98 protein-coding genes, 1 tRNA gene and 3 pseudogenes are annotated in these 115,343 nt (G+C 71.7%); 85 read left to right on the forward strand and 17 right to left on the reverse strand.

Annotated features, from left to right (window positions below; all coding sequences use genetic code 11):
- Positions 1–270 precede the first annotated feature (270 nt).
- A complete protein-coding gene (locus tag B4N89_RS22190) occupies positions 271–1,137 on the reverse strand; it encodes a 1-aminocyclopropane-1-carboxylate deaminase/D-cysteine desulfhydrase (RefSeq protein WP_078977578.1) in 867 nt (288 codons plus the stop codon).
- Positions 1,138–1,478: 341 nt separating this feature from the next.
- On the opposite strand from B4N89_RS22190, the gene B4N89_RS22195 reads away from it, so the two are divergent.
- From B4N89_RS22195 to B4N89_RS22220, 6 genes are all read left to right on the forward strand, one after another.
- Complete coding sequence (locus tag B4N89_RS22195; protein WP_078977579.1) at positions 1,479–1,766, forward strand: DUF6504 family protein; 288 nt, start codon at positions 1,479–1,481, stop codon at positions 1,764–1,766.
- A gap of 12 nt (positions 1,767–1,778) precedes the next feature.
- A complete protein-coding gene (locus B4N89_RS22200) occupies positions 1,779–2,294 on the forward strand; it encodes an SAV_6107 family HEPN domain-containing protein (protein WP_414646384.1) in 516 nt (171 codons plus the stop codon).
- Positions 2,295–2,371: 77 nt separating this feature from the next.
- Positions 2,372–5,851, forward strand: a complete 3,480-nt coding sequence (locus B4N89_RS22205; protein ID WP_078977581.1) for a DNA polymerase III subunit alpha — start codon at positions 2,372–2,374, stop codon at positions 5,849–5,851.
- Between the two features lie 52 nt (positions 5,852–5,903).
- On the forward strand, positions 5,904–6,662 hold the full coding sequence (locus B4N89_RS22210) for a methyltransferase domain-containing protein (protein WP_078979535.1): 759 nt from the start codon (positions 5,904–5,906) through the stop codon (positions 6,660–6,662).
- Positions 6,663–6,728: 66 nt separating this feature from the next.
- Positions 6,729–7,940: a DNA polymerase IV gene (gene dinB / locus B4N89_RS22215; protein WP_078977582.1), complete on the forward strand. Its 1,212-nt coding sequence runs from the start codon at positions 6,729–6,731 to the stop codon at positions 7,938–7,940.
- A 290-nt stretch (positions 7,941–8,230) separates the two neighbouring features.
- Positions 8,231–8,623 (forward strand): DUF3040 domain-containing protein, encoded by a 393-nt coding sequence (locus B4N89_RS22220; RefSeq protein ID WP_078977583.1) that lies wholly within the window; start codon positions 8,231–8,233, stop codon positions 8,621–8,623.
- 225 nt (positions 8,624–8,848) lie between these two features.
- Here the strand turns inward: B4N89_RS22220 and B4N89_RS22225 are convergent, their stop codons facing one another.
- The 4 genes from B4N89_RS22225 to B4N89_RS22240 are packed head-to-tail and all read right to left on the reverse strand — an operon-like array spanning position 8,849 to position 13,896.
- Positions 8,849–10,690: a transglutaminaseTgpA domain-containing protein gene (locus B4N89_RS22225; RefSeq protein ID WP_078977584.1), complete on the reverse strand. Its 1,842-nt coding sequence runs from the start codon at positions 10,688–10,690 to the stop codon at positions 8,849–8,851.
- Positions 10,606–11,301 (reverse strand): DUF3488 domain-containing protein, encoded by a 696-nt coding sequence (locus B4N89_RS22230; protein ID WP_078977585.1) that lies wholly within the window; start codon positions 11,299–11,301, stop codon positions 10,606–10,608. The genes B4N89_RS22225 and B4N89_RS22230 overlap by 85 nt, the downstream gene beginning before the upstream one ends.
- The gene (locus B4N89_RS22235; protein WP_078977586.1) at positions 11,298–12,707 is read right to left on the reverse strand and encodes a DUF58 domain-containing protein; all 1,410 of its coding nucleotides are present in this window, start codon (positions 12,705–12,707) and stop codon (positions 11,298–11,300) included. Before B4N89_RS22235 ends, B4N89_RS22230 begins: the two co-directional genes overlap by 4 nt.
- Before the next feature lies 1 nt (position 12,708).
- Positions 12,709–13,896, reverse strand: coding sequence for an AAA family ATPase (locus B4N89_RS22240; RefSeq protein WP_078977587.1), 1,188 nt, complete (start codon positions 13,894–13,896; stop codon positions 12,709–12,711).
- Between the two features lie 824 nt (positions 13,897–14,720).
- On the opposite strand from B4N89_RS22240, the gene mraZ reads away from it, so the two are divergent.
- The 17 genes and pseudogenes from mraZ (at position 14,721) to B4N89_RS22330 (ending at position 34,652) form a co-directional block, all read left to right on the forward strand.
- The gene (gene mraZ, locus B4N89_RS22250) at positions 14,721–15,161 is read left to right on the forward strand and encodes a division/cell wall cluster transcriptional repressor MraZ (RefSeq protein WP_078977589.1); all 441 of its coding nucleotides are present in this window, start codon (positions 14,721–14,723) and stop codon (positions 15,159–15,161) included.
- Between the two features lie 282 nt (positions 15,162–15,443).
- The gene (gene rsmH, locus B4N89_RS22255) at positions 15,444–16,397 is read left to right on the forward strand and encodes a 16S rRNA (cytosine(1402)-N(4))-methyltransferase RsmH (RefSeq protein WP_078977590.1); all 954 of its coding nucleotides are present in this window, start codon (positions 15,444–15,446) and stop codon (positions 16,395–16,397) included.
- Positions 16,398–16,422: 25 nt separating this feature from the next.
- Positions 16,423–17,007, forward strand: coding sequence for a hypothetical protein (locus B4N89_RS22260; protein ID WP_078977591.1), 585 nt, complete (start codon positions 16,423–16,425; stop codon positions 17,005–17,007).
- A 1,467-nt stretch (positions 17,008–18,474) separates the two neighbouring features.
- A complete protein-coding gene (locus B4N89_RS22265; RefSeq protein WP_078977592.1) occupies positions 18,475–20,238 on the forward strand; it encodes a peptidoglycan D,D-transpeptidase FtsI family protein in 1,764 nt (587 codons plus the stop codon).
- A 48-nt stretch (positions 20,239–20,286) separates the two neighbouring features.
- Positions 20,287–21,960, forward strand: a complete 1,674-nt coding sequence (locus tag B4N89_RS22270) for a UDP-N-acetylmuramoyl-L-alanyl-D-glutamate--2,6-diaminopimelate ligase (protein WP_078977593.1) — start codon at positions 20,287–20,289, stop codon at positions 21,958–21,960.
- Complete coding sequence (locus B4N89_RS22275) at positions 21,957–23,378, forward strand: UDP-N-acetylmuramoyl-tripeptide--D-alanyl-D-alanine ligase (protein WP_078977594.1); 1,422 nt, start codon at positions 21,957–21,959, stop codon at positions 23,376–23,378. Before B4N89_RS22270 ends, B4N89_RS22275 begins: the two co-directional genes overlap by 4 nt.
- Positions 23,375–24,433: a phospho-N-acetylmuramoyl-pentapeptide-transferase gene (gene mraY / locus B4N89_RS22280; RefSeq protein ID WP_078977595.1), complete on the forward strand. Its 1,059-nt coding sequence runs from the start codon at positions 23,375–23,377 to the stop codon at positions 24,431–24,433. Before B4N89_RS22275 ends, mraY begins: the two co-directional genes overlap by 4 nt.
- Positions 24,434–24,453: 20 nt before the next feature.
- Entirely contained in the window at positions 24,454–25,938 is a 1,485-nt protein-coding gene (gene murD, locus B4N89_RS22285; protein ID WP_078979536.1) for a UDP-N-acetylmuramoyl-L-alanine--D-glutamate ligase, read from the forward strand.
- Positions 25,939–25,947: 9 nt separating this feature from the next.
- Complete coding sequence (gene ftsW, locus B4N89_RS22290; protein ID WP_078977596.1) at positions 25,948–27,267, forward strand: putative lipid II flippase FtsW; 1,320 nt, start codon at positions 25,948–25,950, stop codon at positions 27,265–27,267.
- Between the two features lie 5 nt (positions 27,268–27,272).
- Positions 27,273–28,367, forward strand: a complete 1,095-nt coding sequence (gene murG / locus B4N89_RS22295) for an undecaprenyldiphospho-muramoylpentapeptide beta-N-acetylglucosaminyltransferase (protein WP_078979537.1) — start codon at positions 27,273–27,275, stop codon at positions 28,365–28,367.
- A 21-nt stretch (positions 28,368–28,388) separates the two neighbouring features.
- Positions 28,389–29,213, forward strand: coding sequence for a cell division protein FtsQ/DivIB (locus B4N89_RS22300; RefSeq protein WP_078977597.1), 825 nt, complete (start codon positions 28,389–28,391; stop codon positions 29,211–29,213).
- A gap of 290 nt (positions 29,214–29,503) precedes the next feature.
- Positions 29,504–30,676 (forward strand): cell division protein FtsZ, encoded by a 1,173-nt coding sequence (gene ftsZ, locus B4N89_RS22305; protein ID WP_078979538.1) that lies wholly within the window; start codon positions 29,504–29,506, stop codon positions 30,674–30,676.
- Positions 30,677–30,749: 73 nt separating this feature from the next.
- Positions 30,750–31,481 (forward strand): peptidoglycan editing factor PgeF, encoded by a 732-nt coding sequence (gene pgeF / locus B4N89_RS22310; RefSeq protein WP_078977598.1) that lies wholly within the window; start codon positions 30,750–30,752, stop codon positions 31,479–31,481.
- A 43-nt stretch (positions 31,482–31,524) separates the two neighbouring features.
- Complete coding sequence (locus B4N89_RS22315; RefSeq protein ID WP_078977599.1) at positions 31,525–32,250, forward strand: YggS family pyridoxal phosphate-dependent enzyme; 726 nt, start codon at positions 31,525–31,527, stop codon at positions 32,248–32,250.
- A gap of 73 nt (positions 32,251–32,323) precedes the next feature.
- Positions 32,324–32,968: a cell division protein SepF gene (locus tag B4N89_RS22320; protein ID WP_078977600.1), complete on the forward strand. Its 645-nt coding sequence runs from the start codon at positions 32,324–32,326 to the stop codon at positions 32,966–32,968.
- Positions 32,969–33,033: 65 nt separating this feature from the next.
- Positions 33,034–33,317: pseudogene (locus B4N89_RS22325) on the forward strand (YggT family protein).
- Between the two features lie 45 nt (positions 33,318–33,362).
- Complete coding sequence (locus tag B4N89_RS22330) at positions 33,363–34,652, forward strand: DivIVA domain-containing protein (protein ID WP_078977601.1); 1,290 nt, start codon at positions 33,363–33,365, stop codon at positions 34,650–34,652.
- 153 nt (positions 34,653–34,805) lie between these two features.
- On the opposite strand, the gene ileS is transcribed toward B4N89_RS22330, so the two are convergent.
- Complete coding sequence (ileS, locus tag B4N89_RS22335) at positions 34,806–37,955, reverse strand: isoleucine--tRNA ligase (RefSeq protein WP_078977602.1); 3,150 nt, start codon at positions 37,953–37,955, stop codon at positions 34,806–34,808.
- A 646-nt stretch (positions 37,956–38,601) separates the two neighbouring features.
- On the opposite strand from ileS, the gene B4N89_RS22340 reads away from it, so the two are divergent.
- The 5 genes and pseudogenes from B4N89_RS22340 (at position 38,602) to B4N89_RS22360 (ending at position 43,381) form a co-directional block, all read left to right on the forward strand.
- Entirely contained in the window at positions 38,602–39,048 is a 447-nt protein-coding gene (locus tag B4N89_RS22340; RefSeq protein ID WP_235618729.1) for a TraR/DksA family transcriptional regulator, read from the forward strand.
- Positions 39,049–39,079: 31 nt separating this feature from the next.
- Positions 39,080–39,697, forward strand: a pseudogene (gene lspA / locus B4N89_RS22345) (signal peptidase II); the annotation flags it as partial.
- A 221-nt stretch (positions 39,698–39,918) separates the two neighbouring features.
- The gene (locus B4N89_RS22350) at positions 39,919–40,863 is read left to right on the forward strand and encodes an RluA family pseudouridine synthase (protein WP_078977604.1); all 945 of its coding nucleotides are present in this window, start codon (positions 39,919–39,921) and stop codon (positions 40,861–40,863) included.
- Between the two features lie 125 nt (positions 40,864–40,988).
- Complete coding sequence (locus B4N89_RS22355) at positions 40,989–42,578, forward strand: Na+/H+ antiporter (protein ID WP_078977605.1); 1,590 nt, start codon at positions 40,989–40,991, stop codon at positions 42,576–42,578.
- 203 nt (positions 42,579–42,781) lie between these two features.
- Positions 42,782–43,381 (forward strand): dienelactone hydrolase family protein, encoded by a 600-nt coding sequence (locus B4N89_RS22360; RefSeq protein ID WP_078977606.1) that lies wholly within the window; start codon positions 42,782–42,784, stop codon positions 43,379–43,381.
- Here B4N89_RS22360 and B4N89_RS22365 read toward each other — a convergent pair.
- A complete protein-coding gene (locus B4N89_RS22365) occupies positions 43,285–44,529 on the reverse strand; it encodes a mechanosensitive ion channel family protein (RefSeq protein WP_414646426.1) in 1,245 nt (414 codons plus the stop codon). The two genes, B4N89_RS22360 and B4N89_RS22365, sit on opposite strands and share 97 nt — an antisense overlap.
- Positions 44,530–44,689: 160 nt before the next feature.
- Here B4N89_RS22365 and B4N89_RS22370 point away from each other — a divergent pair, with 160 nt between their 5' ends.
- From B4N89_RS22370 to B4N89_RS22385, 4 genes are all read left to right on the forward strand, one after another.
- Positions 44,690–45,328, forward strand: coding sequence for a hypothetical protein (locus tag B4N89_RS22370; protein ID WP_143658049.1), 639 nt, complete (start codon positions 44,690–44,692; stop codon positions 45,326–45,328).
- A gap of 171 nt (positions 45,329–45,499) precedes the next feature.
- On the forward strand, positions 45,500–46,450 hold the full coding sequence (locus B4N89_RS22375; RefSeq protein ID WP_078979541.1) for an ABC transporter ATP-binding protein: 951 nt from the start codon (positions 45,500–45,502) through the stop codon (positions 46,448–46,450).
- Positions 46,447–47,268, forward strand: coding sequence for an ABC transporter permease (locus B4N89_RS22380; protein WP_078979542.1), 822 nt, complete (start codon positions 46,447–46,449; stop codon positions 47,266–47,268). The genes B4N89_RS22375 and B4N89_RS22380 overlap by 4 nt, the downstream gene beginning before the upstream one ends.
- Before the next feature lie 79 nt (positions 47,269–47,347).
- Positions 47,348–48,058 carry an ABC transporter permease gene (locus tag B4N89_RS22385; RefSeq protein WP_143658050.1) on the forward strand — a complete coding sequence of 237 codons (711 nt, stop codon included), beginning with the start codon at positions 47,348–47,350 and terminating at the stop codon, positions 48,056–48,058.
- A gap of 73 nt (positions 48,059–48,131) precedes the next feature.
- Here B4N89_RS22385 and ybaK read toward each other — a convergent pair whose 3' ends face one another.
- Together ybaK and B4N89_RS22395 are read right to left on the reverse strand one after the other, a co-directional pair.
- A complete protein-coding gene (ybaK, locus tag B4N89_RS22390; protein WP_078977609.1) occupies positions 48,132–48,629 on the reverse strand; it encodes a Cys-tRNA(Pro) deacylase in 498 nt (165 codons plus the stop codon).
- Between the two features lie 65 nt (positions 48,630–48,694).
- Complete coding sequence (locus B4N89_RS22395; RefSeq protein ID WP_078977610.1) at positions 48,695–49,381, reverse strand: LON peptidase substrate-binding domain-containing protein; 687 nt, start codon at positions 49,379–49,381, stop codon at positions 48,695–48,697.
- A gap of 323 nt (positions 49,382–49,704) precedes the next feature.
- Here B4N89_RS22395 and hisD point away from each other — a divergent pair, with 323 nt between their 5' ends.
- The 12 genes from hisD (at position 49,705) to B4N89_RS22450 (ending at position 59,473) form a co-directional block, all read left to right on the forward strand.
- On the forward strand, positions 49,705–51,060 hold the full coding sequence (gene hisD, locus B4N89_RS22400) for a histidinol dehydrogenase (protein ID WP_078977611.1): 1,356 nt from the start codon (positions 49,705–49,707) through the stop codon (positions 51,058–51,060).
- Positions 51,057–52,169, forward strand: coding sequence for a histidinol-phosphate transaminase (locus B4N89_RS22405; RefSeq protein ID WP_078977612.1), 1,113 nt, complete (start codon positions 51,057–51,059; stop codon positions 52,167–52,169). The genes hisD and B4N89_RS22405 overlap by 4 nt, the downstream gene beginning before the upstream one ends.
- Before the next feature lie 21 nt (positions 52,170–52,190).
- Positions 52,191–52,787 (forward strand): imidazoleglycerol-phosphate dehydratase HisB, encoded by a 597-nt coding sequence (hisB, locus tag B4N89_RS22410; protein WP_078977613.1) that lies wholly within the window; start codon positions 52,191–52,193, stop codon positions 52,785–52,787.
- On the forward strand, positions 52,784–52,939 hold the full coding sequence (locus B4N89_RS50770; RefSeq protein ID WP_201261030.1) for a hypothetical protein: 156 nt from the start codon (positions 52,784–52,786) through the stop codon (positions 52,937–52,939). Before hisB ends, B4N89_RS50770 begins: the two co-directional genes overlap by 4 nt.
- A gap of 4 nt (positions 52,940–52,943) precedes the next feature.
- Positions 52,944–53,582, forward strand: coding sequence for an imidazole glycerol phosphate synthase subunit HisH (gene hisH, locus B4N89_RS22415; protein WP_078977614.1), 639 nt, complete (start codon positions 52,944–52,946; stop codon positions 53,580–53,582).
- 91 nt (positions 53,583–53,673) lie between these two features.
- Positions 53,674–54,408 (forward strand): bifunctional 1-(5-phosphoribosyl)-5-((5-phosphoribosylamino)methylideneamino)imidazole-4-carboxamide isomerase/phosphoribosylanthranilate isomerase PriA, encoded by a 735-nt coding sequence (priA, locus tag B4N89_RS22420; protein ID WP_078977615.1) that lies wholly within the window; start codon positions 53,674–53,676, stop codon positions 54,406–54,408.
- On the forward strand, positions 54,405–54,836 hold the full coding sequence (locus tag B4N89_RS22425) for a RidA family protein (protein ID WP_078977616.1): 432 nt from the start codon (positions 54,405–54,407) through the stop codon (positions 54,834–54,836). The genes priA and B4N89_RS22425 overlap by 4 nt, the downstream gene beginning before the upstream one ends.
- Positions 54,833–55,594 carry an imidazole glycerol phosphate synthase subunit HisF gene (gene hisF, locus B4N89_RS22430; protein ID WP_078977617.1) on the forward strand — a complete coding sequence of 254 codons (762 nt, stop codon included), beginning with the start codon at positions 54,833–54,835 and terminating at the stop codon, positions 55,592–55,594. The genes B4N89_RS22425 and hisF overlap by 4 nt, the downstream gene beginning before the upstream one ends.
- Positions 55,595–55,713: 119 nt before the next feature.
- Positions 55,714–56,280 (forward strand): winged helix-turn-helix domain-containing protein, encoded by a 567-nt coding sequence (locus B4N89_RS22435; RefSeq protein ID WP_078977618.1) that lies wholly within the window; start codon positions 55,714–55,716, stop codon positions 56,278–56,280.
- Positions 56,281–56,365: 85 nt separating this feature from the next.
- Complete coding sequence (locus tag B4N89_RS22440) at positions 56,366–57,604, forward strand: MFS transporter (RefSeq protein WP_078977619.1); 1,239 nt, start codon at positions 56,366–56,368, stop codon at positions 57,602–57,604.
- A 106-nt stretch (positions 57,605–57,710) separates the two neighbouring features.
- The gene (locus tag B4N89_RS22445) at positions 57,711–58,541 is read left to right on the forward strand and encodes a septum formation family protein (RefSeq protein WP_078977620.1); all 831 of its coding nucleotides are present in this window, start codon (positions 57,711–57,713) and stop codon (positions 58,539–58,541) included.
- 35 nt (positions 58,542–58,576) lie between these two features.
- Positions 58,577–59,473, forward strand: a complete 897-nt coding sequence (locus B4N89_RS22450; RefSeq protein ID WP_078977621.1) for a septum formation family protein — start codon at positions 58,577–58,579, stop codon at positions 59,471–59,473.
- A gap of 338 nt (positions 59,474–59,811) precedes the next feature.
- Here the strand turns inward: B4N89_RS22450 and B4N89_RS22455 are convergent, their stop codons facing one another.
- On the reverse strand, positions 59,812–61,680 hold the full coding sequence (locus B4N89_RS22455) for an ABC transporter ATP-binding protein (RefSeq protein WP_078977622.1): 1,869 nt from the start codon (positions 61,678–61,680) through the stop codon (positions 59,812–59,814).
- Entirely contained in the window at positions 61,677–63,500 is a 1,824-nt protein-coding gene (locus B4N89_RS22460; protein WP_078977623.1) for an ABC transporter ATP-binding protein, read from the reverse strand. Before B4N89_RS22460 ends, B4N89_RS22455 begins: the two co-directional genes overlap by 4 nt.
- Before the next feature lie 322 nt (positions 63,501–63,822).
- Here B4N89_RS22460 and B4N89_RS22465 point away from each other — a divergent pair, with 322 nt between their 5' ends.
- The 20 genes from B4N89_RS22465 to pyk all read left to right on the forward strand — a co-directional run bounded on the left by B4N89_RS22465 (position 63,823) and on the right by pyk (position 85,912).
- A complete protein-coding gene (locus tag B4N89_RS22465) occupies positions 63,823–64,980 on the forward strand; it encodes an alpha/beta hydrolase (protein WP_235618731.1) in 1,158 nt (385 codons plus the stop codon).
- Between the two features lie 60 nt (positions 64,981–65,040).
- Positions 65,041–65,691, forward strand: coding sequence for a TIGR03085 family metal-binding protein (locus tag B4N89_RS22470; protein WP_078977624.1), 651 nt, complete (start codon positions 65,041–65,043; stop codon positions 65,689–65,691).
- Between the two features lie 43 nt (positions 65,692–65,734).
- Positions 65,735–66,112: a phosphoribosyl-AMP cyclohydrolase gene (gene hisI / locus B4N89_RS22475; RefSeq protein ID WP_078977625.1), complete on the forward strand. Its 378-nt coding sequence runs from the start codon at positions 65,735–65,737 to the stop codon at positions 66,110–66,112.
- Positions 66,113–66,200: 88 nt separating this feature from the next.
- Positions 66,201–67,754, forward strand: coding sequence for an anthranilate synthase component I (locus B4N89_RS22480; RefSeq protein WP_078977626.1), 1,554 nt, complete (start codon positions 66,201–66,203; stop codon positions 67,752–67,754).
- 88 nt (positions 67,755–67,842) lie between these two features.
- Positions 67,843–68,562 (forward strand): TIGR02234 family membrane protein, encoded by a 720-nt coding sequence (locus tag B4N89_RS22485; protein ID WP_078977627.1) that lies wholly within the window; start codon positions 67,843–67,845, stop codon positions 68,560–68,562.
- A gap of 94 nt (positions 68,563–68,656) precedes the next feature.
- Complete coding sequence (locus tag B4N89_RS22490; RefSeq protein WP_078977628.1) at positions 68,657–68,866, forward strand: HGxxPAAW family protein; 210 nt, start codon at positions 68,657–68,659, stop codon at positions 68,864–68,866.
- Positions 68,867–69,391: 525 nt separating this feature from the next.
- Positions 69,392–69,700, forward strand: coding sequence for a CD225/dispanin family protein (locus B4N89_RS22495; RefSeq protein WP_078977629.1), 309 nt, complete (start codon positions 69,392–69,394; stop codon positions 69,698–69,700).
- 34 nt (positions 69,701–69,734) lie between these two features.
- Positions 69,735–70,160, forward strand: coding sequence for a DUF2752 domain-containing protein (locus B4N89_RS22500; protein ID WP_235618966.1), 426 nt, complete (start codon positions 69,735–69,737; stop codon positions 70,158–70,160).
- 176 nt (positions 70,161–70,336) lie between these two features.
- Positions 70,337–71,146 (forward strand): indole-3-glycerol phosphate synthase TrpC, encoded by an 810-nt coding sequence (trpC, locus tag B4N89_RS22505; protein WP_078977631.1) that lies wholly within the window; start codon positions 70,337–70,339, stop codon positions 71,144–71,146.
- Positions 71,147–71,159: 13 nt separating this feature from the next.
- On the forward strand, positions 71,160–71,309 hold the full coding sequence (gene trpM, locus B4N89_RS53390) for a tryptophan biosynthesis modulator TrpM (RefSeq protein ID WP_355539697.1): 150 nt from the start codon (positions 71,160–71,162) through the stop codon (positions 71,307–71,309).
- A 55-nt stretch (positions 71,310–71,364) separates the two neighbouring features.
- Entirely contained in the window at positions 71,365–72,585 is a 1,221-nt protein-coding gene (gene trpB, locus B4N89_RS22510; RefSeq protein ID WP_078977632.1) for a tryptophan synthase subunit beta, read from the forward strand.
- Positions 72,582–73,397 (forward strand): tryptophan synthase subunit alpha, encoded by an 816-nt coding sequence (gene trpA, locus B4N89_RS22515; RefSeq protein WP_078977633.1) that lies wholly within the window; start codon positions 72,582–72,584, stop codon positions 73,395–73,397. The genes trpB and trpA overlap by 4 nt, the downstream gene beginning before the upstream one ends.
- A gap of 138 nt (positions 73,398–73,535) precedes the next feature.
- Positions 73,536–74,348 carry a DsbA family protein gene (locus B4N89_RS22520; RefSeq protein WP_161500786.1) on the forward strand — a complete coding sequence of 271 codons (813 nt, stop codon included), beginning with the start codon at positions 73,536–73,538 and terminating at the stop codon, positions 74,346–74,348.
- 117 nt (positions 74,349–74,465) lie between these two features.
- Positions 74,466–75,131, forward strand: a complete 666-nt coding sequence (locus B4N89_RS22525; RefSeq protein WP_078977635.1) for a MauE/DoxX family redox-associated membrane protein — start codon at positions 74,466–74,468, stop codon at positions 75,129–75,131.
- Positions 75,128–75,940 (forward strand): DsbA family protein, encoded by an 813-nt coding sequence (locus B4N89_RS22530; RefSeq protein WP_143658051.1) that lies wholly within the window; start codon positions 75,128–75,130, stop codon positions 75,938–75,940. The genes B4N89_RS22525 and B4N89_RS22530 overlap by 4 nt, the downstream gene beginning before the upstream one ends.
- A gap of 114 nt (positions 75,941–76,054) precedes the next feature.
- Entirely contained in the window at positions 76,055–77,107 is a 1,053-nt protein-coding gene (lgt, locus tag B4N89_RS22535; RefSeq protein ID WP_078977637.1) for a prolipoprotein diacylglyceryl transferase, read from the forward strand.
- 158 nt (positions 77,108–77,265) lie between these two features.
- On the forward strand, positions 77,266–77,988 hold the full coding sequence (locus B4N89_RS22540; RefSeq protein ID WP_235618967.1) for a VIT1/CCC1 transporter family protein: 723 nt from the start codon (positions 77,266–77,268) through the stop codon (positions 77,986–77,988).
- 337 nt (positions 77,989–78,325) lie between these two features.
- Positions 78,326–82,876: a glutamate synthase large subunit gene (gene gltB, locus B4N89_RS22545; protein ID WP_078977638.1), complete on the forward strand. Its 4,551-nt coding sequence runs from the start codon at positions 78,326–78,328 to the stop codon at positions 82,874–82,876.
- Positions 82,869–84,329, forward strand: a complete 1,461-nt coding sequence (locus tag B4N89_RS22550) for a glutamate synthase subunit beta (RefSeq protein ID WP_078977639.1) — start codon at positions 82,869–82,871, stop codon at positions 84,327–84,329. Before gltB ends, B4N89_RS22550 begins: the two co-directional genes overlap by 8 nt.
- Positions 84,330–84,487: 158 nt before the next feature.
- Complete coding sequence (pyk, locus tag B4N89_RS22555; protein WP_078977640.1) at positions 84,488–85,912, forward strand: pyruvate kinase; 1,425 nt, start codon at positions 84,488–84,490, stop codon at positions 85,910–85,912.
- Between the two features lie 64 nt (positions 85,913–85,976).
- Here pyk and B4N89_RS22560 read toward each other — a convergent pair whose 3' ends face one another.
- From B4N89_RS22560 to B4N89_RS22570, 4 genes and pseudogenes are all read right to left on the reverse strand, one after another.
- Complete coding sequence (locus B4N89_RS22560; RefSeq protein ID WP_078977641.1) at positions 85,977–86,732, reverse strand: transcriptional regulator; 756 nt, start codon at positions 86,730–86,732, stop codon at positions 85,977–85,979.
- Between the two features lie 11 nt (positions 86,733–86,743).
- Positions 86,744–87,121 carry a hypothetical protein gene (locus B4N89_RS53045; protein WP_321170730.1) on the reverse strand — a complete coding sequence of 126 codons (378 nt, stop codon included), beginning with the start codon at positions 87,119–87,121 and terminating at the stop codon, positions 86,744–86,746.
- A gap of 282 nt (positions 87,122–87,403) precedes the next feature.
- A pseudogene (locus tag B4N89_RS53050) lies at positions 87,404–87,505 on the reverse strand (helix-turn-helix domain-containing protein); the annotation flags it as partial.
- 73 nt (positions 87,506–87,578) lie between these two features.
- Positions 87,579–87,652: transfer RNA gene (locus tag B4N89_RS22570), tRNA-Leu, on the reverse strand.
- A gap of 113 nt (positions 87,653–87,765) precedes the next feature.
- Between B4N89_RS22570 and B4N89_RS22575 the strand changes: the two genes are divergently transcribed.
- From B4N89_RS22575 to B4N89_RS22600, 6 genes are all read left to right on the forward strand, one after another.
- Positions 87,766–88,386, forward strand: a complete 621-nt coding sequence (locus tag B4N89_RS22575) for an ANTAR domain-containing response regulator (protein ID WP_078977643.1) — start codon at positions 87,766–87,768, stop codon at positions 88,384–88,386.
- A gap of 213 nt (positions 88,387–88,599) precedes the next feature.
- Positions 88,600–89,889, forward strand: a complete 1,290-nt coding sequence (locus B4N89_RS22580) for a branched-chain amino acid ABC transporter substrate-binding protein (protein WP_321170703.1) — start codon at positions 88,600–88,602, stop codon at positions 89,887–89,889.
- Between the two features lie 101 nt (positions 89,890–89,990).
- Positions 89,991–90,914 (forward strand): branched-chain amino acid ABC transporter permease, encoded by a 924-nt coding sequence (locus B4N89_RS22585; RefSeq protein WP_235618732.1) that lies wholly within the window; start codon positions 89,991–89,993, stop codon positions 90,912–90,914.
- Positions 90,911–92,332, forward strand: coding sequence for a branched-chain amino acid ABC transporter permease (locus B4N89_RS22590; protein ID WP_078977646.1), 1,422 nt, complete (start codon positions 90,911–90,913; stop codon positions 92,330–92,332). The genes B4N89_RS22585 and B4N89_RS22590 overlap by 4 nt, the downstream gene beginning before the upstream one ends.
- Complete coding sequence (locus B4N89_RS22595; protein ID WP_078977647.1) at positions 92,329–93,252, forward strand: ABC transporter ATP-binding protein; 924 nt, start codon at positions 92,329–92,331, stop codon at positions 93,250–93,252. The genes B4N89_RS22590 and B4N89_RS22595 overlap by 4 nt, the downstream gene beginning before the upstream one ends.
- Before the next feature lie 80 nt (positions 93,253–93,332).
- A complete protein-coding gene (locus B4N89_RS22600; protein ID WP_201260998.1) occupies positions 93,333–94,037 on the forward strand; it encodes an ABC transporter ATP-binding protein in 705 nt (234 codons plus the stop codon).
- A 69-nt stretch (positions 94,038–94,106) separates the two neighbouring features.
- Here the strand turns inward: B4N89_RS22600 and B4N89_RS22605 are convergent, their stop codons facing one another.
- The gene (locus B4N89_RS22605; RefSeq protein WP_078977649.1) at positions 94,107–94,535 is read right to left on the reverse strand and encodes a hotdog fold thioesterase; all 429 of its coding nucleotides are present in this window, start codon (positions 94,533–94,535) and stop codon (positions 94,107–94,109) included.
- 47 nt (positions 94,536–94,582) lie between these two features.
- Between B4N89_RS22605 and polA the strand changes: the two genes are divergently transcribed.
- The 4 genes from polA to B4N89_RS22620 all read left to right on the forward strand — a co-directional run bounded on the left by polA (position 94,583) and on the right by B4N89_RS22620 (position 99,987).
- Positions 94,583–97,330, forward strand: a complete 2,748-nt coding sequence (gene polA, locus B4N89_RS22610) for a DNA polymerase I (protein ID WP_078977650.1) — start codon at positions 94,583–94,585, stop codon at positions 97,328–97,330.
- A gap of 120 nt (positions 97,331–97,450) precedes the next feature.
- Positions 97,451–98,677: a lytic transglycosylase domain-containing protein gene (locus tag B4N89_RS22615; protein WP_101897145.1), complete on the forward strand. Its 1,227-nt coding sequence runs from the start codon at positions 97,451–97,453 to the stop codon at positions 98,675–98,677.
- Positions 98,678–98,802: 125 nt separating this feature from the next.
- Complete coding sequence (locus tag B4N89_RS49910) at positions 98,803–98,940, forward strand: hypothetical protein (RefSeq protein ID WP_161500787.1); 138 nt, start codon at positions 98,803–98,805, stop codon at positions 98,938–98,940.
- A gap of 51 nt (positions 98,941–98,991) precedes the next feature.
- Positions 98,992–99,987 (forward strand): DUF3068 domain-containing protein, encoded by a 996-nt coding sequence (locus tag B4N89_RS22620; RefSeq protein WP_078977651.1) that lies wholly within the window; start codon positions 98,992–98,994, stop codon positions 99,985–99,987.
- Positions 99,988–100,143: 156 nt separating this feature from the next.
- On the opposite strand, the gene B4N89_RS22625 is transcribed toward B4N89_RS22620, so the two are convergent.
- Positions 100,144–101,013 (reverse strand): class I SAM-dependent methyltransferase, encoded by an 870-nt coding sequence (locus B4N89_RS22625; RefSeq protein ID WP_078977652.1) that lies wholly within the window; start codon positions 101,011–101,013, stop codon positions 100,144–100,146.
- Positions 101,014–101,314: 301 nt separating this feature from the next.
- Here B4N89_RS22625 and rpsA point away from each other — a divergent pair, with 301 nt between their 5' ends.
- The 11 genes from rpsA (at position 101,315) to B4N89_RS22680 (ending at position 115,036) form a co-directional block, all read left to right on the forward strand.
- On the forward strand, positions 101,315–102,802 hold the full coding sequence (rpsA, locus tag B4N89_RS22630; protein ID WP_078977653.1) for a 30S ribosomal protein S1: 1,488 nt from the start codon (positions 101,315–101,317) through the stop codon (positions 102,800–102,802).
- A gap of 179 nt (positions 102,803–102,981) precedes the next feature.
- Positions 102,982–104,247 carry an MFS transporter gene (locus B4N89_RS22635; protein WP_078977654.1) on the forward strand — a complete coding sequence of 422 codons (1,266 nt, stop codon included), beginning with the start codon at positions 102,982–102,984 and terminating at the stop codon, positions 104,245–104,247.
- Positions 104,237–105,298, forward strand: a complete 1,062-nt coding sequence (locus B4N89_RS22640; protein ID WP_078977655.1) for a hypothetical protein — start codon at positions 104,237–104,239, stop codon at positions 105,296–105,298. Before B4N89_RS22635 ends, B4N89_RS22640 begins: the two co-directional genes overlap by 11 nt.
- A 354-nt stretch (positions 105,299–105,652) precedes the next feature.
- Positions 105,653–106,216 carry a phosphatase PAP2 family protein gene (locus B4N89_RS22645; RefSeq protein WP_078977656.1) on the forward strand — a complete coding sequence of 188 codons (564 nt, stop codon included), beginning with the start codon at positions 105,653–105,655 and terminating at the stop codon, positions 106,214–106,216.
- 4 nt (positions 106,217–106,220) lie between these two features.
- Entirely contained in the window at positions 106,221–107,219 is a 999-nt protein-coding gene (locus B4N89_RS22650) for a decaprenyl-phosphate phosphoribosyltransferase (RefSeq protein WP_201260883.1), read from the forward strand.
- Positions 107,212–108,597, forward strand: a complete 1,386-nt coding sequence (locus tag B4N89_RS22655; protein ID WP_078977657.1) for an FAD-binding oxidoreductase — start codon at positions 107,212–107,214, stop codon at positions 108,595–108,597. Before B4N89_RS22650 ends, B4N89_RS22655 begins: the two co-directional genes overlap by 8 nt.
- Positions 108,598–108,657: 60 nt before the next feature.
- Entirely contained in the window at positions 108,658–109,413 is a 756-nt protein-coding gene (locus tag B4N89_RS22660; protein ID WP_078977658.1) for a decaprenylphospho-beta-D-erythro-pentofuranosid-2-ulose 2-reductase, read from the forward strand.
- A gap of 142 nt (positions 109,414–109,555) precedes the next feature.
- Complete coding sequence (gene coaE, locus B4N89_RS22665) at positions 109,556–110,155, forward strand: dephospho-CoA kinase (RefSeq protein ID WP_078977659.1); 600 nt, start codon at positions 109,556–109,558, stop codon at positions 110,153–110,155.
- A 155-nt stretch (positions 110,156–110,310) separates the two neighbouring features.
- Positions 110,311–112,392, forward strand: coding sequence for an excinuclease ABC subunit UvrB (uvrB, locus tag B4N89_RS22670; protein WP_078979547.1), 2,082 nt, complete (start codon positions 110,311–110,313; stop codon positions 112,390–112,392).
- A 218-nt stretch (positions 112,393–112,610) separates the two neighbouring features.
- Positions 112,611–113,183: a TerD family protein gene (locus B4N89_RS22675; protein WP_078977660.1), complete on the forward strand. Its 573-nt coding sequence runs from the start codon at positions 112,611–112,613 to the stop codon at positions 113,181–113,183.
- Between the two features lie 104 nt (positions 113,184–113,287).
- Positions 113,288–115,036: a TerD family protein gene (locus B4N89_RS22680; protein ID WP_078977661.1), complete on the forward strand. Its 1,749-nt coding sequence runs from the start codon at positions 113,288–113,290 to the stop codon at positions 115,034–115,036.
- Positions 115,037–115,343 lie beyond the last annotated feature (307 nt).

Below are 115,343 nucleotides of genomic sequence, written 5' to 3' on the forward strand. Positions count from 1 at the left end.
GGGAGAGCCCAGGGGGAGCCTCGGGGGAGCGCCGTTCGAGGGGGACGGCGGAGGCGAGCGACGACATCGGGACCGGCGACACGGGGCGACGGAACGGATGGACGGGGACGACGGCCGCGGGGGGCGGCGGGTCGTTCGGAGCGGTGGTCCGGTCGTGGGGACGGCGGACCACCGCTTTTCGCGGTGCGCGGCCCGGGTCGCACGCGCCGACCGGCCCCGGTTCGCGCGCGGTGCGCGGCCGGTCGGCTTCGAGCGCGGCGGGCGACCGGGTCAGCCGGTGACCACCGCGACCAGCCGGGTGCCCGGGGCGAACGCGCCGCGCTCGGCGAGGGCGAACAGCCCGAACAACATCTTGCCCACGTAGACCGGCTCGGGCGCGAAGCCGTGTCGGGTCGCGAAGTCGGCGAGGAAGGCGTCCAGTTCCGGGCCGCGCCGGGCGTAGCCGCCGTGGTGGAAGTCGTTCTCCACGTGCCAGTTGTCGGTCGGGGCGCCGTAGGTGCGGCGCTGGAGGTCGGCCACCTCGTCGGCGAGGAAGCCGCCCCTGAGCACCGCGAAGCCGATCGCGCGCCGCCCGGCGGGCAGTCCCGCCGCGATCCCGGCCAGCGTGCCGCCGGTGCCCACCGCGACGCAGACCGTGTCGACGTCGTCGCCGAGTTCGGCGGGCAACTCCGCGCACCCGCGCACGGCGGCCTCGTTGCTGCCGCCCTCGGGCAGTACGTACGCCGGCCCGTGTGCGGCGAGCAGTCGCTCCAGCACCTGTGGCGTGTGCTTGGCCCGGTAGGTGGCGCGGTCCACGAACACCAGCCGCATGCCGCGTTCGGCCGCGAAGGCGAGCGACGGGTTGAGCGGGCGGTCGGCGAGCTCCTCGCCGCGCACCACGCCGACGGTGGCCAGGCCGAGCGCGCGGCCGGCGGCGGCGGTGGCCCGCAGGTGGTTCGAGTAGGCGCCGCCGAAGGTCAGCAGGGTGTGCTCGCCCCGCTCGCGGGCCGCCGCCAGGTTGTACTTCAGCTTGCGCCACTTGTTGCCCGGCACCTCGGGATGGATCAGGTCGTCGCGCTTGAGGCGCAGGCGCAGGCCGAGAGCGGTCAGGCGGGGATCGGACAGCTCGCACAGCGGCGAGGGCAGACGTGGTCGCACCCGGGCAGGGTCGCACGTCGGCCGGTTCGGCGCCGTCGGTGGTGGAGCCGGTCGGCGGCGTCGGTGGTGGGCCGGCTGTCGGAGTGGCCTGTCACGGTGGACGGGACGGGAGCGGTTCGACGCGAACGTGCTCGAACATCGATCGAACACGCCGGTTCGCCCGGTACTGCGGCAATGACGTTGACGTGGGTGGGGGAGAGAGCTTTACTGGCAAACGGGATCGAACTTTTGTTCGAGAAAGAAGTTCGATTCGAACGGCACGGGGCAAACGGATGGGCAGCCGGGGTCGCGGTGCGTGGGGAAGCGCATCGCGGCCCGGGCTTCGGCAGAGGAGGAGCCGTATGACGCGTCTGCACACCGATCCGGTGGAGGTGCTGCGCAATGGTGGGGACCCCGCGCGGTTCCTGTGGCACGACCGGCTCTACGTGGTCCGGGAAGTGCTCGGCCACTGGGTCGAGACCGGCGAGTGGTGGCAGCACGCGCGTTCGCGGGCCGCCGTCGTGACGACGGGGGAGCGCGAGGTGTGGCGTGTGGAGGCCGGAGCCGGTCGCAGCGCGCCACTGGGCGTCTACGACCTCAGCCTGGACGCCGGCGCCGGTACCTGGACGCTGGCTCGGACCGCCGATTGAGGAGGTGACTCCGTGAGCGCAAGCGCGAGCGCGAGTGTGCGCACGAGTGTGAACCAGTCCGCCCACATCCCCGAGCCGCCGCCGATCCGACGAGCGCCGGTGCGCTGGTCGTCCGCCCCGCGCGGCGCGCTCGACCTGCTGGCCCAGGCCCGGCGCGGGCTCACGGAGGCCGCCGTCAACCCCGACGCGGCGGAGCGCTACGCCACCGCCCACCTGGCCGCGCTGCGGGTGGCCGCGGCCGTGCTCGCCGCCCGCGCACAGGCCGACGAGCAGCGCCCGGGCCGGCGCCGGCGGGCCCCGCGCAGCGCGTGGGAACTGCTGCCGAAGGTGGCGCCAGAGCTGGTCGAGTGGGCCGCCTTCTTCGCGTCCGGCGCCCGCAAGCGCGCCGCCGCCGAGGCGGGCCTGCCCGGCGCGGTCACCGGCCGCGAGGCCGACGACCTGATCCGCGACGTCGAGACCTTCTTCCGCCTGGTGGTGCGCCTGCTCGCACTGCCCCCGATCCCGGCCTCGCCCCCTCCCGTCGACTGAACTGCACGCCTTTCTCGAACGCCCCTTTCTCCAACGCCCCGCCCTCGAACGCCCCCACCCAAGAACCGGCACCACCCATGAACCGACCGAATCGATCGAACCGCCCCTTCGCCCACCTGCACGTCGCGTCGGGGCATTCGATGCGCTACGGCGTCTCGCACCCGCGCATCCTGATCGAGCGAGCGGTCGAACACGGCCTGGACACCCTCGCGCTGACCGACCGGGACGGGGTGTACGGCGCGGTCGCCTTCGCGCGCGGCTGCCTCGCGGCGGGCATCCGGCCGATCCTGGGCGCCGACCTCGCGGTGCTGCCCGCCGAGCCGGATCCCGTCGCGCCGGGCCGGATCCGGCGCACCCCCGCGCGCGGCGGCGCGTTCACCGACGCCGGGCACCCCCGGGTCACCGTGCTCGCCCGGGGCAAGGCCGGTTGGGCCGCGCTGTGCCGGCTGATCAGCGACGCGCACCGGCGCGACCGGGCCAACCCGGTGACCACCTGGGAGGCGCTGGCCGCGACCGACGGCGCCGTGGTGGTACTGGCCGGACCCGACTCCGAGGTCGGCCGGGCGCTCGCCGCCGACCGGCCCGCGCTCGCCGAACGACTGCTCGCCCGGGCCCGCGCCGTCATGCCCGACGATGCCCTGTACCTCGAACTGGTGTGCCACCTCGCGCCACCGGGCCGAGCCGGATCCGCCGTCCACGCGGCCCGGATGCTCACCCTCGCCGACACCCACCGCGTGCCCGCCGTACTCACCAACGCGGTGCGCTACGCCGACCGCGAGGACGCGGTGGTCGCCGACGTGCTCGACTCGGCCCGCCGACTGGTCCCGCTCGGCCCGCACCACCTGGCCCGCACCGGCTCCGAGGCATACCTCAAGCCCACCCTCGACATGGTCGCCGTCGCCGCCGAGATCACCTGCCTGGCCGGCCGGGGCACCGCCGCCGCGCTGCTCGGCGCCGGCCGCGCGCTGGCCGACGAACTGGTCCTGGACCCGGTCCGGGACCTGGGCCTGGGCAGCGTGTTCTACCCCGAGCCGGAGGTGCTGGGCGTGCCCGCGAGCCGGGCCGGCGCCGAACTGCGCGCGCGGTGCGAGGCGGGCCTGGGGCTGCGCGGCATCGCCCCCACCACCGAGGCGCTGGGTCGCCTCGACGACGAACTGGCGCTGATCGGCCGACTCGGCCTGCCGTCCTACTTCCTGACCGTGGCCGGCGTGGTCGACCTGATCCGGGACATGGGCGTGCGCTGCGCTGCCCGCGGCTCCGGCGCGGGCAGCCTGGTCAACCACCTGCTCGGCATCTCCGGCGTCGATCCGCTCCGATACGGCCTGCTGATGGAGCGTTTCGTCTCGGACCGGCGCACCGCGCTGCCCGACATCGACGTCGACGTCGAATCCGCCCGCCGTACCGACGTCTACCGGCGGATCATGGAGGTCTTCGGCCCGGAGCGCTGCGCCTGCGTGTCGATGGCCGAGACCTACCGCGCCCGGCACGCCATCCGCGACGTCGGCGCGGCCCTGGGCCTGGCCGCCGGCGAGATCGACGAACTGGCCAAGGCGTTCCCGCACATCCGCGCCCGCGACCTCGGTCCGGCCCTGCGCGACCTGCCCGAACTGCGCAACCACCGGCTCGCCCGGGACGGCGGCTTCGACGGCCTGTTCGCGCTCGCCGCCCGACTCGACGGCCTGCCCCGACACCTCGCCCTGCACCCGTGCGGCGTACTGCTGTCCAATCCCACGCTCCTCGACCGCACCCCCGTGGAGACCTCCGCGCAGGGCTTCCCGATGAGCCAGTTCGACAAGGAGGACGTCGAACACCTGGGACTGCTCAAGCTCGACGTGCTCGGGGTGCGGATGCAGTCCGCGATGGCGCACGCGGTGGCCGAGATCGAACGGGTCGACGGCGCCGCCCCCGACCTGGACACGATCGCGCACGACGACCGGGCCACGTTCGACCTGATCCGCTCCACGCGCACCCTCGGCTGCTTCCAGATCGAATCGCCCGGACAGCGCGAGTTGATCGGCAAGTTCGCCCCGGAGACGTTCGAGGACATCATCGTGGACATCTCGCTGTTCCGGCCCGGCCCGGTCAAGAGCGACATGGTCACCCCGTTCCTGGCCGCCCGCCAGGGCTGGACCGAGCCCTACTACATCCACGAAAGCCTCCGCGAGGCGCTGGCCGAGACCTGCGGTGTGGTGGTCTTCCACGAACAGGTGATCCGGATCATCCACATCGCCACCGGATGCGACCTCGCCCGCGCCGACGTGGCCCGCCGCGCGCTGGGCAGCCACGAGCGAAAACCCGCCGTCCGGGACTGGCTGTACGAACTCGCCGCGCACCGCGGCTACAGCCGGCCGGTGATCGACAAGATCTGGGACGTCCTGGAGGCCTTCGCCTCGTTCGGCTTCTGCAAGGCGCACGCCGCCGCCTTCGCGCTGCCCACCTACCAGTCCGCCTGGCTCAAGGCGCACCACACCGCCGCGTTCCTGGCCGGCGTGCTCACCCACGACCCCGGGATGTACCCCAAACGGTTGATCCTGGACGACGCGCGCCAGTTCGGCGTGCCGATCCTGGGCGTCGACGTCAACCGCTCCGACGACGTCTACCGGGTCGAACCCCTCGCCGAGGGACCACCCGGCATCCGGATCCCGCTGGCCGAGATCAAGGGCATCGGCGCCGACGAGGTCGCCCACGTGCTGGCCCACCGCCCGTACACCTCCCTCGTCGACTTCCGGGCCCGCAGCGGCGCGTCCCGCCCGACCACCGAACGGCTGATCACCATCGGCGCGTTCGACGCCGTGCACCCGGCCCCGACCACCCGCCGCGACCTGCTCCTGCAACTCGCCGACCTGAACCGCCTCGGCCGAGCCGGCCGGGCCCGGGGCGGCCGACACCAGGAGGGCGCCGAACTCGACCTGGGCCTGGCCCCCGACATCCCGCCGGCCACCGGCCTGCCCGAGTTCACCGACGTGGAACGGGTGCGAGCCGAACTCGACGTGCTCGGCCTGGACGCCGGCCGCCACGTGCTCGACTTCCACGCGCCGTTCCTGGCCGACCTGGGCGTCACCCGCGCCCGCGACCTGCTGAACCGGCGCAATCGCGCCGAACTGCTGGTCGCCGGGGTCAAGGTGGCCACCCAGACCCCGCCGATCCGATCCGGCCGCCGGGTGATCTTCCTGACCCTGGACGACGCCACCGGACCGGTCGACACCACCTTCTTCGAGGACGCCCAGGACCCGTACGCGGCCACGCTGTTCCACTCCTGGCTGCTGGTGGTGCGCGGGGTGCTGCGCCGCACCGGACCGCGCGGCGTGTCGCTGCGGGCCACCGGCTGCTGGGAGTTGGGCGCGCTGCACGACGCCTGGAGCATCGGCGGCGTCCCGGCGGTGCACGAGCTGATGGCCCAGGCGCGGCCGGCGCCCGCCGCGCCCGCCGAGCGCCGGGTCCTGGTGCACGCCAGCGGCTTCAAGGTCTCCCCGTACGCCGACCTGCGTCCCGCCGGCACCGCGGCCAAGCAGGCCCCGCGCAAGCTGTGGCACGCCAGCCCCGGGAGCGCGGGATGACCTCCGTACACGCTCTAAGGTGGAACCCGACCGGTTCCGGAGGAGGGTGTTCGTGTCCGACCAGACGCGCAGGCGCAGCTCGATGCGCACCGCCGTCGTGTGGCAGGTGCTGCGCGAGGCGTTGGACCGACGGGCCGAGGCGGCCGGGCGGGACGTCCTCGACGTGCTCGACACCGGCGGCGGCACCGGCAACCTCGCGGTGCCCATCGCCCGACTCGGACACCGGGTCACCGTTGTCGACCCCAGCCCCGACGCGCTCGCCGCGCTGGAGCGCCGGGCCGCCGAGGCCGGGGTCACCGACCTGGTCCGCGCCCTCCAGGGCGACACCCACGACCTGTTCGACGTGGTCGAGCCGGACGCCGCCGACGTGGTGTTGTGCCACGGCGTCCTCGAGGTCGTGGACGACCCCGCGGCCGACCTCGGCCGGATCGTCCGCGCGCTGCGCGCCGGCGGCACGCTCAGCCTGCTCGCGGCCAACCGCACCGGCGCGGTCCTGGCCCGCGCCCTCGCCGGGCACTTCGACCAGGCCCGCGACCTGCTCGTCGACCCCGAGGGCCGCTACGGCCCGGCCGACCCGCTGCCGCGCCGGTTCACCGTCGCCGACCTCACCGCGCTGGTCGCCAAGGCCGGTTTGGCGGCGGGCCCGGTGCACGCGATCCGGGTCTTCGCCGACCTGGTCCCGGGCGTCCTGGTCGACGACCCGGGCTCGTTCGACGCCCTCCTCGACCTCGAACGCGCCGCGGCCGAACAGCCCGAGTACCGCGCCCTGGCCACCCAACTGCACCTGCTCGCGGGCAAGCCGGCGGCTTAGCTCCGCCTTCGGCCCGGGGCCCGCTTCCTCCCACCTCGGCCGCGACGCCCGGACGGGCGGTGCCGGATGAGCACCGCCCGGTCCGCACCGCCGCAGGCGATCATGCACGTCGACATGGACGCCTTCTACGCGTCCGTCGAGATCCGCCGCGACCCGACGCTGCGCGACACCCCCCTGGTGGTGGCCGGCCAGGGCCCGCGCGGGGTGGTGCTCTCCGCCACCTACGACGTGCGCGCGCTGGGCGTGCACGCCGGCCAGGCCACCTCCCGGGCCCGCCGGCTCGCCCCGCACGCGCTCTTCCTCTCACCGGAGTACGACGACTACGCCCGCGTCTCCGGCGGCGTCATGGAGGTGCTGCGCTCGATCACCCCGCGCGTGGAGCCGCTGTCCCTGGACGAGGCGTTCCTCGACCTCGCGGGCGTCACCCGCCGTCTGGGCCCGCCGGAGACGGTGGGCGAGTCGATCCGCGCCCGGATCTTCGACGAGCAGGGCATCACCTGCTCGGTCGGCATCGCGGACACCAAGTTCACCGCCAAACTGGCCGGCGCCCTGGCCAAACCCGACGGGCTCAGCGTGATCCGCCCCGAGCAGGTGGTGGACTTCCTGCACCCGCTTCCGGTGGACCGCCTGTGGGGCGTCGGCGAGCGCACCGGCGCGTTGTTGACCGATCTGGGCCTGACCACCATCGGTGATGTCGCCCACACCTCGGTCGAGACGCTGAGCCGCGCGCTCGGCGCCGCCGCCGGGCGCGGGCTGTACGAACTCGCCTGGGGACGGGACCGCCGGCCGGTGATCCCCTGGGAACCCGAACGCAGTATCGGCGCCGAGGAGACCTTCCCCACCGACGTGGACGACCCGGTGGCGATCCGCCGCACCCTGCTCGCCCTCGCGCACCGCACCGCGACCCGGCTGCGCCGGGCGAAGACGGCCGGGCGGACCGTCACGATCAAGATCCGGTTCGCCGACTTCAGCACCATCACCCGCAGCAAAACCCTGCGCGAGGCCACCGACGTGGGCCACGAGATCTACCACGTGGCCTGCCTGCTGCACGGCGCGCTGGGCCTGGAACGGGCCCGGCTGCGCCTGGTCGGGATCCGGGTGGAGGGCCTGGTCGGCGGCGCCTGCCCGCGCCAACTGGTGCTCGGCGAACGGGATACGGGCCGGCGCGAGGTGGAGCGCGCGGCCGACGCGGTGCGCGGCCGATTCGGCGATTCGGCGCTCACCGCCGCCACCCTGCTCGGTCGCGGGCCCCGTGCCCGAGGCCCGCGAGGGCGCTGAACCGCCGCCCGCCGCCGGCCCCGGGCCCCCGCGCGCCGCCGCCGCGGACCCGCCCGGCCCCGTCCCTCAGCGCGAACCCGCCCGGGCCGCATATCATCGAAGCCCTGACCGGGGGACATGAGCGTGCGTCGGGCAGGGCACAACTGTGGGAAGGGGCGGGAATCGATGTGGTGAACCCTCACGCGGTGCCGGGTGTCGAGCCCGTGCCGAGGGTGGCTTTCACGACAGCGATTACCTGCCTATCCTGAAAGGGCCGCAAGGTCGCGTCGCGGCCGACGAAGGAGGACGCCGTGCCGCTCTCAGAGCACGAGCAGCGCATGCTTGAGCAGATGGAGCGAGCGCTCTACGCCGAAGATCCCAAATTCGCGACAGCGCTCGAAGCAGCCGGCATGCGCCGGCATACCCGGCGACGCACCGTTCAGGCGATCCTCGGATTCCTGCTCGGCATCGTCCTGTTGATGACCGGCATGATGGTCCAACAGATCTGGGTCAGTGTCATCGGCTTTCTGGCGATGCTCGGTGGGGCGCTCCTCGCGGTCACCGGATGGCGCCGGGGGCCGGCGACGCCCGACGCGGGCGAAGGCGGCGGCGCGGGCCGCGGTCGCGCGCCGCGCCGGCGCAAGGCCAAAGTGATGAACCGCATCGAGGACCGCTGGCGTCGTCGACGCGAGGAGAACGGCTGACGTTCGGCGCGTACCGCACCGCGTCGACGACGCGACCGGGCAGGCCCGGTCGCCACGGGTGAGTCCCGGGCGCGACGTCGAGACGGGGCGGCATACGAGACGACAACGCCGGTGGCGGTGACCTCCGAGGGAATCGGAGGCCACCGCCACCGGCGTTTTGTCGTCGTGCCCGGTGCCCGGTGTCCGCTGCCCCGGGTCGGGCGGGCGGCCGGGGCCGCCCGCCGCTCAGCCGAGGTCGGCCGGCTTCGGCGTGCCGCCCGGGCCCTCGCCCCGGCGACGCCGCGGCAGCCGGGGCCGGAACCGCTCGGCGAGCGCGTACCGGCGCTCGGCCCGGCTCGGCCCGCCCCGACGGCGCAACGACGGCGGGAGCAGGCTCGCCCGCAACCGTCGACCGCGTCCGGCCCGGGCCAGCAGACCCCGGCGCACCGCCCGCACGTCCTCGCCGAGGCCCGGCTCGCGGACCGGCGGGGTGGCCGCGTACAACAGCCGCTCGGTGGCGAGCGCGATCCGGGGCAGCGCCTCGCGGGCGGCGAGCACGGCCGATCCCGCCGCGAGTCGCCCGGTGTCGTCGGCTTCCCCCGCACCGTCGGCGGCGGGGGCGTCGACCGCCAGCACGGCGAGCAGCCGTTCGGCGGCCTGGCGCGGAGTCTCCGCCTCCGGTGCCGGGTGGCCCAGGTCGCGGGCGGTGTCCAGCACCTCGGCCCAGCCGCCGAGCACCGGCCCGGCGCGGTCGTCGGCATCGACGTCGGCCGCCACGTCCCGGGTGAGCGCCGCGAACCGGCGTCGCCGGACCCGGGCGCGGACCAGCATCGGCGCCACCACGAGCAGCACCACCAGCAACACGGCCCCGCCGATCAGCAGCACCCGGCCGGACAGCCGCGGCCCGTCCGAGGAGGCGCCGACGGCGGCCGGCGCGCTGGTCGTGGCGGTCGACGGCCCGGCGCTCGGCACCGTCTGCGGCTGCTTGGAGGGCAGGTCGCCCGCACTGCCCGGAGTGGCCGACGGTGCGACCGGTGCCACGTCCTGCTGGGCGTAGGACGGCGAGTTGCCCCGGGAGGGGGTCGGCTCGAACCGGATCCAGCCCGCGCCGGAGAAGTACAGCTCCGGCCACGCGTGCGCGTCGTGGCTGCTGACCTTGTAGCTCATGTCGGCCTGCTGCGTGCCGGGGATGAAGCCGACCGCGATCCGTGCCGGGATGCCCAGGGTGCGGGCCATCACCGCCATCGCGGAGGAGAACTGTTCGCAGTAGCCGACCTTCTGCTCCAGGAAGTTCTCCAGCGCCGAGGCGCCGTTGCCCGGCGGGACCTTGGTGTCGTAGCGGAACTGGTTGGAGCGGGCGAACCACTCCTCCAGGTTGCGGGCCCGGTCGTAGGAGGTGCCGTTGCCGCCGATCCGCAACGCCTGCTGGCGGATCCGGTTCACCATGTCGGAGGGCAGGTTCAGCGCCACGTAGGGCGCGAGCGCGGGCGGCGGCGGGCCGGCGGCCTTGAGCTGGGCGGGGGTCGGTTCGACGTCGAGGCTGGTCACCGTCCAGCCGAGGCCGCGCAGACCCTGCTTGTTGTCGGCCAGCAGCAGGCGGCCCTCGGGCTCGTAGCGCCAACTGCCCTTCACCTGGACCTGCGTCGCCGGGTAGGGCATCGGCAGCGAACCCTGGTCGTAGTCCCGGTCGGACTCGACCCGGGTGACCACCTCGGAGGTGCGCACCCCCTGGTCCAGGCCCGGCGGCTTGGGGAAGTCCTTGGGCACGTCGATCAGTTGCCGCTCCGACGGCTGCCAGGAGCGGCCGTCGAACCGGTCGAGGGAGGAGATCCGCAGATAGATCGAGCCGGGCGTGGCGGAGTTGGTGCGGTAGCGCATCAACTCCCGGTTCTCCGCCCGGTTCAGCTCGTCGGAGAGCTTGACCACGGGGTTGATCGTGGTCAGCCGATGCGACTGGGGCCCGTTGTCGTTCTTGTCCAGGAGCCGGTTCGCGCTCAGCGGGATCAGCGCGGGCACCGCCACGGCCACCGCCAGGGCGGCCACGCCGATCCGGCCGCCGCCGCGGGCGGGCGGGCGGTACTGGCGCATCGGCGGATGGCCGGGGGGATCGGCGGGGCCAGGGGCCGGCCCCAGCGCAGCAGCCGCTCGCGGCCCTCCGCGAGCAGCAGCAGGACGTAGGCCAGCGCCGCGATCAGGAAGACCGCCCAGCCGAGGCCGGACTGGGACAGCGCGGCGGGCACGCTGTAGAGCGCGAGCAGAGGCAGGCCCGCCGGCGCGGCCTGGGCGTAGGTCACCGCGATCATGTCCACGATCACGGCCACGCCGCCCATCACCGTGAGCAGGATCGCGACGATCCCGGGCGTGGCGGGCGCGGGCGTGCTGAACTCGCGGATGTCCTGCCCGCCGGCACGCATCAACTCCACGAACGCGTCGACGCTGCTCGGGGTCGGGATCGGGCCGCTGGCGTCGGGGACGCAGACCAGAAGCAGGTAGGGCACCAGGGCGGCGACCTGGGTCAATCCCACGATCGGGCGCGGCACCCGGATCCGCCGGGCTCCCTCGCCGACCAGGGCGACCAGCAGGATCGCGCCCAGTCCCTGGGCGATCCAGCCGCCCGCGTCGACCAGCGGGAGCAGTGCGGACGAGGTCAGCGCGGTCGCGAGGGCCGCGACCAGGGCCAGACGCAGTCGGCCGGTCATGGCCGTTCCCCTCCGTCGACGGTGGAGCCCCCGATCGTGGGCGCCGCGCGCGGGCGCGGCGGCGGGCCCGGGGCGGCGGGCGTGGGTACGGGCGCGGGGGACGCGGGGGCGGCGGCGCGCGCGGTGCCGGCATAGGACATCGAGCCGGCGGCGGCCGGGTCGCCCACCCGGCCGGCCGAGCGCCACAGTTCGGACAGCCGGGAGCCGGCCCGGGCGGAGAGCACCCGCCAGCCGGCCTGGCGGAGCAGGCCCACCGCGCTGTCGTGCGGCAGCGCGCCGGGTACCCGGCCCCACGTGTTCACGTCCAGGACGATCGCGACTCCGCGCCCGGACCGGTGTCGGGCCCGGCCGAGCCGCTTGACGTCGTCCTCGGTCAGCGCGCCGAGCACGGCGACGGTCAGGCCGCCGCCCGCCGGGTCGCGCAGGGCGGGCTCGGCCTGGTCCAGGGCGCTCACCGGCACCGTCTCCACCACCGCGAGCGCGTCCAGCAGGAAACCCTCCAGGTCGCCGGGCGCGGCCCGGATGCCCTCCAGGTCCCCGGCGAGCGCGTCGCCCTCGGCGTCGAGCAGGCGGGTGGTGTAGCCGCGCCGGCACAGGTGTACGCCCACGGAAGCGGCGGCCGAGACCACCCATTCGAAGGACGAGGCCGGTCCGTCGCCCACGTGCGCGCCGGCACGGGTGTCGATCAGTACGGTGGCCCGGTTCTGCCAGGCCTGTTCCTCGCGGCGCACCATCAGTTCGCCGCGGCGGGCGGTGGAGCGCCAGTGCACCCGGCGCACGTCGTCGCCGTGCCGGTACTCGCGCGGGACCACGTCCTCCTCGCCGGACGCGGACACGTTGCGGGCGTGGCTGTCGCCGTAGCCGGTCCACTCGCCGCCCAGGTCCACCGCAGGCAGCGGCTGCACGGCCGGGGTGACCACGAGGGTGTCCCGGGCGGCGAAGGAACGGGTCAACTCGCACATCCCGAACGGATCGGCCATCCGCAACCGCAGCGGGCCCACCAAAAAACGCCCGCGCAGATCCGAGCGCACCCGATAGGACACGTGCCGGTTGCCGTGCGGCTCGATCCGGTCCAGCACGAAGCGGGGCCGCGAGCCGAGGACGTAGGGCACGTGGTCCTCGAGCATCAGCAGACCGGTGGGGATGCGCGAGACGTTGTCCACGCGCAGCCGCACCTGGGACTCGTGGCCGACCGCCACCCGGGGCGGCTCCAGCCCCCGGGCGCTGGTGACCAGGTGCCGGGTGCGGGCGACGATCAGGACCGCCACCAGCGGCAGCGCGGTGAGCAGGAAGCCGACCCGCAGCAGGTCGCGTTGACCCAGGACCACCGCGCAGATGCTCGCGGCGATCCCCGCCGCGAGGAAGGAGCGCCCCCGGGTGGTCAGGCCGGACAGTGCGGTACGCACGTCAGCGCGCCGCCCCGGAACCCGTGCCGCCGAGGCGGCCGTCGGACGGTACCGGCGCGTAGCCCTCGTGCGCGGTCGGCGCCTGCGTCGGGTACGGCCGGCCGCCGTTGTGGTGCGGGACGCCGCCCGGGTAGGGCTGGTGGGCGGGCGGCACCGGCGGGGCGGGCACGATCTGCGGCGCGCCGACCGCCCGGCCCTGGCCCGCGTGCGGGGCCTGGCCGGCGGGGGCGCCGGGGACCGGGACCTGGCGCACGATGTCGGCGACGATCTGCTCCGGGGTGCGCCGGGCCATCTGCGCGTCGGCGGTGGGCAGCAGGCGGTGGGCCAGCACCGAGACGGCCAGGGTCTGCAGATCGTCCGGCAGGACGTAGTCGCGGTTGTCCAGGGCGGCCGCCGCCCGGGACGCGCGGACCAGGTGCAGGGTGGCGCGCGGCGAGGCGCCCAGGCGCAGTTCGGGCGAGCGGCGGGTGGCGTTGACCAGGTCGACCGCGTAGCGCGCGACGGCCGGGGACACGTGCACCCGGCGTACGGCGTCGGCGAGGCGGACCAGGTCCCGTGCGTCGGCGACCGGGGTCAGGTCGGTCAGCGGGGAGCCCGCGCTGTGGCCGCCGATCATCCGCAACTCGGCGTCGATCGCCGGGTATCCCATCGAGACGCGGGCCATGAACCGGTCCCGCTGCGCCTCGGGCAGAGGATACGTTCCCTCCATCTCCACCGGGTTCTGCGTCGCGATCACCATGAACGGCGCGCTCAACTCGTAGGTGGTGCCGTCGACGGTGACCTGGCGCTCGGCCATGCACTCCAGGAGCGCGGACTGGGTCTTCGGCGAGGCCCGGTTGATCTCGTCGCCGACCACGATGTTGGCGAAGATGGCGCCCGGCTTGAACTCGAACTCGCGCTTCTCCTGGTCGAAGACGCTGACGCCGGTGATGTCCGAGGGCAGCAGGTCCGGGGTGAACTGGACCCGACGCATGTCGCAATCGACGGATCGCGCGAGGGCCTTCGCCAGCATCGTCTTGCCGACTCCCGGAACGTCCTCGACGAGGAGGTGGCCCTCGGCCAGCAGCACCGTCAAGGCGAGGCGGACGACCTCGGGCTTGCCCTCGATCACGGTCTCCATGGCCCCGCGGATCCGATCGGTGGTGACCGTCAGATCCCCCAGACCGGCCTGATCGTTGAACGTCGACACCCGTGCCCCTCCCTGGAACCGCGTTGTGCACGCCCTGGGTCAGGGCCACAGGCCGATTCTCCCGGTAGCGTGCGCTGCCGTCACCCCGTTGGACGGCCCGGACAACGCGCATTGCGACTCCGGACGGTAGCCGACGCGGCGTGGAGGGCGATCCGGTCGGCACGAAAGGCTTCGGCCGAGACGGGTCGATTCCCTCGATGGTGCCGCGCCGATCCGGAATTCGGGTCGGCGGGAGAGGCGACGGAGCCTATGACTGCTCGGGACGTCTTCCGGTTGCACGTCGGAGAGCGGGAAAACCTCGCGCGGCAGGCCGGTGGTGACGTCGTGGACGAAACCGCGCACTTCTCGCGGTGCGGCGGGAACGGGGAGCGGCGCACCCGGTTCATCGACCGGTGCACGTCGCCGTCGAGATCGACGAACGCCTCGACCGCACTGCTCCGCGTAGAGGCGGCTGGCTGCGACAAGACGATCGGCCATGGTCGGGACGTTGTCGATCGCGAGCCCGACGTGCCTCGTGGGGGAGCCGCACCGCCCGATATGCGGACGACCCGTGACATTCTCGCGCTATGAGCGCTAATCCCGGAATGGGAGATTCATACCGGGAGCCCAGAGGTGAAAAGGCTGAAACCCGCGCCCGGTGCGGGGGAGTGGCGTGCGGGGGGCGCGCAATCGGGTGGTTCTTCCGATGCACCCCCTCTGACCTGGGCTTTTATTCCCCTTGGGACCAGAGTGACGCGCCCGAAAAGGGTTGACCGTGGGGTTTGGTGGAGTAGAGTGGCGGGAAATGGAGCCCACAAGCTCCTGACGGCGGCCGGAGGTGCTCGATGTTCCTGGGCACATACGAGCCCCGATTGGACGACAAGGGCCGGCTGATCCTGCCGGCGCGGTTCCGGGACGAGCTGGCGGAGGGCCTTGTGATCACAAAGGGGCAGGAACGCTGCCTCTATGTGTGGCCCATCGCGGAGTTCACCCGGATCGCCGAGCAGTTGGGCCGAGCCCCGGTGACCTCGAAGGCGGCGCGCGACTACATGCGCGTGCTCTACGCCGGGGCCTCCGACGCGGTGCCGGACAAGCAGGGGCGGGTGCTGGTGCCGCAACCCCTGCGCGACTACGCGGGTCTGGACCGGGACAGTCGGGACTGCGTCGTCATCGGGACCAACACCCGGGTCGAGCTGTGGGCCGCCCAGACCTGGCACGACTACCTCGCGGAGCAGGAGCGGTCCTTCGCCGTGTTGTCCGAGGAGGTGCTGCCCGGCCTGATCTGAGCCGATCCGAGCGCGGCGATGCCCGCCGCGTCTTCTCGAGCTCCCCGAGTCGCATCCTCACAACGTGGTCTTGCCCGGCGCACCTGCGGCGAGGTCTCCACCCGCTCCGAGCTTTCTGGCACTCCTTCCCCGGTGCCAGAGGTCACTTCCCCAGACGAGCGGGCGGGGACCTGGCGGCACGGTTCGCGGCAGGTTCCGCGAGAAGGTTGTACCTCGGCCTCTAGACTGCGGGTTTCCGCACGACGAAGGGCCCGGAGTGAACGCGACGATGGTGGAGGGGCCGTGACGGCACCCGCCCACATTCCGGTCCTGCTGGAGCGGTGTGTCGACCTGTTGGCCCCCGCGTTGCGCGCACCCGGAGCGATCGTGGTGGACGCGACGCTCGGCATGGGCGGGCACAGCGAGGCCCTGCTCACCGCCTTCCCCGAGGTACGGCTGATCGGCCTCGACCGCGACCCCGAGGCGCTGGAGCGCTCCGCGGCCCGGCTCGCGGGTTTCGGCGAGCGGGCGACGCTGGTGCACGCGGTGTACGACGAACTGCCCGAGGTGCTGGACCGGCTCGGGATCGAGCGGATCGACGGCATCCTGTTCGACCTCGGCGTGTCCTCGCTGCAACTGGACCGGGCCGATCGCGGCTTCGCCTACGCGCAGGACGCGCCGCTCGACATGCGGATGGACCCGACCGTGGGCATCACCGCGGCCGACATCCTGAACGGCTACACCGCCGCTGAGTTGGCCCGGATCCTGCGCGACTTCGGCGAGGAGCGGTTCGCCCGCAGGGTGGCCGACGCGATCGTGCGCGAGCGGGAGAAGGAGCCGTTCACCACGAGCGCGCGGCTGGTCGACGTGGTGCGCACCGCGATCCCGGCCGCGACGCGGCGTACCGGCGGCAATCCCGCCAAGCGCACCTTCCAGGCCCTGCGGATCGAGGTCAATGGGGAACTCGCGGTGCTGGAGCGGGCGTTGCCGGCCGCCGTGCGGGCGCTCGCGCTGCACGGGCGGATCGTGGTGATGTCCTACCACTCGCTGGAGGACCGGATGACCAAGCGGGTGTTCGCGGCCGGCGCGCAGAGCAAGGCGCCGCCGGACCTGCCGGTGGTGCCGGAGGAGTTGCAACCGCGGTTCAAGCTGCTCACACGCGGTTCGGAGAAGGCGAGCGAGCGGGAGAACGAGGAGAACCCGCGCGCGGCATCGGTGCGGTTGCGGGCCGCGGAGCGGGTGCGGGAAGACCGGTGAATCGACGCGGCGGACGGGGGAGCCGATGAGCGGCGCGGCGAAGACGATGACTCGGATCCGCCTGGTCGCGCGCCGGGCGAAGGGGACGACGCGCACGCCGTTCGTGGTGCTCGTGGTCGGTCTGCTCGGCGGCGGTCTGTTGTCCCTGCTGCTGTTGAACACCGCGCTCAACCAGGGCTCCTTCGAGGTGGGCCGGTTGCAAAAGCGCCAGGACCAGCTCACCGACGACCGCGAGGCGTTGCAGCGGGAGCTGGACGCCAAGGCCGCGCCCGGCGAACTCGCCCGGCGGGCCCAGGAGCTGGGGCTGGTTCCGGGGGGCAGTCCGGTCTTCATCGACCCCGCGACCGGACGGGTGCTCGGGGTGCCCAAGGCCGCCACGTCCAAGCCGCCGTTGGTTCCGGAGGCCCCGGCGACGCCGGCCGGTGCCACGGCTTTGCCGCCCGCCGGTGGGGGACCGGGCGCGCCGGCGGCCCAGCCCGGGGGCGACCCGGCCGGGGTCGCGGCTCCGGCGACTCCGGCGACTCCGGCGGCGCCGGCGACCTTGGCCGCGCCCGGCGCCGAGACTCCGGCGGCACCCGCAGCGCCCGCCGCGCCGGAAGCGGCCCGTTGACGCCAGGCTCCGCCGATCGTGTCGCCCGCCCGGGCGCGCGGTCCACGGGCGGATCGGGGCCGCCGGGTGCCGCATGCCGCGAGAGGGCGGCGTGGTTCGACGTGTCGGGTTCGGGTGGCGGACGGGTCGATGTGGTCGGGTGGGGGTCGAGTGGAGGCTCGCCCGGCGCCGCGCGATCGTCCGCTCGTTGTACGGGTGTGCCGCCGGACGCGGTGCGCTGTCGCATTCGGCCTGGCGTCGCGTGCGACGTGTTGTCACATTCGGCCTGCCGCCACGTTCGGCTTGCCGCCACATTCGGCTTGAAGGGACCCCGCGTTGACCGACGGACGCCGTGACCCCCGTGATCCGCGCGATCCCGACGAGCCGCGTTCCGCCGGAAGGGGCCGCCGCGACGCCGGCGCCGACCCGGCCGGGTCCTCGGCGCGCCGACCCCGGCCGGCGGCCGACCGTACGGGTGCGCCGGACGCGCGGCGCCCTCGCGGTCAGGGCGACCCGGCCGCGCCGCGTGGTACGGGTGCGCGTGACGGGGAGCGGGCGGAACCGGGCGGCCGGGCCGGCCGACCCGGGCGACCGCGCCGGCCGCGCGACGAGTCCGATCCGCCCGCGCGGCGCGCCGGGCGACCCGCGAGCCCCGACGCGCCCCGCTCGGGCCGCCCGCGCGCCGGTGACGCCGGCTCCGGCGAGCGCCCGCCGCGCCCGGCCGCCGGCGGATCCGACGCGGGCGCGCGCCGTTCGCGCGCCGACGGCGCCGTGCTCGGTGAGCGCGCGCGGCGGTCGCGGGCCGAGGACGCGGCTGCCCGGGACGGCTCGGGGCGGTCGCGGGGCGATGGCGCATCGCCTCGGGCGGGCACCGGGCGGGCGCGGAGCGCGGACGGGGGCGCGCGTCGGCCGGCGGAGCGTGCTCGGGGCGAGGGCGGCGCTTTCCGGGGCGATTCGGGCCGGGGCGATGGCGCGTCTTCCCGGGCGGACTCCGGGCGTTCGCGGCGTGAGGACGGGTCCGCGCGTCGGGGTTCGGGGCGCGGCGACAACGCGGCCCCGCGGGCACGGACCGAGGGCGCCCCGTCGGGCCGGCCGCGCCTGGACGGTGCGTCTTCCCGGACCGACGGGCGGCCGCGGGGCGCCTCCCCCCGCGCCGGGTCCGGGGAGGACCGTGGGCGGCTTCGGGCGTCGCGGGCGCGGGAGCGTGGTGGGGCGGAGAGCGGGCCCGGTCCCGTACGGCGGGCCGGGGATGCCGCCACGCGAGACGAGCGTTCGGCCGCCCGACGACCCCGGCCGGTGGACGGCTCGGGTGAGCGGGCCCGGTCGGAGCGGTCGCGGCCGGTGCGCGCGACCTCCGGTGCGGGCGCCGGGCGACGGTTTCGGGAGGCTGCTCGGGCCGAGCGGGCCGGGGCTTCGGGGCGGGCGCGGCCGAGCGCCGCCCGGGCCGCCCGTCCGCCCGCCCCGCGCCGGCCCGTACGCCCCGCGCGGATGGGCGACCCGCGCAAGCGGCTGCGGATCGGGCTGATCGCGCTCGGCGTGGTGCTGACCCTGTTCGCCGGCCGGCTGCTCCAACTCCAGGCACTGGACGCGCCCGCGTACGCCGCGCAGGCCGCCGCCAAGCGCACCCAGACCGTCACCGTGCCCGCCGAGCGCGGCTCGCTCACCGACGCCTCCGGAGTGAGCCTGGCCAAGTCGGTGGACGCCTACGACGTCACCGCCGACCCCACCCAGGTGCAGAAGTACGACCCGCACGCCACCGCGCTGGCACTCGCCCCGCTCGTGGGCGGTGACCCGGTGGCCATCGAGGCCAAACTGCGCGTCCCCAAGTCCCGCTACGTCGTGCTCGCCCCGCAGGTGGATCCCGCCGTGTGGAACACCATCCGCCAGGCGCAGAAGGACCTCGGCAAGATGCACCGCGACGACCTGGTCGGCATCTACTCGACCAAGCACAGCAAGCGGATCTACCCGGCCGGCCCGGTCGGCGCGAACCTGGTCGGCTTCGTCAACGCCACCGGCCACGGCGGCGGCGGCCTGGAGATGACCCTCGACGGGCGACTCGCGGGCAAGGACGGCCGCACCACGCAGGAGATGGTCTACGGCCGCCGAGTGCCCACCTCCGACCTCACCGGCACCCGGGCCGTGGCCGGCTCCGACGTGCAACTGACCGTCTCGCGCGACCTCCAGTGGTACGCCGAGCAGTTGATCGGCGCGAAGGTCGCCGAGACCAAGTCGGAATCCGGCACCGTGGTGGTCCAGGACGTGCGCAGCGGCCAGATCCTGGCGATGGCCACCGCACCCGGCTACGACCCCAACCACATCGGCCCGAACGACGTGCACAACCTGGGCAACCGGGCGGTGGAGGAGGCGTACGAGCCGGGCAGCACCGGCAAGGTGATGACCATGGCCGCGGTGATCCAGGAGGGCCGGGCCACCCCGGGCACCCACGTGACCGTGCCCAACCGGCTCGCCCGCGCCGACCAACTGTTCAAGGACGAGCACGACCACCCGACCCAGCAGCTCACCCTGGCCGGCGTCCTGGCCAAGTCCAGCAACATCGGCACCATCCTGGCCTCCGAACAACTGGGGCCGGGCCGCCCCGAGGCCAACGCCAAGCTGCACGAGTACCTGACCCGGTTCGGCGTCGGACAACCGTCGGGGCTGAAGTTCCCGGGCGAGACGCCGGGCATCCTGGCCCCGCCGCAGAAGTGGAGCGGGTCACAGCAGTACACCATCCCGTTCGGCCAGGGACTGTCGGTCAACTCGGTCCAGGCCACCTCGGTGTTCCAGACCATCGCCAACGGCGGTGTGCGGATCGAGCCGAGCCTGGTCAAGGGCAGCACCGACGCGGACGGGAAGTTCAAGCCCGCCGCCGCGCCCAAGTCGACCGTCGTGGTCAGCCCCGAGACCGCCCGCCAGGTGAGCGACATGCTGGAGACCGTGGTCGCCGACGACGGCGGCACCGGCAAGAACGGTCGCATCCCCGGCTACCGCGTCGCGGGCAAGACCGGCACCGCCAACCGGTTCGACCCCAAGACCGGCCACTACAACGGCTACACCACGTCCTTCATCGGCTTCGCCCCGGCGGACAATCCGCAGGTCGTGGTGTCGGTGACGCTCCAGGCGCCGGGCATCGACGGCGGTGGCGGCAGCCTGTGCGCACCGGTGTTCCAGCAGGTGATGACGTTCGCCCTGCAGAGCCGTCGGATCCCCCCGAGCGGCACCGCGCCGCTCGATCTCCCGATCGAGTGGTGACCGGTGCCGGCACCAGGCGAGGGTCCAAAGCGCGGTAGCCTGCCCGCCGTGCCCAACCGTGATCTGCGCCGCCCCGCCGAGGCGCGCCCTCAACCGCTGACCGGCCTGGCCGGGTTTCTCGACGTCCCGCTCACCGGGGGCCCGAGCGATCCGGAGGCGACGCTGACCGGCGTCACCCACGACTCGCGGGCCGTGCGCCCGGGCGATCTGTACGCGGGGTTGCAGGGCGAGCACGTACACGGCGCCGCGTTCGCCACGCAGGCCGCCGAGGCCGGCGCGGCCGCGCTGCTCACCGACCCGGCGGGCGCGGCACTTGCGGCCGGCAGCGGTCTGCCCGCCCTCGTGGTGGCCGATCCGCGCGGCCGACTGGGTGAGATCGCGGCCTGGGTGTACGGGCGGCCCGCCGAGCACCTGACCATGTACGGCGTCACCGGCACCAACGGCAAGACCACCACCGCCTACCTGCTCGACGGCGGGCTGCGCGCGGGCGGCGGCGTCACCGGGATGATCGGCACCGTCGAGACCCGGATCGGCGAGGAGGTGGTTCCCAGCGTGCGCACCACACCGGAGGCCACCGACGTGCAGGCGCTGCTCGCGTCGATGCTGGAGCGCGGCGTCACCGACGCCGTGATGGAGGTCTCCAGCCACGCGCTCGCGCTCGGCCGGGTCGACGGCACCGTCTACGACGTGGCGCTGTTCACCAACCTGTCCCAGGACCACCTGGACTTCCACCCGTCGATGGAGGACTACTTCCTGACCAAGGCCGACCTGTTCACGCCGCGCCGCTCACGCCTGGGCGTGATCGACGTGGACGACGCGTACGGCCGCCGGCTCGCGAAGCTGGCGAGCGTACCGGTGCTGACCGTGTCCGCGACGGGCGACCAGGACGCCGACTGGCGGGCCGAGAACGTCGAACTCGGCCCCGACGGCAGCCGCTTCACCGTGGTCGGGCCCGACTGCCACAAGGCCGAGGCGCGGGTGCGCCTGGCCGGCCCGTTCAACGTGTCCAACGCGCTGCTCGCGATCGTCGCGCTGACCGCCGGCGGCGTCTCGCTCGACGACGCCGTCGAGGGCGTGGGACGCACGCCGGGGGTGCCCGGGCGGATGGAGCGGGTCGACGTCGGCCAACCGTTCGAGGCCGTGGTCGACTTCGCACACACTCCGGACGCGGTCGAGACGCTGCTGCGCGCGCTGCGCCCGGTGACCTCCGGCGCGCTGACCATCGTGCTCGGCGCGGGCGGGGACCGGGACCGGGCCAAGCGCCCGTTGATGGCCTCGGCCGCCGCCCGGTTCGCCGACGCGGTCGTGCTCACCAGCGACAACCCGCGCTCGGAGGACCCGAACACGATCCTGGACGAGATGCTGGCCGGCATCCGTGCGGCCGACGCCGCGCCGGGTGCCGTGCTGGTCGAGCCGGATCGGGTCGCGGCGATCGCGCTCGCGGTGGACCGGGCCGCGCCGGGCGACACCGTGGTGATCGCCGGCAAGGGACACGAGCAGGGCCAGGAGTTCGCGAACGGGGTCAAACACCCCTTCGACGACCGCGTCGAGCTGCGCGCGGCGTTGGCCAGAACCATGCACGCCGGCCCCGCGTCCCCCAAGCAGTCCACCGATGCGAGGATCGTGGCTCCCGCACCATCAACGCACACCCCGACGTCCGAGACCCCGAACCCAGGCGTCCCGGCGACCGGCACCTCGCGTGCCGAGGAGACGAACCAGTGATTTCCAGCACTCTTGCCGAGATCGCCACCGCTCTCGGAGGGCGGCCGGCGGGCGGCGCGGATCCGCACGCGCACATCACCGGCGGGATGGTCGTCGACTCCCGCAAGGCCGGGCCCGGCACGCTGTTCGTGGCCGTGCGCGGCGAGCACGTGGACGGGCACGACTACGCCCGCGCCGCGATCGAGGCCGGCGCGGTCGCGGTCCTCGCCGAGCGCGACACCGGCACCCCGGCCATCCTCGTCGACGACGTGGTCCGAGCGCTCGGGCGACTCTCCCGGACGATCCTCGACCGCCGTCCCGAGACCACGGTGATCGCGCTGACCGGCTCCTCCGGCAAGACGAGCACCAAGGACCTGCTCGGCCAGGTGCTCGCCCGCCGGGGCCCGACGATCGCCCCGAGCGGCAACTTCAACACCGACATCGGCCTGCCGATGACCGTCCTGGGGGTGACCGAGGAAACCCGCTACCTGGTCGCCGAGATGGGCGCGCGCCACGTCGGCGACATCGCCTACCTGTGCACGATCGCCCCGCCCCGGATCGGCCTGGTCCTCAACGTCGGCTCCGCGCACATGGGCGAGTTCGGCGGGCGCGAGGGCATCGCCAAGGCGAAGGGCGAACTGGTCGAGGCGCTGCCCGCCGACGGCGTGGCCGTGCTCAACCGGGACGACCCGTACGTGCGCGCGATGGCCGCGCGCACCAGGGCCCGCGTGGTCACCTTCGGCGAGAGCGCCGAGGCGGACGTACGGGCCGAGAACGTGACACTGGACGAGCGGGGACGGGCCTCGTTCACGCTGTGCGTGCCCGAGGGCAGTGCGCCGGTGATCTTGCGCCTGTACGGTGAGCACCACGTGGCGAACGCACTCGCGTGTGCCGCCGTGGCACGCGAAGTGGGCATGACCGTCGAGGACATCGCGGCCGCCCTCGGCGCGGCCGGTACGATCTCCCGCTGGCGGATGGAAGTGACCCGCAGGGACGACGGGGTGACCGTCGTGAACGACGCGTACAACGCCAACCCCGAGTCGATGCGGGCCGCACTCAAGGCCCTGGTCGCGATGGCGGGCGGCAATCGTACGTTCGCCGTGCTGGGCGCCATGCGGGAGTTGGGCGAGGAGTCGCTGACCGAGCACGACGCGATCGGGCGACTCGCGGTACGCCTGAACATCCACCGACTGGTGGCCGTGGGCGGCAGGGAGGCCGCCTGGATCGACATGGGCGCGAAGAACGAGGGTTCGTGGGGTGAGGAGTCGGTGCTGGTGCCCGACGTAGAGGCGGCCGTCGAACTACTCCGGGGCGAACTGGCCCCGGGCGACGTCGTACTGGTGAAGGCGTCCCGAGGGGTCGCCCTGGAACGGCTCGCGGACGCGCTGTTGGCGGACGCCGCCGGGGACGACGTGAGCAACGCGGAGGTGCACGGGTGAGGGCCATCCTCATCGCCGGCGGCATCGCCCTGGTGTTGTCGCTGATCGGTACGCCGCTCGCGATCCGGATCCTGGTCAAGCGCGGCTACGGCCAGCTGATCCGGGACGACGGTCCGGCCGGACACCACAGCAAGCGCGGTACGCCCACCATGGGCGGCGCGGTGATCATCCTGGCCGCGCTCATCGGCTACGGCGCCGCCAAGGCGATCACCCTGGAGACGCCGAGCGCGTCCGCGCTCCTGGTGCTGTACCTGATGGCGGGCCTGGGCCTGGTCGGCTTCGTCGACGACTTCATCAAGATCGTCAAGCAGCGCAGCCTGGGTCTGCGCGCCAAGGCCAAACTGGCCGGACAGTCGTTCGTGGGCATCTCCTTCGCGCTGCTCGCGATCCAGTTCAAGGACGCGCGCGGGTTCACCCCCGCGTCCACACACCTGTCCTTCGTGCAGGACACCGCGCTCGACCTGACGCCGGTGTTCTTCGTGATCTGGGCCTACATCCTGATCGCCGGCCACTCCAACGGCGTCAACCTCACCGACGGTCTGGACGGCCTGGCCACCGGCGCCTCGGTGATCGTCTTCGGCGCGTACACCTTCATCGGGGTCTGGCAGTACGGCCAGTCGTGCCTGAACGCGCCGGGCGTGGGCTGCTACGACGTGCGCGATCCGCTCGACCTGGCGATCGTGTCGGCGGCGATGATGGGCTCGTGTTTCGGCTTCCTGTGGTGGAACACCTCGCCGGCCAAGATCTTCATGGGCGACACCGGGTCGCTCGCCCTGGGCGGCGCGCTCGCCGGGTTGGCCATCCTGACCCGCACCGAGTTGTTGTCCGCGCTCATCGGCGGCCTGTTCCTGATCATCTCGCTGTCGGTGATCATCCAGGTGGGCTACTTCAAGATGACCGGCAAACGGGTGTTCAAAATGGCGCCGCTCCAGCACCATTTCGAACTCAAGGGGTGGACCGAAGTACTCATCGTGGTTCGGTTCTGGATCATCGCCGGCCTGTGCGCCATTCTCGGGATCGGCATCTTCTACGCGGGCTGGGTTACGGGAACGTAAGAGACGTGAGTACGAAAGACCTGAGCACCTTCACCCATCACGGTGCGCCGTGGGCCGAGTTGTCGTTCTGCGTCGCGGGCACCGGGGTCACCGGCGCGTCCGCGGTGCGGGCGCTGCACGGCCTCGGCGCCCGGGTCGTGGCGATCGACGGCAGCGCCGACGACAACGCGCGGCGCCGCGCCGAGGAGTTGGGCGCGCTCGGCGTCGACGTGCGGCTGGGCGACGACGAGACGCTGCCCGAGGACGTCGACGTACTGATCGCCTCGCCCGGACTGCGGCCCACCAAGCCGCTGTTCGCCGCCGCGCGCGCGGCCGGCGTACCGGTGTGGGGCGACGTGGAGTTGGCGTGGCGGCTGCGGCCGCGGGTGAACCCCGCGCCGTGGCTGGCGATCACCGGCACCAACGGCAAGACCACGACCGTGCGGATGCTCGCCTCGATCCTGGAGGCGTCCGGCAAGCGGGTCGCCGCCGCGGGCAACGTCGGCACGCCCGTGGTGGACGCGGTGCTGGCCCGCGACCAGGACGGCGAACCGGCGTACGACGTGCTCGCGCTGGAGTTGTCCAGCTTCCAGCTGCACTGGCTGCCGACCTGGGAGGAAAGCCCCAAGGACGACGCCGGCGCGCCGCGGATGCTGGCTGCGGCGGTGCTCAACATCGCGCCGGACCACCTGGACTGGCACGGCTCGCCGGAGGCGTACGCGGCGGACAAGGGCCGGATCTACGGCGGGTGCCAGATCGCCTGCGTGTACAACCTGGCCGACCCGCAGACCGAGCAGCTCGTGCACGAGGCCGAGGTCGAGGAGGGCTGCCGCGCGGTGGGCTTCGGGCTCGGGCCGCCGGGTCTGTCCGACTTCGGGGTGGTCGACGACCTGCTGGCCGATCGCGCGTTCGTGGCCGACCGGCACAGCACCGCGGCGGAATTGGCCACCGTGGGCGACGTGAACCCGCCCGCGCCGCACAACGTGGCCAACGCGCTGGCCGCCGCCGCGCTGGCCCGCGCCTACGGCGTGCCGCCGGTGGCGGTGCGCGACGGGCTGCGCGCGTTCCGGCCCGACGCGCACCGCATCGCGCACGTGGCCACCGTGGCCGGCGTCGACTACGTGGACGACTCCAAGGCCACCAACGGTCACGCCGCGGCGGCCTCGCTGGCCGCCTACCGGGACATCGTGTGGATCGCCGGCGGCCTGGCCAAGGGCGCGTCCTTCGACGACCTGGTCTCCGGCGCGAAGAACCGGCTGCGCGCGGTGGTGCTGATGGGCGCCGACCGCGCGGTGATCCGGGACGCGCTCGCGCGACACGCCCCCGATGTCCCCGTGGTGGAGGTGGCCGCGACCGACACTGGGGCCATGGAACTGGTCGTGGGCGAGGCGGCGGCGCTGGCGCGTCCGGGTGACACCGTGCTGCTCGCGCCCGCGTGCGCCTCGATGGACATGTACGCCCACTACGGCAAGCGCGGCGACGCGTTCGCCGACGCGGTCCGCGGGCTCGGGCCGGCGGCGGGCTGACCGGGCGCGATGGCCGCCGGTCCGCAGACCCGCGAGGCACACCCCGCGCCCGCCGACGAGCGGCGGCCGCGGGGCGGCTCGCGGCTGCCCGCGCCGCGTCCGGCCGCCGGGGCGCGCCGGATCGGGCCGCTCCGGCGGGAGCTGCGCCGGGCCATGGACAGCCCGTTGACCGCCTACTACCTGCTGCTCGGCTCCGGCCTGCTGCTCACCGTGCTGGGCCTGGTGATGGTGCTGTCCGCGTCGCAGATCACCTCTCGCACGATCTACGGCTCCTTCGACGAGATCTTCACCAAGCAGTTGATCGCGGTCGCGATGGGCTTCCCGCTGATGTGGATCGCGTCACGTCTGCCGCTGCGCTGGTACCGCCGGTTGGCCTATCCGTTCCTGCTCGGCTGCGTCGGCGCGCTGTGTCTGGTCCTGGTGCCCGGACTGGGCATAGAGGTCAACGGCAACCGCAACTGGATCGGCTTCGGCTCGTTCCAGATCCAGCCCTCGGAGTTCGCCAAGCTGGGCCTGGTGTTGTGGGGGGCCGACGTGCTCACCCGCAAGCGCCGACTGCTGGGCCAGTGGCGGCACATGTTCGTCCCGCTGCTGCCCGGCGCGCTGATCATCCTGTTCCTGGTGCTGCTCGGCGGCGACATGGGCACCGCGATGATCATCACCGTGCTGGTCTTGGCGCTGCTGTGGATCGCGGGCGCGCCGGGTCGGCTGTTCGCCATGGCGATCGCGGTGGTGAGCGTGCTGACCACCGTGCTGATCGTGCTCAAGCCGCACCGGGCCGCCCGGTTCGCGGGTTTCCTCGACCCGTTCTCCGACCCGGACGGCAGCACGTTGCAGGCCGCCCAGGGCATCTATTCGCTGGCCACCGGCGGCTGGTTCGGCAGTGGAATCGGGACCAGCTATGGCAAATGGGGCACTTTGCCCGAGGCGCACACAGACTTCATCTTCGCCGTCATCGGCGAGGAATTGGGTCTCGTGGGGACGCTGTCCGTACTCACCCTCTTCGCGGCCCTAGGCTATGCAGGTATCCGCGTCGCGAGTCGGACGAAAGACCAGTTCGTACGGCTCGCCGCGGGTGGCGCGACCGCGTGGATCATGGCCCAGGTCATGATCAACGTCGGGGCGGTGCTCGGCCTGCTGCCGATCGCCGGAGTGCCGTTGCCATTGGTGTCCTACGGAGGTTCCGCCCTGCTTCCGACCATGTTCGCCGTGGGCATGCTGTTGTCCTTCGCCCGAGGTGAGCCAAAGGCCGAGGCGGCGCTCGCCGCACGCGGGCCCGGGGCGGTTCGTCGAGCGTTCGCGCGGATCCTGCCGCGCAGGGATGGGTGAATCAGGTGCATGTCGTCCTTGCCGGCGGAGGAACCGCCGGGCACATCGAGCCCGCTCTGGCCTTGGCGGACGCGCTGCGCCGCCAGAACCCGAACGTGGGTATCACGGCGCTCGGCACGGCCAAGGGCCTGGAGACCAAGCTCGTTCCCGCTCGCGGCTACGAACTGGCGTTGATCCCGGCCGTGCCGTTGCCGCGCAAGCCCACGCCCGAACTGATGACCGTGCCCGGCCGGCTGCGCGGCACGATCCGCGAGGCCGCGGCCGTGCTCGAGCGCACCCAGGCGTCCTGCCTGGTCGGCTTCGGCGGCTACGTCGCGTTGCCGGGCTACCTGGCGGCCAAACGCCAGGGCGTGCCGACCGTGGTGCACGAGGCCAACGCCCGTCCGGGGCTGGCCAACAAGATCGGTGCCCGCTACACCCGATTCGTCGCGGTGAGCACGCCGGACAGCAAGCTGCGCGGGGCCCGCTACATCGGCATCCCGCTGCGCCGTGCGATCGCCACCCTGGACCGCAACGCGCTGCGCGACGAGGCCCGGGCGATGTTCGGCCTGGACCCGATGCGGCCCACGCTGCTCGTGTTCGGCGGCTCGCAGGGCGCCCGGCGGCTGAACGAGACGCTGGCCGCCACCGCCCGGCAACTGCTCGCCGAGGGGGTCCAGGTGCTGCACGCGGCCGGCCCCAACAACGAGTTGAAGATCGACTCGCCGCCCGGTGGACCGGCCTACGTCGTGGTGCCCTACCTCGACCGGATGGACCTGGCCTACGCGGCGGCCGACATGGTGCTGTGCCGGGCCGGCGCGATGACCTGCGCCGAGTTGGCCGCGGTCGGGCTGCCCGCGGCCTACGTACCGCTGCCCATCGGCAACGGCGAGCAGCGGTTGAACGCCCAGCCGGTGGTCAAGGCGGGCGGCGGTCTGCTGGTGGACGACGCCGACCTGACCCCCGACTGGATCCGCTCCTCGGTGCTGCCGGTGCTGACCGACGCGCGTCGCCTGCACGACATGGGCAAGGCCGCGGCCGAGTTCGGTCGGCGCGACGCCGACGAGGAACTGGTCCGGATGGTCCACGAGGCGATCGCCGCCGCGCGGTTGCCCCAGTAGCCGCCGGCCCGAGGAGCGTCCTTGCCCGACACGAAGGAGCGCGCGCCGGCGCGCCCGGCCAGGCCCGGCCGCGCGCCGCGGCGGCGCTGGACCAATCTGCGCCCGCTCCTCGTCGTGGTGGTGCTCGTGGTGCTCGCGGGCGCCGGGTGGGCGATCGTCTACCACTCGCCGCTGCTGGACGCCCGGACGGTGTCCGTCGGCGGGCCGGTCGTGCTGCCCAAGGACCAGGTCGCCAAGGTCGCGGCGGTGCCGGTCGGCGAACCACTGGCCGGGATCGACCTCGGCGCGATCCGGGCCCGGGTGGCCGCGATCCCGCGCGTGGCCTCGGTGCACGTGGAACGCGACTGGCCGCACACGGTGCGGATCACGGTCCGCGAACGCGCCACCGCCCTGGTGGTGCCGGACGCGGACCGCTACGCGGAGATCGACAAGGACGGCGTACGGTTCGGTACGGTGGACGCCGCGCCCGCCGGAGTGCCGATCGTCAAGGTCGACGCCAACACGGTGAGCCGGGAAACGCTACGGGGGGTGGTCCAAGTGGTCTCGGCACTGCCGCCGCCGGTCGCGCAGCGGGTACGGGACATCACCGCCCGGACGCGCGACGACATCGTGCTGGTGCTGGACAAGGGCGAGACCGTGTCGTGGGGCGGGGCGGAGGCGTCGGATCGCAAGGCGCTCGTGCTCGCGGTGCTGCTGACGCGGCCGGCGAAGTTCTACGACGTCAGCGCGCCCGACGCGCCGGTGACCCGAACCCAACCGTTTCCCTCGCTCGCGCCGCCGGCGCCCGCGCAGTCGTTGGCTCCGGGGGCGCCCGGCACGGCGGTTTCGACCCCGAGCACGCCGTGACCGGGGGCGGAAGCACTCGGCCACTGCGATAAAACAATAGGGACAGGTTCGGCGTGTTCGTTGAACCGCGTCCGATGGGGACCTAGTGTCGGCCTAGCCCCAGGTTGACAAAGCAGTTATCCGCACTGTTCGGATCGGCGGCGTTCGATGCGAACAGGGCTGACTCTATACCTGAGGGTGAGGGTTTTGGTGGCTCGCGGAAATCGCGTCCCGACCTCCCCAAGTCGGCAAATGTCGGCATGCCGGAACCACGGCACGCCGACCGGAACTCGAGGCGAGAGGCCTTCGACGTGGCAGCACCCCAGAACTACCTCGCAGTCATCAAGGTGGTCGGTATCGGCGGTGGCGGGGTCAACGCCATCAACCGGATGATCGAGGTCGGTCTCAAGGGCGTCGAGTTCATCGCGATCAACACCGACGCCCAAGCCCTCCTCATGAGCGACGCCGACGTCAAGCTCGACGTCGGCCGCGAACTCACCCGCGGCCTGGGGGCCGGGGCGAATCCCGATGTCGGGCGCAAGGCCGCCGAGGACCACCGCGAGGAGATCGAGGAGGTCCTCAAGGGGGCCGACATGGTCTTCGTCACGGCGGGCGAGGGCGGCGGCACCGGCACCGGTGGCGCCCCCGTGGTGGCCAACATCGCCCGTTCGCTCGGCGCGCTCACCATCGGCGTGGTCACGCGCCCGTTCACCTTCGAGGGACGGCGCCGCGCGAACCAGGCCGAGGACGGCATCGCGCAGCTTCGCGACGAGGTCGACACGCTGATCGTGATCCCCAACGACCGACTGCTGTCCATCTCCGACCGGCAGGTCAGCGTCCTGGACGCGTTCCGCTCGGCCGACCAGGTGCTGCTGTCCGGTGTCCAGGGCATCACCGACCTGATCACCACGCCCGGCCTGATCAACCTCGACTTCGCCGACGTCAAGTCGGTGATGTCGGAGGCGGGTTCGGCGCTGATGGGGATCGGCTCGGCGCGCGGCGACGACCGCGCGGTGGCGGCGGCCGAGATGGCCATTTCCAGCCCGCTCCTGGAGGCGTCGATCGACGGCGCCCGGGGTGTGCTGCTCTCCATCTCCGGCGGCTCGGACCTCGGTCTGTTCGAGATCAACGAGGCCGCGCAGCTGGTCAGCGAGGCCGCGCACCCCGAGGCCAACATCATCTTCGGCGCGGTGATCGACGACGCGCTCGGCGACGAGGTCCGGGTCACCGTGATCGCGGCCGGCTTCGACGGTGGACAACCGCCGTCCAAGAGCGAGTTGGGCAAGCCCGCGGCGGCGCCGCAGCCGCCCGCGCGCCCCGAGCCGACCGGTCGCCCGGGCGGCTCGACCATCGGGCAGGGCGTACTCAACGACCCGCCGCAGACGACCTACCAGACCCCGACCACGCCGGGCCCGCGCACCCCGCTGGTGCCGGAACCGATCAAGGACGATCTGGATCTCGACATCCCGCCGTTCATGAAGTAGAAGAAAAACGTCGTCGGCAGTCGGCGACGCAAGAGTTCGAAACAAATCGACACGACCACGAGGTGGCCCGAACGTGTTCACGCGAAGGGCCGCTTCCGGCGGCGCCCGTATCGCCTTCACCGACCGGTGGGGCGGCACGGGCGCCGCGCCGTATGACGAGTTGAACCTCGGCGACCATGTGGGCGACGACCCGCGGGCGGTGGCTGCCAACCGCGCGCGCACCGCCGAGGCGTTGGGCCTTTCGGCCGACCGGGTGGTGTGGATGAACCAGGTGCACGGCAACACGGTGGCCGTGTCGACCGGTCCGACCGCCGAACCGGTGCCCGGCACCGACGCCGTGGTCACCGCCACCCGGGGCCTCGCGCTCGCGGTGCTGGTCGCCGACTGCACTCCGGTACTGCTCGCCGATCCGCACGCCGGCGTGATCGGCGCCGCGCACGCGGGCCGGCCGGGGCTGGCCGCCGGCGTGGTGCCCGCCACGATCGAGGCGATGCGCGGCCTCGGCGCCGACCCCGCCCGGATCCGGGCGTGGACCGGACCGGCCGTCTGCGGCGCCTGCTACGAGGTTCCCGAGGCGATGTGCGACGAAGTGTCCGCACTCGTCCCCGCCGCGCGCGCCCGCACCCGCCAGGACACGCCGGGACTCGATATACCGGCCGGAGTGTGGGCGCAACTCGCCGCGCAGGGGGTCGTGTCGGGTGAGAAATCGCACATCTGCACGCGCGAGTCGGCCGACCATTTCTCCTATCGGCGCGACCGCGTCACGGGTCGGATCGCCGGCTACGTGTGGCTCGCCGAGGACTGACCCCGCGCGGGCGCGGCGGGCCGGCGTCGGCGACGATGGGCCCATGGACACGCCCGATTCAGCGACCGCCACGACCGCCCGCCGGCGGGCCGAGCTCGCCGCCAACCTGGCCGACGTCCGGGCCCGGATCACCGCCGCGTGCACCGCGGCCGGCCGCTCGCCCGAGGACGTCACCCTCGTCGTGGTGACCAAGACCCACCCCGCGAGCGACGTGCGCCTGCTCGCCGAACTCGGCGTCCGCGACGTCGGCGAGAACCGCGACCAGGAGGCCGCGCCGAAGGCGGCGGCCACCGAGGACCTCGACCTTCGTTGGCACTACGTCGGCCAATTGCAGACCAACAAGGCCAAATCGGTGGCCGGTTACGCCGATGTGGTGCACTCGCTCGACCGAATCCGCCTCGCGCACGCGCTGTCCGTCGCGGCCGAGCGGCAACAACGCTCGATCACCGCGCTGTTGCAGGTCAGCCTGGACGAAGACCCCGCCCGAGGCGGGGTGTCCGCGACCGACCTGGCCGAACTCGCCGACGCCGTGGCCGAGGCGCCGCGACTGACCCTCGGCGGAGTGATGGCGGTGGCCCCGCTCGGCGTCGAACCCGCCCGCGCGTTCGCCCGGTTGCGAGAAATCGCAACCCGCCTACGCGAAGCCCATCCGGCTGCGAACATGGTTTCCGCGGGGATGAGCAACGACCTCGAAGCGGCCATCGAGGCCGGGGCGACACATGTACGCATCGGTACTGCGGTGCTCGGAGTCCGGCCCTCCCTCCGGTAGCGTCGCCGTGAAGTGGATCGCACGACCCACGGTGACCTCAGCCGATCCACCGTGAGACCGGAGGAAGCGGAACATGGCCGGCGCAATGCGCAAGATGGCGGTCTACCTCGGCCTCGTGGAGGACGATGTCTACGAGTATGACGATTACGATGAGGACGACATCGGCCAGGACGGCCGCGACCGGGTCGAGCGCACCGATCGTCGCGAGGAGCGACGGGACGAGCGTCGTGAGGAGCCACGTGAAGTACGCGAACCGCGTGGGGAATCGCGGGAACGTCGCGACGATCCCGTTCGTGGAGCTACTGCCCTCCGCGAAGCGGGGGCCCTTCGTGACGAAGGCCGCCTCGAAGAACACCGCGCAACAGTGTCCGCCATGCCCGAACGCCGTCCCGAGAGCAGCACACCGGTGACCGTACACAAAGTCGTCAGCGAACGTGAGCCCTACCGCATCACGACGCTGCACCCGCGTACCTACAACGAAGCCCGCACGATCGGCGAGCACTTTCGCGAGAGCACGCCCGTGATCATGAACCTGACCGAAATGGAGGACACCGACGCCAAGCGCCTGGTGGACTTCGCCGCGGGGCTCGTGTTCGGCCTGCACGGCAGCATCGAGCGGGTCACCCAAAAAGTCTTCCTCCTATCGCCTGCTAACGTCGATGTGACAGCCGAGGACAAGGCCCGCATCGCCGAGGGCGGGTTCTTCAATCAGAGCTGAGGTGTGCGAAAACTGAGGCTAGGTGCGGTCCTGACCAGAGGGACGGCACACGAGGGGGCAGGTAAATGAGCATCGCGCTGGAGATCATCCGCATCGTGCTCTACTGCTTTTTGATCGTGTTGTTCTTCCGCTTGGTGATGGACTACGTGTTCCAGTTCGCGCGGTCGTACGAGCCGCGCGGGCCATGGTGGTACTGCTGGAGGCGACGTACTCCATCACCGATCCACCGTTGAAGTTGCTGCGCAGGTTCATTCCTCCGCTGCGCCTCGGGGGTGTAGCACTCGACCTGTCCTTCTTCGTACTGATGATCATCGTCTACATCCTGATCTCCGTCGTGGGCAGGCTGTAAGCGGTACCGTCTGTCCGATGCCGACGATCACGCTGAGGTGAAGAGATGCCGTTGACCCCCGAAGACGTGCGTAACAAGCAGTTCACGACCGTCCGTCTCCGCGAGGGCTATGACGAGGACGAGGTCGATGCGTTCCTCGATGAGGTCGAGGGCGAACTGACCCGACTTCTCCGGGAAAACGAGGATCTGCGAGCGAAACTCGCGGCGGCCACCAGGGCCGCCGCGCAGAGTCAGCAGCAGGCCCAGCAGCGCAAGGAGCGCGAACGCCCCGACGCACCCGTCCCGGCAGCCATATCCGGGCCGACCCCGGTTCCCCCGCCGCCCCAGATGGGTGGGCCCCAGGGAATGCAGGGCGGCCAGCACCCGATGCAGGGCGGCCCGCAGCAGCTCGGTCCCGGTGGACCGCAGCAGCACCCCATGGGGGGACCGCAGCAGCTCGGTCCCGGCATGAGCGGCCAGCACCAGCTTCAGGGTCCGCCGCAGCACCAGCTGCAGGGCGGCCCCGGCATGCAGAGCGGCCAGCACCAGCTGCCCGGTCAGCAGCAGCACCAACTGCAGCCGGGTCAGCACCAATTGCAGGGCGGCCCCGGCCTGGGCGGTCCCGGCATGAGCGGTCAGCACCAGCTTCAGGGTCCGCCGCAGCACCAGCAGCAGCTGCAGCAGCACCAGTTGCAGGGCGGCCCGCCGCAGCTCGGTCCGGGCGGACCGCAGCAGCAGATGGGCAACCCCGGTGGCGACAGCGCCGCCCGAGTGCTCGCGCTGGCGCAGCAGACGGCCGACCAGGCGATCGCCGAGGCCCGCTCCGAGGCGAACAAGATAGTGGGCGAGGCGCGCACCCGGGCCGAGGGCATGGAGCGCGACGCGCGGTCCAAGGCCGACGCCCTGGAGCGTGACGCGCAGGAGAAGCACCGCGTCGCGATGGGCTCGCTGGAGAGCGCCCGCGCCACGCTCGAGCGCAAGGTCGACGACCTGCGCGCGTTCGAGCGCGAGTACCGCACGCGGCTGAAGTCGTACCTGGAGAGCCAGCTTCGTCAGCTGGAGTCGCAGGCCGACGACTCGCTCGCGCCGCCGCGGACCCCGGCCACGGCCTCGCTGCCGCCGGCCATGTCGTCCGCGCCGGTACCGATGTCGCAGTCGATGGCTCCGTCCATGGGCCAGTCGATGTCCCAGCCGTCGTCGATGTCGCCGGCCATGACGCCGTCGATCGGGCAGCAGATGAGCCCGGCGATGACGCAGCAGATGTCGCCGGTGCGTCCGCAGGCTCCGCAGCCGCAGCAGATGCAGCAGCCCTCGCCGATGCGCGGGTTCCTGATCGACGAGGACCCCGACAACTGACCGGCCACTGAGCGTCGGTCGGTCATCCGAGAAGCGCCCGCCCCCTTCGGGGGGACGGGCGCTTCTCGGGTTTCCGGGCCTCGGGTTTCCGGGCCTCGGTTACGGCGGGGCCGGGGCACGGGCGGGACGACCGCGGTCGCCCCGCCCGGCCGGTCAGACCTTGCGCAGCCAGAACCGCAGACCGAGCGCGGGGTCGCCGTGCTCGAACAACTCCTCGTCCTCCGGGGAGCCCTGGGCGAACTGCGTCGCCAGCACCTCGTCGGCGACCTGGCCGCCGTGCGCGAGCAGCGCCGACGTGGTCTCCTCCGACTCGTCCGCGGCCCACCACACCAGGATCCGGTCGGAGACCTCCAGGCCGCTGTTCTTGCGCGCCTCCTGGATCAGCCGGACCACGTCACGGGCGAGGCCCGCGAGCCGCAGCTCCGGGGTGATGGTCAGGTCCAGCGCCACGGTCGCACCGTCCTGGCCGGCCACCGTCCAGCCCTCGCGCGGGGTTTCGGTGACGATGACCTCCTCGGCCACCACCTCCACCGGCTCGCCCTCGACCTCGACCACCGCGGTGCCCGAGGTGCGCAGCGCCGCCGCCAGGGCCGCCGCGTCGGCCGCCGCGATGGCACCGGCCACCACGGGGGTGCGCTTGGCGAACCGCTTGCCCAGGGCCCGGAAGTTGCCCTTCGCGCTGTACTCGACCAGGTCGCCGCCCGCCTCGGACAGCGCCGCCACCGAGACCACGTTCAGCTCCTCGGCGATCTGCGCGCGCAGTTCGTCGGACAACTCGTCCCAGCCGCTCGCGCCGATCAGCGCCCGGCCCAGCGGCTGCCGGGTCTTGACGCCGGAGTCCGCCCGGGTGGCCCGGCCCAGCTCGACCAGGCGCCGCACCAGCGCCATCCGCCGCCCCAGTTCGGGCTGTACGAGGGCCGGGTCCGCGGTCGGCCAGGTCGCCATGTGCACCGACTCGGGGGCGTCGGCGGTCACCGGACGCACCAGGTCCTGCCAGACCCGCTCGGTGATGAACGGCACCAGCGGCGCCATCAGCTTCGTCACCGTGACCAACGCCTCGTGCAGCGTGGCCAGCGCGGCCGGGTCCGCGTTCCAGAACCGCCGCCGGGACCGGCGCACGTACCAGTTCGACAGGTCGTCCACGAACGCGGTGAGCGCCTTGCCCGCGCGCTGCGTGTCGTAGGCCTCCAGGGCCGCGTCCACGTCGCCCACGAGGGTGTTCAGCTCGGACAGCAGCCACCGGTCGAGCAACGGGCGGTCGGCCGGGGCCGGGTCGCTCGCGCTCGGCGTCCAGCCGCCGGTGCGCGCGTACAGGGCCTGGAAGCTGACCGTGTTCCAGTAGGTCAGCAGCGTCTTGCGGACCACCTCCTGGATGGTGCCGTGCCCGACCCGACGGGCCGACCACGGCGAGCCGCCCGCGGCCATGAACCAGCGCACCGCGTCGGCGCCGTGCCGGTCCATCAGCGGGATCGGCTCCAGGATGTTGCCCAGGTGCTTGGACATCTTCCGGCCGTCCTCGGCCAGGATGTGCCCCAGGCAGACCACGTTCTCGTAGGAGGACCGGTCGAACACCAGCGTGCCGACCGCCATCAGCGTGTAGAACCAGCCGCGGGTCTGGTCGATCGCCTCGGAGATGAACTGGGCCGGGTAGGACTGCTCGAACAACTCGCGGTTGCGGTACGGGTAGCCGAACTGGGCGAACGGCATCGACCCCGAGTCGTACCAGGCGTCGATCACCTCGGGCACCCGGGTCGCCTGCTCGCCGCACGCGGTGCCGTCGGCGGCCTTGGCCGGGCAGCCGAAGACGACCTCGTCGATGTACGGCCGGTGCGGGTCCAGGTCCGACAGGTCGCGCCCGGTCAGCTCGGAGAGTTCGGCCAGCGAGCCGGCGCAGGTCAGGTGGCCCTCCTCGCACCGCCAGATGGGCAGGGGGGTGCCCCAGAAGCGGTTGCGCGAGAGCGCCCAGTCGATGTTGTTGTTCAGCCAGTCGCCGTAGCGGCCCCACTTGACCGTGTCCGGGTGCCAGTTGGTCCGCTCGTTCTCGCGAAGGAGCGCGTCCTTGACCGCGGTGGTGCGCACGTACCAGGACGGCTGCGCGTAGTAGAGCAGCGCGGTGTGGCAGCGCCAGCAGTGCGGGTAGCTGTGCTCGTACTCCAGGTGCCGGAACAGCAGCCCCCGGGCCCGCAGATCGGCCACCAGGGCCTCGTCGGCCTTCTTGAAGAACTGTCCGCCGACCAGCGGCAGCTCGGCCTCGAAGGTGCCGTCGGGGCGCACCGGGTTGACCACCGGCAGGCCGTACGCGCGGCAGGTCTCCAGGTCGTCCGCGCCGAACGCGGGCGCCTGGTGCACGACGCCGGAGCCGTCCTCGGTGGTGACGTACTCCGCGAGCACCACGAAGTTCGCGTCCTCCAGCGGCAGCAGCTCGAACGGGCGCCGGTAGGCCCAGCGTTCCATCTCCCGGCCGGTGAACCGCTCGCCGGTGGCCACCCAGCCCTCGCCGAGCGCCTTCGCGAGGAGGGGCTCGGCGACCACGAGGCGTTCGTCGCCGTCGGTGGCCACCACGTAGGTCACGTCGGGGTGCACCGCGGCGGCGGTGTTGGAGACCAGCGTCCACGGCGTGGTCGTCCACACGAGCAGCGCCGCCTGCCCGGCCAGCGGTCCGGAGGTGAGCGGGAAGCGCACGTACACCGAGGGGTCGACGACCGTCTCGTAGCCCTGCGCGAGTTCGTGGTCGGACAACCCGGTGCCGCAGCGCGGACACCACGGCGCGACCCGGTAGTCCTGGGTCAGCAGGCCCTTGTCGAAGATCTGCTTGAGCGACCACCAGACCGACTCGACGTACTCCGGGTCCATCGTCCGGTACGCCTTGGACATGTCGACCCAGTAGCCCATCCGGGTGGTCAGGTCCTCGAACGCGCCCACGTGCGTCATCACCGACTCGCGGCACTTCGCGTTGAACTCGGCGATCCCGTAGCGCTCGATGTCCGGCTTGCCGGAGAAGCCCAACTGCTTCTCCACGGCCAGTTCGACCGGCAGGCCGTGGCAGTCCCACCCGGCCTTGCGCGGCACGTTGTAGCCGCGCATCGTGCGGTAGCGCGGGAACACGTCCTTGAACACGCGCGCCTCGATGTGGTGCGCCCCCGGCATGCCGTTGGCCGTCGGCGGGCCCTCGTAGAAGACCCAGCGGGGACCGTCGGCGTTCTGCGCGAGGGAGCGCTCGAAGATGTCGTTGTCCCGCCAGAACGCGAGGACCTCGTGCTCCATGGCGGGCAGGTCGACCTGCGCCGGTACCGGGCGGTACATGTGGCTTCCTTCCGCGGGCTGTGATGCGTGCCTACCGAAGGGACGAGACGGCCGTCGGCCGATCCCGCGGTACCACCCTTCTTGGCCGCGCGCCGCCCGATCCGCCAACCGTGCCCGGGCGGGCACAACCCTCTCGTCTGCGCGAGGGCCGGTTCTACGGGTCGCTCCGCAGCCGGACCGACCTTTCCTCCGACAGCTCCGGGGTGATCTTCACCTCGCGCACACCCCCGGGCTCACACCGTCCCCGGGTCGCTGGCGGCTGCGTGCGACGCTACTCGTCCCCATCGACACCGTCTCGCTCTGCGGATTGTACGACCCGCGCGGACCCTCGCGCCTCCGAGTTCACCCGACCCCAGGTGCATAACGATCCGCTCGGGAACCGGTAACGAACGGGACACGTAGAAGAGGGATAAGCGTGGTTGCGTCTGGGCACAACCGATTTACGTCGCCGCCCCGGCGCAATCAGTGACGGGACGGCGCGTCCGGTTGTCCGGAGCGACCCATCCCTAAGCGAAACAAGGGGGCCGTGAACATGACGGATACAGAGAAGGCGAGTGGCGGGCGGACGCGTCGTGCGACCACGACGGCCGCGCCGCGAGCCTCGGTACGGGGAGGAACGGGACGCACCGTGAAGGCGACTGCACACGTGACGACCTCGACCGCGATGCTCCCGACACCGCCGAGCGGGTTCCATGAGCCGACGATGTACATCGTCCGGCCGGGGGAGGACCCCTGGGACGACGCGGAGCTGCGCGAGGTGCGCGAGGGCCTGATCGAGACCGCGCACGAACTGCGCGCGGAGATCGCCGTGTCGGAGAACGGCATCGCCGATCTGCTGCGCGACTCGGGGGAGGGCGCGGGCGACGATCAGGCGGACACCGGGACCAAGAACTTCGAGCGCGAGCACGAGATGTCCCTGACCAACAACGCGCGTGGCATGCTGCTCCAGTCGGAGAAGGCGCTGCGGCGCCTCGCCGACGGGACATACGGGGCCTGCGAGTCGTGTGGTTCGGCCATCGGCAAGGCACGCCTGCAGGCGTTCCCGCGTGCGACCCTGTGTGTGACCTGCAAGCAGCGCGAAGAGCGCCGGTAGCCGCCGCGGCCGCCGGCGGCGCGTCCGAGGACTGGAGCACGCCATCGGCACCGGAGCGGAACGACGGGAAGACGCGGAGTCGCAGGCCCCCGCGGGGGAGCCGGACACCGGGGCGACCGGGGGCGGGGCGGGCGGCGACGAGCCGACCGCGCCCGCCGGTTCGCGTACCCGTCGCTACATCCTGGTCCTGCTCGGGGTCGCGGCCGTCGCCTACGCCCTGGACCTGATCAGCAAGCTGATCGTGGTGAAGAAGCTCGAATACCACGCCCCGATCGACATCCTCGGCGACTGGCTCCAGTTCCGGGCCACCCGCAACGCGGGCGCGGCGTTCGGCATGGGCCAGGGTCTGACCATCGTGCTCACGGTGATCGCCAGCGCGGTGATCGTGGTGATCCTGCGGCTGGCCCGCAAGCTGAACAGCCTGCCCTGGGCGATCGCCCTCGGCTTGCTGCTCGGCGGTGCGCTCGGCAACCTCACCGACCGGATCTTCCGCTCGCCCAGCGTGTTCGAGGGCCACGTGGTGGACTTCATCGCGCCCAAGCACTTCGCGATCTTCAACCTGGCGGACTCGGCGATCGTGGTGGGCGGCTGCCTGATCGTGCTGCTGTCGTTCCTGGGTCTGCAGCCGGACGGTACGCGGGAGGGCGACGACGAGGGCGGGGACGACGAAGGCGGGGAAGAGGGCGCGGACGAGGCGTCGGCGAAGGCCGAGGCCGGCCGTGCTGCCGGGAACGGGGTCGTGGACGCGCCCGCCGGGGCCACGCGGGCGTCCGCGGCGGCGTCCTCCGGGACCGCCGAGCGGGCGGCCGAGGACCGGGACGGTGACCACGCCGTCGAGTCCGGTCCGGATGCCGGGCATACTCGTATCTCGTGACTGTCAATCCCGGCTCCCCCGAAATCCGCACGCTTCCCGTTCCCGACGGCCTCGAAGGCGAGCGGGTCGATGCCGCGCTCTCGCGGATGTTCGGCTTCTCGCGCACCAAGGCGGCCGAGCTGGCCGCCGCCGGGAAGGTGCAGCTCGACGGCCGGGCGGCGGGCAAGTCCGACCGGGTGGTCGGCGGAGCCTGGATCGAGGTCGAGATGCCGGGCGTGCCCCGGCCGGTGCAGCTCGTCGCCGAACCCGTGCCCGGCATGCGGATCGTGCACGACGACGACCACATCGTGGTGATCGACAAGCCGATCGGCGTCGCCGCGCACCCCAGCCCCGGCTGGACCGGCACCACCGTGGTGGGCGGCCTCGCGGCGGCCGGCTACCGGATCTCCACCTCCGGCGCGGCCGAGCGCCAGGGCGTGGTGCACCGCCTGGACGTGGGCACCTCGGGGCTGATGGTGGTGGCCAAGTCCGAGCGCGCCTACACGCTGCTCAAGCAGCAGTTCCGCGACCGCACGGTGGACAAGCGCTACCACGCGCTGGTTCAGGGCCACCCGGACCCGCACACGGGCACCATCGACGCGCCGATCGACCGGCACCCCACGCACGACTACAAGTGGGCCGTGGTGATGGGCGGCAAGCCCAGCGTCACGCACTACGACACGATCGAGGCGTTCCGCGCCGCGAGTCTGCTGTCGATCAAGCTGGAGACCGGGCGCACCCACCAGATCCGGGTGCACATGGCGGCGCTGCGGCACCCGTGCGTGGGCGACCTGACCTACGGCGCGGATCCGACGCTGTCCAAGCGGCTGGGCCTGGAGCGGCAGTGGCTGCACGCGGTGAGCCTGGCCTTCGAGCACCCCGGCGACGGTACGTGGGTGCGGTACGAGAGCGGCTACCCGGCAGACCTGACCGCGACCCTCGAGCGGGTCACCGACAAGTGAGGCGGGTCACCGGCAGGTGAGGCCGGGTTTCCGACCGGTGAGGCAATTGCCCGCCGGCCGGTGATTCGGCGGAGATTCGGGGAAGCCTCCAAGATCGAATCGCAGTCGATCGGTCCGGGGGTGGAGTGGCCCAGCTCACGCTGCTGTTTCTGTTGATGTTCGGCACGGTCGTGGTGGTGCCGCTCGCGGGCCGATTGCGGCTGCCCTTTCCGGTGCTGCTGACGCTGTACGGCGTGCTGCTCGGGTGGCTGCCGTTCGTGCCCAACCTGCGGATCGACCCCGACCTGCTGCTGCCACTGCTGTTGCCGCCGCTGTTGTACGCGGCGGCGCAGCGGTCGAGTTGGCGCGAGTTCGCGGCCAACGCCCGACCGATCACGCTGCTCGCGGTCGCGCTCGTGCTGGTGACCACGGCGGCGGTGGCGGCCGTGGCGGATGCGATGATCCCCGGGCTGCCGCTGGCGGGCGCGGTCGCGCTGGGCGCGCTGGTGGCGCCGCCGGATCCGGTGGCGGCTACGGCGGTGGCCGGGAGTCTGCGGTTGCCGCGGCGGCTGGTGGCGATCCTGGAGGGCGAGGGGCTGTTCAACGACGTCACCTCGCTCGTGCTCTACCAGGTCGCGGTCGCGGCGGTGGTGGGCGGTACGTTCTCGCCCGTCGAGGCGGCGGGCATGTTGGCGCTGTCCGCGGTGGTCGGCGTCGGGATCGGCTTCGCGGTCGGGCTGGCCGGGCGGTTGTTGCTCGGCCGGCTGGACGAGCCCACGCTGCAGACGCTGCTCACCCTCCTGGTGCCGTTCCTGGCCTACGTGGTCGCCGACGAACTGCACGGCTCGGGCGTGCTCGCGGTGTTGACCACGGCGTTCTATCTGGGCTCGGTCGCCGAGGACGCGGACAACGTGGTCGGCAGGCTCACCGGGCGCTCGTTCTGGGAGGTCGTGGACCTGGTCGTGACCGGTGTCGCGTTCGGGGTGATCGGTCTGGAGATGTGGGAGATCTTCCACGATCTGCGGGGCGATCGGGGCCGGCTGTTCCTGGAGGCGGGCGCGGTGGTGCTGACCCTGATCGTGGTGCGGGGCCTGTGGTTGTTCCCGGTCGCGGCGCTGGCGCGGCGCCTGCACGCACGGCTGCCGACCACCGGCGAGACCCAGACCCCGGATCCGCGCGAGACCGTGGTGGTGTGGTGGGCCGGGATGCGCGGCGTGGTGACGATCGCGCTCGCGCTGGCGCTGCCGCTGACCACCGACGCCGGTGACGCCTTCCCGGAGCGGCAACGACTGGTCGCGATCGCGTTCTGCGTGATCGTGGTGACGCTGCTGCTCCAAGGGGTCAGCCTGCCGTGGTTGGTGCGCCGGCTCGGGGTCTCGGAGACGGACGATGCGGAGAGCCACGAGGAGCGTCGGATCGCGGCGGCGGCGACGAAGGCCGCACTGCGTCGGCTGCGCGAACTGGACGAGCAGCGCGATCTCCCGGACGAGATGGTGCAGCGGTTGCGGGCCCGGCAGAAGGCGCTCCTGGCCGAGTTGAAGCCGGAGGGCATGGGCGAGGAACTGGCGGACGCGGTGGTCGAGCGCTCGCGGCGGATCAAGCTCCTGCACGAGATCGAGGCCGAGATGACGGCGGCGGCGCGGCGCGAGGTGATTGCGGCTCGGGGGCGCCGAGGGGTCGACCCGGCCGCGGCCGACCGGGTCCTGCGGCGGCTGGATCTGCGCAGCGTGCGGTGAGGCGATGCCGCTTCCGGGGGCCCTTGCCGAGCTCGGCCCCTCGGAGGTGGGCCGTCCTCAAACGCCGGACGGGCTGTGTTTGGGGTTGCGTTCGGTGTTTGACGTCGTCGTTCGCAGGCGCCTGCGGCGGGCTGGGGGCGGTTGGGGTCGGTATTGTTGGGGGTTTGTTGTTTGGGGATTGGTCTTCGGAAGGAATCGTTCTCGTGGCCCGCATCGTGTTGTTTCACTCGGCCTATGGGCTGCGGCCCGCTGTTCAGGATGCGGCCGGGTGGTTGCGGGGGCTCGGGCACGAGGTGGTTGTGCCGGATCTGTATGACGGGCGTTGCACCGAGTCCATCGAGGAGGGGATGGAGATCAAGGATGAGATCGGTGCGGACGAGTTGATCCGGCGCGCGGTGAAGGTGGCTGCCGGGCTCGGTGAGGGGCTTGTGTATGCCGGGTTCTCGCTGGGGGCCTCGATCGCGCAGAACGCCGTGTTCGCGGATCGTACGGCGGCCGGCCTGTTGATGTTTCACGGCACCTCCGACCTGCGTGAGGACGCCGTGACGGAGGTGCCGGTGCAGTTGCATGTGGCCGAGCCGGATCCGTTCGAGACCGAGGACTGGCTGGGGACCTGGTACCTGGGCATGCGCCGCGCCGGGGCCGATGTGGAGATCCACCGCTACCGGGGCGCCGGTCACCTGTTCACCGATCCCGGGCTGCCGGACTACGACCGCGAGGCCGCCTCGCGGGCCTGGGCGATCGCCTCGGACTTCCTCAGCGAGATCGACTCGGCCGCGGCGGCCGCGGCGGCCAACGACTGAGGCTTCTTGGCCAGGCTCACGTACTTGCGCGGACCGGTCTGCGCCGGCACCTGCGGGATCGGGCGCGCCTTCGCGAAGCGCCCGTTTCCGCTGTACGGGCCCACCGCCTCGTTGCCCAGCGGCGCGGGCGCGGTGGCGATTCGGGGCAGCGCGTACGGGTGTTCGCGGCGCAGGTAGTCGAGCAGCTTCTCGCGGACCTCGCAGCGCAGCGTCCACAGGTCGTCGGAGTCGCGGGCGGTGACCACCGCGCGGATCAGGATCGTGGTCGGCGTGGTGTCGGTGACGTACAGGCTCCAGCCTTGGCCGTCCCACAGGCCGGTGTCCTTGAGGATCCGGTGCAGTTCGTCGCGCAGTTCGCCCACCGGCGCCGAGTGGTCCAGGTGCAGGAACACCGTCCCGGTCATCCGGGTGTCGGTGCGCGACCAGTTCTCGAACGGCCGCGAGGTGAAGTAGGACACAGGCATCACGATCCGGCGCTGGTCCCACGTGTTGACCACCAGGTAGGTCAGGGTGATCTCCTCGATGGTGCCCATCTCCTGGTTGACCACCACCGAGTCGCCGATCCGGACCATGTCGCTGAACGCGATCTGCAACCCGGCGAACAGGTTGGCCAGCGCGCTCTGCGCGGCCAGACCGGCCACCACGCCGAGCAGGCCGGCGGAGGCGAGCAGGCTGGTTCCGATCGTCTTCATGCCCGGGAAGGTCATGATCATCGCGGCGAAGGTGATGATCCCGACGATCGCCACCGCGGTGCGTCGGATCAGCGCGATCTGGGTCTGTATCCGGCGCACCCGGCCGGTGTCCGTCGCGTTCGCCGCGTAGCGCTCGAACGAGGTGTTCACCAGCAGGGTCACCGCGTGCACGATCAGCCACGCGCAGGCCGCGATCACCGCGAGCACCAGGATGTGCCGGATCATGCCCCGACTGCGCTCGGGCAGCGCGGCGGCGGGCTCGGCGAGCAACAACATCGAGGTGCCGAGGGTCGCCACGATCGAGGCGCGGCCGCGCCGCGCCATCGACCACAGTGGTCCGGTCAGTGGTTTGCGGGTCTGTACTTCGCGGGCCAGGCGAGCCATTCCCCAGGTCACCAGGCCCGTGAAGGCGATCACCGAGACGAGCACGATCAGCGGGCGAAGTATGTGCCACACGTCCACGTCGAAGGCCTCCCAGGGGCTTGTGGTCAAACCCGTACCGTACCCGAGCCCGCCGAGGTCACCCCTCGCCTCGCGGGGCGCGTGGGAGGCGTGCCGGGGGTTCACGGGGGCGGTAACGTGCGAGTTCGGGTGGTGCACGGCACGGAGGACCGCGATGTCCAAATGGACCAGGATCGGCAGGGCCGGCTTCGGCGCGGTGCGGCGCGGACAGCGGTTCCGCAGCGCCTCGCGGGCCGCGGAGCAGCGCTCCGCCGAGGCCGGCGCGACCGCCTTCGACTCGGATGTGGACACCCGGCTCACCGCGCGGCAGACCGCCCTGCTGATCCGCTATCTGGTGGGCAAGGTGGTGCTGGGCCGGCTGGAATTCGTCTTTCTGGTCAAGTATCTGCTTGTGGTGCTCGGCCTTCCGACGCTGTTTCTGTTTCCGCCGCTGGGGATCGCGCTGCTCGTCCTGTTCTGCCTCGCCGCGCTGGTGCAGTGGATGATCTCGCGGGCGATCGGGCGGCTCGCCGCCTTTCGTCGGCTGGATGCCGCCGAGGGGGAGTTGACCGACGCGGCGACCGTGTGGTGGCCCAACCTCAAGCGCGAGACCGCCCGGGTGGGCCTGCCGACCCGTCCGCTCCCGCTGCTGCGCCTCGCCGCCGCCCGGGCGACGCGGCGGCTGGACCCCGAGCGTGAGGCGGCGTTCGCGGCGATCGACTGGCGGGCGGTGCTGCCGCGCGACCAGTGGCGGCGGGCCCGGGTGCTGCTCGCCGAGGAGGCGGGCGGCGGACCGGCCGGGCGGACCGCGTAGAGTCGTCTGGTCGTGTGTCACCCCGCGCGCACCTGACGCGCGTCGCGGGCCGCACGCCGTCACCACCACCTTCAGGACGACGCGCGGGGTCGGATGTACAAGCTGCCCGGAACGGACGAGCGGAGCGTGACCATTCCCGGCGAGCGCGCGAACGCCGGCCCGTGCTTCACGGTGCGCGGCCTGACCAGGACCTATCGCACCGGGCGCCGGCGCGATCGGCACGTGGTCACCGCCAACGACACGATCGACCTGGACGTGCGCCGGGGCGAGATCTTCGGCCTGCTCGGACCCAACGGCGCGGGCAAGTCCACCCTGGTCCGCCAGCTCACCGGCCTGCTCCGGCCCGACTCCGGCAGCATCGACCTGCTCGGCCACGACCTGGTGCGCCGCCCCGACGTGGCCGCCCGACTGGTCGCCTACCTCGGCCAGGAGTCCGGCGCGCTGGACGAGTTGACCGTCGCCCTCGCGATCGAGACCACCGCCCGGCTGCGCGCGCTCGACGCCCACCGGGCCCGGGCCGAGCGCGACGCGGTGCTCGACGAACTCGAACTCGGCCCGATCGCGGACCGGCCGCTGAAGAAGCTCTCCGGCGGCCAGCGCCGGCTGGCCTGCGTGGCCACCGCGCTGGTGGGCGATCGGCCCGTGCTGGTCCTGGACGAGCCGACCACCGGCATGGACCCGGTCGCGCGCCGCGCGGTGTGGGCCGCGGTGGATCGCCGCCGGGCCGACAGCGGCGCCACCGTGCTCCTGGTCACCCACAACGTGATCGAGGCGGAGACCGTGCTGGACCGGGTCGCGGTGCTCGACGAGGGCCGGGTGATCGCGTGCGACACCCCCGGGGGCCTGAAGGCCATGGTCGGCGACGAGGTCCGGCTCGACCTGGTCTGGCGGGCCGACCCGCCGATGGACGACCCGGCGGTCGGTATGCTCGCGCGCAGCGCGGTGCGCACCGGCCGACGCTGGAGCACCCGGATGGAACCGGGCATGGCCCGCGAACTGCTCGCCAGCGTCACCTCCGGGCCGGCGTTCGAGGCGCTCGACGACTTCACGCTGTCCACGCCGAGCCTGGAGGACGTCTACCTCGCGCTCGGCGGCCGCCACCAGGGACTGGTCAAGGGATGAAGGTGTCGACCCCAGGAAGTGCAGCGAGCATCGAGACCGCGCCGGCGCGCCCGGTCGAACCGGTCGCCCCGGCGCCGGGCACGCCGCTCGGTGCCGGGCTGCTGACCGTCTACCGCGCGCAGTTGTCCCGGGTGCGGGTCTCCCGGGTGCCGCTGCTGTTCGTCGCGGTGTTCCAGTCGGTGGGCATCATGATCCTGATGCGCGGCGTGGTGGACACCGGCAGCGACAGTGCCCGCGAGGCGGTGGTGGCCGGATCCAGTGTGCTCGTGGTCGCCTTCGTCGCGCTCAACCTGCTCGCCCAGCACTTCGGCAACCTGCGCGCGGCCAACGCGCTCGACTACTACCTGACGCTGCCGGTGCGCCCGGCCGCCGTGGTGCTCGGCATCGCCGCCGCGTACGCGTCCTTCACGCTGCCCGGCACGGTGGCCACCGCGGTGATCGGCGCGCTGATGTTCCAGCTGCCGCTGGCCAACCTGTGGGTGCTGCTGCTGGTCGTACCGCTGTCCGGCGCCGCCCTGGCCGGCATCGGCGCGGTCTTCGGGCTGCTCGCCCCGCGTCCGGAACTGGCCACACTGCTCGGCCAGTTGGGTATGTCGGCGGCGCTGCTGCTCGGCGTGCTGCCGGAGGATCGCATGCCGGAGGTGATCGTCCTCGGCCGGGACCTGCTGCCGTCGTCCTACGGGGTGGACGCGTTCATCGCGAGCTACGGCGACCCGAACTGGGCGGCGGTGGCCGGCAATCTGGCGGTCTGCGCGGGAGTCGGCGTGGTGATGCTCTCGCTGGCCACCTGGGCCTTCAGGCGCAGTACCCGGGCGTAGCCGACGCCCTTCGACCACCGGACACATCGCCGCGCGGGGCCGACCCGCGGGCACGAGCCGTACATGGGACGCTGACCAGATGACGTCTGCCGGGGATATCGACCCCTACCCGTCGCCCGAGGGCGCGCACGTGGGCTTCGCGCCCGGGTACGACGCGCCCCCCTCGCTGTGGCGGCGCTACCGCACCGACGTGCTCGCGTTCGCCGCGGTGGTCGCGGCCTGCCTGGTGGTGGGCGCGATCGTGGGCGTGGTCTGGGAGCAGATCACCCCGAGAGTGCCGCTGATGGCCACCAAGGAGGGCGTCTTCCAGGTCTCGCCCGAGACGGAGACCTCGATCGCCCTGGACGGCTGGTTCGCGGTGTGCGGCGTGGTGGCCGGCATCGTGCTCGCGCCGCTCGCGTTCTGGCGGTTCCGTCGGCAGGGCGTGGCGACCGCGCTCGCGCTGACCGTCGGCGGGATCGCCGGCGCGTATCTGGCGTTCAAGGTCGGCGTGGCGCTCGGCCCGGACGGGATCGCCGACGAGGTGCGTCGCGTCGGCCTGGGCAAGCGCTTCGACCAGGAGTTGGACCTGAAGGCCAAGGGCGTGTTGCTGCTGTGGCCGATCGCGTCGATGGTGATCTTCCTCGGCCTGTCCGCCGGGTTCGCTCCCGCCGAGCGGCGGGAGACGTTCCAGGGGCCGTGGCCGTGGGCACCCCAGGGCCCGGACCGAGAGCACGCCCCGGGCCCGTTCCCGGGTGCGACCGTGCCCGCCCCGGTCGACCTCACCAAGCACGGCTCCGACGAGGGCTGATCCCCGCGGGGCGGTACACGGGGCCGGCTCGTGCGGGGCGATCCACGCGGCCGACCCCCACGGGCCGAAGAGCCTAGACCCGCCCCACCGGAGCCGTCACCGCGTCCGTGAGCCGGATCAGGTCGGCCGGGGCCAGTTCGATCTCCAGGCCCCGGCGGCCGGCCGACACGTACACGGTCTCCAGCGCGAGCACCGAGGCGTCCACCACCGTGGGGTGCCGGCGCTTTTGGCCGAGGGGGCTGATGCCGCCGAGCACGTAGCCCGTGGCCCGCTCGGCCGCCGCCGGGTCGGCCATCGCCGCGCGCTTTCCGCCGACCGCCGCGGCCAGCGCCTTGAGGTCGAGCCGGCCCGCCACCGGGACCACCGCGACGGTGAGCGCGCCGTCCACGTCGGCGAGCAGCGTCTTGAACACCCGCTCGGCCGGCACGCCGAGCACCGTCGCGGCCTCCTCGCCGTACGAGGCCGCGTCCGGGTCGTGGGTGTACGCGTGCGTCGTGAACGCCACGCCCTCGCGGGTCAGCGCCACCGTCGCCGGGGTGCCCTGTCCGCCCTTGGTCCTGCCCTTCGCCATGCCGGCGCGCCCTTCGGTCGAGTCGGTCGGGCCCGAGGCGAGCGGCGCCGCCTCGGCCGGTCCGGTCAGTTGGGTTCGATGTTCTGCCGCAACAACTCGATCGCCGGCAACGACGGCAGGTGGTCGAGCAGCGCCGCCTCGCGGCGCAGCAGTTCCACCTCGGCGGTCAGCCGGGCGGTCGCGTCCTCCGCCTCCAGCAGCCGCTGCTTGTCGTGCGGGTCGAGCACCACCGCGGCGGCCACCAGGTAGGACAGCACGACCGGGTCGTCGGGCAGCTCCGGCAGGCTCATCGGGGTGCGCTGCTGGGCGGTGAGCAGCCGGCGCTGATACTCGGCGAAGGCCCGGGTCGCGGCCAGTCCGAGTACGTCGGCCCGCTCCCCGGGCGGATCGGCCAGGTATTCGACCTCGGCATACAGATACGGCCCCGAGTCGTCCACCGAGACCAGCTCGAACCGGGTCGCACCCGTGGCCACCAGGTCGTAGCGGCCGTCCTCGTGCGTCTTGATCGTGGCGATCTCCGCCGTGCAGCCCACCGGGTGCAGCACCGCGAGCGGATCGCCCTCGATGTCGCCGACCTCACGCCCGGTGCGCAGCGCCACCACGCCGAAGCGCTGCTCCGCCTGGGGCAGCGCCTCCAGGTCCCGGACCAGCGCGCGGTATCGCTCCTCGAAGATGTGCAGGGGCAGCACCAGACCCGGATAGAGCACCGAGTTGAGCGGGAAAAGCGGAAGCCGGTCGGTCACGGTGACCAAGAGTAGGCCCTGACCGCCGGAGCGCGTCGATCATTGATCCCACCCACGATGGAGCACCCGGGTCGCGCCCGCCGCCGCGGCCCCGGCGAGGATCCGACCGAGCAGAATCGACGAGTGGGCGGGCCACTGGCCGGGCCCGGTCGGCCTCCACGCGGCGTCCTGACCGAGCGTCACCACCGGCGGGTCGCGCTCGGATGCCCCGGCGGTGGGCTCAGCCGTGGTCCCCCGACATCGGAAGGCTGCCGCGTCCCGCCCACGATCGCGCGTCTCACTGTCCGACACGCGAGCACGTATGGTTCGGCGCCGTCTCTACACTGGGGCGGGTGATCTCCCGTATCGACCTGCGCGGTCCCGCCTCGCGGGCTGTCCTGGACAGCCCCGCCGCACTGCGCGACGTGTTGCCCCGAGCCGAACTCGACGTCGAGGCGGCCCTGGAGAAGGTCCGCCCCCTCTGCGAGGACGTCAGGCATCGCGGCGTCGAGGCGCTGATCGAGATCACCGAGCGCTTCGACGGTGTACGACTGACCGACATCCGGGTGCCCGCCGAGGCGATCGCCGCTGCCCTGGACACGCTCGCGCCCAAGGTGCGCGCGGCCCTGGAGGAGTCGATCCGCCGGGCCCGCGCGGTGCACCGCGAGCAGCGCCGGCAGGACGTCACCGTGCAGGTCGTGCCGGGCGGCACGGTCACCGAGCGGTGGGTGCCGGTCGAGCGGGTCGGGCTGTACGTACCGGGCGGCAACGCCGTCTACCCGTCGTCCGTGGTGATGAACGTGGTCCCCGCCCAGGAGGCCGGCGTCGCCTCGATGGCGGTCGCCTCGCCGCCGCAGGCCGGCTTCGGCGGGCTGCCGCACCCGACCATCCTGGCCGCGTGCGCGCTGCTGGGGGTGGACGAGGTCTACGCCGTGGGCGGGGCACAGGCGATCGCGATGTTCGCGTACGGCGCGGGCTCGTGCGCGCCGGCGCACCTGGTCACCGGCCCCGGCAACATCTGGGTCGCCGCCGCCAAGCGGCTGCTCAAGGGCCGGATCGGGATCGACGCCGAGGCCGGGCCGACCGAGATCGCGGTGCTCGCCGACGACACGGCCGACGCGGGCCACGTCGCGGCCGACCTGATCAGCCAGGCCGAGCACGACACGCTGGCCGCGTCGATCCTGGTCACCGACTCCGAGGCGCTGGCCGACGCGGTCGTGGAGGAGTTGAAGGTCCGGGTGGACGCCACCCGGCACCGCGAGCGGGTCACCGAGGCGCTGGCCGGCCGGCAGTCCGGGATCGTGCTGGTGGACTCGGTCGACGACGGCCTCGCCGTGGTGGACGCCTACGCCGCCGAGCACCTGGAGATCCAGACCGCCGACGCGGGCGCGGTCGCCGCCCGGGTGCGCAACGCCGGCGCGGTCTTCGTCGGCGCGTTCGCCCCCGTCTCCCTCGGCGACTACTGCGCCGGGTCCAACCACGTGCTGCCCACCGGCGGCTGCGCCTGCCACTCGTCGGGCCTGTCCGTGCAGTCCTTCCTGCGTGGGATCCACGTCGTGGACTACTCGCGCGCGGCGCTCGCCGACGTCGCCGAGCACGTCAGCGTGCTGGCCGACGCGGAGGACCTGCCCGCGCACGGCGCCGCCGTGCGGGCCCGCTTCGCGACCGGCGAACTGTCCGGCCTCGCGGCGTGGGAGGAGGGCTCGTGAGCGATCTGGACCGGCTGCCGATCCGCGCCGAACTGCGCGGGCAATCGCCGTACGGCGCGCCGCAGTTGGATGTCCCGGTGCGGCTCAACACGAACGAGAACCCGTACCCGCTGCCGGCCGCCCTTGTGGCCCGGATCGCCGAGCGGGTCGCCGCCGCGGCCCGCGACCTGAACCGCTATCCGGACCGGGACGCGGTCGAACTGCGCACCGCGCTGGCCGACTATCTGTCCCGGACCGGCGACTACCCGCTGGGCCCGGAGCGGGTGTGGGCGGCCAACGGCTCCAACGAGGTGCTGCAACAACTGCTCCAGGCGTTCGGCGGCCCCGGGCGCACGGCGCTGGGCTTCGACCCGTCCTACTCGATGCACGCGCTGATCGCGCGCGGCACCGGCACCGGGTGGATCTCGGGCGCGCGCGGCGCCGACTACACGATCGACCTCGACGAAGCGCTGGCGCGGATCGCCGAACACCGTCCGAACGTGGTGTTCCTGTGCTCGCCGAACAACCCCACCGGCACCGCGCTCGCCGGCGAGGTGGTCGAGCGGGTGTACGACGCCGCGCAGGCCGCCCGGCCGTCGCTGGTGATCGTGGACGAGGCCTACGTCGAGTTCGCGCACACCGCGTCGCTGCTGCCGCTGCTCGAGGGCCGGCCGCACCTGGTGGTGAGCCGGACCATGTCCAAGGCGTTCGGCGCGGCGGGCCTGCGGCTGGGCTATCTCGCGGCGGACGCCGCGGTGGTGGACGCGGTGCAACTGGTGCGCCTGCCGTACCACCTCTCCGCGGTCAACCAGGCCACCGCGCTGGCCTGCCTGGAGTTCGAGGACACCCTGCTCGGCTACGTGCGCGAGCTCAAGGAACAGCGCGACCGGCTGGTGGGGGAACTGCGCGCGCTCGGCTGCGAGGTGACCGACTCCGACGCCAACTTCGTGCAGTTCGGCCGCTTCGAGGACCCGCACGCGATCTGGGCGGAGATCCTCGAACACGGCGTCCTGGTCCGCGACAACGGGGTCCCGGGCATGTTGCGGGTGACCGCCGGCACGGACGCCGAGAACACGGCCTTCCTGGACGCGATGCGGCACGTTCTCAAAAGCGCGCGTCCGAAGGACTGAGAGAAAGTCGAAATCACCGTCATGGCAAGAACCGGTCGCGTCGAACGCGCCACGAAGGAAACCTCCGTCGAGGTCGAGATCGACCTGGACGGCACGGGGAAGGTCGATGTCGCCACCGGCGTCGGCTTCTTCGACCACATGCTCGACCAGCTCGGCAAGCACGGCCTGTTCGACCTGACCGTCAAGACTCGCGGCGACCTGCACATCGACGCGCACCACACGATCGAGGACACCGCCCTCGCGCTCGGCGCCGCGTTCCGCCAGGCCCTCGGCGACAAGAAGGGCATCCGCCGCTTCGCGGACGCCTCCGTGCCGCTGGACGAGGCGCTGGCCCAGGTCACCGTGGACCTGTCCGGCCGGCCCTACCTGGTGCACTCCGAGCCGGACCGCATGGCGCCGATGATCGGCCCCGACTACGACACCACGCTGACCCGGCACATCCTGGAGTCGTTCGTCGCCCAGGCGCAGATCTGCCTGCACGTACACGTGCCGTACGGGCGCAACGCGCACCACATCGTCGAGGCGCAGTTCAAGGCGCTCGCCCGGGCACTGTCCGACGCGTGCGTGCTCGACCCGCGCCGGGCCGGCGTGATCCCCTCGACGAAGGGCGCGCTGTGAGCACCGGTGCGATGATCCTGATCGTGTTCGGGCTCTTCCTGGTCGGCGGGGTCATCTCGTTCGCCAAGCAGGGCCTGCCCAAGAGTGTGATCGCCCTGCTCGCCATCGGCGCGTTCTTCTCGATCGCGGCCGGCGTCCTGAAGATCGGATAGGCGCGTGCCCAAGAAGGTCATCGTCCTCGACTACGGATTCGGGAACGTGCGCTCGGCCGAGCGGGCGCTCGCGCACGCCGGCGCCGACGTCGAGATCAGCGCGGACCAGCACGCCGCGCTGAACGCCGACGGGCTGCTCGTGCCCGGCGTCGGCGCGTTCGCGGCGTGCATGGAGGGCCTGCGCGCGGTCCGCGGCGACACCATCGTGGACAAGCGGCTCGCCGGCGGCCGGCCGGTGCTCGGCATCTGCGTCGGCATGCAGATCCTGTTCACGCGCGGCGTCGAGCACGGGGTGGCCACCGAGGGCTGCGCCCAGTGGCCGGGCACGGTCGAGCGACTGGCCGCCCCCGTGGTGCCGCACATGGGCTGGAACACCGTCGAGGCGCCCGCGGACAGCGTGCTCTTTCGCGACGCCGCGCCCGACACGCGCTACTACTTCGTGCACTCCTACGCGGTGCGCACGTGGGAGATGCCGGTGGTTCAGGACGGCCCGCACATCCCGCCCGGCGTCACCTGGAGCACGCACGGCACACCGTTCGTGGCCGCCGTGGAGAACGGCGCGCTCAGCGCCACCCAGTTCCACCCGGAGAAGTCCGGCGAGGCCGGCGCGCAACTGCTGCGCAACTGGCTCGAGACGCTGTAGCCCGCGCGGTGCGCGTGCCGCGCCGCACCGCGATCGCCCCGACCGCACCCCGTCCGCACTTCCGACCGAACTGCTGAGGATCCCAAGCGTCATGACCCAGACCCACCGCCTCGAACTGCTGCCCGCCGTCGATGTCGCCGACGGCCAGGCCGTCCGCCTGGTCAAGGGCGAGGCCGGGTCGGAGACCTCCTACGGCGACCCGCTGGCCGCCGCCCTGGCCTGGCAGAGCGCCGGCGCCGAGTGGATCCACCTGGTCGACCTGGACGCCGCGTTCGGCAAGGGCAGCAACCGCGAACTGCTCGCCGAGGTGGTCGGCAAGCTCGACGTCAAGGTCGAGTTGTCCGGCGGCATCCGCGACGACGCCTCCCTGGAGGCCGCGCTCGGCACCGGCTGCCGCCGGGTCAACCTGGGTACCGCCGCGCTGGAGACGCCGGACTGGGTGCGCTCCGCGATCGCCCGGCACGGCGACCGGATCGCGGTCGGCCTGGACGTGCGCGGCACCACGCTGGCCGGGCGCGGCTGGACCCGCGAGGGGGGCGAGCTGTTCGAGACGCTGGCCCGGTTGGACGCCGACGGCTGCGCCCGCTACGTGGTCACCGACGTGAACAAGGACGGCACCCTCGCGGGCCCTAACCTGCAGTTGCTGCGCGACGTGTGCGCGGCCACCGACCGCCCGGTGGTGGCCTCGGGCGGGGTGTCCTCGCTGGCGGATCTGCGCGCCATCGCCGAACTGGTGCCGCTGGGTGTGGAAGGCTCGATCGTCGGCAAGGCGCTGTACGCCCAGGCGTTCACCCTCGAAGAGGCGTTGGAGGCGGTGTCCCGGTGACGGGAAGCGACAATTCGGCAGGCTCCGGTAGCTCGGACGGCATCGAGCGGTACGCGTCCGGCGGCCGGTGGGAGGACGCGTTCGGCTACTCGCGCGCGGTCGCCGTCGGCGACTACGTGCACGTGTCGGGCTGTACCGCGATCGTCGAGGGCAATCTGGCCCACGAGGGCGACCCGCACCACCAGGCGCTCGCCGCCTTCCGGATCGCGCTGGACGCGCTCGAGCACTTCGGGCTCGGCGCGGCGGACGTGGTGCGCACCCGGATGTACATCACCCACTCGCGCGACTCGGACGACGTCGGGCGCGCGCACGGCGAGCTGTTCGGCGAGGTGCGACCGGCCGCCACGATGGTCGTGGTGGCCGGGCTGATCGACTCCCGGATGCTCGTCGAGGTCGAGGTGGACGCGTACCGGGGGAGGGCGTCGTGACGTTGGCCGTACGGGTGATCCCGTGCCTGGACGTGGACGCCGGCCGGGTGGTCAAGGGCGTCAACTTCGAGAATCTGCGGGACGCGGGCGATCCCGTCGAGATGGCCCGGGTGTACGACGCCGAGGGCGCGGACGAGTTGGTCTTCCTCGACATCACCGCCTCCTCGGGCAATCGCGAGACCACCTACGACGTGGTCCGGCGCACCGCCGAGCAGGTGTTCATCCCGCTCACCGTCGGCGGCGGGGTGCGCGCGGTCGAGGACGTGGACCGGCTGCTGCGGGCCGGCGCGGACAAGGTGGGCGTGAACACCGCGGCGATCGCCCGGCCGGAGTTGATCGCCGAGATCGCCGACCGCTTCGGCTCCCAGGTGCTGGTGCTCTCGGTGGACGCGCGGCGGCGCCGCGACGGCGCGCCGGGCTTCGAGGTGACCACGCACGGCGGGCGCACCGGCACCGGCATCGACGCGGTCGCCTGGGCGGCGCGGGCGGCCGGGTTGGGCGCGGGCGAGATCCTGCTCAACTCGATGGACGCCGACGGCACCAAGGACGGCTACGACCTGGAGTTGATCCGCCTGGTCCGGGCCGAGGTGGGCATCCCGGTGATCGCCTCCGGTGGCGCGGGCGCCCTGGGGGACTTCGTCCCGGCCGTGGAGGCGGGCGCCGACGCGGTGCTCGCGGCCAGCGTGTTCCACTTCGGCATGTTGCGGATTCCGCAGGTCAAGGACGTATTGCGGGAGGCGGGACAGCCGGTGCGCTGAGCCTCGAACCGGGCGAGGGAGCCGACCGCGGTGCGGTCGGCTTTTTCGCGTCGGGATGCGCAATCTTTATTGCGAAAGACTTATTGCGAAAGAACTCTTTCACATCTATCGTGGGAGGCATGAGCGAGCAGCCCGCGCCCCGGCGGATGATCAAGGACGTACAGACCCTCAAGGTGTTCACCCACCCGCTGCGGATCTCGCTGCTGCGGATGCTGCACGCCGGCGGACCGGCCACCGCGTCGATGCTCGCCAAACGGGTCGACGCGACCCCGGCCCTGGTCAGCTACCACGTGCGCACGCTGGCCGCGCACGGCTTCGTGGTGGAGGACCCCGAGCACGCCGAGGACGGGCGCGAGCGCTGGTGGAAGGTGGTCGAGGACCTGACCTTCTCGCTCGGCGACTTCGCCGAGGACCGGGTCGGGCGGGACCTGTCCACGAGCATCGTGCGCGTGCTCGGCTCGCAGTCCGAGGACCGCTACCGCCGGTTCCTGGACGAGGTCGAGTCGTGGGGGCCGGAGTGGGCCGGCGCCGCCTTCAGCGGTGCGCCGACGCTCCGGCTGACCGCCGACGAACTGCGCGAACTGGGCGAGGCGCTCCAGGAGTTGGTGGATCGATACCGGGACCGGTCGACCCCCGGCGCGGAGCATGTCGAGGTCTACGTCCGAGGTTTCCCGTACCGCATGTGAGCGCACGGGCGCCGCGCCCGTGCGCCCGGTGTTCATCGGCATCCGAGCCGCCCGCCGCCCATCGAGTACCGGAACGGGGAGCACCATGGCCGTACCCGACACCGCGACGGGCGTCGCGACCGCGACGCCCCGGCCCGCGCACCGCGATCCGCGGGTGCTGGCCTGGCTCGGCGCGTTCACCGCGTCGCTGATCGGCGACCAGATCTGGTTCCTGGCGCTGTCCTGGACGGCGGTGCGCGGCGGTGACGGCACGCAGACCGGCCTGGTGCTGGCCGCCGGTTCGCTGCCCCGGGCATTGCTGATGTTGCCCGGCGGGGCGATCGCCGACCGGTACGGGCCGCGCCGGGTGCTGATCGGCAGCGACCTGGTGCGCTGCCTCGTGATGGTGATCGCGGCGTTCGCGGTGGCGGCGAGCAGCCCGGCGATCTGGCTGCTGATCACGATCGCGCTGGTGTTCGGCGCGGTGGACGCGCTGTTCATGCCCGCCGTCGGGGCGTTGCCGGTGCGGCTGACCGCCCGCTCGCAACTGGTCCGGGTGCAGGGCATGCGCTCGTTGTCCCAGCGGGTGGCCACCGTGGTGTCCGCGCCGATCGGCGGCGCGGTGCTCGCCTGGGGCGACGCCGAACTCGCCTTCACGCTGAACGCGGCCCTGTTCGGGCTCTCCCTCGCGCTGCTGTGGCGGCTGCGCCCGGGGCCCGCGCCCGAACCGGAACCGGGCTCCGAGGAGCCGGAGTTGGGCCTGCGTGCCGGGCTGCGCCACGTGTTCGGACATCCCTTCCTGCGGCCGCTTCTGATCATGATCGCGCTGATGGAGTCGGGCTTCACCATCCCGATGAACATCGGCATCGTGCTGCTCGCCGACGACGCGGGCTGGGGGCCGGGCGGGATGGGAACGGTGCTGGGCGGGTGGGGGATTGGTGCCGCGATCGGCGCGCTGGGGCTGACCGTTGTCGGTCGGGTGCCGCGTCCGGTGATCGTGCTGCCGGCGGGGATGCTGGGAATGGCCGGCGGTCTGGTCGGCCTCGGCTACGCGCCCGGGGTCGGCGTCGCGGTGGCCTGTGCGGCGGTCCTGGGCGTGGGCACCGGCGTGGTGGGCGGGGCCGGGAGCGCGCTGGTGCAGACCACGTGCGCGCCGAGCGCGCTGGGCCGGGTGACCGCGTTGCAGATGATGTTCGCGGTCGGCCTGATCCCGCTGCTGTACCCCGTCGGCGGTCTGATCGCCACGGAGTTCGGTCCCTCGGCCTTGTTCGCCGGCGGCGGGGCGGCGATGCTCGCCGGCATCCTGGTCGCGTTGACGAGCGGATCCTTTCGGCGTCGGCCCTGACGTCGGGTTACGGAAGGATTCCGGTCGCACAACGATCATCTGACTCGAAGTCAAGTAGTTGGGGCCGGCCGAGCGCGAGGTTCACCCGATCGGGCAGGCTAGGCACATGACGATGCCGCCATCACCCGGACAGGGTGGCTACCCCGGATACGGGCAGCAGCCAGGCCAGGGTTATCCGAGCAACCAGCCGTACCCCGGGCAGCAGTACCCCCAGGGCGGGCAGCAGTACCCACCTCCACCGCAGAACCCGTACGGTGGCGGCGGACCGCAGTATCCCGGCAACTACGGCGGTGGCGGGGGCTATGGCGGCGGCATGCCGCCGGGCCCCAACCAGGGCGGCTCCGGCAAGGGCCCGCTGATCGCCGTGGTGATCGCCGCGATCGTCGTGGTCGGCGGGATCATCGCCACCCTCGTGGTGGTCCTGGGCGGGGACGACAAGAAGAAGTCGGCGTCGCCCACGCCCGCTCCGACCACCTCGGCCGTGTCCTCGCCGAGCGCCACGCAGAGCGCGCCGCCCACGACCCGCCCGACCACCAGCCGCCCGACCGCGCCGCGCACCACCTCGTCCGGCGGCACGGACCCGACCATGCCCTCCGAGGTCCAGTACGTCGACCTGTCCAAGGGCGACTGCGTGACCCTGGACACCACCTCGGGCACCATCGACAAGAAGACGTGTACCTCCACGCACAACGGCGAGGTCATCATGACCTACGAACTGACCGGCAGCACCTACCCGGGCGAGTCGGCGATCACCGACCAGACCGAGACCAAGTGCACGCCGGCGCTGACCGCGGCGGTGAACGGGCGCTCCGACGCCTCGCAGTTCACCTTCACCTACACCTTCCCGAAGCAGCCGGGCTGGGACATCGGTCGGCGCAAGGTGACCTGCATCGCGAAGTACAAGTCGGGGCAGACACTCACCAAGCCCCTGCGCTGACCGAGCGCTCGGCCCTTGGGGGAGGGATCGACGTGATGAGCAGTCCCGGCGGATATCCCGGCGGTGATCGGGGCGGCGGCAACCCGGGCGCCGGCGGCTACGGCAACTCCGGTGGGGGAGGATACGGCGGCGGCGCCGGCGGTGGTTATCCGGGCGGCCCGGCGGGGCCCCCGCCCGCGAACCCGCCCCCGTACCCGCCGTATGACGGTCCGACCATCGGCGGTCCGCCCTATCGCGCGGGCCCGCCCTACGGAGGCGGCGGCCCGCCGTACGGCGGAGGTCCGCCCTACGGCCCGCCCGCCGGGCCACCCACCGGGCCGCCCGGCGGCGGCCGGAGCGGTCGCGCGGTGGCGATCGTGGTGGTCGTCGCGCTGGTGATCGCCGGCGGTGTGATCGCCCTGGTGGTGAGCCTGGGCGACGACGGCAAGAGCGACAAGGCGGGCCCGACGCCGAGCGCGACCCGGCCCACGAGTGCGCCGCCGAGCGACGCCGCTTCGCCCACGGACTCGCCCGAGCCGCCCACGAGCGAGCCGCCGGCCACGGAAGCCCCCACCTCGCCGCCGGCGACCAACCCCAACGGCAGCGTCGCGGTCCGCAAGGTCCCGCTCAGTCCGGGCGACTGCATCTCGTTCACGGCCGGGAGCACCGACGTGAACAAGGTCGGGTGCACCACGCCGCACGACGGGCAGCACATCGAGAACGTCGCGCTGCCGGACGGGGCCTGGCCCGGCGAGGCGGAGATGGACACCAAGGCGTCGGCGGTGTGCAAGCCGATCACCGAACCGGTGATCGGGCGTCAGCCGGATGCGGGGCAGTTGACCTGGCTCTACATCTACCCGAAGGAATCGGGTTGGGCCTCCGGTGATCGTGAGGTCCAGTGCCTGGTGTCCTACTCGGACGAGACCAAAAAGCTGACGGCGCCCCTGCAATAGGTTTTCGGCCACGAACGATGCCGGCCGGCCTCCGGCCCGGTTGGCCTCAAGCGCCGGCCGGGCTGATTTGGCCTCAAGCGCCGGCCGGGCTGATTTGGCCTCAAGCGCCGGCCGGGCTGAGTGGCCTCATGCGCCGGCCGGGCTGGTTGGCCTCAAGCGCCGGCCGGGCTGAGTGGCCTCATGCGCCGGCCGGGCTGGTTGGCCTCAAGCGCCGGCCGGGCTGAGTGGCCTCAAGCGCCGGCCGGGCTACTTGGCCTCAAACGCCGGCCGGGCTGGTTGCGGCGGCCGGGCTGGGTGGGCTCATGCGCCGGCCGGGTTGGTTTGGTGTGCTCGCCGGGCTATGAGGGCTGGGTGGGTTTTTGTTGGGCTGTCCAGGAGGCGTGGAGGCGGGCGTAGATGCCTCCGGTGGCGGCCAGTTGTGTGTGGGGGCCGCGTTCGACCAGTTTTCCGGCGTCGAACACCAGGATCTCGTCCGCCGATTCGGCCGTGGACATCCGGTGCGCGATGAACACCGCGGTGCGGCCCCGGGTCAGGCCGTCCAGCGCCCGGTTGATCCGGACCTCGGTGGCCGGGTCGACCGCCGACGTCGCCTCGTCCAGGACCAGCAGGTCCGGATCCGCGATGTAGGCCCGGACCAGCGCGACCAACTGCCGCTCGCCCGCCGACAACGACTCGCCGCGCTGCCCCACCCGGGTGTCCAGGCCGCCGGCCGGCCCCGCGAGCCAGTCGGCCAACCCCAGGTCGGCGAACGCGGCGACGATCGCCGCGTCGTCCGCGTCCGGCCGGCCGTACCGCACGTTCTCCCGCAGCGTGGCGTCGAACAGGAAACCCTCCTGCGGCACCATCACCACCCGCGCCCGCAGCGACGAGAAGCGCACCCGGGGCAGGTCGACGCCGTCGAGCAACACCCGGCCCTGGTCCGGGTCGACCAGGCGGGTGAGCAGCTTGGCGAACGTGGTCTTGCCCGAGCCGGTCTCGCCGACCACCGCCACCCGGGTCCGGGGCGCGAGCGTGACGTCCACGTCGTGCAGGATCCGCGGGCCGCCGGGATAGCCGTACGAGACGTGGTCGAACCTCACCTCGACCGGGCCGCGAGCCAACTCCTCGCCCGCCTCGCCCGGATCGGCGATGTCCGGCTCCGCGTCCAGCACCTCCAGCACCCGACGCCAGCCCGCTAGCGCGTTCTGCGCCTCGTTCAGAATCTCCACGCCCATCTGCACCGGGCCCACGAACAACGTGACCAGGAACAGGAACGCGACCAGCTCGCCCACGCTGAGCTGCCCGTCGATGCCCAGCCACACCCCGACCACCACCACAAGCCCGTTGGCCAGGCCGACCACGAACTCGCCCATCGGGAAGGTCAACGCGACGAACAACTGGGCCCGGGTCTGCGCGTCGCGGTGCGCGTCGACCGACTCGTCGATCCGGCGCGCGGTGCGCTCCTCGATGCCGTGCGCGCGCACGATCGCGGCGCCCACCACCGGCTCCGAGATCGCGCCGAGCATCCGGCCCATGGCGACGCGCACGTGCGAGTACGCGGCGGCGATCCGCTTCTGTACCGCGCGCATGAAGAAGTACAGCGGCGCGAAGCACACCCACACCAGCAGGGTCAACTGCCAGGAGTAGACGAACATCAGCACCGTCACCAGCGCGATCTGCCCGACGCTGACGATCAGCAACAGGCCGCCGAACTGGATGAATCGGCTGATCGTGTCCACGTCGCCGGTCACCCGCGAGACCAGCGAGCCGCGCTTCTCGGACTGCTGGTGCAGCGTGGACAGGTCGTGGATGTGCCGGAAGGCGGCCACCCGCATCGTGGACAGGCCGCGCTCGCTGGTGCGGTACAGCCGCACGTTCATCGCGTACGCGGACACCGCGGTGACCACCACCGCGAGCGCGGCGAGCGCGGCCATGGTGCGTACCACGGTCAGGTCGGGGCCGGCGTCGGCGCGCAGACCCCGGTCGATGGTCTGCTGCACGGCCAGCGGCACCACGATCCGGCCGGCCGTGCCGATCACGGCCAGCAGCAGGGTGACGATCAGACCCTCGGTGAACTCCGGAGTCATCCGCAGGCCGCGGCGCAGCACGCTCAGACCCGACTCGATCGGCTTGTCGGCGTCGGCGGCTATTCGGGAGCCCGACTTCGTCTCCGGCTCGGGTTCGGGTTCGGGTTCGGCCGGCTTGGGCACGGCGGTGGCGATACTCATGAAGCCGTGGCCTCCTCGGCCTCGCTGACGTCGATGTCGGTGTCGAGTTCCCGCTCCGCGTCCTCGCGCGCGGCGCGTTCGTACGCGTTGACCAGGCGGCGGTAGCCCACCGAGCGCTCCAGGAGCGTGTGGTGCGGGCCGCGGTCGAGCACCCGGCCGCCCTCGATGTAGACCACCTCGTCGGCGAGCGCGATGGTGGCCTTGCGGTAGGCGACCACGACCACCGTGGCCGGTCCCGCGTCGCGCAGCCCGTGCAGGATGGCCGCCTCCACGCGCGGGTCCACCGCGGAGGTGGCGTCGTCCAGGACGAGCAGGCGTGGTCGGCGCACCAGCGCCCGGGCCAGCGCGATCCGCTGACGCTGGCCGCCGGAGAGGGTGGTGCCGCGCTCGCCGACCTGGGTGTCCAGGCCGTCGGGCAGCGCGGCGACGAAGTCGGCCTGGGCGATCCGCAGCGCCTCGTGCACCGCGGCGTCGTCCAGATCCAGGCCCAGGGTGATGTTGTCGCGGACGCTGTCGTCGAACAGGAACGCCTGCTGGGGGACCAGCGCGGCGGTGGCCGCGATCCCGCCCCGCCGGTAGTCGCGCAGGTCGGTGCCGTCGAGCAGGATCCCGCCGTCCACCGGGTCGACCAGCCGGACCAGGAGCGAGACCAGGGTGGACTTGCCGGATCCGGTCGGGCCGACGACGGCGATGGTGCGCCCGGGTTCGACATCGAAGGCCACGTCGTGCAGCACGTCGGTGTCGTCGCTGTAGCCGAAGCGCACCGCGCGCGCCTCCAGGCGGGCCGGACCGGCCGCCGCGTCGCCGCCCTCGGTCTCGCCGTAGGTGTGCTCGCCCTCGGCGTCCAGCACGCCGCGGACCCGGTCGTAGCCGACCACGGAGCGCGGCATGTCGCCGAGCAGCCAGCCGATCGCCCGGACCGGGAAGGCCAACAGGGTGAACAGGTAGGCGACCTGTACCAGGTCGCCCGGGGCCAGGTTGCCGTGCGAGACCCGGACCGTGCCGACCACCAGGACCAGCAGCACGCCGAAGCCGGGCAGCGCCTCCAGGATCGGATCGAACAGCGCCCGGACCCGGCCCACCGCGATGTTCGCGTCGGCCAACTCCCGCGACGCCGCCGCGAACCGGGTGGTCTCCTCGCTCTCCCGGCCCAGCGTCTTGACCACGAGCGCGCCGTCGAAGCTCTCGTGCGCGATCTCCGCGACGTCGGCGCGCAACTCCTGCGCGCGCATCGCCAGCGGCCCCTGCCTGCGCTGATAGACGATGTTGAGCGCGGCGATCGCCGGGAAGATCACGAAGCCGACCAGGGCCAGCGCCCAGTCGGTGATCACCATCGAGATCGCCGCGACGAACAGCATCACCACCACGCCGGTGGCCATCGGCAGCGGCGCCACCGGGTTCCACGCCGCCTCGACGTCGGCGTTCGCGTTGGACAGCAGCGTGCCGGTCGGGTGGCGGTGGTGCCAGGCGAGCGGCAGCCGCAGGTATTGCCGGGTGACCCGGCGGCGGAAGGTGGCCTGGAGGCGGTACTGCATCACGCCCGCCCACAACCGCCGACCGATCACGCCGAACGCCTTGAGCAGCGCGACGCCGAACACCGCCGCGAACGCGCCGATCAGCGCGCCCGCCGTGGTGTGCCCGTCGCGGAAGGCCGGGATGATCACGTCGTCGGTGACCCGCCCGAGCACCAGCGCCGAGCCCACCGTCATCACGCCGTACACCGCGCTCGCGCTCACCGCGGCGGCGAAGATCCGAGGTTCCTCGCGGATCGCGACGCCGAGTACGCGCAGTCCTTGTCGCAGAACGACCTTGTCCGCCACGGGGCTCACTTTCACGCGGATTGCCATGGATTCACCGGAATCCATGGGAACGAAGCCGCCGCGAACGGGGCTGTCGACGATGTTTGTCCGATGAACGTACAAGGCGCCGCCGACCGTGCCGATTCCCCGTCCGCCCCGCCGCCTCGATCCGGATCACCGGCCTCCGGGCGGATTGGAGCAGACCATTCCCGCATGTCACCCTGTTTCGGGCGCCCCCCGGCGAACGGGCTCGCGACGCCGCGGTTACCCGCAACCAAACCCCGGGTCGGGCTCGTCTCCACGGGCGTGCCCTGACCATGATCGATAGACCGAGGACGCCGCTGTGGGCCTCACCAGCCTCAAACTGATCATCCTGCTGTGCCTCGTCACCGTCGCGGCGGCGTCGGCGGCCGTGTTCTTCTGGCCCAAACTCTCCCGCCAGCACGTGGTGCCCATCCTGGGCCGGGTCGGCATCCTGCTGAGCACGCAGGTCCTGCTCCTGGCCACGGTCGCGGTGATCGGCAACCGCTACTTCGTCTTCTATACGACCTGGGACGACCTGTTCGGGCGCACCGGCAAACCGGTGCTGAACTTCGGCGAGACCGGCCCCGGCGACATGCCCAAGCTGGTCAAGGAGAAGGGCACCGAGACGATAGACGTCCCGCAGGGGAGCAACCCCCAGGTCGCGGGCCAGATCATGCAGGTCGACCTGGTCGGACGACGCAGCGGGATGGGCACACCCGCGCTCGTCTACCTGCCGCCGCAATACTTCCAGGCCCAGTACAAGGACCGGCGCTTCCCCGTCGTGGTCACGCTCACCGGCTACCCCGGCAACGAGCGCAACCTGGTCACCCGCCTGGAGCTGCCCAAGATCGCCGCCAACGAGATCGCCGCCGGCCGGGTCCAGCCCACCATCTACGTGATGATGAAGCCGAGCGTCGGCCTCGACCGCGACACCGAGTGCACCGACGTGCCCGGTGGCCCGCAGGTCGGCATGTTCTTCAGCCAGGACCTGCCCGAGGCGATAAACCAGGCCTACCGGGTCGCCCCGGGACCGCGCGGCTGGGCCATGCTCGGCGACTCCACCGGCGGCTACTGCGCGGCCAAACTGCCGATGCTCAACTCGGACCGGATCGGCGCCGGCGTCGCGCTCTCCGCCGACTACGGCGCCCCCGCCGACGGCGACACCGGCGACCTGTACGGCGGCAGCAAGGCCTACCGCAACCAGAACGACCTGCTGTGGCGGCTGAAGAACATGCCCATGCCGCCCGTCAGCCTCCTGCTCACCAGCAGCGAGAGCGGTGAGCCCAACCTCGCCGACACCAGGGAGTTCCAAAAGCTGGCCAAGCCGCCGCTCAAGGTGGACACCCTGGTCCTGCCCACCGGCGGGCACAACTTCAAGACCTGGCAGACGGTGCTGCCCGACGCGCTGCGCTGGCTGAGCGCGCAGCAAAAGACCGACCACCCCAAGGAGCCGGGACCGGTGGCCGCCTCGCCGTGACCGGGCCCGTCACGGGTGGCGCCCCTTGATTTCGTCCGGCGCGGGCCGAAGGATCGGCACATGCCGACTTCCCACGCCCGCGCCGAACGCGCCGCGCTCGCCGAACTGCTGCGCGTCCTCGGACCGGACGCGCCGACCCTGTGCGAGGGCTGGACCACCCGCGACCTCGCGGCCCACCTCGTGGTCCGCGAACGCCGCCCGGACTCGGGACCGGGCCTGGTCTTCAAGCCGCTCGCCGGACACACCGAGCGGGTGCGGCTGCGGCAGGCGGCCAAGCCGTACGAGCAGAGCGTGCGCCTGGTCGCCGACGGGCCGCCGACGCTGTCCGCGTTCGGCATCCCCGGCGTGGACGCGGCGGCCAACACGATGGAGTACTTCATCCACCTGGAGGACGTCCGGCGGGCCCAGCCCGGCGGCGCCGAACCGCGCGAGCTGGACCCCGCGCTCACCGAGATCCTGTGGAAGCGGGCCAAGGGCTCCTCGCGGATCGCGCTGCGCGGGGTGCCGGTGGGAGTGGCGCTGCGCCGCACCGACACCGGTGCCGACGAGCCGGCGCAGCCGATCCACAAGGGCAGCCCCGTGGTCACGCTGGCCGGACACCCGGCCGAACTGCTGCTGTACCTGTTCGGCCGCAAGGAGCACGCCCGGGTCGAGGTCACCGGCGACCCGGACGCGGTGCGGGCGCTGCGCGCGGCCGATACCGGCCTGTGAACGCTCGCGCGGCCGGCCCGCGCGGGTCTGCGACAATGCGCGCATGACCGGTGCCTCCCACCCGCCCGCGCGGCCGTCCGACCTCGATCCGAGCATCGCCGCCCGCCTCAAGCGCGACCCCGACGGCCTGATCGCCGCCGTCGCCCAGGCGAGCGACACGGGCGAGGTGCTGATGGTCGGCTGGATGGACGACGAGGCGCTGCACCGCACGCTCACCACCGGCCGGTGCACCTATTGGAGCCGCAGCCGGCAGGAATACTGGGTCAAGGGCGACACCTCGGGCCACGTGCAGAAGGTGGTCTCGGCCGCCCTCGACTGCGACGGCGACGCGGTGCTCGTGCGGGTCGAGCAGACCGGCGCCGCGTGCCACACCGGCGCGCGCACCTGCTTCGACGCCGACGTCCTGCCGGTCTCCTCCTGACCGTCCGCCCCCGCCCGTCGCCTCGCGACCGTCCGGCCGCCGGACCGGTCCCCTCCGCCGACCCGCCGCCCGGGAGATTGCGCTCGCCATGACAACCGGAACCGTCACCCCCGACCCGGACACCTTCCGGGAACTCGCCCGCGACCGGCGCGTCATCCCCGTCACCCGGCGCTTCCTGGCCGACGGCGACACGCCCGTGGGGCTGTACCGCAAGCTCGCCGCCGAGCGGCCCGGCACCTTCCTGCTCGAATCCGCGGAGAACGGCCGCTCCTGGTCCCGCTATTCGTTCGTGGGCGTGCGCAGCGCGGCGATGCTCACCGAAGTGGCCGGTCGGGCCCGCTGGTTGGGCACCCCGCCGGTGGGCGTGCCGGTGGACGGCGACCCGCTGGAGGTGCTGCGGGCCACGATGGAGGCGCTGCACACCCCGCACGGCGTCCCGGGCCTGGACCTGCCGCCGCTGACCGGCGGGATGGTCGGCTACCTCGGGTACGACATCGTGCGCCGGTTGGAACGGCTGCCCGAGTCGAGCGTGGACGACCTGCGGATCCCCGAACTGATGATGTTCTTGGCCACCGACCTCGCGGTACTCGACCACGTGGACGGCAGCGTGCTGCTGATCGCCAACGCGATCAACCACGACAACCGCGAGTCGGGCGTGGACGAGGCGTATCGGGCGGCGGTGGCCCGGCTGGACGCGATGACCGCGGACCTGGCCCGGCCGACCGGACTGGCCGCCGCGGCGTTCGAGCGTGCGGCGCCGGCCGAGGCGGTCGGCCCCTGGGGCTCGGCCGAGTACCGCAAGGCGGTGGCCGCGGCCAAGGAGGAGATCCGGGCCGGCGAGGCGTTCCAGATCGTGCTCTCCCAGCGCTTCGAGATGCCCACCGAGGCCGGCGCGCTGGACGTGTACCGGATCCTGCGGGCGACCAACCCCAGCCCGTACATGTACCTGTTCCGGATGCCCGGCCCCGACGGCGGCGCCGAGGGCGGGTTCGACGTGGTCGGCTCCAGCCCCGAGGCGCTGGTCAAGGTCGAGGAGGGGCGGGCGATGGTGCACCCGATCGCGGGCACCCGCCATCGCGGCGCCACACCCGCCGAGGACGCCGCGCTCGCCGAGGAGTTGCTGGCCGACCCGAAGGAACGCGCCGAACACCTGATGCTCGTCGACCTGGGTCGCAACGACCTGGGCCGGGTCTGCGCGCCCGGCACGGTCGAGGTGGTCGACTTCATGTCGGTCGAGCGCTACAGCCACGTGATGCACATCGTGTCCACGGTGGTGGGCGAGTTGGCGCCGGGGCGCACCGCGCTCGACGTGTTCGCCGCGTGTTTCCCGGCGGGCACCCTGTCCGGCGCGCCCAAGCCGCGGGCGATGGAGATCATCGAGAACTTCGAGCCGACCCGGCGCGGGCTGTACGGCGGCTGTGTGGGCTACGTGGACTTCGCCGGCGACCTCGACACCGCGATCGCGATCCGCACCGCGCTGATCCGCGACGGCGTCGCCTACGTCCAGGCGGGTGCGGGTGTGGTCGCCGACTCGTCGCCGGAGGCCGAGGACGTGGAGTGCCGCAACAAGGCGGCGGCGGTGCTGCGCGCGGTGGCGATCGCGGCCACGCTGGCACCGGCGCACGAGGGCCCGGCGTCCTGACGGAGCGGGATGCTCCGGTGGGGCGCCCTGGTGGGGCGTGGACCCGACCCGGGTCAAGGCCCGGCGAGGCGTGGTTCATGCTGGATGCATGACCGACGCGAGGACCGAGGCCGGCGCGGCGCGCCGCGGCACCGAGACGGACGACCGATCGCCGGGCGGGGCGCCGACCGCCGAGGCGGCCGAACCCGAGGCCGGGGCGGCCGAGCCGGTGGACGTCGCCGTGCGCGAACGCAAGGCCGCCCGGCGTGAGTTGACCGCCGCGGTGTTGCTGGTCCTTGCCGGCGCGGCCGTCGTGCTCTCGGTGGCGGGACGCACCTGGGCCGAGGGCACGGCGCTGGTGCACGGCTCGCACATCGCGGTGCACGCGAGCGGCAACACGATCAACAAGGCCACCTCGGCGCTCGCGCTGCTCGGCCTGGCGGGGGGCCTGGCGATCCTCGCGACCCGGACCGTCGGCCGCACGCTGATCGGCGCGCTGATCGCGCTGGCGGGGGCCGGGGTCACGGTGCTGGCGGTGCAGGGCGCTCGCGACACCTCGGCGGTGGACGGCGAGGCGGCGAAGAAGGCGGCCGTCGAGGGGGTGCGGGCGGTGGACGTGAGCCACGCGGTCTGGCCGTGGTTCGCGGCCGTGGGCGGTGTGCTGATCGTGCTGGCCGGGCTGTTCGTGGTGGTCCGCGGGCGGCGCTGGCCCGGAATGTCCAACCGCTACGAGGCGCCGGCGGGGCGGGGGGCCGAGGTCCGGCGGGGTACCGCGACCAACGCGGACCTGTGGAACGCGTTGGACCGGGGCGAGGACCCCACGCGCTGAGCACTGCTCCGGGCGGGTGACAATAAGGATCGCGCGGGTGCGACCCGCGCGCCTACGCGTGAGCAGTCAGTTGTGAAGCCGAAGGAGTCGATCGATGTCGTCGCAAGCCGGAAACCACGGCAGCACCCCCGCGGCCTGGACCGTGACCATACTGGCGCTGATCGGTTGCACCGTCTCGGGTGTCGCGATGATCGCGGCCAACGTGATGCTTTTCTGGGTCGGGGCCGCGGTGGTGTTGGTCGGCTGCATCGCCGGGGCGGGGATGCGGATGGGTGGGCTTGGGGCTGCGCCCGCGCGTCGCTGACGCACCCGGGCCGTGCGGCGGCCTTTGGCCTCGAACGCACTCGGGCCGTGCGGCAGCCTTTGGCCTCAAGCGCCGGCCGGGCTATTTGGCCTCAAGCGCCGGCCGGGCTGAGTGGGCTCGGGTGTCGGTTGGGTGCTTGGGCTTGAGCGTCGGTTGGGTTGCTTGGGCTTGAGCGCCGGCCGGGCTGAGTGGGCTCGGGCGTCGGTTGGGTTGCTTGGCCTCAAGCGCCGGCCGGGCTGAGTGGGTTCGAGCGTCGGTTGGGTGTTTGGGCTTGAGGGTCGGCTGGGCTGTTTGGCTTCGAATGCCCGTCGGGCTGCGTGGGTTTGGGCGGCTTTTGTTGCTTGGGGTCGTGTGCCGGTCGGGTCTGGGGGCTTGAGGGTGGGTTTTCGGGTGGTGGTGGGTGGGGTGTTCTAGGGTTGGGTTGTCGGCCTAGGGGGGAAAGTGGCGTACGGCTACCCGGGGGCTCCCGGTGGTGGGGATCGGCCTCGGGAGTGGAATGCGCCGCCTCGGCCGTTCGGGCATGCCGTGCCGCCCTATGGGCCGCCCACCACGCCGCCGCCCGCCGGGCCGCCGCCGGGGGCGCCCGACAACTACCTCGCCTGGGCGGTCGTGGCGACCGTTTTCTGCTGTTTTCTGGCCGGGGTTCCGGCGCTGCTCGCGGCGACCAGCGTCAACGAGCGGTGGCAGCGCGGGGATGTGGCGGGCGCCCGGCTCGCCTCGCTGCGGGCGCGCAACTGGACGATCGGGACCGTCCTGCTCGGGGTGATCTTCTGGACCACTTGGATGGTCGGCGTCTTCCTGTTGGGGTGGAAAGACACGCTGGGTGACCTGTGACGGCGCGCCCCGACGGCACAATGACTCCGTGAGCATGCCCGCCCGCCCCGCGCCGAGCACCGGATTCCGGCTGCGCAACCTGGCGCTTCCGGCCACGAGCCTGGCGGTGCTCGCGGCCGCCACCACCTATGTGGGCCTGGTGGATCCGCGCGAGAGCGGCCACTACCCGTCCTGCCCCTACCTGGTGATCACCGGCCTGCCCTGCCCCGGGTGCGGCGGGCTGCGCTGCGTGCACGCGCTCACCCACCTCGACCTGCCGGCGGCGCTGGGCTACAACGCGCTGGCGGTCGCGCTCTTCCCGCTGATCGGGTGGTTGTGGCTGCGCTGGGCGGTGCGTACCGGGCGCGGCGAGCCGCGGCGCACGTTGGCCGATCCTCGCTGGTTGCGGGCGCTGCTCGCCGTCGTACTGGTCTTCTGGATCGTTCGCGACCTGCCCTTCGGCGCGGCGCTCGCCCCCTGACGCACAGTGATCGGCGGCGGTTCCGTGAGTCGGACCGTGCGCACGGACCGACCGTGCGACGCCGTATGCTGCCCCCACCTCCTCGGCGGTGCGATGTGTCGGGTCTGTTCGAATCGGCCTATACCATCGAAGGGCCGGGGGAGCAGGTTCTCCGGACGAACGAGGGGATGTAGGGCGTGACTGTGCTCGACGAGATCATCGACGGCGTCAACGCCGACCTCGCCGAACGACAGGCCCGCGTATCCCTTGACGAGATCAAGGAACTCGCGGTCCAGGCGCCGGCGCCCCGCGACGCGGAGAGCATCCTGCGCGGCGACGGCATCGCCGTCATCGCCGAGGTCAAGCGCTCCAGCCCCTCCAAGGGCGCGCTCGCCGCGATCGCCGACCCGGCGGGCCTCGCCGCCGACTACGAGTCCGGCGGCGCCTCCGTGATCAGCGTGCTCACCGAGCAGCGCCGCTTCGGCGGCTCGCTCGACGACCTCGACGCGGTCCGCGCCGCGGTCGACATCCCGGTCCTGCGCAAGGACTTCATGGTGACGAGCTATCAGCTGTGGGAGGCCCGCGCGCACGGCGCCGACGTCGCCCTGCTGATCGTCGCGGCCCTGGAGCAGAACGCGCTGATCTCGTTGATCGAGCGCTCCCGCTCGATCGGTCTCACCACGATCGTGGAGGTCCACGACGAGGAGGAGACCGCCCGCGCGCTCGACGCCGGCGCCACCGTGATCGGGGTCAACGCGCGCAACCTCAAGACCCTCGAGGTGGATCGCAACAACTTCGCCCGGATCGCCCCGCTGATCCCGGACACCTGCGTGCGCATCGCCGAGTCCGGCGTGCGCGGCCCGCACGACCTGATCGCCTACGCCAACAACGGCGCCGACGCAGTCCTGGTCGGCGAGTCGCTGGTCACCGGTCGCGACCCGCGCAGCTCGGTCGCCGACCTGGTCGCCGCCGGCGCCCACCCGGCGATCCGGCACGGGCGCGGCTGAGGGCGCGGGCACGATGAGCATGGACCCGCGACTGGCCCGGGGCTGCAAGCCCCGCGGCTGTCGCGCGCCCGCCCGCCGGGCGCGTGGCCGCCGCGTGCGGTACGTGATCGGCTGCGAGCCCGGCCAGGTGCCCGGCAGCCGATGGCGCCGACACGTTTCCTGACCCACCCGTCAGCAACGTGCCGTCCCGCGGCATGCCACACCGACAAGGACCCCGCATGTCCAGCACTGCCCCACAGCCGGATCCCTCCGGCCACTTCGGCGTCTTCGGCGGGCGGTTCCTGCCCGAGGCGCTGATCGCCGCCCTCGACGAGCTGACCGCCGCCTACGAGAAGGCCAAGGACGACCCGCAGTTCCAGGCCGAGTTCACCGGCCTCCTGCGTGACTACGCCGGCCGCCCGAGCATCATCACCGAGGCACCCCGCTTCGCCGAGCACGCCGGCGGCGCGCGGATCATCCTCAAGCGCGAGGACCTCAACCACACCGGCTCGCACAAGATCAACAACGTGCTCGGCCAGGCCATCCTGACCAAGCGCATGGGCAAGACCCGGGTGATCGCCGAGACCGGAGCCGGCCAGCACGGCGTGGCCACCGCCACCGCGTGCGCGCTCCTCGGCATCGAGTGCGTCGTCTACATGGGTGAACTCGACACCCAACGGCAGGCGCTCAACGTGGCCCGGATGCGGGTGCTCGGCGCCGAGGTGATCCCGGTGGCGATCGGCTCGCGCACCCTCAAGGACGCGATCAACGAGGCGCTGCGCGACTGGGTCGCCAACGTCGACACCACCCACTACCTGCTCGGCACCGCGGCCGGCGCGCACCCCTTCCCGGCCATGGTCCGCGACTTCGTCCGGGTGATCTCGGTCGAGGCCCGGCAGCAGGTGCTCGACCTGACCGGGAAGCTGCCCGACGCGGTCTGCGCGTGCGTGGGCGGCGGCTCCAACGCGATCGGCGCGTTCCACGCGTTCATCCCCGACGAGGGCGTGCGGCTGTACGGCTTCGAGGCGGGCGGCGACGGCGTGGAGACCGGACGGCACGCCGCCTCGATCACCGGCGGCTCGATCGGCGTACTGCACGGCGCGCGCACCTACCTGCTCCAGGACGAGTACGGGCAGACGCAGGAGTCGCACTCGATCTCGGCGGGCCTGGACTACCCGGCCGTCGGACCCGAGCACGCCTGGCTGCACCAGACCGGCCGGGCGATCTACCGGCCGATCGACGACGCCCCCGCGATGGAGGCGTTCCGGCTGCTGTGCCGCACCGAGGGCATCATCCCGGCGATCGAATCGGCGCACGCCCTGGCCGGCGCGATCGAGGTCGGGCGCGAACTCGGCCCCGACGCGACCATCCTGGTCAACCTCTCCGGGCGCGGTGACAAGGACATGCACACCGCCGCCAAGTACTTCGATCTCCTCGACGCGGAAGCGGAGCAGTCGTGACCGGCACCGGCACCACCACCAGGCTCACCGAGGTGCTGGCCGCGGCCCGCGCGGAGAACCGCGCCGCGCTGGTCGGATACCTCCCGGCGGGCTACCCCTCCGTCGAGGGCTCCGCCGCCGCGATGCGCGCGATGGTCGAGGGCGGCTGCGACATCATCGAGGTCGGCCTGCCCTACAGCGACCCGCAGATGGACGGGCCCGTCATCCAGCGCGCCGTCGAACACGCGCTGGCGCACGGCACCAACACCCGCCACGTGATCGAGAACGTGCGCGCGGTCGCCGAAACCGGCGCCGCCACGCTGGTGATGTCCTACTGGAACCCGATCGAGCGCTACGGCGTCGAGCGGTTCGCGAGCGAGTTGGCCGCGGCCGGCGGCAGCGGGGTGATCACCCCCGACCTGATCCCGGACGAGGCACACGCGTGGATCGCCGCCACCGACGCGCACCGGCTGGACCGGATCTTCCTGGTCGCGCTGTCCTCCTCCGACGAGCGCATCGCCTACACCACCCGGCACTGCGGCGGCTTCGTCTACGCCGCCTCGGTGATGGGCGTCACCGGCGCGCGCGCCTCGGTGAGCACGCTCGCGGGCGACCTGGTCGCCCGCACCCGCGCCACCACCGATCTGCCGGTGTGCGTGGGCCTGGGCGTCTCCACCGCCGCCCAGGCGGCCGAGGTGGCCGGCTACGCCGACGGCGTCATCGTCGGCTCCGCCTTCGTCCGCGCCCTCCTGGACGCGCCGAACGAACAGGCCGGCCTGGACGCCGTCCGCGCCCTGGCCGGCGAACTCGCCGAGGGCGTGCGCAAACGCTGACCGCCCCCAAAGGTCACACCCCGTGTAAAAACCCATCAAAATGAGCACCGGCTGACCGACGGCCGCCGCAGCACTCCAGCGGCGGCCGTCGGCATGCCGCGTGCCATCCCGCCCCAACCCCCATCGGAGGAACCCGCGTTGAGCGCCAAGACCAGGACCAACCGAACGCCCGTCATCCTCGCCGTCGTCGGCGTGTTCGTGGTCGCGGTGCTGGCCGCCGTCCTGGGCGTCGTGCTCACCACGGGCAACGAGAGCAAGAGCGAGGACTCCGGCCCCGCGGCACAGCCGACGGGCGCCAAGGCGGCCATCCGCGACGTCGACCTCGCGAGCCTGCCCGCCACCGTACGGGCCGACGGCACCATCCGCGTCGGCGGCGACGCGGCCCCGGTCACCGTCACCGTGTACGAGGACTTCCGCTGCCCGTTCTGCAAGCGGTTCGAGGCGGGCTTCGGACCCCTGCTCGCCGACTACGTCCAAGCCGGGAAGATCAAGGTCGACTACCACATCGCGTCCTTCCTGGACGGCAAACTCGGCGGCACCGGGTCGGTCAAGGCCGCCAACGCCGCGCGCTGCTCGGTCGACACCGGCAAGTTCGCCGCATACCACGCCGTGCTGTTCGAGAACCAGCCGGACGAGTCCGAGGACGGCTACACCGCCGGCCGCCTCCTGGACCTGGCCGGCCAGGTCCAGGGCCTGCGCGGCGAGACCTTCGACGCGTGCGTGAACACCGACGCCAACGCCGCCTGGGTGAGCTCCACCGAGAGCACGTTCGAACGCTCCGGCGTCTCCGCCACGCCCGCGATCGCCGTCGACGGAAAGATTTTGGACTCCGGGAACTCGGCCATGCGTTCGCCCGACAACCTTCGTGAACTGCTCGACCAACGCCTGGGGAACCCCGGGAGTGGTAAGGCGGCGCTCGGACAGGAACCTCAGACGCCTTCGGCCGGTTAGACAGGACATGTGCCGGTCCGGGCGCGGGGGACCAGCGGACCGGCCGTCCCTGAACCTCACCCGTCGTGACGGAGGTCAGACCGTGGGAAGCAAGACGATCGAGCCGGCGGCCGAGCGATGAGCGCGACCGCGGTCGGCCCGACCGGGGCGAGAGCGGCAGGCCCGCTCGCCGGTCTGCGGCCGTACGTGCCGTGGATCGGCCTCGCCGTCCGGCTCGGCCTGGCCTTCGTCTGGGCGTACGCCGGCTGGGAGAAGGCACTCGACCCCGACCAGGCCGCCTACGCGGTCCGCGGCTACGACGTGCTGCCCGACGGGCTGGTCGACCCCGTCGGCTACGCCCTGCCCTACCTGGAACTGGGCCTGGCCCTGCTCCTGGTGCTCGGCCTGGGCACCCGGCTCGTCGCGTCCCTGTCCGCGCTGCTGTTGCTCGTGTTCATCGCGGGCATCGCCCAGGCGTGGGCGCGCGGCCTGGCGATCGACTGCGGCTGCTTCGGCGGCGGCGGTCCGGTCGAGCCGGACAAGACCGCGTATCTCGAGGAGATCCTGCGGGACTGCGGCTTCCTGCTGCTCGCGATCTGGCTGATCGCCTTCCCCCGCACTCGGCTGTCCGCCGACGCCTGGCTGTTCCCGGAGGAACCGCCCTACGCCGAGGACTTCGAGGACGAGGACGAGGACGACGAGGACGCCGACGAGGACGAGGCGCACACGGACGCGGACGAGTACCGCGGGGACGCGAACCGGAACCCCGGAACCCGGGAACTGAAAGGCCCTGAGATCACGTGAGCTCGAAGAATTCGGCAGGCAAGCGCACCGCGCGCGAGCGGATGGCCCAGGAGCGCGCCCGGCAACAGGCGGAAGCCAAGCGCAAGCGGGTGCTGATCATCGCCGGCGCCGTCGTGGCCGTCCTCGCGGTCGTCGCCATCATCGGCGTGATCGTCGGCACGTCCAAGACCAACAAGAAGAAGGGGCCCTGGAAGGAAGCGCTCGGCAAGCCCTACAGCGCCCCGCCCAACCTGTCCGCGGACGGCCTGGGCATCTCGGTGGGCAGCAACCCCAACGCCCCCTCGCTGATCATGTACGAGGACTTCCGCTGCCCGATCTGCCACGAGGTGGAGAAGGCGCTCGGCCCCACCCTGCGCCAGATGGCCGACGCCGGCACGATCAAGATCGACTACCACATCGCCTCGTTCCTGGACGGCAAGCTCGGCGGCAACGGCTCCAAGTACGCGGCCAACGCGGCCGGGTGCGCCCAGACCGCGGGCAAGTTCGCGCAGTACCACGACACGCTCTTCGCGAACCAGCCGGACGAGTTGAACGACAAGTTCGGCAACCGGTCCTATCTGGTCGACCTCGCGGGCAAGGTCGACGGCCTGCGCTCGCCGGCCTTCGACCAGTGCGTGAACGACCTGAGCCACGCCGGGTGGGTGAACAAGGTCGAGGACGCGTTCCAAAACGCCAAGATCGGCGACACCCGCGTCACCGGCACCCCGACCGCGGGCATCAACGGCAAGACCATCGACCTGATCGTCAAGGGCCGCGGCCTGGCCACCCCCGACGAGGTGCGCGCGCAGATCCTGGCGGCGATCAAGTAGTTCCCCTCCGTCGCCGCACGCACGGGCGCGACCCGGAAAATCCCGGGATCGCGCCCGTTCGCACGTGCCCGCCGGCACACGTTCGCCCCCGCACCCGGTAGCGTCGTATCCGCCATGGACCTCGCATTCATTCCCAGCCCCTCGCGCGGACAGATCGACCTCGGTCCGATCCCGCTGCGCGGCTACGCGCTGTGCATCATCCTCGGTGTCGTCCTCGCGATCTGGCTCGGCGAGCGCCGCTGGGTCGCCCGCGGCGGTCGCGCCGGCACGGTCGGCGACATCGCCGTGTGGATGGTGCCCTTCGGCCTCGTCGGAGGCCGCCTCTACCACGTCCTCACCACTCCGGAGCCGTACTTCGGCGACGGCGGCGACCCCATGCAGGCGTTCGCCGTCTGGAAGGGCGGCCTCGGCATCTGGGGGGCGATCGCGCTCGGCGCGGTGGGCGCCTGGATCGGCTGCCGGCGCCGGGGCATCCCGCTGCCCGCGCTGGCCGACGCGCTCGCGCCCGGCATCGTGCTCGCCCAGGCGGTGGGCCGCTGGGGCAACTGGTTCAACCAGGAGCTCTACGGCCGCGCGAGCGACCTCCCCTGGGCGGTGAAGATCGACGGCGACCACAACGTGGTCGAACCCGGCCGCGGCGACACCTTCCACCCGACGTTCCTGTACGAGTCGTTGTGGTGCATCGGCGTCGCCGCGCTGGTGATCTGGGCCGACCGCCGCTTCAGGCTGGGCCACGGTCGGGCGTTCGCGCTCTACGTCGCGGGCTACACGGTGGGCCGGTTCTGGATCGAATACATGCGCGTCGACGACGCCGAACACGTGCTCGGCATGCGGCTGAACAACTGGACGTCGATCCTCGTCTTCGCCGGCGCCCTCGCCTACATCTGGATCTCGGCGCGCAAACACCCCGGCCGCGAGGCCCCGGAGACGCTGCGCGGACACGACCGGCAGGACGGGGACAACGCGGAGGCGGCCGGGAGCGACGCGAAGGTCGCCGACCCGGATCCGGTCGACGCGGACGCGAAGGAGGGCGTCGTCGACCTCGGCAAGTCCGACCGCCCCGCCCCCGTCGACGCGGATGCGGTGGCGACCGACGCCGAGCCCGGCTCGGACGCCGCCGAGGAGCACGCCGGGTCCGGCCCGCGCAAGGCCGCCGACAAGGGCTGATCGACCCACGCCCGCGAAGGCCGTCCGAACCCGCGCCCACCTGCGGGTTCGGACAGCCTTTCCTGGCCGGCGGCACCCGCCGGCGAAACGGTAGCGTCGTGGCCCCAGCGTGACGAGAGGGCCGAACGACCGTGAAGACCAGCCACATAGCCGCCGAGGTGCCCGACCCCGCCCCCGAGCTCGGACACCAGGACGGCATCGACCACACCCACCGCGACATCGGCGGCGGCCGGCTGCGCCCGGCCGTGTTCGGCGCGATGGACGGACTGGTCTCCAACTTCGCGCTCATCTCCGGCATCGTCGGCAGCGACGCCACCCCCAGGACCGTCGTGGTCACCGGACTGGCCGGCCTGGCCGGCGGCGCCTTCTCGATGGCGGCGGGGGAGTACACCTCGGTCGCCTCCCAGGCCGAACTGGCCCGCGCCGAGGTCGAGGTCGAACGCCGCGAACTGTGCCGCAGCCCCGAGGCCGAACAGCGCGAGCTGGCCGAGCTGTACATCGCCCGCGGCCTGGACGAGGACCTGGCCGTCGAGGTGGCCCGGCAACTCTCCCGCGACCCCGAGCTGGCCCTGGAGATCCACGCCCGCGAGGAACTGGGCGTCGACCCGCACGACCTGCCCTCGCCGTGGCTGGCGGCCGGCTTCTCGTTCGCCTTCTTCGCGGTCGGCGCACTGCTCCCGCTGCTGCCCTACCTGCTCGGGGCGGCCACCCTCGCGCCCGCGCTGATCCTGACGGCCCTCGGCCTGTTCGGCGCCGGCGCCGTGGTCTCCCGGGTCACCGCCCGGCCGTGGTGGTTCGGCGGAACCCGCCAGTTGGTGCTCGGTGCGGCGGCCGGCGGACTCACCTATCTGCTCGGCCTGCTCATCGGGCAACAGGTATAGGAAGCACCCGCCGCGGAAACGCGGCGTGAGGCGTGCGTAACCTCCGCGTAGCCCGGCGACCCCACCCGGAAACCAACCGCCGTACCGGTCCGAGACGTGCGGTTTCGCCGCCCGGATGGTCGGGAATGAGCCACCCGATATGCCACGGCGACCGGCGCGGCGCAGCGCTCGAAAGCCGGGCCGAATTCCGCTGGTGACCGCATGGTGAGACGGGTTTGTCCCGGGTTCCGGATAGACGTACCGATCGTGTAACCTGCACGAAATCGCAGAGGGCCAACGTCGTCCCTGTTGCGCACCACACGCCACGACGACGACGGGAGCGCCCATGCCTCCTGCCATGCCCGCATCCTCGGGCCCCCTCTTCTCCGCGATTCCCGCGGCACAGGGGTTGTACGACCCCCGTAACGAGCACGACGCCTGCGGTGTCGGATTCGTGGCCACGCTCACCGGCGAGCCCAGCCACGACATCGTCGACCAGGCGCTGACCGTCCTGCGCAACATGGAACACCGCGGCGCCACCGGCGCCGAGCCCGACACCGGCGACGGCGCGGGCATCCTCATCCAGGTCCCCGACGCCTTCCTGCGCGAGACGGCCGGCTTCGCGCTGCCCGCCCCCGGCGGCTACGCGGTCGGCATCGCCTTCCTGCCCGACGACGACGTGCACGCGGGCCGGGCCAAGTCCTCCATCGAGCGCATCGCCGCCGAGGAGAACCTGCGCGTGCTCGGCTGGCGCGAGGTGCCCACCACGCCCGAACTCGTCGGCAACGGCGCCCGCGCCACGATGCCGCGCTTCGCCCAACTGTTCGTGGCCGGCGTCGACGACACCGTCACCGGGATCGCCCTCGACCGGCTCGCCTTCGCGCTGCGCAAGCGCGCCGAGCGGGAGGTCGAGGTCTACTTCGCCTCGCTGTCCGCACGCACCCTGGTCTACAAGGGCATGCTCACCACGGGGCAACTGGAGCCGTTCTTCCCCGACCTGTCGGACCGGCGCCTGGCGTCCGCGATCGGCCTCGTGCACTCGCGGTTCTCCACCAACACCTTCCCGGCCTGGCCGCTCGCCCACCCGTACCGCTTCATCGCGCACAACGGCGAGATCAACACGGTCAAGGGCAACCGCAACTGGATGGCCGCGCGCGAGTCCATGCTCGCCACCGACCTCATCCCCGGCGACCTGAGCCGGCTGTACCCGATCTGCACGCCCGACGCGTCCGACTCGGCGTCCTTCGACGAGGTCCTGGAACTGCTCCACCTCGGCGGCCGGCCGCTGCCGCACGCCGTGCTGATGATGATCCCCGAGGCGTGGGAGAACCACGCCACGATGGACGACGCCCGGCGCGCCTTCTACAAGTTCCACTCCACCCTCATGGAGCCGTGGGACGGCCCGGCCTGCGTCACCTTCACCGACGGCAGCCTGATCGGCGCCGTCCTGGACCGCAACGGCCTGCGGCCCTCGCGCTACTGGGTCACCGACGACGGCCTGGTCGTGCTCTCCTCCGAGGTCGGCGTCCTGGACATCGACCCCGCGCGGATCGTGCGCAAGGGCCGGCTCCAGCCCGGCCGCATGTTCCTGGTCGACACCGACGCCCGGCGGATCGTCGAGGACGACGAGATCAAGACCGCGCTCGCCGCCGAACACCCCTACCGGGAATGGCTGCACGCCGGCCTGATCAACCTGGAGGACCTGCCCGAGCGCGAGCACGTCGTGCACACGCACGCCTCCGTCTCGCGCCGCCAGCAGACCTTCGGCTACACCGAGGAAGAACTGCGCGTCATCCTCGCGCCGATGGCCCGCGCCGGCGGCGAACCGCTCGGCTCGATGGGCACCGACAGCCCCATCGCCGCGCTCTCCGCCAAGCCCCGGCTGCTGTTCGACTACTTCGTGCAGCTCTTCGCCCAGGTCACCAACCCGCCGCTGGACGCGATCCGGGAGGAACTGGTCACCGCGCTCGGCAGCTTCGTCGGCCCCGAGGGCAACCTCCTCGACGCCCAGCCCGCCGACTGCCGCAACGTCGTCCTGCCCTTCCCGGTGCTGGACAACGACGAACTCGCCAAGCTCATCCACATCAACCTCGACGGCGACCAGCCCGGCCTGAAGGCCGTCACCATCTCCGGGCTCTACCCGGTCGACGGCGGCGGCGCGGCGCTGGCCAAGCGGCTCGAGGAGATTCGCGCCGAAGCCACCCGCGCGATCGCCGACGGCGCCCGCATCGTGGTGCTGTCCGACCGCCACTCCGACGCCGAACACGCGCCGATCCCCTCGCTGTTGCTCACCTCCGCCGTCCACCACCACCTGATCCGGACCAAGACCCGGACCCGGGTCGGACTGATCGTCGAGGCCGGCGACGTCCGCGAGGTGCACCACGTCGCGCTGCTGATCGGCTACGGCGCGGCCGCGGTCAACCCCTACCTGGCCATGGAATCCGTCGAGGACCTGGTCCGCGAGGGCGTCTTCCTCAGCGACATCGCCCCCGAGCAGGCGATCCGCAACCTGATCAAGGCGCTCGGCAAGGGCGTGCTCAAGGTGATGTCCAAGATGGGCATCTCCACCGTCGCCTCCTACCGCGGCGCCCAGGTCTTCGAAGCCATCGGCCTCGCCGAGGACTTCGTCGCCGAATACTTCACCGGCACCACCAGCAAGCTCGGCGGCATCGGCCTCGACATCGTCGCCGAGGAGGTCGCCCGCCGGCACGCCAAGGCCTACCCGCCCACCGGCATCGCGCCCTCGCACCGCCGGCTGGAGATCGGCGGCGAATACCAGTGGCGCCGCGAGGGCGAACCGCACCTGTTCGACCCGGAGACCGTCTTCCGCCTCCAGCACTCCACCCGGACCCGCCGCTACGACATCTTCAAGAAGTACACCGCGCGCGTGGACGAGCAGTCCCGGCGCCTGATGACGCTGCGCGGCCTGTTCGGCTTCCGCGACGGCGTGCGCGAGCCCGTCCCGATCGACGAGGTCGAACCGATCTCCGAGATCGTCAAGCGCTTCTCCACCGGCGCGATGTCCTACGGCTCCATCTCCATGGAGGCGCACCAGACGCTCGCCATCGCGATGAACCGGCTCGGCGGCAAGTCCAACACCGGCGAGGGCGGCGAGGACCCCGAGCGGCTCTACGACCCCGAGCGGCGCTCGGCGATCAAGCAGGTCGCCTCCGGGCGCTTCGGCGTCACCAGCGAATACCTGGTCAACGCCGACGACATCCAGATCAAGATGGCCCAGGGCGCCAAGCCCGGCGAAGGCGGCCAACTGCCCGGGCACAAGGTGTACCCGTGGGTCGCCCGCACCCGGCACTCCACCCCCGGCGTCGGCCTCATCTCGCCGCCGCCGCACCACGACATCTACTCCATCGAAGACCTCGCCCAGCTCATCCACGACCTCAAGAACGCCAACCCCGCGGCCCGAGTGCACGTCAAGCTCGTCGCCGAGGTCGGCGTCGGCACGGTCGCGGCGGGCGTGTCCAAGGCGCACGCCGACGTGGTGCTCATCTCCGGGCACGACGGCGGCACCGGCGCCTCGCCGCTCACCTCGCTCAAGCACGCCGGCGGCCCCTGGGAACTCGGCCTCGCCGAGACCCAGCAGACGCTGCTGCTCAACGGCCTGCGCGACCGCATCGTGGTGCAGACCGACGGCCAGCTCAAGACCGGGCGCGACGTGCTCGTCGCGGCGCTGCTCGGCGCCGAGGAATACGGCTTCGCCACCGCGCCGCTCGTCGTCTCCGGCTGCGTGATGATGCGCGTGTGCCACCTCGACACCTGCCCCGTCGGCGTCGCCACGCAAAACCCCGTGCTGCGCGAGCGGTACAACGGCCAGGCCGACCACGTGGTCAACTTCTTCGAGTTCATCGCCGAGGAGGTCCGCGAACTGCTCGCCGAACTCGGCTTCCGCACCCTGGAAGAGGCCGTCGGCCACGCCGAACTCCTGGACACCGCCGCGGCGATCGAACACTGGAAGGCCGAAGGGCTCGACCTCACGCCGCTGTTCCACGTGCCCGCGCTCCCCGAGGGCGCCGCACTGCACCGCACCGGCCCGCAGGACCACGGGCTGGCCAAGGCGCTGGACAACCAGCTCATCCAGCTCAGCGCCGACGCGCTCGAACACGGTGAGAAGGTCGTCATCAACCTGCCGGTGCAAAACACCAACCGCACCGTCGGCACGATGCTCGGCCACCAGGTCACCAAGCGCTACCGCGGCGCCGGACTGCCCGACGACACCATCGACATCACGCTCACCGGCTCCGCCGGCCAGTCGTTCGGCGCGTTCGTGCCCAAGGGCATCACCCTGCGGCTCGAAGGCGACGGCAACGACTACGTCGGCAAGGGCCTGTCCGGCGGCCGGATCATCGTCCGACCCCACCGCTCCGCCGGCTTCGCCGCCGAGGACAACATCATCGCCGGCAACGTGATCGGCTACGGCGCCACCGGCGGCGAGATCTACCTGCGCGGCATGGTCGGCGAACGCTTCTGCGTGCGCAACTCCGGCGCCACCGCCGTCGTCGAGGGCGTCGGCGACCACGGCTGCGAATACATGACCGGTGGCCGGGCCGTCGTGCTCGGCCGCACCGGCCGCAACTTCGCGGCCGGCATGTCGGGCGGCATCGCGTACCTCCTCGACGCCGACCTCGACAACATCAACACCGAACTCGTGGGCGTCGAGGACCTCGACGCCACCGACCGCGCCGAACTGCACGACGTTGTGCGCCGGCACCACGAGGAGACCGGCTCGGCCGTCGCCGAAGCCCTGCTCTCCGACTGGGACGCCGCCTCCCGGCGCTTCACCAAGATCCTGCCCAGGGACTACAAGGCAGTGCTCGCCGCCAAGGACGCCGCCGAGCGAGCCGGTCTCCCCGAGACCGAGATCGTCCAGAAGATGATGGAGGCGGTTCATGGCTGACCCGAAGGGCTTTTTGACCACGCCCCAACAGCTCGGCACGCGGCGCCCCGTCGACGTGCGCATCCGGGACTGGAAGGAGGTGTACGAGGAGCGCACCCTGCTCCCGATCATCACCGAACAGGCCGGCCGCTGCATGGACTGCGGCATCCCGTTCTGCCACAACGGCTGCCCGCTGGGGAACATCATCCCCGAGTGGAACGACCTGGTCTGGCGCGACGACTGGCAGGCCGCGAGCGAACGCCTGCACGCCACCAACAACTTCCCGGAGTTCACCGGGCGGCTGTGCCCCGCGCCCTGCGAGGCCGCGTGCGTGCTCGGCATCAACCAGGCGCCGGTCACCATCAAGAACGTCGAGGTCTCGATCATCGACCGGGCGTGGGACGACAACAACGTCGCCCCGCAACCGCCGGACCGGCTCTCCGGCAAGACCGTCGCGGTGATCGGCTCCGGACCCGCCGGCCTCGCGGTCGCCCAGCAGCTCACCCGGGCCGGACACACCGTGGCCGTCTACGAGCGGGCCGACCGGATCGGCGGACTGCTGCGCTACGGCATCCCCGAATTCAAGATGGAGAAGCGGCACATCAACCGGCGCATCGAACAGATGCGCGCCGAGGGCACCAAGTTCTACACCGGCATGCAGATCGGCACCGACCTGGACGCGGCCAAGCTGCGCCGGCGCTACGACGCGGTGGTGATCGCGGCCGGCGCCACCGCCGCGCGCGACCTGCCGATCCCCGGGCGCGAGTTCGGCGGCGTGCACCAGGCGATGGAATACCTGCCGTTCGCCAACAAGGTGCAGGAGGGCGACCTCGTCGCCTCGCCGATCGACGTGGCCGGGAAGCACGTGGTGATCATCGGCGGCGGGGACACCGGCGCCGACTGCCTGGGCACCGCACACCGCCAGGGCGCGGCCTCGGTCACCCAACTGGAGATCATGCCCCGGCCCTCGGAGGAGCGGCCCGCCGCACAGCCGTGGCCGACCTACCCGATGACCTATCGGGTGGCCAGCGCGCACGAGGAGGGCGGCGAGCGCGTCTACGCCGTCAACACGCAGGAGTTCGTGGGCGGCGAGGACGGACGGGTCAGGGCGCTCAAGCTGGTCGAGGTGGAATTCGAGGACGGCCGCTTCGTGCCGGTGCCCGGCAGCGAGCGGGAGATCCCGGCCGACTTCGTCTTCCTGGCGATGGGCTTCACCGGGACCGACCGCTCCAACGGGCTGGTCGAGCAGCTGGGCCTGGCCCTGGACGAGCGCGGCAACGTGGCGCGCGACGAGGCGTTCGCGACCAACGTGGACGGCGTGTTCGTGGCCGGCGACGCCGGGCGCGGGCAGTCGCTGATCGTGTGGGCGATCGCCGAGGGCCGCTCGTGCGCGGCGGCGGTGGACGGCTGGCTGACCGGCGGTACCAACCTGCCGGCGCCGATCCGGCCGACCGACCGACCGCTCACGGTGTGACGGAGCGCGACCGCACGGGTCGGAATTGAATATGTGACGAAAGTCGCGTGAACGAGGAAGGGCGCCGCCGTTGCGGCGCCCTTTCCGCATGCCGGAAAAGCGCCATATACCGGACGCGGGTACGGCTTACCCAGCGGTAGGAACTAGGCTTTGGGACCATGCGTCGAGCCAAAATTGTCTGCACCCTGGGTCCTGCCACAAATTCGTATGAACAGATCCGCACGCTGGTCGACGCAGGCATGGATGTAGCCCGCTTCAACCTCAGCCACGGCGCGTACGCCGAGCACGAGGAGCGTTATCACCGCGTCCGTCGGGCATCCGACGAAACCGGTCGCAGCGTCGGCATCCTCGTCGACCTCCAGGGCCCGAAGATCCGCCTGGAGACCTTCGCCGAAGGCCCCGTGCTCCTGGAGCGCGGCGACGAGTTCACGATCACGACCGAGGACGTCCCCGGCGACAAGCACGAGGTCGGCACCACCTACAAGGGGCTGACCGCCGACGTCACCAAGGGCGAGCGGATCCTGATCGACGACGGCCGGGTCACCCTGGAGGTCGTCGACGTCGAGGGCCCGCGCGTGCACACGATCGTCATCGAGGGCGGGATGGTCTCCGACCACAAGGGGCTCAACCTGCCCGGCGTGGCGGTGAGCGTCCCCGCGCTGTCCGAGAAGGACATCGAGGACCTCAAGTGGGGCCTCGCGCTCGGTGCGGACATGATCGCGCTGTCGTTCGTGCGTGCCGCCAGGGACATCGAGGACGTCCACAAGATCATGGACGAGGTCGGTATCCGGCTGCCGGTGATCGCCAAGATCGAGAAGCCGCAGGCGGTGGACAACCTCGAGGAGATCGTCCACGCCTTCGACGCCATCATGGTCGCCCGCGGCGACCTGGGCGTCGAGATGCCGCTGGAGGCCGTGCCGATCGTGCAAAAGCGCGCGATCACGCTGGCCCGGGCCAACGCCAAGCCCGTCATCGTCGCCACCCAGATGCTCGACTCGATGATCAGCGCCTCGCGCCCCACCCGGGCCGAGGCATCCGACGTCGCCAACGCCGTCCTGGACGGCACCGACGCGGTGATGCTCTCGGGCGAGACCTCGGTGGGCAAGTATCCGATCGAGACCGTCAAGACCATGGCGCGGATCGTGGTCGCGGCGGAGGACTCCACCGCGATGCAGGAGGAGATCCGCACCCTGGCCGGTCCGCGCACACAGGGCGGGGTGATCGCGAAGGCCGCGATCGAGATCGCCGAGCGGCTCGACGCCAAATACCTGGTCGCGTTCACCCAGAGCGGCGACACGGGCCGTCGGCTGTCGCGCTACCGCTCGATGATCCCGATGCTGGCCTTCACCCCGGAGCCGGCGGTGCGCAGCCGGCTCGCCCTCACCTGGGGCCTGGAGACCTTCCTCGGCCCGCTGTGCAGCCACACCGACGAGATGGTCCGCCAAGTCGACGCGGCCCTGCTCGCCATCGGCCGCTGCAAGAAGGGCGACCTGGTCGTCATCACGGCCGGCTCCCCGCCCGGCGTCCCGGGCTCCACCAACCTGATCCGCCTGCACCACATAGGAGATCTCCCCACCGAGTAACCCTCGGCGGCAACCGAAAGCACGCACTGATGGCCCGTCCTCCGCCCCGGCGGAGGACGGGCCATCAGTATTTGGGCCCCACGTACCGGTCCATGAGCGCGACGGAGTCCCGCCGAGCGACGGACAGGTTGTTGCGCCGGGCGAATTTCCACTCGACACCGAGTTCGTCCAGCGTGGTCGTGAGGATGCGCATGATGTCGGCGGACTCGTTGGTGAAGAGATAGCGGGGATACTCGTAGCGTCTGCGCTCGCCCGCGACCGTGCGGGTGGTCCGGTTCGTGACCCGACACCCATCCGAGTGGATCAGCCCCCGCACAAGAGCCCAGGGCTCGCTTCGAACGATGTCCCGCTGCCAGGACTCCAACACGATCGACCGCTCATGCTTGTGTCCGGGGCCGTGCTGGGGGAACAGACAGGGCCAGTGCTTCCAGAGCGACGTGACCATGTGACAACCCTGGCGAGGCGCGCGAAAAACCTTGCTGCCGGGGCGAATCGCCCGCATCGCCGCCTCGCACTCGTCCATCAGACCGGGCCAGGCGTCGCCACAGGCGATACGTAGTCCGTAGACGCCCCTGGCATAGCCGCTGAGACAGCCGTCGCCGAGGTAGAGGCCGAGCAGATACGCGTAATCCCGGGCGGGTTCCGGAGCGGCCGGGCCTCCGGCGCAGCGAACACACCCCACGGGCCGTGCCGGATCGATGCGGGACTGCCACGCACGCATGGCCGCACGAGAGATCCCGGTTTCCTTGCTCACCGAGTTCAGACTGCGCCCGCCATCGAGGAGCCGGAGCGCCGCCAGACGCGTCGTCGTGTCGTACATGTGGGGGGCGGTCAGTATTTGGGGCCGATGTGTCGGTCCATGAGCGCGACCGAACCGCGGCGGGCGACGGACAAAAGATTGCGGCGGGCGAACTTCCACTCGACACCGAGTTCGTCCAGCGTGGTCGTGAGGATGCGCATGACGTCCGTGGACTCGTTGGCGAAGAGGTAGCGCGGGTATTCGTAGCGCTTGCGCTCACCGGCGACCATGCGAGTGGTCCGGTTCACGTTCCGGCAGCCGTCGGAGTGGATCAGCCCGCGCACGAGTGCCCAGGGCTCGGCTCGGACGATGTCCCGTTGCCAGGATTCGAGGATGATCGGCCGCTCGTGTTTGCGGCCGGGGCCGTGTTGCGGGAACAGGCAGGGCCAGTGTCGGGAGTACGACTTCACGTCGGTGCATCCGGACCTCTGTACGTACCCGACGGCCGCGCAGGGCATGACGATTCGCATGGCTCTCGCCGCTTCCTCGATCAGCCCGGGCCAACCGTCGCAACACGAAACGGTGAGCGTGTGCTGTCGAGACTTGCTGATGATGTGCCCGTCACCGAGATACAGACCCAGCAGATATGAATAGGACTCCGAGGCGACGTTGCCATGCGCGTCCCCGCACGTCGGCTGCGGACGGCCCCGCACGGTGTCCGGTGCGCGTCGAGTGCCCCAGCGCCAGTGGCGCACCGTCCGTACGGAAACGCCACAGGCGCGGGCGACCGCTGCGTCCGTCAGTCCCTGTCGGTGCAGGCGTAGCGCCGAGTCCACTGTTTCTTGTGGGTACATACGAGTGACGATGCCGACGCCGACGAGACGGCGTGGCGGAACGCTTGGGGTTCACTCGAATGGCTGTTCCAGGTGCCCTGGGTGGGACTCGAACCCACAACATAACGGGTTTGAGCCGTCATTCTCTGCCAATTGGAATACCAGGGCCTATTTCGGACATTTCGTTGTCCTTGTAGCGGCAGGTCGCCCTGCCTGGCAGATACCTTACCGCCTCTCGGTACCCTCGTGTGCGCACCATTTTTCTCTGATCGAGGAGCCACGTGACCGCCGCCACGCAGCCGCCCGCCGTAGAGCAGGACAGTCGGCGCGCCCGTGTCGTCATTGCCGAGGACGAGGCGCTGATCCGGCTCGATCTGAAAGAGATGTTGGAGGAAGAGGGGTATCACGTCGTCGGCGAGGCGGGGGACGGGCAGCGGGCCGTGGAGCTGGTGGAGGAGTGCCGGCCCGATCTGGTCATCCTCGATGTGAAGATGCCGATATTGGACGGCATCTCGGCGGCCGAGCGGATCGCCCAGGCGCGGCTCGCGCCGGTGCTCATGCTGACCGCCTTCTCGCAGCGCGAACTGGTCGAGCGGGCCCGGGACGCGGGGGCGATGGCCTATCTCGTCAAGCCGTTCACCAAGGGCGACCTCGTTCCGGCGATCGAGATGGCCGTCTCGCGCTACACCGAACTGGCCGCCCTGGAGCGCGAGGTGGGCGATCTCACCGCGCGGCTGGAGACCCGCAAGCTGGTGGACCGGGCGAAGAGCGTGTTGCAGGAGAAGTACGGGATGTCGGAGCCGGAGGCGTTCCGGTGGATCCAGAAGGCGTCGATGGATCGCCGGATGTCGATGCGCACCGTGGCCGAGGTGGTCGTGTCCGGGGGCGACGTCGCCGACTGATCCGGGATTGTCGATTCAGCTACGAACCCGTCCGGTTCCCGACAAACCGGACGGGTTCGTCGTTTTTCCGGCAGCCGATGATCATATTTGATCACTTTGGATCGTAAGAATTCGTTTTCAGTTTCTTTTGGATTACATCTGGTTACGGGCGCATCACATCTCCGTCGGCGGACTGCCGCTGCCGTTCCGGCCGGACTACATTCCGGGCACCGCATGTTCATCGCGGTTTGTGAAGGCGCCCCGATGCGGGCTCCGAACTTTTTCTACAAGGGGTTGGGGTTTGCTGTGCTCAAGCGACGCGTGATCAAAATCGCGCTGCCCATCGCGGCAGCGGCACTCGTGCTTTCCGCGTGCGGCAGCGACGATGACGACGACAAGAAGAAGGACGGGGGCAGCTCCGCTCCCGGCAACACCGGCGGCGGTAACAAGCCGACCTGGACCATCGGTTTCCAAGCGGGCCTCTCGGGGGAGAACGCCCAGCTTGGCATCAACGAAGAGAACGGCGCTCGGCTCGCCGTCGAGCAGGCCAACGCGAAGGGCGATCTTCCCTTCACGCTCAAGTTCAAGACCTCGGACGACGAGGCCTCGGAGACCAAGTCGGTCTCCGCCGCGCAGAAGCTGATCGACGACAGCAATGTTGTTGCCGTTATCGGCCCCGCGTTCTCCGGCCCGACCAAGGCCGCGTCGCCGAACTACGCCAAGGCGAAGCTCGCCACGGTTTCCCCGTCGGCCACCAACCCCTCCCTGACGAACCCGGAGAACAATTTCACCGCGTTCCTGCGGGGTGCGCCGAACGACAACGCCCAGGGCGGCGGGATGGCGAAGTACCTCTCGAAGAAGCTCCAGGTCAAGAAGGTCTTCGTCGTCGACGACAAGACCGAGTACGGCGTGGGTCTGTCGAAGGTCGCCAAGGACGAACTGACCAAGGCCGGCGTCCAGGTCGTCTCGGACAGCGTGCCGAAGGCCACCCCGGACTACGGTCCGATCTCCACGAAGATCAAGAACTCCGGCGCGGACGCCATGATCTACGCGGGCTACTACCAGGACGGCGCGCCGTTCGCCAAGAAGCTGAAGGAAGCGGGCTTCAACGGCCCGAAGTTCTCCGGTGACGGCACCAACGACGCGCAGTTCGTCTCGCTGGCCGGCGACGCCGCCAACGACTGGTTCCTCACCTGCCCGTGCGCCGACGCCAACGTCGAGGCGGCCACGAAGCAGTTCACCGAGGACTACAAGAAGCGCTTCAACACCAACCCGAGCACCTACTCGGCGGAGTCGTTCGACATCGCCAACCTGGTGATCGACCAGATGAAGTCCTTCGGTGCGGAGAAGATCACCCGCGAGGCCATGCTCACCAAGCTCAAGGGTGCCTCGTACAAGGGTCTGACCAAGACCTTCAAGTTCAAGCAGAACGGTGAATTCGACGGCGCCACGACCTTCATCTACCAGGTCAAGGGCGGCAAGATCGGCTACATGGGCGACATCGACCAGCTCGTGGGCGGCTGACCTCCTCGTCGAGGACGTCGCCACCTGACGATCGGGCCCGGGCCTTCCCGGAGTTTCGGGAGGGTCCGGGCCCGTCCGGTTTTCTTGAGGAAGCTTTCCTTATGCAACCTGATGAAATCCTGGATTACCTTATTCCAGGGATCATGCTCGGTGCGCTGTACGCGGTCATCGCCATCGGCTATACCCTCGTCTATGGTGTGCTACAGCTCATCAACTTCGCACACAGCGAAGTCTTCATGGTGGGCGCCTATTCGGCTCTGCTCGCCTTGACCTGGATCGACCCGAGCGCCAACCCGACGGCACTGGTGTCGGTCCTGTTGGTCGCGGCGGGGTTGGCCGTTTCCGGTACCGCCGGAGCGGCCACGGCCTTCGCTTTGGAAAAAGTCGCATATAGACCGCTCAGACGCAGGAACGCGCCACGTTTGGCGTTCCTGATCAGTGCGATCGGGGCCTCCTACTTCCTGCAGAACCTTGCGGGGAAGTTGTTCGGCCGCGACTCGCGCGCACTGCCGACGGTGTTCGAGAACAAGAAGGTCTTCTCGATCTTCGGCACCCAGGTGACCATCCTGCAGCTGCTCATCGTGTGTGCGGCCGTGCTGATGATGGTCGGCCTGGACTACCTGGTGAACCGCACCAAGCTGGGCTCGGGTATCCGGGCGGTGGCGCAGGACGCCGAGACGGCGGGCCTGATGGGTGTGGACATCGACAAGGTGATCTCGCGTACGTTCATCATCGGCGGCTTCATGGGTGGCATCGCCGGCTTCCTGTTCGGCCTGCACCTGCAACTGTCGTTCACGATGGGCTTCCTGCCGGGCATCACCGCGTTCGCCGCGGCGGTCGTCGGCGGGGTCGGCAACATCCGCGGCGCGATGATGGGCGGCATGCTGCTCGGCATCGTGGAGAGCTTCTCCTCGCCGATCTTCGGTGAGTCGTGGCGGTACGTCAGCGCCTTCGCGGTGCTGGTCCTGGTGCTGATGTTCCGGCCGACCGGCATCCTGGGCGAGCGCTTGGGGAGGTCGGCGTGACCACGACCACGACACAGACGGATTTCGCGCCGACCGCGGCCACGCTGGCCAAGCTGCGGCGCAAGCGCTGGTATCAGCACCCGATGTACGGCCGACTCGTGGGCACCGTCGCGGCGGCCGTGCTGCTGGACGTGATGAGCGGTCCGCAGGGCAGCCGCGAGGACGTGTTCTTCTCGCTGGACAAGACCCTCGGCTCGATGCGCGTGGTCTGGTGGATCCTCGGCGCGGTCGCGCTGTGGGCGGTGATGGAGTTCGGCAAGCCGCTCTATCAGCGTTTCCTGGGGCCGAAGGTGGGCCCGCTGGACCGCTTCACCACACCGGTGACCGAGCCGGTCAAGGCGGTGGCGGCGCAGGCCAGGGCGAAGACGGCGGATCTGCGCCGGATCATCTGGGTCCGGCTCGGCTTCTCGGCGGTGGTGATCGGCCTGTTGATCCTGCTGCCGAACCTGCTGTCCACCTTCTGGAACCAGGTCCTGGTCAACGAGGTGGCGATCTACGTCCTGCTCGCGATCGGGCTGAACGTGGTGATCGGCTGGGCGGGTCTGCTCGACCTGGGCTTCATCGCGTTCTTCGCGATCGGCGCGTACAGCACGGCGTACTGGACCGGCGCGATGCCGGTGGATCCGCCGTTCAAGCTGAACGCGTTCCTGGTGATCCCGGTGGCGGTGGCCACGTGTCTGCTGGCCGGGCTGCTGCTCGGTGCGCCGACGCTGCGGCTGCGCGGTGACTATCTGGCGATCGTCACGCTCGGCTTCCACGAGATCATCTACCTGATCGCCAAGAACGCGGACGGGTTCACCAACGGCCCGCGCGGTGTCCAGGGCATTTCGAACTTCGGGATCCACATCGGTCCGATCGACTACGACTGGGAACTGGATCCGGTGCCCTACTGGTACCTGCTGATCGGCATCGCCACGATTTTGATCATCGCGTTCCTGCGGCTGGAGCACTCCCGGGTGGGCCGGGCCTGGACGGCGATCCGCGAGGACGAGGTGGCCGCGTCGGCGACCGGCGTGCCGACGGTGAAGTTCAAGCTGATGGCGTTCGCGATCGGCGCGTCGACGTCCGGGATCGCCGGGGTGGCGTATGCGAGCAAGGCGCGTTTCATCAGCCCGGAGAGCTTCCTGCTGCTGTTCTCGGTCCTGGTGGTCGCGTACGTGATCTTCGGCGGCATGGGTTCGCTGTGGGGCGTGATCATCGGTACCGCGTTCCTGGCCTGGCTGCCGCAGTACATGAAGGACTGGGTCGATCCGAACGACCGCTTCATGTACCTGGGGGCGCTGTTGATCGTCATGATGATCTACCGCCCGCAGGGCTTGATCCCGTCGGTGCGGCGCAAGCGCGAGTTGAGCATGGCCAAGGCGGGTCTCGGCGACGCGGACGCGATGTCGGAGCCGGCCGGCGGGAGGATGACGTGAGCATCACCACGACGAAGGCGGACGACCGGCCGCGGGTGGATCCGGGCGACCAGGTGATGCGGGTGCGCGGCGTGACGCTGCGCTTCGGCGGCCTGGTGGGCCTGTCCGATGTGGCGTTGGACCTGAACCGGGGCGAGATCCTGGCGGTGATCGGGCCGAACGGCGCGGGCAAGACGTCGCTGTTCAACTCGCTCACCGGGATGTACGTCCCGCAGGAGGGCACGATCGTGCTGCGCGACCGGTCGGGCGGCGAGCACTCGCTGCTCGGTCGCAAGCCGCATCTGGTCAACCGGCTCGGGGTCGCCCGCACCTTCCAGAACATTCGCCTGTTCGGCGCGTTGACCGCGCTGGAGAACGTCAAGATCGCGGCGGAGACCCGGCAGAAGTCGGGCCCGGTGTCGATCATGCTGGGGTTGCCGAACGCGCGCCGCGAGGATCGCGAGAGCGACCGGCGGGCGCTGGAGTTGTTGCACTTCGTCGGTCTGGACGGGCTGCTCAACGAGTTGGCCGCGTCGCTGTCCTACGGTCAGCAGCGCAGCCTGGAGATCGCCCGGGCGCTGGCCACCGATCCGCAGGTGTTGCTCCTGGACGAGCCGGCGGCGGGCACCAACCCGACCGAGAAGCTCGACCTGGAGGTGCTGATCCGGCGGATCAACCGCGAACTGGGCGTCAGCGTGCTGCTGATCGAGCACGACATGCGCCTGGTGATGTCGGTGGCGGACCGGGTCACGGTGCTCAACTTCGGCAAGGTGATCGCCTCCGGTTCGCCCGCCGAGGTGCAGCGCGACCCGGAGGTCGTGGCCGCGTATCTGGGCGCGGAGATGGCCGCCGAGATGACCGGTGCGACGCAGGCCGAGATCGGCGGGGTGGCCGAGGACGGTTCGGTCCCCGCGCAGCGGGACGGGGAGGAGCAGCGATGAGCGCCGCCGACGCCGCGGGCGCGGACGCGGTCGGGTTGGCCGAGTCGGCCGCCGGTACCGCCGTACCGCCCCGGAAGAAGATGCTGGAGCTGGACGATCTGCACGTGTTCTACGGCGCCATCCAGGCGTTGAAGGGTGTGCACATCGAGGTGAACGAGGGCGAGATCGTGGCCCTGCTCGGTGCCAACGGGGCGGGCAAGACCACCACGTTGCGCACCATCTCGGGGTTGTTGACGCCGCGTGCGGGCGAGGTGCGCTGGCGCGGCGAGCGCATCGACGGGGTGCCGGCGCATCATGTGGTGGGGCTCGGCATCGGGCACTCTCCGGAGGGTCGTCGGGTGTTCCCGGCGATGACCGTCACGGAGAACCTGAACATGGGCGCCTACCGGTTCAAGTCGGTGCCCAAGGCCGAACTGGACCGGGTGTTCGAGCTGTTCCCGCGGCTGGCGGAGCGCCGTGAGCAGTTGGCGGGCACGTTGTCGGGTGGCGAGCAGCAGATGCTGGCGATCGGGCGCGCGTTGATGGGGCAGCCCAAGCTGCTGCTCCTGGACGAGCCGTCGATGGGTCTGGCGCCGCTGATCGTGGCGCAGATCTTCGAGATCATCCGGGAGATCAACGAGCAGGGCACCACGGTGTTGCTGGTCGAGCAGAACGCCGCGCAGGCGTTGCGGCTGGCGCATCGGGGTTATGCCCTGGAGACCGGGTCGGTGGTGTTGTCCGGGCCGGCCGATCGGCTGTTGTCGGATCCGAAGGTGCGCGAGGCGTATCTGGGCGAGGGCGCGTAGCGCGAAGGTGTCCGCGCGGCGGAGGGGGTCGGCCCCTTCGCCGCGCGGTCCCGGCGCCGGTCGGCGGCGTCAGGGGCGCTTGATCAGGCAGCTCAGCCGCGCGGTGCAGATCCGCCGGTCGTGCTCGTCGGTGATCACGATCTCGTAGGTGGCCAGGGTGCGACCCAGGTGTACGGGGGTGGCCACGCCGGTGACCACGCCGGCGTCGGCGGAGCGGTGGTGGGTGGCGTTGATCTCGATGCCCAGGGCCATGGCGTCGCGGCCGGCGTGCAGCGCGGAGCCCACCGAGCCGAGGGTTTCGGCGAGTACGCACGACGCGCCGCCGTGCAGCAGCCCGTAGGGCTGGGTGTTGCCCTTGACCGGCATGGTGGCCACCACACGCTGGGCGGATGCCTCGACGAATTCGATCCCCATGCGGTCGGCGAGGGTGCCCCGGCTGTCGAGGTTCATGGCGGCCAGGATCTCGTCGAGGCTGGGCGGGGTGGTCTCGTCGGGCATGGTGCGCTCCTGTCGGATACACGGTTGTGTCGGCCTGACAGCCTAGGATCGCGGTCGTGGCAGCTACTCGGACCCCCCAGACCTCCGTTCCCGCCGGTTCCCGGCCGCGACTCCTGCTCCTCGACGGGCACTCGTTGGCGTACCGGGCCTTCTACGCGCTCAAGGAAGCGTCGATGAGTACCGCGACGGGTCAGCCGACCCAGGCGGTCTACGGGTTCACGTCGATGTTGGTGAACGTGTTGCGCGACGAGGCGCCGACCCATCTGGGTGTGGCGTTCGACGTGTCCCGGCAGTCGTTTCGCACCGAGGAGTTCCCCGACTACAAGGCGAACCGCTCGGAGACTCCGGAGGAGTTCAAGGGCCAGGTCGAGCTGATCGTCGAGGAGCTGACGGCGATGGGCGTGCCGACGATGCGCGTCGCCGGCTTCGAGGCCGACGATGTGATCGCCACGCTGGCGACCCGGGCCGCGGCCGAGGGTTTCGAGGTGCTGATCCTCACCGGTGACCGCGACGCGTTGCAGCTGGTCACGCCGGATGTGACGGTGTTGTATCCGATGATGGGCGTGAGCAAGCTGCACCGGTTCACGCCGGACGCGGTGGAGGAGAAGTACGGGCTGACCCCCGCGCAGTATCCGGACTTCGCGGCGCTGCGCGGCGACCCGAGCGACAACCTGCCGGGCATTCCGAAGGTGGGCGAGAAGACCGCGGCGAAGTGGATTCGCGAGTTCGGCTCGTTTGCCGAGCTGGTGGCGCGCGCCGACGAGGTCAAGGGCCAGGCCGGGCAGAATCTGCGCGACAACCTGGACAACGTGAAGCTGAACCGGCGGCTGACCGAGTTGGTGCGCGACGTCGAGTTGGACGTGGCGCCGACGGATCTGGAGCGCAGGCCGTTCGACCGGGAGGCGGTCGAGGTGGTGCTCGACGCGCTGGAGTTTCGCAACGCGAGCTTCCGGGAGCGGCTGTGGGCGGTGGATCCGGGGGCGGTGGTCGCGGTCGCGGAGCCCGAGCCGGGCTTCGAGATGGACACCACGGTGGTCGCGCCGGGCGCGCTGGCCGAGTGGTTGGCCGAGCATGCGGCGGGCGCGGAGCGCACGGGGCTGGCGGTGGACGGGTCGTGGGGGCGCGGCACGGGTGAGGTGCGGGGGCTGGCGTTCGCCGCGGCCGACGGTTCGGCGGCGTTCGTGGATCCGCTGACGATGGACGAGGGCGACGACGCGGCGCTGGCGGCGTGGCTGGCGGATCCGCGGCGGACCAAGGCGGTGCACGACGCGAAGGGGCCGATCCTGGCACTGGCCGCGCGCGGCTGGGCGCTGTGGGGGATCACCAGTGACACCGCGCTGGGCGCCTACCTGGTGCTGCCGGGGCAGCGCTCGTTCGCGCTCGAGGGCCTGGTGGAGCGGTTCCTGGGGCGCGAGTTGCGGGTGGACGCGGGCGGTTCGGGCGAGGGGCAGTTGGCGCTCGACATGTCCGACGAAGCCGACGCGCAGCCGGGCGCGGCGCTGATGCTGGCCGCGCGGGCGGTGGTGGATCTGGCGGCGGCGCTGGATACCGAGCTGGCCGCCAAGGGCGGGTTGGAGCTGCTGCGCGACATGGAGTTGCCGCTGCTGCCGGTGCTCGCGCACATGGAGCAGATGGGCATCGCGGCCGACCTGCCCTATCTGGAGCGGTTGCAGGAGCAGTTCGCGGCGGCGGTCAAGCAGGCCACCGAGGAGGCGCACGCCGCGGTGGGGCACGAGTTCAACCTGGGCTCGCCCAAGCAGTTGCAGGAGATCCTGTTCACCGAGCTGAGCCTGCCCAAGACGAAGAAGATCAAGACCGGGTTCACCACCGACGCCGACGCGCTGACCTGGCTGGCGACGCAGACCGACAACGAGTTGCCGGTGATCCTGCTGCGCCACCGCGACCAGACCCGGCTGCGCACCACGGTCGAGGGCCTGATCAAGACGGTCGCCGACGACGCGCGCATCCACACCACGTTCAACCAGACCGTGGCGGCCACGGGCCGGTTGTCCTCGCAGGACCCGAACCTGCAGAACATCCCGATCCGGACCGAGGAGGGGCGCCTGATCCGGCGCGCGTTCGTGGTCGGCGAGGGCTTCGAGGGGCTGCTCACCGCCGACTACAGCCAGATCGAACTGCGGATCATGGCCCACCTGTCGCAGGACACGGCGCTGATCGAGGCGTTCACCTCGGGCGAGGACCTGCACTCGACGATGGCCGCGCAGGTCTTCTCGGTGGCGCCGGAGGCGGTGGACCACGGGCTGCGCAGCAAGATCAAGGCGATGTCCTACGGATTGGCGTACGGGCTTTCCGCGTTCGGCCTGTCCCAGCAGTTGGACATCGAGCCGGCCGAGGCGCGCGGGCTGATGGAGACCTATTTCGAGCGGTTCGGCGGGGTGCGCGACTACCTGCACAAGGTGGTCGAGGAGGCCCGGCAGACCGGCTACACCGAGACCGTGTTCGGGCGCCGGCGCTATCTGCCGGATCTGACCAGCGACAACCGGCAGCGGCGCGAGATGGCCGAGCGCATGGCGCTGAACGCGCCGATCCAGGGTTCGGCGGCGGACATCGTCAAGGTCGCGATGCTCGCGGTGGATCGGGCCATGCGGGAGGAGAAGCTGGCCTCGCGGATACTGCTCCAGGTCCACGACGAACTGGTCCTGGAGGTGGCGCCCGGCGAGCGGGAGCGGTTGGAGACGCTGGTGCGTCGGGAGATGGCCGGCGCGTATCCGCTGCGGGCGCCGCTGGACGTCTCGGTCGGTTTCGGGGCGAACTGGGAGGACGCCGGTCACTGATCCGGAACGAGTGCGCCGTGGGGGTGGAGAGCCGGCCGAAGCCGGCATAGGTTCGCACGGGCACCGGGAGTCGTCGACGACCGGTGCGCCGTCGAACTCGCGCACAGAGGGGGGAGCTTCGTGGAAGAGGCCGAATCGGGGCCCGATCCGCGGAAGCCGGGCGAATCGCAGGGGGACGCCGGCGGGGTGTCGGCGGAGCGGACATCCGCCGCCGCGCCCGCGGCCGCGTCCGAGAGCACGCCCGGACCCGAGAAGCCGCCGACGTCCGGCGGGTCCGAGGAGCCGGCCAAGCGCAGACGGATCCTGAATCCGTGGCTGGGCGGCGCGGCGGCGATCCTGGTCGTGTTGGCGTGCGGCGCGGCGGTGCAGTCCCCGTTCACCATGGTCACCGCGCACCGGGTGCCCACCTCCGATCTGCCGCGCCTGTCGGACGCGGCGCCGATCGGCGGCACCTCGGTCAACGGCGGCGGGCCGGCGCACTTCGAGTTGCCGCCGCCGGTGGTGCCGGCCGCGCTGCCGGGGGCCGCGACCACCGCGACCACGCCGCCGGCGACCACGGCCGCCCCGGGCGCGACGTCCTCGGCCGGGCCGCGGGGCACCTCCGCGACCGGGACCGGCGGGATACCCCAGACGGTGCTGCTCGCGTATCAGCAGGCGGCGTCGAACCTGGCCCGGATGGATCCCGGCTGCAAACTGCCGTGGACGCTGCTCGCGGGCATCGGCCGGGTGGAGTCGGAGCACGCGTACGGCGGGAACGTGACCGTGGACGGCACGTCGGTGACCCCGATCCTGGGTCCGCGCCTGGACGGCGGACAGTTCGCCCGGATCACCGACACCGACGGCGGACGCTACGACTTCGACACCGAGTTCGACCGCGCCGTGGGGCCGATGCAGTTCATCCCGTCCACCTGGAAGGGCTGGGCGATGGACGGCAACCGGGACGGCGTGGCCAACCCGCAGAACATCTTCGACGCGACCCTCACCGCGGGGCGCTACCTGTGCGCGGGCAACCGGGACCTGTCCACCGGGGCCGGGCTGAACGCGGCCATCCTCAGCTACAACCACTCCAACGAGTACCTGCGCACGGTCACTTCGTGGATGACCTACTACGCGACGGGCGCGCGTTCGGTGCCCGACGCACGGCAGCCGGTCAAGCCGACGACCAAGGCGCCGACCACGAAGCCCGCCGGCACCAAGCCGGCGACGGGCGACCCGTCCAAGAGCGCGACGGCGAGCGCGTCGGGGTCGGTGACGCCGCCGATCTCGTCGAGCGCGTCCGCGGCGCCGGAGCAGTCCTCCTCGGCGGCGGCGTCGTCGGCCGACGCCTCGACGGCGGGCAGTCGGTAGCCGGCCCGAACCCGAGCAGAATCCGATCCGCAAAAAACGGGAACCTGTTCTCGTTTCTTGCTACCGTGCCCCATCGCCGACCGTCGCGGCGTCGGCCGGGGCAGCAGGAAAGGTGGGACCGCCGAATGCGTTCCTTCGCAGCGGTCGTGGCCGGGGCGTTCCTCGCGGTCGGGGCCGCGTTCGTGCTGAACGCGTGCGCCGCCGCGGACCCCGGCCCCGTGCACAAGCCGCTCCAGGTCACGAGCCCGCCCGCGCGCCCCTGAACACGCCGGCGCGAATCCGTACCCGGTTCCATCGTCAAGGGGTCCACCTCGATGCGTCGTAAGTCCGGTCTGATCCTCCTGGTCGCGGCCGTGTTCTGCGTGGCCCTGGCGCCGCTGTTGCGCGAGTTCGTCCTCCCGAGACTGGTGGCCAAGGCGCTCGCGGGCGAGGACGCCTACCGGGTGGTGGTCCTGGACGCGACGAACGCCACGCTCCTGGGCGCGCCCGAGGGCCCGGGCAAAGCCAAGGTCACCGCGATCCAAACGATCCGGCCCAATGCCAAGGACAGCCACGGCTCGACCGTGGTGTGGGACCTGAACCTGGCCGTGGTGGACGGCACCGGCAAGGTGGTCACCCAACTGCCCGAGCGCTACGCGTTCGACGCGGCCGGCCAGATCCCGAAGAACTGCTGCGGCGAATCCGTCGACGGCGCCCCGGCCGCGCACACCGGCCTCGCCTACAAGTGGCCGTTCTTCACCGGCAAGCGCGACTACAACTACTACGACTCGCAGGCGCACAGCGCGAACGTGATCTCGTACAAGGGCACCGCCCGGCGCGACGGCCTGCGGACGTACCGCTTCGAGCAGGTCGTGCCGTGGATGAAGATCCCGATGCCCAGGCAACTCCCGGGCGGCCTGGACCCGGTCGCGGTGGAGAAGGAGGGCATGCAGCTCTGGTACACCGCGACGCGGAAGATGTGGGTCGAGCCGGTCACCGGGATCCCGGTGTACATCGAGGAGACCCGCACCGAGGAGTTGCGCACGTCCCCGCCGGCCGACGACCCCAACGCCAAGCCGGCGGTCACCAAGGTCTTCGACGGCACCTTCAAGCTCCGCCCGGAGTGGTCGGCCGCGCTCGTCGCGGACGCGAAGGACTGGAGCGGGAAGTTGCGCCTGCTGCACGACACGGTGCCGTTGGCGTTGATCGTGGTGGGCGTGCTGTTCTTCCTGACGGCCGTGGCGTTGCAGTTCGTGGCGGACCGCAGGGCGGCTCGGCCGCGACCGCCGGTCGGGGAGGGGGCGGCGCCGTCCTTGGCCGAGGTGCCGTAGCGCGCTTTGCGCGCGAGGTTGGTGTGGGAGGCCGCGCTTCGCGCGGATTGGTGTGCCCGCCCGCTCCGCCTGTTGCGTTCGGTGTGGATCCTGCGGGTTCAAGGCTTCGGGGGCGGCCTGGCACGGCCCCTCGGCCGTCCGTCGGGGTCGGCTTGTTCAGTCCTTGGCGCAGACGAAGATCGCCGTGCCCGGGAGCAGGCGGCCGCGCAGGGGGCTCCAGCCGCCCCAGGTCGACTCCAGGTCGTCGGGCCACTCCGGTTCGACGATGTCCAGGAGGCGGAAGCCGGCGCCGACCACCTCGCGCACCCGCTCACCGAGCGTGCGGTGTTGTTCGACGTAGGTGGCGCGGCCGGTGTGGTCCTGCTCGACGTAGGGGGTCGTGTCGAAGTACGAGGCGACCGCGGTCAGCCCCTCCGGCCCCGGCTCGTCCGGGAACGCCCAGCGGATCGGGTGGGTGATCGAGAAGACCCACCGCCCGCCCGGACGCAGCACCCGGAACACCTCGCGCATGATCCCCGCCCCGTCGGGGCTGAACGGCAGCGCGCCGTACGCGGAGAACGCCAGGTCGAAGCTCGCGTCGGCGAACGGCAGCCGGCCCGCGTCGGCCTGCACCACCGGCACCCGGGTGCCGTGCTCGGCGTCCAGTCGGCGCGAGTGCTGGAGCTGGCGCAGCGACAGGTCGAGCGCGATCGGGAACGCGCCGCGCGCGAGCAGCCGCCGCGAACACTGCGCCGCGCCCGCGCCCACTTCGAGAACGGTGCGCCCCTCGACCGGGCCGAGCAGCTTCACCCGGTCCTCGTCCAGCCCCTCCGGGCACCACGTGAAACGCGCGTCGCCGAGGAAGTCGCCGTGCTCGACCTGGTACTCGTCGGCGTTCGCGTCCCACCACCGGCGGCCCGCGCGCACACTCTCGACGAGGCCGACCCGGCGGCGTACCGCGTCGTCGTCGACGCCGTCCGCGTCCTCGGGGTCGACGTAGCGTGCGACCAGTGACGCGTGGGGGTCGTGGGACGTGGGCCGGTTCACTTGGCTCCCAGGGTGCGGTGAAGCCGCGGTATCGCTGCGGGCGGGCACGGACGCGCGTAGGGTACTCCCTTCGGGACGTCCGGGTTGATCGCATGCATCCCGTGCGCGTTGACCGCACCCGGTCGGCCCCGTATGCTGCAAGTTGCGCCGCGGGCCTGCGTGAACTCAGACGGAGCAGGTCGCGCTCACCTTTGTCGATCCCACGCCATCCTCTTGCATGGACTGCGGTCGTCGGGGGCGAAACCGGGTCCACAAGCGTGTTTGAAAACGACTTCTGTCCGTACCCGGAGCCCTTACCCACATGACGAGCAGCACCGAGGCCACGCCCAGCACCACCCCGCAGGTGGCGGTCAACGACATCGGCTCCGAGGAAGACTTCCTCGCAGCGATCGATGAGACGATCAAGTACTTCAACGACGGCGACATCGTGGATGGCGTGATCGTCAAGGTCGACCGGGACGAGGTCCTGCTCGACATCGGTTACAAGACCGAAGGCGTCATCCCGTCCCGCGAGCTTTCCATCAAGCACGACGTGGACCCCCACGAGGTCGTCACTGTCGGTGACCACATCGAGGCCTTGGTTCTCCAGAAGGAGGACAAGGAAGGCCGCCTGATCCTCTCGAAGAAGCGGGCGCAGTACGAGCGCGCCTGGGGCACGATCGAGAAGATCAAGGAAGAGGACGGCATCGTCACCGGTACCGTCATCGAGGTCGTCAAGGGTGGTCTCATCCTGGACATCGGCCTCCGCGGCTTCCTCCCGGCCTCGCTGGTCGAGATGCGTCGTGTGCGGGACCTCCAGCCGTACGTGGGCAAGGAGCTCGAAGCCAAGATCATCGAGCTGGACAAGAACCGCAACAACGTGGTCCTGTCCCGCCGTGCCTGGCTCGAGCAGACCCAGTCCGAGGTGCGCCAGACGTTCCTCACGACCCTGCAGAAGGGTCAGGTCCGCACGGGCGTCGTCTCCTCGATCGTCAACTTCGGTGCGTTCGTGGACCTCGGCGGCGTCGACGGCCTGGTGCACGTCTCCGAGCTGTCCTGGAAGCACATCGACCACCCGTCCGAGGTTGTCGAGGTCGGCCAGGAAGTCACCGTCGAGGTCCTCGACGTCGACATGGACCGCGAGCGTGTCTCCCTGTCGCTGAAGGCGACCCAGGAAGACCCGTGGCAGCAGTTCGCCCGGACCCACCAGATCGGCCAGGTCGTTCCCGGCAAGGTCACCAAGCTCGTTCCGTTCGGGGCGTTCGTCCGCGTGGACGAGGGCATCGAGGGTCTGGTGCACATCTCCGAGCTGGCCGAGCGCCACGTGGAGATCCCGGAGCAGGTCGTCCAGGTCGGCGACGAGATCTTCGTCAAGGTCATCGACATCGACCTCGAGCGTCGCCGCATCAGCCTCTCGCTGAAGCAGGCCAACGAGGCGTTCGGCGCGGACCCGGCCACGGCCGAGTTCGACCCGACCCTCTACGGCATGGCCGCGACCTACGACGACGCGGGCAACTACATCTACCCGGACGGCTTCGACCCCGAGACCAACGACTGGCTCGAGGGCTTCGACAAGCAGCGCGAGGAGTGGGAGAAGCAGTACGCCGACGCCCAGGCGCGCTTCGAGTCGCACCAGCAGCAGGTCGTCAAGGCCCGCGAGGCCGAGGCGGAGGCCGTGGCCGGCGAGGCCGCGGGCGCGTACTCCTCGGGCGGTGACGACGAGGTCGAGGCCGACACCACCGGCGGCGCCCTCGCGTCGGACGAGGCGCTGGCCGCGCTGCGCGAGAAGCTGGCCGGCGGCCAGAGCTGAGCTCGGGCGGACGACGCCTCGAGGTGAACCTCGGGTAGTCGGATGTATCGCGAGGCCCCATCTCCCTTCGGGGAGGTGGGGCCTTTCGATGTCCCGGGCGCGAGGGCGTTTTCCGGTGCGGCGGCGCGAACGGCACTAGGGTCGGGATCGGTCACACGGCAGCCGGGGGAGGGTGCGGCGTGTACGTCTCGTCCACACGTGCGGATGCGCCGCTCGCGCGGCCCGGATCGGGGCGCGGTGTGGGAGTCACCGGCAATGTGATCGCCCTGGGCATGGTCAGTCTGGTCACCGACATCTCCTCCGAGATGGTCACCGCCGTGATGCCGCTCTACCTGGTCACGGGCCTGGGCCTGACGATGCTTCAGTTCGGCTTCCTGGACGGCCTGTACTCCGGTGTCACGGTCTTCCTGCGGCTGGTCGGCGGCCACCTCGCGGATCGGTTCGCCGCCCGCAAGCCGGTCGCGGTGGTCGGCTACGGGATGTCCGCCGTGGCCAAGCTCGGCCTGCCGCTGGTCGGCGCCTCGGTGCCGGGGATCGGCGCGGTGCTCGCCGCCGACCGGGCGGGCAAGGGGCTGCGTACGGCGCCGCGCGACGCGCTGATCTCGCTGTCCGGCACGCCCGAGGCGCAGGGGCGCGCGTTCGGCGTGCATCGTGCGCTCGACACCGTCGGGGCGTTCACCGGGCCGCTGGTGGCGTTCACCATCCTGGCCGCGGTGGGCACCGCCTACGACGCGGTGTTCGTGGTGAGCTTCTGCGTCGGCATGGTGGCGGTGGCGATGCTCGTGCTGTTCGTGCGCGACCACCGGGATCCCCAGGAGCACCGGCCCGGATGGCGCGATGGGGCAAGGCTGTTGCGGGATCGGCCCTATCGCCGGTTGTGCGTGGTGGCGGCGGTGCTCGGTCTGGTCACGGTCAGCGACGCGTTCGTGTATCTGCTGCTCCAGCACCGGCTGGAGATCCGCCCGCACTGGTTCCCGCTGTTGCCGCTGGGCACCGCCGGGGTCTACCTCGTGCTGGCGCTGCCGCTGGGGCGGCTGGCCGACCGGATCGGGCGGCGCCGGGTGTTCCTGGCCGGGCACGGCGCGCTGCTGGCGGCGTATCTGTTCCTGGGCGGTCCGCTCGGCGGAGTGCCGCTGCTGCTCACGGTGCTCGCCCTGCACGGGGTGTTCTACGCGGCCACCGACGGCGTGTTGTCGGCCGCGGTGGGCGCGCGGTTGCCGGCGGCGGGTCGGGCGGGCGGGATGGCGGTGGTGCAGACCGGGCAGGCGGTGGGCCGGTTCGCCTCCTCGATGGTCTTCGGCGCGTTGTGGACCGCGTGGGGGCCGGCCACGGCGATCCGGGTGCTCGCGGTCGCCCTCGCGGTGGCCCTGTTCGGCTCCACCCTCGCGCTGGCGGGACGCCGGGTGCGGGCGACGCGACCCACGGAGGTCCACGATGTCCGTTGACATCGACGCCGACGCGCCGGTGCGGCCGGTGGTCACCCGGCGGCGCGTCCTGGTGTTCGCGCTGGTCCTGGTGCTGCTCGCGGGCGTCGCGATCGGCTACACGGTGTACGCGGTGCGGCGCGAGGACGACCGGCTCTACGGCGGCGCCGGCACCGCGCCGGGCGGGCCGCCGCTGAGTCTGGTCGGCGCGCCGCGGCTGCTGTTTCGCAGCACCGAGTCGGGCCCGGGGTACGGCCGGCTGGCCACCGTCGCGGCGGCCGACCCTGGCGGGCCGCGCACGGTGGGCGAGCGCTCCTGCGACCGGGTCTACGCGGCCGGCGGCACCGCGGTGTGCCTGGCCACCGAGGGCGGCCTGACCAGGACCCCCGTGGCGCTGGTCCTGGACGCGAACCTGCGCCAGGTGCGCCGGATCGAGTTGGCCGGCACACCCAACCGGGCCCGGGTCTCCGCGTCGGGGCGGATGGCGTCGTGGACCGTGTTCGTCTACGGCGACTCGTACGCGTCCATGACCTTCTCCACCCGGACCTCGATCCTGGACACCCGTACGGGGGAGCTGACCGCGAACCTGGAGGACTTCACCACCACCCGGGACGGCAAGGAACTCAAGTCGCCGGACCGCAACTTCTGGGGCGTCACCTTCACCGCCGACGACAACACCTTCTACGCCACCTTGTCGACCAACACCACCGGCCGCACCTACCTGGTCCGCGGGGACCTCGCGGCGCGCACCATGACCGTGCTGCGGGAGAACGTCGAATGCCCGTCGTTGTCCCCGGACGGGACCCGGCTGGTGTTCAAGAAGAAGGTCTCGCAGAGCACCCGCAACCCATGGCGCCTGCACGTGCTCGACCTCGCCACGATGCGCGAGACGCCGCTCGCGGAGACCCACAGCGTGGACGACCAGGCGATCTGGATCGACGACCACACGGTGGGGTACGCGCTGCCCACCGGCTCCGGCGCGGCCGGCGACGTGTGGTCGGTGCCGGCCGACGGCGGCGGCGCGCCGGCCCGGCTCGTGGTCGGCGGATTCTCCCCGGCGCCGCTGCGCTGACCACGCGCAAGGACGCGCTTGCGCATCGGACAGGCCTCGCGCAGGCTGCGGGTCTGCCACAGTTCCGTCACGAAATGCCCCGCGCGGCCCGGCGATATTCCCCGTTCGGCAGCGTGTGACCTGGAACGAAGCCGCAGGACGGGTGCCCGATCGGTGGCGGAGCCTTCGGGGCGATACCGGGCCGACTCGGCGAAGAGCGCCCGCGAGGTTCGCGTACCCTGACTCATTGGTGCCATGCGCCGGGCTCATATGGAAGTGGCCCGTGTGGCGGTCGGGACGACCGCCGGAGCACGTAGGCCCCCGGACTTCGGGGCAGGGCGCCCACTCGACGTGCAGTAGGAATTGGGGATATCGATGGCCTTTGGTGGAGCGTTCGCCACCGGGCAGGTAGTCAAGACCGTCGGCGCGTCCGACGTCGCCCTGTACCGCGGGGTGCGCGGGCGCACCGGGCACCCGGTCGTCCAGCGCACGAGCAAGGCGCTGTCCTTCGCCGGGGAGCACGCGGGTGTCTGGCTCGCCGCGGGTCTGGTCGGCGCCGCGGTGGACCGCGACCGTCGGCCCGAGTGGCTGCGCGCCACCGCGACCGTCGCCGGGGCGCACGTGGCCAGCATGGTGATCAAGCGCGTCGTGCGCCGCCCCCGACCGGCCATAGCGGGTCTGGAGCCGACCGTGCGCACCGCGGGCCGACACAGCTTCCCCTCCTCGCACTCCGTCTCCTCCGCTGCCGCGGCCGTGGCGTTCCACGGTCTGCTGCCCACGGCCGTCACCGGCACGGCAGCCGCCGCGACGTGTTTCTCGCGGCTCGTCGTGGGCGTCCACTATCCGTCCGACGTGGCCGCCGGCGCGACCATGGGTCTCGCCGCGGGTGGCTTGGGTCGAGCGTGGGTCCGCCGCGCAGAGCGTCCGAAGGGGTTCTGAAGTCTTGAGTACATCCGAAGTCGAAGCGTCGCTCGAGCCGGACGAGGCCCTGGTCGTACCGGGCCAGGCCGTCGGGGCGGCGACCGCCGTGGCCCCGACCCCGGTGGAGGCGCCCGCGCCGCCGCGTGGGGGACTGGCCGGCGGCCTGCTGAAGCTGGCCCGACCCAAGCAGTGGGTCAAGAACGTGCTCGTGTTCGCCGCGCCGCTGGCGGCCGGGCGACTGGACGAGGGCTACGTCCTGGGCCACAGCGCGATCATGTTCGTGTTGTTCTGCCTCGCCGCCTCGGCGATCTACTACATCAACGACGCGTTCGACGTCGAGGCCGACCGCGAGCACCCCACCAAGCGCAACCGCCCGATCGCCTCCGGCGTGGTGCCGGTCAAGCTCGCCTGGACGCTCGGCCCGATCCTGGGCATCGCCGCGGTGGTGCTCGGGGTGCTGCTGTGCAACCCGGGGACCGCGCTGGTCCTGGGCCTGTACGTGGTGCTCAACGTCGCGTACTGCTTCTCCTTCAAGCACGTGGTCGTGCTCGACCTGGCCATGGTCGCCTCCGGGTTCCTCTTCCGGGCGATGGCCGGCGGCACCGCGTCCGAACTGCCGCTGTCGCGCTGGTTCCTGCTCACCGCGGGCTTCGGCTCGTTGTTCATGGTCGCGGGCAAGCGCTACTCGGAGATGGTGCTGATGGGCGAGGAGGCGGCCAAGACGCGCGCCTCGCTGGCCAACTACTCGATCACCTACCTGCGCTTCGTGTGGCAGATGGCGGTGTCGGTGACGCTGCTCACCTACTCGCTGTGGGCGTTCCAGATCCCCGAGGGCGATTCCACCCTGGCCTGGCACCAGTTGTCGCTGGTCCCGTTCGGCTTCGCCTTCCTGCGCTACGCCGTGTACGTGGACGCCGGAACCGCGGGGTCCCCCGAGGACGTTCTCCTCAAGGACAAGGTCCTCGTCGGCCTTGGCTTCGCCTGGCTTCTCACCTTTGTTCTGGGAGTGTTCCATGTCTGACGGCCCGTCGGCCGACGTACGACCCGCCGCTCGACGGGTCCGGCTGAACGGATGGGGACGCACCGCCCCCACCTTCGCCGACGTCGTGCGGCCCACCACCCGCGAGCAGGTCGCGACCGCCCTGGGGCGGCGCACCTCGCGCGGGGTGATCGCCCGCGGCCTGGGCCGCTCCTACGGCGACCCCGCGCAGAACGGCGGCGGCACCGTCCTGGACATGACCGGCCTGGACCGGATCCTCGCGGTGGACCTGGAACGCGGTCTGGTCACCTGCGAGGCCGGGGTCAGCCTGGACCGGTTGATCGAACTGTTCGTCCCGTTCGGCTTCTTCGTCCCGGTCACCCCCGGCACCCGGCAGGTGACCGTCGGCGGCGCGATCGGCGCCGACGTGCACGGCAAGAACCACCACGCCGACGGCAGCTTCTGCAACCACGTGCTGTCCATCGACCTGCTCCTGGCCGACGGCACCGAGCGCACCGTCACCCCCGACAACGACCCGGAGCTGTTCTGGGCCACCGCCGGCGGCATGGGCCTGACCGGCCTGGTGTTGTCCGCGACCATCCGCATGACGCCCATCGAGACCTCGCTCGCGTCGGTGGACACCGACCGCACGCGCAACCTCGACGAGGCCATGGCGCTGATGGCCGAGACGGACGAGAAGTACACGTACACCGTCGCCTGGCTCGACTGCCTGGCCAAGGGCGCCAACCTGGGCCGCTGCGTGCTCACCTGCGGCGAGTTCGCCGCGCTCGACGACCTGCCCGCCAAGCAGCGCCGGGACCCGCTGCGCTTTCGCACCGGCTCGCTGCTGACCGTGCCGGACCTGGTGCCGGGCCGGCTGCCGAACAAGCTCACCATGGGGCTGTTCAACGAGCTGTGGTACCGCAAGGCGCCCAAGCACAAGGTCGGCCAACTCCAGTCGATCACCGCGTTCTTCCACCCGCTCGACCTGGTCCAGGAGTGGAACCGCGTCTACGGGCGCACCGGCTTCCTCCAGTACCAGTTCGTGGTGCCGTTCGGCCGTGAGGACGGGCTGGTCAAGGCGGTCGAGACGATCAGCCGGCACGGCGCGCCCTCCTCGCTCACCGTGCTCAAGCGCTTCGGTCCGGGCAACGCGGGCTTCCTGTCCTTCCCCAAGCCGGGCTGGACGCTGACCCTCGACTTCCCGACCAACACCCCCGGTCTGGCCCGGCTGCTGCGCGAGCTCGACGAGATCGTGCTGGGCAACGAGGGCCGCTTCTACCTCGCCAAGGACTCGCGGATGGACCCGGCCGACCTGGCCCGGATGTACCCGCGGCTGGAGCAGTTCCGCGAGGTGCGCGCCAAGGTCGACCCGGACGGCGTCTTCGTCTCCGACCAGGCGCGCCGGCTCGGACTTTGAGCCGACCCTCCTTCGTCTTCCTCCGTCTGTTGTGAACCACGCTTTTGTGAAGGACGCACCGTGAAAGACGCCTTGGGCGCACCGCAGTCCCTGCTCGTTCTCGGCGGTACCTCCGAGATCGCGCTGACCACGGCCCGCGCGATGGTCGCCGAGCGCGTGCGGCGGGTCGTGCTCGCCGGGCGCCCCTCCGCCGGGCTCGAGGCGGCCGCCGACGACCTGCGCGGTCGCGGCGCCACGGTCGAGGTGGTCGCGTTCGACGCGGCCGAGCCCGACGACCACGAGAAGACCATCGACGAGGTCTTCGCGGCGGGCGACATCGACGTCGTGCTGCTCGCCTTCGGCGTGCTCGGCGACCAGGACGCCGACGCGAAGGACCCGGCCGCCGCCGCGCGCGTCGCGCAGGTCAACTACGTGGGCGGCGTCTCCGCCGGGCTCGCGGCGGCGAACGCGCTGTCCCGGCAGGGGCACGGGGCGCTCGCGGTGATCTCGTCGGTGGCCGGCGAGCGGGCCCGCAAGTCGAACTTCATCTACGGCTCGACCAAGGCCGGCCTGGACGCGTTCGCGCAGGGCCTGGGCGACAAGCTGCACGGCACGGGCGTGCACGTGATGGTGGTCCGGCCCGGATTCGTCCGGACCAAGATGACCGAGGGCCTGCCGGACGTGCCGCTGGCCACCACGCCGGAGGTCGTCGCCGAGGCGATCGTCAAGGGCCTGCGGCGCAAGTCGCCGGTGGTGTGGGTGCCCGGTCAGTTCCGCTTCGTGATGTCGGCGCTGCGCCACGTGCCGCGCCCGATCTTCCGCAAGCTCAACATCTGACGTCCCGTGCCGTGCGAAAGCCCGCCCCGATGGTTCGGGGCGGGCTTTCGCGTGTCCGGGCCGGGGCCTTCCGGGCGGGCGCCGTCCGGCCGCTACGGTGGCCCGGTCGTGGTTGACCCGGGTACGGACGAGGGGCGCGGGCATGGGCAGCAGGGGAAACGTCGGCCTGACCGGTGGGATCGGGGCGGGCAAGAGCGAGGTGGCGCGGCTGCTCGCGGAGCTGGGTGCGGTGGTGATCGACTCGGACCGGATCGCGCGCGAGGTGGTCGCGCCCGGGACGCCCGGCCTGGCGGCGGTGGTCGCCGAATTCGGCGAGTCGGTGCTGCTGCCCGACGGCTCGCTCGATCGACCGGGGCTGGGCCGGATCGTCTTCGGCGCGCCGGAGCGGCTGGCCGCGCTGAACGCGATCGTGCACCCCCTGGTCGGGGCGCGCGCGGCGGAGCTGACGGCCGCCGCCGGGGAGGACGCGGTGCTGGTCAACGACGTGCCGCTGCTCGTGGAGAACGACCTGGCCGGGAGGTACGACCTGGTGGTGGTCGTGGACGCGGCCCCCGAGACGCAGCTGGACCGGCTGGTGCGGCTGCGGGGCATGCCGGAGGCCGACGCGCGGGCCCGGATGGCCGCGCAGGCGTCGCGGGAGCGGCGGCTGGCGGTCGCGGACGTGGTGATCGACAACGACGGGCCGTTGGCGGCGCTGGAGCCGCAGGTGCACTCGTTGTGGGAGCGGTTGACGGGCGCCTGAGCCTTGGTCGCGGGTGCGGCCTGGGTCGGTGGGGTCCACCCGCCCGCTCCACCCGTTGCGTTTGATGGGGATGCTCGGGTTTTTTGATTCCGCGCGGGCCGATCACGCCCCCGGGCATCCGTCGTTTGTCGGACCGGGGACGTAACGTGTATCGGGTGCGACCCATCACCGATCTCGAACGCAAAGTGGCGCCCTTCGAGGTCGTCAGTCCCTTTCAGCCGTCCGGCGACCAGCCGCAGGCGATCGATCTGCTCGAGGAGCGGATCAAGGCCGGCGACCGCAACGTGGTGCTGCTCGGTGCCACCGGCACGGGGAAGTCGGCGACGACCGCGTGGATGATCGAGCGGCTGCAGCGACCGACGCTCGTCATGGCGCCCAACAAGACCCTCGCCGCGCAGCTCGCCAACGAATTCCGCGAGCTGCTGCCCAACAACGCCGTCGAATACTTCGTCTCGTACTACGACTACTACCAGCCCGAGGCGTACGTCCCGACCACCGACACCTACATCGAGAAGGACTCCTCGATCAACGAGGAGGTCGAGCGGCTGCGGCACTCGACCACCAACTCGCTGCTGACCCGCCGTGACGTGGTCGTGGTCGCCTCGGTGTCCTGCATCTACGGCCTGGGCACCCCGCAGGAATACGTGGACCGCATGGTCCGGCTGCGGGTCGGCGAGGAGATCGAGCGGGACGAGTTGCTGCGCCGTTTCGTGGGCAACCAGTACACCCGCAACGACGTCGCGTTCACGCGCGGCACCTTCCGGGTGCGCGGTGACACGATCGAGATCTTCCCGGTCTACGAAGAGCTGGCCGTGCGGATCGAGATGTTCGGCGACGAGATCGAGTCGCTGATGACGCTGCACCCGCTCACCGGCGAGGTGGTCAGCGAGGACGACGAGCTCTACGTCTTCCCCGCCACGCACTACGTGGCCGGCCCCGAGCGCATGGAGCGCGCGGTCGTGGGGATCGAGCGCGAGCTGGAGGAGTCGCTGGCCCTGCTGGAGAAGCAGGGCAAGGTGCTGGAGGCGCAGCGGCTGCGCATGCGCACCACCTACGACATCGAGATGCTCCGCCAGATCGGCACCTGCTCCGGCGTGGAGAACTACTCGCGGCACATGGACGGCCGCGAGGCCGGCAGCGCGCCGAACACGCTCCTCGACTACTTCCCCGAGGACTTCGTCCTGGTGCTGGACGAGTCGCACGTGACCGTGCCGCAGATCGGCGCGATGTACGAGGGCGACGCGTCGCGCAAGCGCACGCTGGTCGAGCACGGCTTCCGGCTGCCGTCCGCGATGGACAACCGCCCGCTGAAGTGGGAGGAGTTCCTGGAGCGGGTCGGCCAGACGGTGTACCTGTCGGCGACGCCCGGCAAGTACGAGCTGGCCAAGGCCGACAAGGTGGTCGAGCAGATCATCCGGCCGACCGGCCTGGTCGACCCCGAGGTGGTGGTCAAGCCGACCGAGGGCCAGATCGACGACCTGCTGCACGAGATCAGGATCCGGGCCGAGAAGGACGAGCGGGTGCTGGTCACCACGCTCACCAAGAAGATGTCCGAGGACCTGACCGACTACTTCCTGGAGCAGGGTGTGCGGGTGCGCTACCTGCACAGCGACATCGACACGCTGCGCCGGGTGGAGCTGCTGCGCGAGCTGCGGCTGGGCGAGTTCGACGTGCTGGTCGGCATCAACCTGCTCCGCGAGGGCCTGGACCTGCCCGAGGTCTCGCTCGTGTCCATCCTGGACGCGGACAAGGAGGGCTTCCTGCGCTCGGGCACCTCGCTGATCCAGACCATCGGCCGCGCCGCGCGCAACGTGTCCGGCCAGGTGCACATGTACGCGGACCGGATCACCCCGTCGATGGAGAAGGCGATCGACGAGACGAATCGCCGGCGCGAGAAGCAGGTCGCGTACAACGCCGAGCGCGGCATCGACCCGCAACCGCTGCGCAAGAAGATCGTGGACATCCTCGACTCGATCTCGCGCGAGGACGCGGACACCGCCGACCTGCTGTCCGGCGGGGGCCGGGGCCGGCAGAAGGCGCCGGTGCCGGCGCTCGGGCGCAAGGGCGGGGCGGGCGACATGCCCGCGACCGACCTGGCCGACATGATCCGGGTGATGACGGACCAGATGCACGCCGCCGCCTCCGAACTGCAATTCGAGCTGGCCGCGCGGTTGCGCGACGAGGTCGGGGAGCTGAAGAAGGAGCTGCGCGGGATGAAGGCCGCGGGCATCGCGTAGCAGGATGGCGGGACGGCTCGCCGGATCCGAGGGAACGGCCTGCCGAGTCCGTACGTCATGACCGGTAGGTTCGTGACCCTGAATGTGTCCGAGGGGGCTCGCCGGGACACCGGCGACCCCCGAGGACTACTCTGCGGCCAGTACGGGCCCGCCTGCCTCGTTCCGGGGCGGGGCCCACGAGCCGCGTGACCGAAAATCTGTGAGGGGAGACGTCGCCAGTGGCCGTCAACATGTCCAAGGGCCAGAGGATTTCACTCGACAAGCCGGGTGGTGGCGAGCTGACCATGGTCCGGATGGGCCTGGGCTGGGACGCCATCAAGCGCCGCGGCCTGTTCGGCAGCCGGGAGAAGGAGGTCGACCTCGACGCGTCGTGCGTGCTCTTCGCGGAGAACCAGCCGGTCGACGTCTGCTACTTCGGCCAGCTCACCAGCAAGGACGGGTCCGTGCGCCACACCGGCGACAACCTGACCGGGCACGGTGACGGCGACGACGAGTCGATCCTGGTGGACCTGGGTCGCGTGCCGGTGCACGTGGACCAGATCATCTTCACGGTCAGCTCCTTCCAGGGGCAGACCTTCCAGGAGATCGAGAACGCGTTCTGCCGGATCGTGGACGAGACCACGAACACCGAGCTGGCCCGCTACACGCTTTCGGGCGGTGGCAACTACACCGGCCAGATCATGGCCAAGCTGTACCGGCACGGCACCGGCTGGAAGATGGCCGCGATCGGCGAGCCCGCCCACGGGCAGACCCTGCGCGACCTCCTGCCGGCTCTGATGGCGCACCTGTAGGACGCACAACCACACATGGCGAGCGGGCCGGGACGGGCGGACGACGCCTCCCGGCCCGCTCGCGCGGGGTCCGTCCCGGCGGGGCGGGGAGGGGACGAACGCACGTGAGCACCGAACTGGTACGGGGTCAGAATCTGGCACTGCCCGACACCCGGGTGGAGGTCGAGGTCGCGGCGCAGTGTCCGGTCGAGCTGGTGGTGGCCCTGGTGGGGGCCGACGATCGGGTCCGCGGCGACGACGACGTGGTCCAGCGCGGCGGTGGCGACACCGCCGGGGTGACGATCCGTCAGGCCGGTGCGACCTTCGAGTTGGACAAACTGCCCGCCGAGGTCGAGCGGGTGCTGGTCGGCGCGTCGCTGGAGGGCGGCGGTGTGGACCGCTTCGGCGTGGTCGCGGCGCCCGTGGTCACCGTGCGCGCCGCGGGCGAGGACCTGGCCTCCTTCCGGATCACCGACCTCGGCAACGAGCGGGCACTGCACACCGTCGAGCTGTACCGGCGCCAGGGGGCGTGGAAGGTGCGCGCGGTCGGGCAGGGCTACGAGGCGGGCCTGGAGGCGCTGCTCAAGGACGTCGGGGTGCAGAACCGGGCCCGGGTCGTGGACCGCGCGCGGACCGCGCTCGGTGGGCCGGCCGCCGCGCCGTTCAGCGCAGCGAACGCGCCCACGGAGCCGCGCGAGCCGGGCACCGTGCCGCGCGTGGACCCGAACGGCGGGATGGCCTGGGCCGCGCCGCCGCCGGATGTCGAGCAGGAGGCGAACCGGCGGGCCGCGCGGCGCGAGGTGGAGAAGCTGTACGAGCAGGTCTGGGGCGTGTTCGAGGACGCGGCGCGGTCGGCGGCGGCCTATCGCTCGGCGATCGAGTACGCCGACGGCCGGTTGGACAAGGAGCTGGAGGGGGTCCTCAACGACCCCGCCGCGCGCTTTTCGCCCGCCGGGTTGGCCGCCCAGGACACCGCGCGGGATCGGCATCGGGCGCTGGCCGAGCAGGCCAAGGCGGTGCTGGATCGCGACACCGCGCAACTGGTCGGCGAGGTCGAGCAGTTGGAGCCGAACCTGCCGCCGGTGATGGCGCGTTGGGACAGCACTTCGTGGGCCGGGTGGCAGGCGCCGGAGGACGGGGCGCCGGCGATTCGGCTCGGCGACCTGTATCTGCCGGAGCGGCCCGAGTTGCGGGTGCCGATGGTGTTGCGGCTGCCGATGGACCGCGGGTTGTGGGTGGACACCGGCGCCACCGGTCTGGAGGGCGAGCGGGGCGACGGCACGGAGCGTGCCAACGAGTTGGCGGTGTCGTTGACCGCGCGGATGTTCGCGGCCTTCCCGGTGGGCGAGTTCAAGGTGCACGTGATCGACCCGGCGGGCAAGGGCACGGCGGCGGCGCCGTTGCAGCCGCTGGCGGCCTCACGGCTGCTGGTGGGGCCGGTGGCCACCGATGCGGCCGACGTCTCGGCGCTGCTGGGTCGGATCATGGACCGCATCGAGCTGGTGCGGATGGCGGTGGCCAACGACGCGGTGGACTCGTTGCCGGACGGGCTGGATCTGGCGCGGCAGTTGCTGCTCGTGCACGATTTCCCGTTCGGGTTCGACGATCGCAGCGCGGCGCAGTTGCGGCACATCGTCGAGGAGGGGCCTCGGGTCGGGGTGCACGTGATCGTGGTCGGGTCGCGGGCGGACGCGGAGTCGTTCGGGCCGCTGCTGGAGCCGTTGTGGCGGTCGTTGTTGCGGCTGACGGCGATTCCGGAGGACCACATCATGGATCCGTGGATCGGCCTGCCGTGGGTGTACACCCCCGACCTGCCCTCCGGCGGCGCCGAGGCCACGCGCCAACTCCTGTCCTGGGTGGCAGGCGGCCACTAGGCCCGCCGGCCGGGCTCGGGAGCCTCCGGGCGCCGGGACGCGGTGTCCTCAAACGCCGGACGGCTGGGCGGATTTGGTGCCGGTGAGCGCCGGCGGCTGCGGTTTGCCGGTGGCCTCGTCGGGGTTGTCCTCAAACGCCGGACGGGCTGGGCGATTCGGGTGCCGCGAGTGCCGGGGGCTGCGGTTTGCCGGTGGCCTCCGGCCGGGTGTCCTCAAGCGCCGGACGGGCTGATTGTTGCGTGCCCCGAGTGCTGTGGCTGCGGTTTTGGTGGTGGCGAGTGCCGGGGGCCGCGGTTCACCGGTGGCC

This window comes from Embleya scabrispora, assembly GCF_002024165.1.
Lineage (GTDB): Bacteria > Actinomycetota > Actinomycetes > Streptomycetales > Streptomycetaceae > Embleya > Embleya scabrispora_A.

Bases quoted from the DNA above. Each gene is read 5' to 3' on its own strand.
- B4N89_RS22195 (WP_078977579.1), top strand. From the start codon at position 1,479: ATGACGCGTCTGCACACCGATCCGGTGGAGGTGCTGCGCAATGGTGGG.
- B4N89_RS22205 (WP_078977581.1), top strand. From the start codon at position 2,372: ATGAACCGACCGAATCGATCGAACCGCCCCTTCGCCCACCTGCACGTC.
- dinB (WP_078977582.1), top strand. From the start codon at position 6,729: ATGAGCACCGCCCGGTCCGCACCGCCGCAGGCGATCATGCACGTCGAC.
- B4N89_RS22225 (WP_078977584.1), bottom strand. From the start codon at position 10,690: ATGCGCCAGTACCGCCCGCCCGCCCGCGGCGGCGGCCGGATCGGCGTG.
- B4N89_RS22230 (WP_078977585.1), bottom strand. From the start codon at position 11,301: ATGACCGGCCGACTGCGTCTGGCCCTGGTCGCGGCCCTCGCGACCGCG.
- mraZ (WP_078977589.1), top strand. From the start codon at position 14,721: ATGTTCCTGGGCACATACGAGCCCCGATTGGACGACAAGGGCCGGCTG.
- B4N89_RS22260 (WP_078977591.1), top strand. From the start codon at position 16,423: ATGAGCGGCGCGGCGAAGACGATGACTCGGATCCGCCTGGTCGCGCGC.
- B4N89_RS22265 (WP_078977592.1), top strand. From the start codon at position 18,475: ATGGGCGACCCGCGCAAGCGGCTGCGGATCGGGCTGATCGCGCTCGGC.
- ftsW (WP_078977596.1), top strand. From the start codon at position 25,948: ATGGCCGCCGGTCCGCAGACCCGCGAGGCACACCCCGCGCCCGCCGAC.
- B4N89_RS22315 (WP_078977599.1), top strand. From the start codon at position 31,525: ATGGACACGCCCGATTCAGCGACCGCCACGACCGCCCGCCGGCGGGCC.
- B4N89_RS22320 (WP_078977600.1), top strand. From the start codon at position 32,324: ATGGCCGGCGCAATGCGCAAGATGGCGGTCTACCTCGGCCTCGTGGAG.
- B4N89_RS22330 (WP_078977601.1), top strand. From the start codon at position 33,363: ATGCCGTTGACCCCCGAAGACGTGCGTAACAAGCAGTTCACGACCGTC.
- ileS (WP_078977602.1), bottom strand. From the start codon at position 37,955: ATGTACCGCCCGGTACCGGCGCAGGTCGACCTGCCCGCCATGGAGCAC.
- B4N89_RS22370 (WP_143658049.1), top strand. From the start codon at position 44,690: ATGTCCAAATGGACCAGGATCGGCAGGGCCGGCTTCGGCGCGGTGCGG.
- B4N89_RS22380 (WP_078979542.1), top strand. From the start codon at position 46,447: ATGAAGGTGTCGACCCCAGGAAGTGCAGCGAGCATCGAGACCGCGCCG.
- B4N89_RS22385 (WP_143658050.1), top strand. From the start codon at position 47,348: ATGACGTCTGCCGGGGATATCGACCCCTACCCGTCGCCCGAGGGCGCG.
- ybaK (WP_078977609.1), bottom strand. From the start codon at position 48,629: ATGGCGAAGGGCAGGACCAAGGGCGGACAGGGCACCCCGGCGACGGTG.
- hisB (WP_078977613.1), top strand. From the start codon at position 52,191: ATGGCAAGAACCGGTCGCGTCGAACGCGCCACGAAGGAAACCTCCGTC.
- priA (WP_078977615.1), top strand. From the start codon at position 53,674: ATGACCCAGACCCACCGCCTCGAACTGCTGCCCGCCGTCGATGTCGCC.
- B4N89_RS22435 (WP_078977618.1), top strand. From the start codon at position 55,714: ATGAGCGAGCAGCCCGCGCCCCGGCGGATGATCAAGGACGTACAGACC.
- B4N89_RS22440 (WP_078977619.1), top strand. From the start codon at position 56,366: ATGGCCGTACCCGACACCGCGACGGGCGTCGCGACCGCGACGCCCCGG.
- B4N89_RS22445 (WP_078977620.1), top strand. From the start codon at position 57,711: ATGACGATGCCGCCATCACCCGGACAGGGTGGCTACCCCGGATACGGG.
- B4N89_RS22450 (WP_078977621.1), top strand. From the start codon at position 58,577: ATGAGCAGTCCCGGCGGATATCCCGGCGGTGATCGGGGCGGCGGCAAC.
- B4N89_RS22455 (WP_078977622.1), bottom strand. From the start codon at position 61,680: ATGAGTATCGCCACCGCCGTGCCCAAGCCGGCCGAACCCGAACCCGAA.
- B4N89_RS22470 (WP_078977624.1), top strand. From the start codon at position 65,041: ATGCCGACTTCCCACGCCCGCGCCGAACGCGCCGCGCTCGCCGAACTG.
- hisI (WP_078977625.1), top strand. From the start codon at position 65,735: ATGACCGGTGCCTCCCACCCGCCCGCGCGGCCGTCCGACCTCGATCCG.
- B4N89_RS22480 (WP_078977626.1), top strand. From the start codon at position 66,201: ATGACAACCGGAACCGTCACCCCCGACCCGGACACCTTCCGGGAACTC.
- B4N89_RS22485 (WP_078977627.1), top strand. From the start codon at position 67,843: ATGACCGACGCGAGGACCGAGGCCGGCGCGGCGCGCCGCGGCACCGAG.
- B4N89_RS22490 (WP_078977628.1), top strand. From the start codon at position 68,657: ATGTCGTCGCAAGCCGGAAACCACGGCAGCACCCCCGCGGCCTGGACC.
- B4N89_RS22500 (WP_235618966.1), top strand. From the start codon at position 69,735: ATGCCCGCCCGCCCCGCGCCGAGCACCGGATTCCGGCTGCGCAACCTG.
- trpM (WP_355539697.1), top strand. From the start codon at position 71,160: ATGAGCATGGACCCGCGACTGGCCCGGGGCTGCAAGCCCCGCGGCTGT.
- trpB (WP_078977632.1), top strand. From the start codon at position 71,365: ATGTCCAGCACTGCCCCACAGCCGGATCCCTCCGGCCACTTCGGCGTC.
- B4N89_RS22525 (WP_078977635.1), top strand. From the start codon at position 74,466: ATGAGCGCGACCGCGGTCGGCCCGACCGGGGCGAGAGCGGCAGGCCCG.
- lgt (WP_078977637.1), top strand. From the start codon at position 76,055: ATGGACCTCGCATTCATTCCCAGCCCCTCGCGCGGACAGATCGACCTC.
- gltB (WP_078977638.1), top strand. From the start codon at position 78,326: ATGCCCGCATCCTCGGGCCCCCTCTTCTCCGCGATTCCCGCGGCACAG.
- B4N89_RS22550 (WP_078977639.1), top strand. From the start codon at position 82,869: ATGGCTGACCCGAAGGGCTTTTTGACCACGCCCCAACAGCTCGGCACG.
- pyk (WP_078977640.1), top strand. From the start codon at position 84,488: ATGCGTCGAGCCAAAATTGTCTGCACCCTGGGTCCTGCCACAAATTCG.
- B4N89_RS22560 (WP_078977641.1), bottom strand. From the start codon at position 86,732: ATGTACGACACGACGACGCGTCTGGCGGCGCTCCGGCTCCTCGATGGC.
- B4N89_RS22580 (WP_321170703.1), top strand. From the start codon at position 88,600: ATGTTCATCGCGGTTTGTGAAGGCGCCCCGATGCGGGCTCCGAACTTT.
- B4N89_RS22585 (WP_235618732.1), top strand. From the start codon at position 89,991: ATGCAACCTGATGAAATCCTGGATTACCTTATTCCAGGGATCATGCTC.
- B4N89_RS22600 (WP_201260998.1), top strand. From the start codon at position 93,333: ATGCTGGAGCTGGACGATCTGCACGTGTTCTACGGCGCCATCCAGGCG.
- B4N89_RS22605 (WP_078977649.1), bottom strand. From the start codon at position 94,535: ATGCCCGACGAGACCACCCCGCCCAGCCTCGACGAGATCCTGGCCGCC.
- B4N89_RS49910 (WP_161500787.1), top strand. From the start codon at position 98,803: ATGCGTTCCTTCGCAGCGGTCGTGGCCGGGGCGTTCCTCGCGGTCGGG.
- B4N89_RS22620 (WP_078977651.1), top strand. From the start codon at position 98,992: ATGCGTCGTAAGTCCGGTCTGATCCTCCTGGTCGCGGCCGTGTTCTGC.
- rpsA (WP_078977653.1), top strand. From the start codon at position 101,315: ATGACGAGCAGCACCGAGGCCACGCCCAGCACCACCCCGCAGGTGGCG.
- B4N89_RS22640 (WP_078977655.1), top strand. From the start codon at position 104,237: ATGTCCGTTGACATCGACGCCGACGCGCCGGTGCGGCCGGTGGTCACC.
- B4N89_RS22645 (WP_078977656.1), top strand. From the start codon at position 105,653: ATGGCCTTTGGTGGAGCGTTCGCCACCGGGCAGGTAGTCAAGACCGTC.
- B4N89_RS22655 (WP_078977657.1), top strand. From the start codon at position 107,212: ATGTCTGACGGCCCGTCGGCCGACGTACGACCCGCCGCTCGACGGGTC.
- coaE (WP_078977659.1), top strand. From the start codon at position 109,556: ATGGGCAGCAGGGGAAACGTCGGCCTGACCGGTGGGATCGGGGCGGGC.